Origin of the sequence: Bifidobacterium animalis subsp. animalis ATCC 25527 (genome assembly GCF_000260715.1) — a bacterium.
In the GTDB taxonomy this organism is placed as follows: Bacteria; Actinomycetota; Actinomycetes; order Actinomycetales; family Bifidobacteriaceae; genus Bifidobacterium; species Bifidobacterium animalis.
This window is the reverse complement of record NC_017834.1, coordinates 403,700-519,042: the sequence shown is the minus strand read 5'-3', so window position 1 is coordinate 519,042 and position 115,343 is coordinate 403,700. Positions and strand designations below refer to the sequence as shown.

At 61.3% G+C, this 115,343-nt stretch carries 107 protein-coding genes, 6 tRNA genes and 1 pseudogene (2 of these 114 running past the window's edge); 18 read left to right on the top strand and 96 right to left on the bottom strand.

Annotation, left to right across the window (positions count from 1 at the left end):
• Nucleotides 1–2, top strand: a 2-nt sliver of a protein-coding gene (gene rpiA / locus BANAN_RS02200; RefSeq protein WP_014697318.1) for a ribose-5-phosphate isomerase RpiA. 700 nt of this gene lie to the left of the window's left edge; just 2 of its 702 coding nucleotides fall inside the window; its start codon lies beyond the left edge, outside the window; only part of the stop codon is in view: it crosses the left edge, with 2 bases visible at nucleotides 1–2.
• 165 nt (nucleotides 3–167) lie between these two features.
• On the opposite strand, the gene BANAN_RS08145 is transcribed toward rpiA, so the two are convergent.
• On the bottom strand, nucleotides 168–257 hold the full coding sequence (locus tag BANAN_RS08145) for a 30S ribosomal protein bS22 (RefSeq protein ID WP_004268639.1): 90 nt from the start codon (nucleotides 255–257) through the stop codon (nucleotides 168–170).
• A 77-nt stretch (nucleotides 258–334) separates the two neighbouring features.
• Entirely contained in the window at nucleotides 335–916 is a 582-nt protein-coding gene (locus tag BANAN_RS02195; protein WP_014697317.1) for a hypothetical protein, read from the bottom strand.
• Between the two features lie 234 nt (nucleotides 917–1,150).
• Here BANAN_RS02195 and BANAN_RS02190 point away from each other — a divergent pair, with 234 nt between their 5' ends.
• Nucleotides 1,151–2,629: a DNA repair protein RadA gene (locus BANAN_RS02190; RefSeq protein ID WP_014697316.1), complete on the top strand. Its 1,479-nt coding sequence runs from the start codon at nucleotides 1,151–1,153 to the stop codon at nucleotides 2,627–2,629.
• A 12-nt stretch (nucleotides 2,630–2,641) separates the two neighbouring features.
• On the opposite strand, the gene BANAN_RS02185 is transcribed toward BANAN_RS02190, so the two are convergent.
• The 5 genes from BANAN_RS02185 to nusA form a co-directional block, all read right to left on the bottom strand.
• On the bottom strand, nucleotides 2,642–3,928 hold the full coding sequence (locus tag BANAN_RS02185; RefSeq protein ID WP_014697315.1) for a riboflavin kinase: 1,287 nt from the start codon (nucleotides 3,926–3,928) through the stop codon (nucleotides 2,642–2,644).
• Nucleotides 3,929–3,935: 7 nt separating this feature from the next.
• The gene (truB, locus tag BANAN_RS02180; protein WP_014697314.1) at nucleotides 3,936–4,988 is read right to left on the bottom strand and encodes a tRNA pseudouridine(55) synthase TruB; all 1,053 of its coding nucleotides are present in this window, start codon (nucleotides 4,986–4,988) and stop codon (nucleotides 3,936–3,938) included.
• 3 nt (nucleotides 4,989–4,991) lie between these two features.
• Nucleotides 4,992–5,645 (bottom strand): 30S ribosome-binding factor RbfA, encoded by a 654-nt coding sequence (rbfA, locus tag BANAN_RS02175; RefSeq protein WP_014697313.1) that lies wholly within the window; start codon nucleotides 5,643–5,645, stop codon nucleotides 4,992–4,994.
• A gap of 155 nt (nucleotides 5,646–5,800) precedes the next feature.
• Nucleotides 5,801–8,635, bottom strand: a complete 2,835-nt coding sequence (gene infB / locus BANAN_RS02170) for a translation initiation factor IF-2 (RefSeq protein ID WP_014697312.1) — start codon at nucleotides 8,633–8,635, stop codon at nucleotides 5,801–5,803.
• Between the two features lie 210 nt (nucleotides 8,636–8,845).
• Nucleotides 8,846–9,922 (bottom strand): transcription termination factor NusA, encoded by a 1,077-nt coding sequence (gene nusA / locus BANAN_RS02165; RefSeq protein WP_014697311.1) that lies wholly within the window; start codon nucleotides 9,920–9,922, stop codon nucleotides 8,846–8,848.
• A 112-nt stretch (nucleotides 9,923–10,034) separates the two neighbouring features.
• On the opposite strand from nusA, the gene BANAN_RS02160 reads away from it, so the two are divergent.
• Together BANAN_RS02160 and BANAN_RS02155 are read left to right on the top strand one after the other, a co-directional pair.
• Nucleotides 10,035–10,946 (top strand): hypothetical protein, encoded by a 912-nt coding sequence (locus BANAN_RS02160; RefSeq protein ID WP_014697310.1) that lies wholly within the window; start codon nucleotides 10,035–10,037, stop codon nucleotides 10,944–10,946.
• Between the two features lie 144 nt (nucleotides 10,947–11,090).
• Nucleotides 11,091–11,176 (top strand) — tRNA-Ser (locus BANAN_RS02155).
• 292 nt (nucleotides 11,177–11,468) lie between these two features.
• Here BANAN_RS02155 and truA read toward each other — a convergent pair.
• The 33 genes from truA to adhE all read right to left on the bottom strand — a co-directional run bounded on the left by truA (nucleotide 11,469) and on the right by adhE (nucleotide 35,575).
• Nucleotides 11,469–12,371 (bottom strand): tRNA pseudouridine(38-40) synthase TruA, encoded by a 903-nt coding sequence (gene truA, locus BANAN_RS02150; protein ID WP_041776956.1) that lies wholly within the window; start codon nucleotides 12,369–12,371, stop codon nucleotides 11,469–11,471.
• A 17-nt stretch (nucleotides 12,372–12,388) separates the two neighbouring features.
• Complete coding sequence (locus tag BANAN_RS02145) at nucleotides 12,389–15,862, bottom strand: hypothetical protein (protein ID WP_148266773.1); 3,474 nt, start codon at nucleotides 15,860–15,862, stop codon at nucleotides 12,389–12,391.
• 236 nt (nucleotides 15,863–16,098) lie between these two features.
• Complete coding sequence (gene rplQ / locus BANAN_RS02140; RefSeq protein WP_014697307.1) at nucleotides 16,099–16,551, bottom strand: 50S ribosomal protein L17; 453 nt, start codon at nucleotides 16,549–16,551, stop codon at nucleotides 16,099–16,101.
• An 84-nt stretch (nucleotides 16,552–16,635) separates the two neighbouring features.
• Nucleotides 16,636–17,631: a DNA-directed RNA polymerase subunit alpha gene (locus BANAN_RS02135; protein ID WP_014697306.1), complete on the bottom strand. Its 996-nt coding sequence runs from the start codon at nucleotides 17,629–17,631 to the stop codon at nucleotides 16,636–16,638.
• A 78-nt stretch (nucleotides 17,632–17,709) separates the two neighbouring features.
• On the bottom strand, nucleotides 17,710–18,108 hold the full coding sequence (gene rpsK, locus BANAN_RS02130; RefSeq protein WP_004268616.1) for a 30S ribosomal protein S11: 399 nt from the start codon (nucleotides 18,106–18,108) through the stop codon (nucleotides 17,710–17,712).
• A gap of 76 nt (nucleotides 18,109–18,184) precedes the next feature.
• Nucleotides 18,185–18,562, bottom strand: coding sequence for a 30S ribosomal protein S13 (gene rpsM, locus BANAN_RS02125; protein ID WP_004268614.1), 378 nt, complete (start codon nucleotides 18,560–18,562; stop codon nucleotides 18,185–18,187).
• A 138-nt stretch (nucleotides 18,563–18,700) separates the two neighbouring features.
• Entirely contained in the window at nucleotides 18,701–18,814 is a 114-nt protein-coding gene (gene rpmJ / locus BANAN_RS08140) for a 50S ribosomal protein L36 (protein ID WP_003814578.1), read from the bottom strand.
• A 38-nt stretch (nucleotides 18,815–18,852) separates the two neighbouring features.
• Entirely contained in the window at nucleotides 18,853–19,071 is a 219-nt protein-coding gene (gene infA, locus BANAN_RS02120) for a translation initiation factor IF-1 (RefSeq protein ID WP_004268611.1), read from the bottom strand.
• A 248-nt stretch (nucleotides 19,072–19,319) separates the two neighbouring features.
• Nucleotides 19,320–19,892 carry an adenylate kinase gene (locus BANAN_RS02115; protein ID WP_014697305.1) on the bottom strand — a complete coding sequence of 191 codons (573 nt, stop codon included), beginning with the start codon at nucleotides 19,890–19,892 and terminating at the stop codon, nucleotides 19,320–19,322.
• Between the two features lie 172 nt (nucleotides 19,893–20,064).
• Complete coding sequence (gene secY / locus BANAN_RS02110; protein WP_014697304.1) at nucleotides 20,065–21,414, bottom strand: preprotein translocase subunit SecY; 1,350 nt, start codon at nucleotides 21,412–21,414, stop codon at nucleotides 20,065–20,067.
• A gap of 237 nt (nucleotides 21,415–21,651) precedes the next feature.
• Nucleotides 21,652–22,110, bottom strand: coding sequence for a 50S ribosomal protein L15 (gene rplO, locus BANAN_RS02105; protein ID WP_014697303.1), 459 nt, complete (start codon nucleotides 22,108–22,110; stop codon nucleotides 21,652–21,654).
• A gap of 2 nt (nucleotides 22,111–22,112) precedes the next feature.
• Nucleotides 22,113–22,295: a 50S ribosomal protein L30 gene (gene rpmD, locus BANAN_RS02100; protein ID WP_004268605.1), complete on the bottom strand. Its 183-nt coding sequence runs from the start codon at nucleotides 22,293–22,295 to the stop codon at nucleotides 22,113–22,115.
• Nucleotides 22,295–23,026 (bottom strand): 30S ribosomal protein S5, encoded by a 732-nt coding sequence (gene rpsE / locus BANAN_RS02095; RefSeq protein ID WP_041776955.1) that lies wholly within the window; start codon nucleotides 23,024–23,026, stop codon nucleotides 22,295–22,297. Before rpsE ends, rpmD begins: the two co-directional genes overlap by 1 nt.
• On the bottom strand, nucleotides 23,023–23,394 hold the full coding sequence (gene rplR, locus BANAN_RS02090; protein WP_004268596.1) for a 50S ribosomal protein L18: 372 nt from the start codon (nucleotides 23,392–23,394) through the stop codon (nucleotides 23,023–23,025). Before rplR ends, rpsE begins: the two co-directional genes overlap by 4 nt.
• Nucleotide 23,395: 1 nt before the next feature.
• Nucleotides 23,396–23,935, bottom strand: a complete 540-nt coding sequence (gene rplF / locus BANAN_RS02085) for a 50S ribosomal protein L6 (RefSeq protein ID WP_014697301.1) — start codon at nucleotides 23,933–23,935, stop codon at nucleotides 23,396–23,398.
• A gap of 16 nt (nucleotides 23,936–23,951) precedes the next feature.
• Nucleotides 23,952–24,350, bottom strand: a complete 399-nt coding sequence (rpsH, locus tag BANAN_RS02080; protein WP_004268594.1) for a 30S ribosomal protein S8 — start codon at nucleotides 24,348–24,350, stop codon at nucleotides 23,952–23,954.
• An 87-nt stretch (nucleotides 24,351–24,437) separates the two neighbouring features.
• Entirely contained in the window at nucleotides 24,438–24,623 is a 186-nt protein-coding gene (locus tag BANAN_RS02075) for a type Z 30S ribosomal protein S14 (protein ID WP_004268593.1), read from the bottom strand.
• Nucleotide 24,624: 1 nt separating this feature from the next.
• On the bottom strand, nucleotides 24,625–25,209 hold the full coding sequence (rplE, locus tag BANAN_RS02070; protein ID WP_004268592.1) for a 50S ribosomal protein L5: 585 nt from the start codon (nucleotides 25,207–25,209) through the stop codon (nucleotides 24,625–24,627).
• A complete protein-coding gene (gene rplX / locus BANAN_RS02065) occupies nucleotides 25,206–25,541 on the bottom strand; it encodes a 50S ribosomal protein L24 (protein ID WP_004268591.1) in 336 nt (111 codons plus the stop codon). Before rplX ends, rplE begins: the two co-directional genes overlap by 4 nt.
• Nucleotide 25,542: 1 nt before the next feature.
• Nucleotides 25,543–25,911: a 50S ribosomal protein L14 gene (rplN, locus tag BANAN_RS02060; protein ID WP_004268590.1), complete on the bottom strand. Its 369-nt coding sequence runs from the start codon at nucleotides 25,909–25,911 to the stop codon at nucleotides 25,543–25,545.
• 89 nt (nucleotides 25,912–26,000) lie between these two features.
• A complete protein-coding gene (rpsQ, locus tag BANAN_RS02055; RefSeq protein ID WP_004268589.1) occupies nucleotides 26,001–26,261 on the bottom strand; it encodes a 30S ribosomal protein S17 in 261 nt (86 codons plus the stop codon).
• A gap of 9 nt (nucleotides 26,262–26,270) precedes the next feature.
• Nucleotides 26,271–26,519, bottom strand: a complete 249-nt coding sequence (gene rpmC / locus BANAN_RS02050) for a 50S ribosomal protein L29 (protein WP_004268587.1) — start codon at nucleotides 26,517–26,519, stop codon at nucleotides 26,271–26,273.
• The gene (gene rplP / locus BANAN_RS02045) at nucleotides 26,519–26,938 is read right to left on the bottom strand and encodes a 50S ribosomal protein L16 (RefSeq protein ID WP_004268585.1); all 420 of its coding nucleotides are present in this window, start codon (nucleotides 26,936–26,938) and stop codon (nucleotides 26,519–26,521) included. The genes rpmC and rplP overlap by 1 nt, the downstream gene beginning before the upstream one ends.
• Nucleotides 26,939–26,945: 7 nt before the next feature.
• Nucleotides 26,946–27,779 carry a 30S ribosomal protein S3 gene (rpsC, locus tag BANAN_RS02040; protein WP_004268583.1) on the bottom strand — a complete coding sequence of 278 codons (834 nt, stop codon included), beginning with the start codon at nucleotides 27,777–27,779 and terminating at the stop codon, nucleotides 26,946–26,948.
• A gap of 2 nt (nucleotides 27,780–27,781) precedes the next feature.
• On the bottom strand, nucleotides 27,782–28,141 hold the full coding sequence (gene rplV, locus BANAN_RS02035; RefSeq protein WP_004269021.1) for a 50S ribosomal protein L22: 360 nt from the start codon (nucleotides 28,139–28,141) through the stop codon (nucleotides 27,782–27,784).
• Between the two features lie 21 nt (nucleotides 28,142–28,162).
• Nucleotides 28,163–28,441, bottom strand: a complete 279-nt coding sequence (gene rpsS / locus BANAN_RS02030; RefSeq protein WP_004268580.1) for a 30S ribosomal protein S19 — start codon at nucleotides 28,439–28,441, stop codon at nucleotides 28,163–28,165.
• Nucleotides 28,442–28,456: 15 nt separating this feature from the next.
• Entirely contained in the window at nucleotides 28,457–29,287 is an 831-nt protein-coding gene (gene rplB / locus BANAN_RS02025) for a 50S ribosomal protein L2 (protein WP_004268578.1), read from the bottom strand.
• 37 nt (nucleotides 29,288–29,324) lie between these two features.
• Complete coding sequence (gene rplW / locus BANAN_RS02020) at nucleotides 29,325–29,621, bottom strand: 50S ribosomal protein L23 (RefSeq protein ID WP_004268576.1); 297 nt, start codon at nucleotides 29,619–29,621, stop codon at nucleotides 29,325–29,327.
• A gap of 4 nt (nucleotides 29,622–29,625) precedes the next feature.
• A complete protein-coding gene (gene rplD / locus BANAN_RS02015; protein ID WP_004268574.1) occupies nucleotides 29,626–30,282 on the bottom strand; it encodes a 50S ribosomal protein L4 in 657 nt (218 codons plus the stop codon).
• Nucleotides 30,283–30,287: 5 nt separating this feature from the next.
• On the bottom strand, nucleotides 30,288–30,938 hold the full coding sequence (gene rplC, locus BANAN_RS02010; protein WP_014697300.1) for a 50S ribosomal protein L3: 651 nt from the start codon (nucleotides 30,936–30,938) through the stop codon (nucleotides 30,288–30,290).
• 17 nt (nucleotides 30,939–30,955) lie between these two features.
• A complete protein-coding gene (rpsJ, locus tag BANAN_RS02005; RefSeq protein ID WP_004268570.1) occupies nucleotides 30,956–31,264 on the bottom strand; it encodes a 30S ribosomal protein S10 in 309 nt (102 codons plus the stop codon).
• 265 nt (nucleotides 31,265–31,529) lie between these two features.
• Nucleotides 31,530–32,351, bottom strand: coding sequence for a YwiC-like family protein (locus BANAN_RS02000; RefSeq protein ID WP_237705832.1), 822 nt, complete (start codon nucleotides 32,349–32,351; stop codon nucleotides 31,530–31,532).
• A 476-nt stretch (nucleotides 32,352–32,827) separates the two neighbouring features.
• On the bottom strand, nucleotides 32,828–35,575 hold the full coding sequence (adhE, locus tag BANAN_RS01995) for a bifunctional acetaldehyde-CoA/alcohol dehydrogenase (RefSeq protein WP_014697298.1): 2,748 nt from the start codon (nucleotides 35,573–35,575) through the stop codon (nucleotides 32,828–32,830).
• 406 nt (nucleotides 35,576–35,981) lie between these two features.
• Here adhE and BANAN_RS01990 point away from each other — a divergent pair, with 406 nt between their 5' ends.
• Nucleotides 35,982–37,073, top strand: a complete 1,092-nt coding sequence (locus BANAN_RS01990) for an ROK family transcriptional regulator (protein WP_014697297.1) — start codon at nucleotides 35,982–35,984, stop codon at nucleotides 37,071–37,073.
• Nucleotides 37,074–37,127: 54 nt separating this feature from the next.
• Nucleotides 37,128–39,824, top strand: coding sequence for a glycogen debranching protein GlgX (gene glgX / locus BANAN_RS01985; RefSeq protein ID WP_014697296.1), 2,697 nt, complete (start codon nucleotides 37,128–37,130; stop codon nucleotides 39,822–39,824).
• Between the two features lie 109 nt (nucleotides 39,825–39,933).
• Here glgX and rpsI read toward each other — a convergent pair whose 3' ends face one another.
• The 7 genes from rpsI to BANAN_RS01950 form a co-directional block, all read right to left on the bottom strand.
• Complete coding sequence (rpsI, locus tag BANAN_RS01980) at nucleotides 39,934–40,425, bottom strand: 30S ribosomal protein S9 (RefSeq protein ID WP_004268556.1); 492 nt, start codon at nucleotides 40,423–40,425, stop codon at nucleotides 39,934–39,936.
• Between the two features lie 19 nt (nucleotides 40,426–40,444).
• Complete coding sequence (rplM, locus tag BANAN_RS01975; RefSeq protein ID WP_014697295.1) at nucleotides 40,445–40,894, bottom strand: 50S ribosomal protein L13; 450 nt, start codon at nucleotides 40,892–40,894, stop codon at nucleotides 40,445–40,447.
• A 276-nt stretch (nucleotides 40,895–41,170) separates the two neighbouring features.
• Nucleotides 41,171–43,339: a 4-alpha-glucanotransferase gene (gene malQ / locus BANAN_RS01970; RefSeq protein ID WP_014697294.1), complete on the bottom strand. Its 2,169-nt coding sequence runs from the start codon at nucleotides 43,337–43,339 to the stop codon at nucleotides 41,171–41,173.
• Nucleotides 43,340–43,447: 108 nt separating this feature from the next.
• Nucleotides 43,448–44,266, bottom strand: coding sequence for a hypothetical protein (locus tag BANAN_RS01965; RefSeq protein WP_041776954.1), 819 nt, complete (start codon nucleotides 44,264–44,266; stop codon nucleotides 43,448–43,450).
• The gene (locus BANAN_RS01960; protein WP_014697292.1) at nucleotides 44,245–44,880 is read right to left on the bottom strand and encodes an IMPACT family protein; all 636 of its coding nucleotides are present in this window, start codon (nucleotides 44,878–44,880) and stop codon (nucleotides 44,245–44,247) included. The genes BANAN_RS01965 and BANAN_RS01960 overlap by 22 nt, the downstream gene beginning before the upstream one ends.
• 57 nt (nucleotides 44,881–44,937) lie before the next feature.
• Entirely contained in the window at nucleotides 44,938–45,945 is a 1,008-nt protein-coding gene (locus tag BANAN_RS01955; protein ID WP_041776953.1) for a D-2-hydroxyacid dehydrogenase family protein, read from the bottom strand.
• Nucleotides 45,946–46,309: 364 nt separating this feature from the next.
• Nucleotides 46,310–46,397: transfer RNA gene (locus tag BANAN_RS01950), tRNA-Ser, on the bottom strand.
• A gap of 168 nt (nucleotides 46,398–46,565) precedes the next feature.
• Here BANAN_RS01950 and dinB point away from each other — a divergent pair.
• On the top strand, nucleotides 46,566–47,882 hold the full coding sequence (dinB, locus tag BANAN_RS01945) for a DNA polymerase IV (RefSeq protein ID WP_014697290.1): 1,317 nt from the start codon (nucleotides 46,566–46,568) through the stop codon (nucleotides 47,880–47,882).
• A gap of 37 nt (nucleotides 47,883–47,919) precedes the next feature.
• On the opposite strand, the gene dapC is transcribed toward dinB, so the two are convergent.
• The 11 genes from dapC to BANAN_RS01890 all read right to left on the bottom strand — a co-directional run bounded on the left by dapC (nucleotide 47,920) and on the right by BANAN_RS01890 (nucleotide 56,134).
• On the bottom strand, nucleotides 47,920–49,077 hold the full coding sequence (gene dapC / locus BANAN_RS01940; protein ID WP_014697289.1) for a succinyldiaminopimelate transaminase: 1,158 nt from the start codon (nucleotides 49,075–49,077) through the stop codon (nucleotides 47,920–47,922).
• Nucleotides 49,078–49,171: 94 nt separating this feature from the next.
• Entirely contained in the window at nucleotides 49,172–49,495 is a 324-nt protein-coding gene (gene fdxA / locus BANAN_RS01935) for a ferredoxin (RefSeq protein WP_004268544.1), read from the bottom strand.
• A 166-nt stretch (nucleotides 49,496–49,661) separates the two neighbouring features.
• Nucleotides 49,662–51,266, bottom strand: coding sequence for an APC family permease (locus tag BANAN_RS01930; protein WP_041776952.1), 1,605 nt, complete (start codon nucleotides 51,264–51,266; stop codon nucleotides 49,662–49,664).
• 269 nt (nucleotides 51,267–51,535) lie between these two features.
• Complete coding sequence (locus tag BANAN_RS01925) at nucleotides 51,536–52,783, bottom strand: FAD-binding protein (RefSeq protein WP_041776951.1); 1,248 nt, start codon at nucleotides 52,781–52,783, stop codon at nucleotides 51,536–51,538.
• A 66-nt stretch (nucleotides 52,784–52,849) separates the two neighbouring features.
• On the bottom strand, nucleotides 52,850–53,020 hold the full coding sequence (rpmG, locus tag BANAN_RS01920) for a 50S ribosomal protein L33 (RefSeq protein WP_004268538.1): 171 nt from the start codon (nucleotides 53,018–53,020) through the stop codon (nucleotides 52,850–52,852).
• A gap of 46 nt (nucleotides 53,021–53,066) precedes the next feature.
• Nucleotides 53,067–53,140, bottom strand: a tRNA-Met gene (locus BANAN_RS01915).
• 4 nt (nucleotides 53,141–53,144) lie between these two features.
• Nucleotides 53,145–53,216: transfer RNA gene (locus BANAN_RS01910), tRNA-Thr, on the bottom strand.
• 1 nt (nucleotide 53,217) lies between these two features.
• Nucleotides 53,218–53,299: transfer RNA gene (locus BANAN_RS01905), tRNA-Tyr, on the bottom strand.
• Nucleotides 53,300–53,687: 388 nt separating this feature from the next.
• Nucleotides 53,688–53,984 carry a co-chaperone GroES gene (gene groES / locus BANAN_RS01900; RefSeq protein WP_014697286.1) on the bottom strand — a complete coding sequence of 99 codons (297 nt, stop codon included), beginning with the start codon at nucleotides 53,982–53,984 and terminating at the stop codon, nucleotides 53,688–53,690.
• 221 nt (nucleotides 53,985–54,205) lie between these two features.
• Nucleotides 54,206–55,429: a hypothetical protein gene (locus BANAN_RS01895; protein WP_014697285.1), complete on the bottom strand. Its 1,224-nt coding sequence runs from the start codon at nucleotides 55,427–55,429 to the stop codon at nucleotides 54,206–54,208.
• 21 nt (nucleotides 55,430–55,450) lie between these two features.
• Nucleotides 55,451–56,134 carry a GNAT family N-acetyltransferase gene (locus BANAN_RS01890; RefSeq protein WP_014697284.1) on the bottom strand — a complete coding sequence of 228 codons (684 nt, stop codon included), beginning with the start codon at nucleotides 56,132–56,134 and terminating at the stop codon, nucleotides 55,451–55,453.
• Nucleotides 56,135–56,275: 141 nt separating this feature from the next.
• On the opposite strand from BANAN_RS01890, the gene BANAN_RS01885 reads away from it, so the two are divergent.
• From BANAN_RS01885 to BANAN_RS01875, 3 genes are all read left to right on the top strand, one after another.
• Nucleotides 56,276–57,028, top strand: a complete 753-nt coding sequence (locus tag BANAN_RS01885) for a 5-formyltetrahydrofolate cyclo-ligase (RefSeq protein ID WP_014697283.1) — start codon at nucleotides 56,276–56,278, stop codon at nucleotides 57,026–57,028.
• Between the two features lie 132 nt (nucleotides 57,029–57,160).
• On the top strand, nucleotides 57,161–57,352 hold the full coding sequence (locus BANAN_RS01880; protein WP_004268527.1) for an FmdB family zinc ribbon protein: 192 nt from the start codon (nucleotides 57,161–57,163) through the stop codon (nucleotides 57,350–57,352).
• Nucleotides 57,353–57,590: 238 nt separating this feature from the next.
• Nucleotides 57,591–58,148 (top strand): SAF domain-containing protein, encoded by a 558-nt coding sequence (locus BANAN_RS01875; RefSeq protein ID WP_014697282.1) that lies wholly within the window; start codon nucleotides 57,591–57,593, stop codon nucleotides 58,146–58,148.
• 18 nt (nucleotides 58,149–58,166) lie between these two features.
• Here the strand turns inward: BANAN_RS01875 and BANAN_RS01870 are convergent, their stop codons facing one another.
• The 5 genes from BANAN_RS01870 to rplJ form a co-directional block, all read right to left on the bottom strand.
• Nucleotides 58,167–58,412 (bottom strand): hypothetical protein, encoded by a 246-nt coding sequence (locus tag BANAN_RS01870; RefSeq protein WP_014697281.1) that lies wholly within the window; start codon nucleotides 58,410–58,412, stop codon nucleotides 58,167–58,169.
• Nucleotides 58,413–58,446: 34 nt separating this feature from the next.
• Nucleotides 58,447–62,085 (bottom strand): helicase, encoded by a 3,639-nt coding sequence (locus BANAN_RS01865; RefSeq protein ID WP_041776950.1) that lies wholly within the window; start codon nucleotides 62,083–62,085, stop codon nucleotides 58,447–58,449.
• A 5-nt stretch (nucleotides 62,086–62,090) separates the two neighbouring features.
• Nucleotides 62,091–63,725, bottom strand: a complete 1,635-nt coding sequence (locus BANAN_RS01860) for an FHA domain-containing protein (RefSeq protein ID WP_041776949.1) — start codon at nucleotides 63,723–63,725, stop codon at nucleotides 62,091–62,093.
• 223 nt (nucleotides 63,726–63,948) lie between these two features.
• The gene (gene rplL / locus BANAN_RS01855) at nucleotides 63,949–64,329 is read right to left on the bottom strand and encodes a 50S ribosomal protein L7/L12 (RefSeq protein WP_014697278.1); all 381 of its coding nucleotides are present in this window, start codon (nucleotides 64,327–64,329) and stop codon (nucleotides 63,949–63,951) included.
• 110 nt (nucleotides 64,330–64,439) lie between these two features.
• Nucleotides 64,440–64,961, bottom strand: coding sequence for a 50S ribosomal protein L10 (rplJ, locus tag BANAN_RS01850; RefSeq protein ID WP_004268511.1), 522 nt, complete (start codon nucleotides 64,959–64,961; stop codon nucleotides 64,440–64,442).
• A 352-nt stretch (nucleotides 64,962–65,313) separates the two neighbouring features.
• Here rplJ and BANAN_RS01845 point away from each other — a divergent pair, with 352 nt between their 5' ends.
• The gene (locus BANAN_RS01845) at nucleotides 65,314–66,249 is read left to right on the top strand and encodes a metal ABC transporter solute-binding protein, Zn/Mn family (RefSeq protein ID WP_014697277.1); all 936 of its coding nucleotides are present in this window, start codon (nucleotides 65,314–65,316) and stop codon (nucleotides 66,247–66,249) included.
• Between the two features lie 122 nt (nucleotides 66,250–66,371).
• Here BANAN_RS01845 and BANAN_RS01840 read toward each other — a convergent pair whose 3' ends face one another.
• The 3 genes and pseudogenes from BANAN_RS01840 to BANAN_RS08755 form a co-directional block, all read right to left on the bottom strand.
• Nucleotides 66,372–68,000, bottom strand: a complete 1,629-nt coding sequence (locus tag BANAN_RS01840) for a 5-methylcytosine restriction system specificity protein McrC (RefSeq protein ID WP_014697276.1) — start codon at nucleotides 67,998–68,000, stop codon at nucleotides 66,372–66,374.
• Nucleotides 68,001–68,009: 9 nt separating this feature from the next.
• On the bottom strand, nucleotides 68,010–69,848 hold the full coding sequence (locus BANAN_RS07945) for an McrB family protein (protein ID WP_014697275.1): 1,839 nt from the start codon (nucleotides 69,846–69,848) through the stop codon (nucleotides 68,010–68,012).
• Nucleotides 69,849–70,404: 556 nt separating this feature from the next.
• A pseudogene (locus BANAN_RS08755) lies at nucleotides 70,405–70,716 on the bottom strand (PHP domain-containing protein); the annotation flags it as partial.
• A 202-nt stretch (nucleotides 70,717–70,918) separates the two neighbouring features.
• Between BANAN_RS08755 and BANAN_RS01820 the strand changes: the two are divergent.
• Nucleotides 70,919–71,410, top strand: a complete 492-nt coding sequence (locus tag BANAN_RS01820; protein WP_014697273.1) for a hypothetical protein — start codon at nucleotides 70,919–70,921, stop codon at nucleotides 71,408–71,410.
• A gap of 273 nt (nucleotides 71,411–71,683) precedes the next feature.
• Nucleotides 71,684–72,928 carry a DNA translocase FtsK gene (locus BANAN_RS01815; protein ID WP_014697272.1) on the top strand — a complete coding sequence of 415 codons (1,245 nt, stop codon included), beginning with the start codon at nucleotides 71,684–71,686 and terminating at the stop codon, nucleotides 72,926–72,928.
• Between the two features lie 109 nt (nucleotides 72,929–73,037).
• Here the strand turns inward: BANAN_RS01815 and BANAN_RS01810 are convergent, their stop codons facing one another.
• The 22 genes from BANAN_RS01810 to BANAN_RS01705 all read right to left on the bottom strand — a co-directional run bounded on the left by BANAN_RS01810 (nucleotide 73,038) and on the right by BANAN_RS01705 (nucleotide 100,176).
• Complete coding sequence (locus BANAN_RS01810) at nucleotides 73,038–74,432, bottom strand: NCS2 family permease (protein ID WP_041776944.1); 1,395 nt, start codon at nucleotides 74,430–74,432, stop codon at nucleotides 73,038–73,040.
• Between the two features lie 235 nt (nucleotides 74,433–74,667).
• Nucleotides 74,668–75,447: a phosphate ABC transporter ATP-binding protein PstB gene (gene pstB / locus BANAN_RS01805; protein ID WP_014697270.1), complete on the bottom strand. Its 780-nt coding sequence runs from the start codon at nucleotides 75,445–75,447 to the stop codon at nucleotides 74,668–74,670.
• Nucleotides 75,448–75,462: 15 nt separating this feature from the next.
• Nucleotides 75,463–76,464 carry a phosphate ABC transporter permease PstA gene (pstA, locus tag BANAN_RS01800; protein WP_014697269.1) on the bottom strand — a complete coding sequence of 334 codons (1,002 nt, stop codon included), beginning with the start codon at nucleotides 76,462–76,464 and terminating at the stop codon, nucleotides 75,463–75,465.
• Nucleotides 76,461–77,396 (bottom strand): phosphate ABC transporter permease subunit PstC, encoded by a 936-nt coding sequence (gene pstC, locus BANAN_RS01795; protein WP_041777090.1) that lies wholly within the window; start codon nucleotides 77,394–77,396, stop codon nucleotides 76,461–76,463. The genes pstA (BANAN_RS01800) and pstC (BANAN_RS01795) overlap by 4 nt, the downstream gene beginning before the upstream one ends.
• A gap of 64 nt (nucleotides 77,397–77,460) precedes the next feature.
• Nucleotides 77,461–78,597, bottom strand: coding sequence for a phosphate ABC transporter substrate-binding protein PstS (locus BANAN_RS01790; RefSeq protein ID WP_014697267.1), 1,137 nt, complete (start codon nucleotides 78,595–78,597; stop codon nucleotides 77,461–77,463).
• A gap of 340 nt (nucleotides 78,598–78,937) precedes the next feature.
• A complete protein-coding gene (gene pstB / locus BANAN_RS01785) occupies nucleotides 78,938–79,717 on the bottom strand; it encodes a phosphate ABC transporter ATP-binding protein PstB (RefSeq protein WP_014697266.1) in 780 nt (259 codons plus the stop codon).
• 37 nt (nucleotides 79,718–79,754) lie between these two features.
• On the bottom strand, nucleotides 79,755–80,747 hold the full coding sequence (gene pstA / locus BANAN_RS01780; RefSeq protein ID WP_014697265.1) for a phosphate ABC transporter permease PstA: 993 nt from the start codon (nucleotides 80,745–80,747) through the stop codon (nucleotides 79,755–79,757).
• The gene (gene pstC / locus BANAN_RS01775) at nucleotides 80,744–81,724 is read right to left on the bottom strand and encodes a phosphate ABC transporter permease subunit PstC (protein ID WP_014697264.1); all 981 of its coding nucleotides are present in this window, start codon (nucleotides 81,722–81,724) and stop codon (nucleotides 80,744–80,746) included. Before pstC (BANAN_RS01775) ends, pstA (BANAN_RS01780) begins: the two co-directional genes overlap by 4 nt.
• Before the next feature lie 4 nt (nucleotides 81,725–81,728).
• Entirely contained in the window at nucleotides 81,729–82,844 is a 1,116-nt protein-coding gene (locus BANAN_RS01770; RefSeq protein WP_014697263.1) for a phosphate ABC transporter substrate-binding protein PstS, read from the bottom strand.
• 86 nt (nucleotides 82,845–82,930) lie between these two features.
• A complete protein-coding gene (locus BANAN_RS01765; protein WP_014697262.1) occupies nucleotides 82,931–83,638 on the bottom strand; it encodes a response regulator transcription factor in 708 nt (235 codons plus the stop codon).
• The gene (locus BANAN_RS01760) at nucleotides 83,635–84,858 is read right to left on the bottom strand and encodes a sensor histidine kinase (protein WP_014697261.1); all 1,224 of its coding nucleotides are present in this window, start codon (nucleotides 84,856–84,858) and stop codon (nucleotides 83,635–83,637) included. The genes BANAN_RS01765 and BANAN_RS01760 overlap by 4 nt, the downstream gene beginning before the upstream one ends.
• Nucleotides 84,859–84,889: 31 nt before the next feature.
• Nucleotides 84,890–85,582, bottom strand: coding sequence for a 5'-methylthioadenosine/S-adenosylhomocysteine nucleosidase (gene mtnN, locus BANAN_RS01755; RefSeq protein WP_014697260.1), 693 nt, complete (start codon nucleotides 85,580–85,582; stop codon nucleotides 84,890–84,892).
• 78 nt (nucleotides 85,583–85,660) lie between these two features.
• On the bottom strand, nucleotides 85,661–86,908 hold the full coding sequence (locus tag BANAN_RS01750) for a 3-deoxy-7-phosphoheptulonate synthase (protein WP_014697259.1): 1,248 nt from the start codon (nucleotides 86,906–86,908) through the stop codon (nucleotides 85,661–85,663).
• A gap of 72 nt (nucleotides 86,909–86,980) precedes the next feature.
• Nucleotides 86,981–88,984: an acyltransferase family protein gene (locus tag BANAN_RS01745; protein ID WP_014697258.1), complete on the bottom strand. Its 2,004-nt coding sequence runs from the start codon at nucleotides 88,982–88,984 to the stop codon at nucleotides 86,981–86,983.
• 214 nt (nucleotides 88,985–89,198) lie between these two features.
• A complete protein-coding gene (locus BANAN_RS01740) occupies nucleotides 89,199–90,329 on the bottom strand; it encodes a 3-deoxy-7-phosphoheptulonate synthase (protein ID WP_014697257.1) in 1,131 nt (376 codons plus the stop codon).
• A gap of 469 nt (nucleotides 90,330–90,798) precedes the next feature.
• Nucleotides 90,799–92,139, bottom strand: coding sequence for a C1 family peptidase (locus BANAN_RS01735; protein WP_004268489.1), 1,341 nt, complete (start codon nucleotides 92,137–92,139; stop codon nucleotides 90,799–90,801).
• A gap of 180 nt (nucleotides 92,140–92,319) precedes the next feature.
• Complete coding sequence (locus tag BANAN_RS01730; RefSeq protein WP_014697256.1) at nucleotides 92,320–94,038, bottom strand: cell division protein; 1,719 nt, start codon at nucleotides 94,036–94,038, stop codon at nucleotides 92,320–92,322.
• A 156-nt stretch (nucleotides 94,039–94,194) separates the two neighbouring features.
• Nucleotides 94,195–94,872 (bottom strand): pyroglutamyl-peptidase I, encoded by a 678-nt coding sequence (locus tag BANAN_RS01725; RefSeq protein WP_041776943.1) that lies wholly within the window; start codon nucleotides 94,870–94,872, stop codon nucleotides 94,195–94,197.
• Nucleotide 94,873: 1 nt separating this feature from the next.
• The gene (locus BANAN_RS01720; protein ID WP_014697254.1) at nucleotides 94,874–95,701 is read right to left on the bottom strand and encodes an IspD/TarI family cytidylyltransferase; all 828 of its coding nucleotides are present in this window, start codon (nucleotides 95,699–95,701) and stop codon (nucleotides 94,874–94,876) included.
• A gap of 26 nt (nucleotides 95,702–95,727) precedes the next feature.
• On the bottom strand, nucleotides 95,728–96,933 hold the full coding sequence (locus tag BANAN_RS01715; RefSeq protein WP_014697253.1) for a purine nucleoside phosphorylase YfiH/LACC1 family protein: 1,206 nt from the start codon (nucleotides 96,931–96,933) through the stop codon (nucleotides 95,728–95,730).
• A 326-nt stretch (nucleotides 96,934–97,259) separates the two neighbouring features.
• A complete protein-coding gene (locus BANAN_RS01710; protein ID WP_014697252.1) occupies nucleotides 97,260–98,795 on the bottom strand; it encodes a peptidase U32 family protein in 1,536 nt (511 codons plus the stop codon).
• Between the two features lie 517 nt (nucleotides 98,796–99,312).
• The gene (locus BANAN_RS01705; protein WP_014697251.1) at nucleotides 99,313–100,176 is read right to left on the bottom strand and encodes an aldo/keto reductase; all 864 of its coding nucleotides are present in this window, start codon (nucleotides 100,174–100,176) and stop codon (nucleotides 99,313–99,315) included.
• 308 nt (nucleotides 100,177–100,484) lie between these two features.
• Between BANAN_RS01705 and BANAN_RS01700 the strand changes: the two genes are divergently transcribed.
• From BANAN_RS01700 to nrdF, 4 genes are read left to right on the top strand one after another with little or no spacing between them, the layout of a single operon-like run.
• Nucleotides 100,485–100,748 carry a glutaredoxin domain-containing protein gene (locus tag BANAN_RS01700; protein WP_014697250.1) on the top strand — a complete coding sequence of 88 codons (264 nt, stop codon included), beginning with the start codon at nucleotides 100,485–100,487 and terminating at the stop codon, nucleotides 100,746–100,748.
• Complete coding sequence (nrdI, locus tag BANAN_RS01695) at nucleotides 100,745–101,185, top strand: class Ib ribonucleoside-diphosphate reductase assembly flavoprotein NrdI (RefSeq protein WP_014697249.1); 441 nt, start codon at nucleotides 100,745–100,747, stop codon at nucleotides 101,183–101,185. The genes BANAN_RS01700 and nrdI overlap by 4 nt, the downstream gene beginning before the upstream one ends.
• Nucleotides 101,182–103,308, top strand: a complete 2,127-nt coding sequence (gene nrdE / locus BANAN_RS01690; protein ID WP_080571620.1) for a class 1b ribonucleoside-diphosphate reductase subunit alpha — start codon at nucleotides 101,182–101,184, stop codon at nucleotides 103,306–103,308. Before nrdI ends, nrdE begins: the two co-directional genes overlap by 4 nt.
• Before the next feature lie 39 nt (nucleotides 103,309–103,347).
• Nucleotides 103,348–104,313 carry a class 1b ribonucleoside-diphosphate reductase subunit beta gene (nrdF, locus tag BANAN_RS01685; protein ID WP_014697247.1) on the top strand — a complete coding sequence of 322 codons (966 nt, stop codon included), beginning with the start codon at nucleotides 103,348–103,350 and terminating at the stop codon, nucleotides 104,311–104,313.
• Here the strand turns inward: nrdF and BANAN_RS01680 are convergent.
• The 4 genes from BANAN_RS01680 to rpsO form a co-directional block, all read right to left on the bottom strand.
• Entirely contained in the window at nucleotides 104,310–106,526 is a 2,217-nt protein-coding gene (locus tag BANAN_RS01680) for a DUF2207 domain-containing protein (RefSeq protein WP_014697246.1), read from the bottom strand. The genes nrdF and BANAN_RS01680 overlap by 4 nt on opposite strands.
• Nucleotides 106,527–106,623: 97 nt before the next feature.
• Nucleotides 106,624–107,199, bottom strand: coding sequence for a LemA family protein (locus BANAN_RS01675; RefSeq protein ID WP_014697245.1), 576 nt, complete (start codon nucleotides 107,197–107,199; stop codon nucleotides 106,624–106,626).
• A 288-nt stretch (nucleotides 107,200–107,487) separates the two neighbouring features.
• The gene (locus BANAN_RS01670; RefSeq protein WP_014697244.1) at nucleotides 107,488–110,163 is read right to left on the bottom strand and encodes a polyribonucleotide nucleotidyltransferase; all 2,676 of its coding nucleotides are present in this window, start codon (nucleotides 110,161–110,163) and stop codon (nucleotides 107,488–107,490) included.
• Nucleotides 110,164–110,501: 338 nt separating this feature from the next.
• The gene (gene rpsO, locus BANAN_RS01665) at nucleotides 110,502–110,771 is read right to left on the bottom strand and encodes a 30S ribosomal protein S15 (RefSeq protein ID WP_004268464.1); all 270 of its coding nucleotides are present in this window, start codon (nucleotides 110,769–110,771) and stop codon (nucleotides 110,502–110,504) included.
• A 306-nt stretch (nucleotides 110,772–111,077) separates the two neighbouring features.
• Here rpsO and BANAN_RS01660 point away from each other — a divergent pair, with 306 nt between their 5' ends.
• Entirely contained in the window at nucleotides 111,078–112,049 is a 972-nt protein-coding gene (locus tag BANAN_RS01660; RefSeq protein ID WP_014697243.1) for a lactate/malate family dehydrogenase, read from the top strand.
• Between the two features lie 430 nt (nucleotides 112,050–112,479).
• On the opposite strand, the gene BANAN_RS01655 is transcribed toward BANAN_RS01660, so the two are convergent.
• From BANAN_RS01655 to BANAN_RS01640, 4 genes are all read right to left on the bottom strand, one after another.
• Nucleotides 112,480–113,220 (bottom strand): teichoic acid transporter, encoded by a 741-nt coding sequence (locus tag BANAN_RS01655; protein WP_237705829.1) that lies wholly within the window; start codon nucleotides 113,218–113,220, stop codon nucleotides 112,480–112,482.
• 49 nt (nucleotides 113,221–113,269) lie between these two features.
• Nucleotides 113,270–113,343, bottom strand: a tRNA-Gly gene (locus BANAN_RS01650).
• 61 nt (nucleotides 113,344–113,404) lie between these two features.
• Complete coding sequence (locus BANAN_RS01645; RefSeq protein ID WP_080571650.1) at nucleotides 113,405–113,851, bottom strand: holo-ACP synthase; 447 nt, start codon at nucleotides 113,849–113,851, stop codon at nucleotides 113,405–113,407.
• Between the two features lie 147 nt (nucleotides 113,852–113,998).
• Nucleotides 113,999–115,343: the final stretch of a type I polyketide synthase gene (locus tag BANAN_RS01640; RefSeq protein WP_014697240.1), read on the bottom strand. The gene runs 7,973 nt beyond the window's last position; the window shows 1,345 of its 9,318 coding nt (coding positions 7,974–9,318); its start codon lies beyond the right edge, outside the window; it ends in the stop codon at nucleotides 113,999–114,001.

Genomic DNA, 115,343 nt, shown 5'->3' with positions numbered 1-115,343 from the left:
GAGCATTCGCAAGACATTCCGGTATATTCCGGGCAACGACCGCGTGCGGGAAGCGCGCGGTCGTTCTGTTATCGGGAGCCGACCGCCGTATGTCGTATACGGCCGCATATATGAAATTCCCGCACACATCGCTGCGTGCGGGAATTGTTAAAGCCTAGAGTATAAGACTACTTGCGCTGGTGGCGGGTCTTACGAAGCAGTTTGCGGTGCTTCTTCTTGCTCATACGCTTGCGGCGCTTCTTGATGACAGAGCCCATCTCAAGCCTCCTCTATAGATATCTAAAGATTGCAACTTGCAACAGTCTACACATGTGAGCAGACTTTCGCGCTGGGTCTACAGCGGGAACAGCTGATAGACCGAGACCACCGAATTCTTCGGACCGGTCACGCTGAACACCACGGTGTCGTTGCGCCAAACTGCAGTGGCCTGCGTGTCGTCGGACTCTGCCGTCTTCACCTCGTAATTGCCGGTGACCTCGCCGTTCACTTTCACGACGCCATTGGCCAGCGACGACCCCTTGAGATCACCCGTAAGCTTCGTGTACTGCCCCTGCGCCTTCTCTGAGTCGCTCCACTGGGCGACGGTGAGCTGCACGGCGTCTTTGTCGTTACCGTTCGAATAGGTGAGCTTGTATTCCTCAATCGGGTTCGAATCAGCCCATGCATCGGTGGAATCGGCTTGGACGCGCGCGAAATTCGAAACATGGTCGGGCATCGCCTTGAGCAGTGCGGTGGCGTCGCCAGGCAACGCCTCCGCCTTCACCGTGGTCTTGGAGGGCGTCGCCGTGGGCACTGCCACCGGTTTTGCCGGCGCGCGCACCGCCCAACCCGGCCAACCGAATGCGGAGACGAGTGCCAGCACGAACAGCATCACGAACACCGCCACCACAATGCGCACGTAGCGCAGTGAATGCACGGCGGAAGTCTGAGTCGGCTGCGGCTGCCTCCGCGCCCCCGACTGTGACGTTCGCCTTCCCTCGTTTGACGGGCCTTTGGAACCGCTGTTGTTTGCCATACCGCAATCTTGTCACAGCCGCATGACGGTGTGGCGGCGGCATGAAACACTGCGTGGAACACATGTGCCGCTATGCCTGTTGTATGGAATCAGATACAGTGTTGGCAGGCGATTTGGCAGGCGATAAGGAGTGGCATGGCGAAGAAAACCGTGAACTATGTGTGCACCGAATGCGGCTGGAGCGGCGGCAAATGGTATGGCCGATGCCCGGAATGCGGCCAATGGGGCACCATCGAGGAGTTCCATGAGGCGCCGGCGGCAACCGGGGCGCGCACCCCGGTGCCCGGCCGCACCTCGCGCACGCCCGTCTCGGTGCAGAATGTGCAAAGCGCGGCGAAGCCGATCACGAGCATCTCCACTGACACGGTGAGCAGACTCCCCACTGGCTTCGGCGAGTTCGACCGTGTGCTCGGCGGCGGCATAGTGCCCGGTTCGGTGGTGCTCATCGCCGGCGAACCCGGCATCGGCAAATCGACGTTGTTGCTCGAGACCGCCGGGAACATCGCGAAATCGGTGGCCGCCGCGCAAAGCCGCGCGCCGGCCCGCTCCACTTCGGAACAACATGATGACGCGCATGCCAGCGCACACGACAGCGTGCTGTACATCTCGGGCGAGGAGTCGCAGGCACAGGTGCGTCTGCGGGCCTCACGCATCGGTGCCGTCGAGGAGAACCTGCTGCTCGCCTCGACCACCGATCTCTCCACCGTGCTCGGCCTGATCGACTCGGTTCGGCCGGCGCTGGCGATTGTGGATTCGGCGCAGACAATCGTCTCGCAGGACGTCGATGGCATCTCCGGCGGCTCCACGCAGGTGCGCGAGGTGGCGAGCGCGCTCATAGACTCCGCGAAATCGCTTGACGTGCCGGTGCTGCTCGTGGGTCATGTGACCAAGGACGGTTCGATTGCCGGCCCGCGCACGCTCGAGCATCTTGTCGACGTGGTGTGTCAGTTCGAAGGTGAATCACAGACCGCGCTGCGCCTGCTGCGTGCGGTGAAGAACCGCTTCGGCCCCACCGATGAAGTGGGGTGCTTCGACATGAGCGGCGAGGGCATAGAGGAGGTGCGCGACCCGGCCGGGCTGTTCCTCTCGTCGCAAAGCGAACCCGTTGAGGGTACGTGCGTGACGTTCACGTTGGACGGGCATCGTTCCCTTGCCGTGGAGGTGCAGTCGCTCGTGACCAATTCGGTGCTGCCCACCCCGCGTCGCGCCGTCAATGGCGTGGATCCGAGCCGCATCGCCATGCTGGTGGCGGTGCTCTACCGGCATGGCGGCATCTCGTTGCTGCAGAACGATCTGTACATCTCCACAATCGCAGGCGGTCAGGCGAAGGAGCCGGGATGCGATCTCGCCATCACCGCCGCAATGGCGAGCGCCGCGTTGAACAAGCCGATCGCCAAGAACGTCTGCGCCATAGGCGAGATCAGTCTCACGGGGCAGGTGCGACCAGTGCCACGTTTGGAGTACCGTCTCCGTGAGGCGCAGCGGCTGGGGTTCACGAAGGCGATCGTGCCGGTGACCCAAAAGCCATTGAAGGTGGAGGGCATGACGCTCGTCCCGGTGGCGAACCTCAAAGACGCCCTCGCGTTCCTCCATCTCGCCAAGCAGCGACATTAGCCGCATAGGCCGCTATTCGGCTCCCAACAGCTCCTTCGTCTCCTCGACGTTGTGCTTGAGCTCGGCCACAAGCTCGTCGGTGGAGCCGAATTTGACCTGTGGGCGCAGGAAGCGTTCGAACTCCACGCGAACACGGTGCCCATACAGGTCGAGCCATTCGTCGGTGAGCGCATATGCCTCGAGCACGCGCTCGTTGAGTCCGGTGCTCTCGCTGTAGGTGGGTTTCGTGCCGATCGAGATCGCTGCCGGCCACCTGAACGGCGATTGTGCAGCCAGTCGGCTGTCGACGCGCGATGAGGAGAAGCGGTGCGAGACCACCGGGGTATCGCTTACGGTGACGCTCGCCGCTTCTACCGCCTCTCCATCGGCGGTTTTGCCGCTCAGCTGCTGCTGGTCGCGCTCGTATTCGTCTGCAGGTCCCAGATCGACGAGCCAGCCGGCATACACGCCATCCACCGGCAGATACCCTTCCATCGGCTCGGCTATGTTCGCCGTCGGGAAGCCGATGGTTCGTCCGCGTTCCTCGCCGTGTTCCACCACGCCCTCCACGGCGTGCGCATGGCCAAGGATCTCGTTTGCCGCCTGCACGCGCCCCTGACTGAGCAGATATCGCACGTTCGTGGAGCTTTGGTTGCGCACTTCGCGCGCATTGTGCTTCTTCGACCAGGCGCGTCGCTCGGCCTTGCTCAGTCCCTCCAGCGGGTCGCCGGGTTCGCACGGCTCGTTCGGCGCCGTGGGGGTGAATCGTTCCGGCACGCGCACGGTGCCGCCCTGATTGGTCACCACTTCGAGTTCGAACACGCCGGTGGCCTCGGCGAGTGTGCGAATCTTCTTGATGTCGCCTTCCAGATTCGCGCCCATGCGCGCGTCTTCGCCGAGCACGAGCATGCGCATGCCGAGTTTGCCCACAAGCTGGCCGAGGAAGAATCTGAACGATTTCTCGGAGAACGCGATGGTATAGCGCACAATGAGCACATAGTCGACGTGCATGCCGGCCAGCATGCGCAGCCGCGCGTCCACGCTGGTGATCGCCTCCGGATCATGCACACCGGCCGGCACGTCTTTGCCTGCATGTGCCTTCGCATAGGTGTGCACGAATGCCGGGCGTGGCTCGAACATGATGACCACCGAGTATGCGTCGAGCTTCCTGGCCTGGCGCACCGTCTCCTCAATGACGGCATGATGGCCCACATGCAGGCCGTCGAATGCTCCCACTGTGACCACCGATTTTTTCGACGTGCTCAATGTCGGCCATGCGACGTTGCCGTCCGCAGCTGGTGTCAGACGAAAAATATCCATATATCCTCTACTCGTTTCCCGTATTCGCCGCGAACACCGTCACCGGCTTGAATTCGTGGTGTTTCGCGCGCTCGACAATCGCCACGACTTCAGGCTCGCCATCGGCGGACCCAATGGCGGCCCACACGTGCTCGCCGTGGTGGTGTGCCGGTCGTTCATCGTCGGTCGGTGCCTGTGCAACGATTCTCCTACCGAAACGCAAATCCGCCGCCTGCGCTTCACTCACGGCGAGCACCGGCAGCGTGAGCTGTGCGGCCTGCACCATCGTGAGCAGATGCCCGGCCAAATCTTCTCCCACACAATCGAGCACCGCGCGATTGCGGGTGATCTCCTCGCCGTCGCGGTTCACGAAGGTGCGTGCCTCGGCATGCGCGCGCACAATGCGGGCGTCACGTACGCGGAACGCCCCCACCGCTTCCCTGCGCAGGCGGGTCAGATGCGCGCCGCAATGGAAATCATTGCCGAGATCGCGGGCGAGCGCGCGAATGTAGGTACCTGCCGAGCAGGTGACGCGCACGTCGACATCGAACACCGGCGTGCCGTCCGCGGCCTGCGTTTGCCGACCACCGAGCACATCGAACGCATGCACGGTCACCCGGCGCGCCTTGAGATCGACATGCCGCCCTTCACGGGCCAGATCGTAGGCGCGTTGGCCGTGCACCTTGATCGCGGAGACGGCGTTTGGAATCTGTTCGATGTCGCCGGTGTATTCGTTCGTCACGGCTTCGCACACCTGTTCGAGCGTCGGCAGCATGGCGGCCGTGGATTTCCGTTCCACGAACTCACCGTCGGCGTCATCGGTGGTCGTGCGCTGACCGAAGCGCATCGTGGCGCTGTAGGTTTTCGTATGCTCGACAATGTACTGCAGCAGGCGCGTGGCTTGGCCCACGCCGATCACGAGCGCGCCGGTGGCCATCGGGTCGAGCGTGCCGGCGTGCCCCACCTTCCTGGTGCGCAGCGCGGCACGCACGGCCGCCACGATGTCGTGACTGGTCACGCCCTGCGGCTTGTCTACAATGAGCACGCCGTTCACCTTCGCGTCGCGTTTTCCGGTGCCCACGCCTTACTTGTCCTCGTCGTAGTCGTCGATGGTGTCGATGGTGGATGCCGGGTCGGTCGCCACCGGATCCACAGGGTCGTCGTCGGAATGCTCGAGGTCGTCGCCACTGTTGTCGAAGTCCTCGAATTCCTCCACTTCCACCACGTCGCCCGGGTATTCGGTGTATTCGTCCTTGTTCTCGTGCTCCTGCTCGTCCAGTTCCTCCTCCACGGCCTCCTCGGTCTCGTCGTCGTGGCGGTATGGGTCGGCGTCGCCAGCGTAGGCGGCGTTCGCGCGCATGCGGGCGAGCTCCTCGTCGCGCTTGCGTGCCAGCGAGAGAATGTCTTCGATCTCATGCGCCTCGCCGGGCACCTCGTCGAAGATGAACTGGAGCTGCGGGGTCAGGCGCAGACCGGCCTTTGCGCCCACCATGGTGCGCAAGCGTCCCTTGGCCTGGTTGAGCGCCTCCTTGGCGCGCTTGCGTTCGCCCTCCTCATGACCGTCCCGGCTCAACGTGGTCCAGTAGATCTTGGCGAGCTGGAGATCATTGGTCACCTTGACGTCGGTGATCGTCACGTTCTTGAGTCGCTTGTCGTGCAACGTGGATTCCATATTCGAGGCGATCACACGCTGGATGAGCGCCGCGATGCGTGCGGCGCGAGGATTGGTTCCCTGCATGGTGTTCCTTACTGTTTGACGTCCTGTGCGGTTCTGCTATTCAACACTAGTCGAAAACCGCCATGTGCATTGGGTGAAAACGGCAGACGCCCGTAGCCGGGTGGGCTATGGGCGTCTGCCTGCGTTACTCGCGCATGCGGTCTACGAATTGCAGACTACTTGCGCTCGATCTCGCGCATCTCGAAGGTCTCGATGACGTCGCCGATCTCGATGTCGTTGAAGTTGCCGAGGTTGATGCCGGCCTCGTATCCTTCGGTGACGCTCTTGACGTCGTCCTTGAAGCGGCGCAGCGACGAGATCTCAAGGTCGTTGAACGTGGTCACGCCGTCGCGCAGAATGCGGGCCTTCGTGCCGCGCTTGACCTCGCCGTCGAGCACCATGACGCCGGCGATGTTGCCGAACTTCGACGAGCGGAAGATCTCGCGGATCTCGGAGTGGGAGGTGGTGACCTCCTCGTATTCCGGCTTGAGCATGCCCTTAAGCGACGCCTCGATGTCTTCGATCGCCTTGTAGATGACCGAATAGTACTTGATCTCCACGCCCTCGCGCTCCGCGAGATCCGCCACCTGGCGGTTCGGGCGCACGTTGAAGCCGATGATCACGGCCTTGTCGACGGAGGCGAGGTTCACGTCGTTCTGCGTGATGGCGCCAACGCCGCGGTGGATCACCTGAATGCCCACCTCGTCGGAGACCTCGATCTTCATGAGGGAGTCCTCGAGCGCCTCCACCGAACCGGAGGAGTCGCCCTTGATCACGATGTTGAGCATGTCGATCTCGGACTCGGCGAACTTCTTCTTGAACTCCTCGAGCGAAACCACCTTGCGGCGCTTCGCGAGCTGGGCCGCACGTTCCGTGGCCTGGCGCTTCTCGGCGATCTGGCGTGCCGCGCGGTCATCCGGAGCCACGAGGAACAGATCGCCTGCGGTGGGCACCGAGGTGAGGCCGAGCACCTGCACAGGCGTTGACGGCAGCGCCTCCTTCATGTGCTTGCCGTTCTCGTCGAGCATGGCGCGCACACGGCCATACGAGGTACCGGCCACGATCGAGTCGCCGATGTGGAGCGTGCCGGACTGCACAAGCACGGTCGCCACAGCACCGCGGCCCTTGTCGAGTCGGGCTTCCACGGTGGCACCGCGGGCATCCATATCCGGGTTCGCACGCAGGTCGAGCTCGGCGTCGGCGGTGAGCAGCACCGCTTCGAGCAGCTTGTCGACGTTCGTGCCCTGCTTGGCGGAGATGTCGACGAACATCGTGCTGCCGCCGTACTCCTCCGGCACGAGGCCGAATTCGGTGAGCTGGCCACGCACCTTCTCGGGGTTTGCACCGGGCACATCGATCTTGTTCACGGCCACGACGATCGGCACATGGGCCGACTGCGCGTGGTTGATGGCTTCGACGGTCTGCGGCATCACGCCGTCGTCGGCAGCCACCACGAGGATCGCGATGTCGGTGAGCTCCGCGCCACGGGCACGCATGGCGGTGAAGGCCTCGTGGCCGGGGGTGTCAAGGAACGTGATCTTGCGTTCCTCACCCTCGAGATCCACGGTGACCTGGTATGCACCGATGCGCTGCGTGATGCCGCCGGCCTCACGGGCGATGACGTTGGTGCGGCGGATCGTGTCGAGCAGTCGGGTCTTGCCGTGGTCGACGTGGCCCATGACGGTGACCACCGGAGGACGCGGCTTCAGGTCGGCGTCCTCCTGCAGCTCCTCGCTCTCGAGGTCGATGTCGAACTGCTGGAGCAGCTCCTTGTCTTCCTCTTCGGCGGAAACGATCTTGATGTTCCAACCGATTTCCTCGCCAAGGATCTGGAACGTGGATTCGTCGAGTGACTGGGTGGCCGTGGCCATCTCACCCAAGTGGAACAGCACGGTGACCAGCGCCGCCGGATTCACGTTGATTTTCTCGGCGAGATCCGCCAGCGAGGCGCCCTGCCGCAGACGGATGGTCTGGCCGTTACCGGTGGGGATGCGCACACCGCCGATGACCGGTGCTTTCAGCTCTTCGTATTCGTGACGCTTCGCCAAACGGTTCTTGCGAGCCTTCGAGGACTTGCCGCCCTGACGGCCGAAGGCGCCGGCTGTGCCGCCGCGACCACGGCCGCCACCGCGCGATGGACCGTTGCTTGGACCATTGTTCTGGAAGTTGTTGCCGCCGTTGCCGCCACCGAAACGGTTACCACCCGGACGACCGCTACCGCTGCCTGCACCCTGACGATGCTGACCCCAGGAACCCGGCTTCGGGGCACCGCTACCGCCTTGGCCCGGACGTGGGCGGAAGCCTCCACGCTGACCCGGTCGACCATTGCCTCCGCCACGGCGTTCGTTGTTATTGACCGTCGGACGCGCCATCGGATGCGGACGCGGGATGTCTCCCGGCGTGGGTGTGTGCATGCCCTGCTTACGGCTGAACGGGTTGTTGCCCGGACGTGGCGCATGCTGGGCCGCATTGGCTCCCGGCTTCGGCGCATTGTTGGAACCGCCGCGGTTGCCGCCGTGCTGAGGGGTATGCGGAGCGGGTGCAGCCTTACCTCCGTTGCGAGTGCCGCCGGCATTGGCACCCGGCTTGCCTGGGGCGTGCGGGCGCGGAGTCGCACCACGCTGGCCGGCGTTCTGGCCTGGACGTGGGGTCTGCTCGTTCCTGCGGGTGTTATGGGCGCCAGGCTTGGCGCCCGTGTTGGATCGCTGGCCCGGCTTCGGTGCGGACGGGGCTGCCGTTGCCGGAGTTGCACCGGCTACTGCGGCGGGCGTCGCGGCAGGCTTCGCCGCTGCTGGTGCACCCGGCTTGGGTGCGGAGCTCTTCTTCGCCGCCGGCTTGGAATCATTGCCGCCGTCCTTCGGGAAGGCCGCCTTCAGTCTGCGCACGACCGGGGCCTCCACCGTGGATGACGCGGATTTGACAAACTCGCCCATGTCCTTGAGCTTCTCAAGAACGGTCTTGCTGTCTACGCCAAGTTCCTTGGCCAATTCGTATACGCGTGCTTTCGCCACTCAATATCTCCTAAAGTTTTTGTGTGTGTCAGCCGCGTATTGGCGCGGCTATTGTGTTCTCACGGCGAGCTGATGGCTTCTCATCGTGCAACCATGTTGTTTCTACCTCTTTCACGCCTTCGCACGGTGCAATGACCGTGTTTCGACCAAAGGCAAGCATACCCGCGGCGCTGGATGTGCAGCGCCGCGAAAACGCCGTCAGGGAAACGCCTATTCGGCGCTCTCCTCGGCATTGCCGGACTGTGTCCCATCGGCCGCCTTCGCCGCCTGTTCACGCAGTTTTGCGGCATGGGCGGAATTGGATTCGATGCCAATCTTCCATCCGGTGAGCTTTGCGGCGAGACGGGCGTTCTGGCCCTCCTTGCCAATGGCGAGCGAGAGCTGACCGTCATTGATGAACGCGATGGCCGTCTGGTTCTTCTCGCTGATCACCTGCACACCCGAGACCACTGCAGGCGAGAGCGCCGCCGCAATGAACTCGGCCGGATTGGCCGACCAGTCGATGATGTCGATCTTCTCAGAGCCGAGGTTCTCCATCACCGCACGCACACGCGAACCGCCTGGGCCGATGAGCGCACCCTTCGGATTGATGCCTGGCGTATTGGCACGCACGGCGATCTTCGTGCGGGCGCCCGCCTCGCGGGCGATGGCCATGATCGACACGGCGCCGGATGCCAGCTCCGGCACCTCGCGTTCGAACAGGCGCCGCACGAGCTCCGGATGCGAACGGGAGACGATGATCTCCGGTCCCTTGAGCCCGCGGGCCACCGTCGTCACGTACACGCGAATGCGCTCGCCATGGCGGTAGCGTTCGCCGGGCACCTGCTCACGACGTGGCAGCAGTGCCTCCACATCGCCGACGGCAACGTGCACATTGGCGGGATCTTTGACATCCTGCTGCACCACGCCGGTGATCAGCTTGCCGCGCTGGCCGCTGAAGGCGCCGAACACGCGGTCGTCCTCCGCCTTGCGGAAGAGCTGCTGGATCACCTGGCGCGCAGTGGACGCGGCCAGACGGCCGAAATCATGCGGGGTGTCATCGTATTCCTCTCCCAATTCCGGAGCGGGGTGCGGATTGTCTTCGGTGGGTTCCTGCGCAATCTCGTCACGAGCCCAGATGGTGAAGCTGCCGGCGCGCGGGTCGAGTTCGACTCGGGCGTGTTTCGCGGCATGCGGCATTTTCAAATAGGCGAGTCGCAACGCCTCCGACAGTGCGGCATCCACGGTCTCCGCATCGATTCCCTGTTCCTGTGCGAGTGCGTGGATTCCGTTCAAATCGAGTTTCAAAGTTGGTGACCTCCGTTGAAGTCTGTTCAGTTATTCAGTTATTCAGCATGGCGCATTCCTGCGCGGAAGGCATAAGCCCATTTAGTCATAGTCTCTATTATTCTAGGTATTCATGCAGACACGTCACCGTTTCCTTTCCGTATGCGCACGCACGGTGGCGGTTGCCCTCACCACGCTCGCATTTATTGGCGTGACCGCATGCTCGGCCCCCAGAATCGCAGGTCGCGCCGAACAGGAGCAGGAGCTCGGCCCATGCGAACGGTTCCTCGAGACCGCGCAATCGTATTCCAACACGATGGGCGACGCGAATATTCCGCTCTATCTGCGGTATTTCACCGCTTCGCTCGCCCAGCATGACTGGCTCAATGTGGCATTGCAGTGCCCCTCCCAATTCGGCGATGCCACGATGCACAGCGCTCAGGCACAGCATTTCACTCGTCTTGCCGCGAATCACTTCGGTTTTGCGTATGCGCCGCTCACAGTGACGAAGCTCGACACCGTCGATTCGCTTGATCTGCCGGGTGAGGCGCTGGCTACGATTGCGCTTGCCGAGGATCGCGCCGGTTTCGCTGCCGAAGTGCTCGCCGGACGCTACGACAGTTTCGCCCCCACTTCCGCGAACACCTCCGCCGATACAGAATTCGTGCGCAGACTGGCCGCGAACGCCACGCTGCTCACCATGAGCGACAATCACAAGGAGGCCGCAGCACGCCTGACCATGCTGTCGAAAGGCGCGCAGGACATTCGCCGCAAGGTCTACGACACCCGCATGCTCACCACATCGGAGGTGAACGCAACCGACCCTGCGACCGGATTGCGCACCCGCACCCCGGCGATTGTCGAAATGGATTGCGCACGCGAGCAACTGCAGCGCGTCGACAATCTGGCCGCCTCCGACATCGCCACCGCACAATCTCAATCGTCGGACGCGCTGCTGCAGCTGTCTCTGCTCATTGCCACGCATGCCGTCACCGCGTTCGATTTGGGGTACCCAAGCGCCGACTATGCGCTGTTCTCCTCCTGAGCCACGGCATCGCACCGTCATTCCCGCAGATTGCCATATGCCGGCGCGCACGTCATGCTCATGGCATGCAAAAACGACATTCCGAATTTGACTTGTTGACACGGTGTGGCATAATAGATAAGTTGCTTGTTTTGGCAAGCACATGGATGAGTGTCCGAGCGGTCTAAGGAGCACGCCTCGAAAGCGTGTGAGGGCAACCCCCTCCGCGAGTTCGAATCTCGCCTCATCCGCCTTCAGCCCGCGCTTTGTCGCGGGCTTTTTCTTTCCCTGCCTGCCTATCCTGCACCATCAACAGTCTGCCAGCAATCTGCGTAAAAAGGGACATCTACACACAACACATGTCCCCAATTACGCCAACCAATAACCATGCACGACCAACGATCTGCCAACAATCGCCACCAATCCACCACCAATCTGCCAACAATCTGCGTAAAAGGAGACACTTACACGCAGCAGACGTCCCCAATTACGCAGGGGAATAGAGCCAGCGGGAAGGAGAATGCGCGAAGCTGTGAGCATTCGCTAGAGCGTGCGCTTGGCACGGATTCGCTCTGCCCGCGCGGCGAGCTCGCCGTCGGCTGGATAGGCGATGTGCTCGAGCGTGAGCCCCTGGGGCGCGATCGGTCCAGTGGATCCTTCGCGCAATGGCACATGCATCTTGCCGGCGAACCAATCCACGTCCCGTTTGCCCATGCCCACCTGCACGCAGGCACCTACGAGCGAACGCACCATGTTGCGAGCGAAGGCGTCGGCGACAATCGTGAAGCACAGCAGTCCAGATTCCACGGCAGGCGCATGGTAGCGCTCCCCCATGCCTGGTTCGATCAGAGACCGGGTGGGTACGCGCTGCCAGTAGGCGGTCTTCACCTCGCGGATCGTCGTGCCTCCGGGATTCGCGATGGCGAACGAACCGAAGTCATGCAGTCCGAGTGTGAGAGCGGCGGCGGCATTCATCTGCGCGATGTCGAGTTCGCGGTCGGTGCGCCATACGAAATCCCTCAGTCTCGGATCCCAAGGCACGCGCGCGTCGACGATCCGATATACATAGGTGCGCTCGAGTGCGGAGAAGCGCGCGTCAAAGCCGTCCGGTGCCACCGAAACCGCATGGATGGCAATGTCGTCGGGCATCATGCGTGACAGTCTGGTCTCCAGCGCCTTCACCGCAGTCACCTGCATGTGGCCAACGCAGCGTGCAAGTGCCTGATCGGAAACGTCGACGTGACACACCTGATGCGAGGCGTGCACACCGGCGTCCGTGCGTCCGGCGACGGTGAGCCTGGGTGCTTCGGCATGCTCCCCATGCCCATGCAGAATCCTGCCCAACGCCTCTTCAATGACGCCCTGCACGGTCCTGCGATCGGGCTGCACCGCCCATCCGTGGAAGCCGGCGCCGTTATAGGCCAAGTCGATTCGTAAACGTGTCACGCCACGAGCTTAGCATCTCACTTTCCACCGCGCCTGCGCATGGCACCGAACATATACAACGTGGGGATGAGCACAATGCCGGCAATGAGTGCCGCCAGCGTGAAGATGTTCCAGAATCCGTGCACGCCGGTGATCGGCATGGTCGAGATGGTGTTGTCTGGGGTGAGGTTGTATTGCACGATGCTGTGGTTGTAGTAGTACTTCACGAGCTGCCCCCATTGCGCCGCGCCATCCGGGTACGGCTTACCATCCGGACCGCGCGCATAGGTGGCGCCGTTGTCTCCGATGACCTGCACATCTTCCAGGCTGTAGTTCTTAGGGAGTTCTGCCGAAGCCTGCTGCTCGAGCTGTGCCATGGTCTGCGGGTAGTCGCTCTCGCTGAATGTGGCATCATTCACCGCGTACTTCTTGGTGAGCTTCGGCAGATCCACATAGTGGTCGGAGCCGTTTGCGTCGATCCAATGCAAGCGTGCGGTGATGGTGGCGTGACCGCCCACGGTGATTCTGGCCGCCGACTTGTCGTTGGCCCGCACGATGATCGGCGTGAGATTGTCAGCGTACAAACCGGTAGAGATTGCGGCGCTCTTCGTTGCATCGATCATGAGCGTTGGGTCGATGCCCGGAATGATCAGACGCCCGGCAACACTTCCGGCATTCAATGTGGGCAATGTGACCATGATGGACTTGATGGCACTCCAGTTCGTCACCTTGTCGGCCGTCACATACGTCGACGGATCAGGCTCCGTGTTGTCGAGCGGCGCAAGTGAAGTGGAATACCTCACCTCGTTGATGGGTTCCGTGGTCGCGCCAGGCAACTGCTCCATGGTGGCGGGGCCGGTCATCGTGACCGTGAACCCATTGCCTGCGGCGTCGCCGCGTTGGGGCAGGTTCACATAATGGTGGACGTTCTGCAGGTCCTGTGTGCTGCCATTGATGATCGCTATGGCGAATCGCATGGTGCGAATGTCTTTGAAACCGTTCTTCGCTTCGTAGATGTTCGACCGCGTGCTGGTTTCGAACATCGTGGACTCATTACCTTGCGACAGCTGCGTCATACGCAGGGCCTTCGCCGCATCCACAGTGAAACTGCCGTTGCCGACCAAGGCGACATCCCTGTCTCCCATCGTATAGCTCAGATTGCTCGGTGCACTCACCGACTGGGTGAGCTTCGTCTTCGGGCTGTGCACATAGATCTGCCATGGGTACTGGCCCACCAATGCATCCGGCGAGATGTTGAGCATGATCGTCTGGTTGGCGCCTTTGAATGTGTCGAACCAATACCCGGTGCCGGTGAAGTCGATTTTGACCACTTCGCGGCCGTCGTTTGTCTGTGCCGATGTGACTTTTGGCTCCTTATAGGGTTGCCCCGGGTATTCGTTCGTGTTCACCAAGCCTTTGGCTTTGTCGTAGACGAAGCTGGGAGGCAATACGTAATAGAAGATGGGCTCATAAACATATTGGGTGGTGGGGTTGCCCCAATAACTACGCGATATGGCCATCGAAGCGGAATTCTTGACACCGGCCGTCTCGCTGTCCTGCGAGGTGTAGGTGCCGAATGTCGCTTTCAGATCGGCGCGACTGATCACCGTCTGCGTATTCTTCACAATGCCGTTTAGGCTCACCTTCTGCTTCGTGTTCGGGTCTTTCATCGTGTATTGGTCGGTGCTGAGCATGAGCGAAGTCGTAAACTTATCTCCGACTTTCACCGGCGTACCGTCATCGTAGGTGGCGGAAAGTTTGCCGTTGATCCGCAATACGACGACGTCTGAATTGTCGCCGAAGCATGAGGTGTTGTTATCGACGCGCATACCGCATGAGTAGATCAGGCCGCTGTCGGCCACATTAGTGTTTGAACCTGCGGCAATGAGATTCGGGGAAAGCTCTATCGTGCGCATTGGGGAACCGATGCTGCTCGTTATGGTCGCACCGGCATCCACACTGCCTTCCATCACCGTGCCGTCAAGCAGCGTGATCTTGTATTTATAAGTGGTCAGGCCGGGGAGTTTGGCCTGATTCACCGGAGTCACAACGGAAGTGGCATCGAAACCGCTCGGTACGTCGATGGTGAGGAGCGGCCATTCGAGCGCGCTGGCGGAATTGTTGCCGAATCCAACGAAGTTGAGTGTACGCAGGTTGCTGGTGGTGGGCATAAGCCCTTCCGGATTCGTGGGCAGCAGCAACTCGTTCGAATACGAGGATCCGGTGATGCTCAGGCTCAGGCATGCATTCGTACCATCGGCACAGAATTTGGTGTCGTCCTTCGACTTGAGCGCCTCGCTCCATGCAGGCTCATCGATTGTCAACTCAGTCATTTGGCCATCGGGATTGAGCTGTTGCTGCACAATCGTGATCGGCCCAGGAGCCGTGACAGCGGTCTGCTTGTCGGGGGCTGCACGCGAGAATTTGCCGACAATGCGGTAGCCTGGCTTCCACTGCCACATTTGGGAACCGGAGCCCTTGGGGACCGTGATCACAATGTCTCCCGACGTGCCCTCTGGTTGCGTGATTGTCGTCTTGTCGCCATTGACGAAATCGTTGCGTTCCATGGTTGCGGCTTCGTTGAGTGTGAAGCCTTCAGGCACCGGAATGCGTATCACAGTGCCGTAGTTCACAGCGGAGTTGATCTGATTCGAGGAATACCCGTTGGTGCCCACACCGCTGGTTTCGTTGATGGTGATCTGGTAGGTGTAGTCCGTGTTCACCGAGATGGCTGGTGACTGTTGCGTGGTCGGTGCGATGCGCACCAACGAGGTCGGTTTGATATCCGGCTTGATCACCTGCGTGAAATGGGCTGGCGGCAGCTGCTTGCCGTTATAGGTCCAGATGATGGTTTTCACCATGGTGCCCACATAGCTCATCGGCGAGGTCTGCCCCGTGTAGTTATTTCCTTGGCCCAAGTTGATGGTGGCATTGGCCGAGGAGGCCGCGGTGAACGTATAGGTGAAAGTGGTGGAGCCATCGGCGTTCTGTGTTGATGTGGTGGAACCGATGTCGGCAGGCAGCTTTTGGAAATTGTTGGTGCCGTATACGCCACTGCTGTTCGGCACCGATTTCGGAATGGTGATGGTGAACACATCGCCCGGCTTGCCGGCGGCTGAGAACGTGACGATGAGATTCTGCGTATCCGAATTCTTGAGTGCCGGCACATTGCCCACATTGTCTCGATTGAGCTGCAGGCTTGCCAGCAGGTCTCCGCTGTCGGTATAGGCTTTGACCTCCTCCGGTTTTGGGTCTCCGGTATTCGGCGTGACAGTGTCGTCCGCTTCGGCGATATCGTCGTCGGCCTTGGCAGCCTTGTCGCTTGTCGTCGCGGTATCAGCCGCCGTGGCGGTTGCGCCACTCCCCTGTGCCTGTATGCTCTGTGACGTCGCCCCCACATCTTGCGACTGGGCATACGCCGACGACACCGGAACCGCAAACAGACCCAACATCATCGCACATGCCGCGCACGCTGCAATCACACGCCGCATTCCAAGCCCCCAATCGGTCATTGTCGCACCGGACGTTCGGTCATGCAATGACACATTGAACAACAATCTTCTATGCAGTATTCTCGTGTACCACTGTGCATAAGCGTCTGCATTCTTCTACAGGGGCAAGTACCGCAAGCAATGACGGCTCGTCTGTCTGTTTGCTTTCAGCGAATTTGTGCCACATGCACGCGGCTGGCACAAACGTGAAAAGGGGCCATCCAAATGGATGGCCCCTTTTCATATGCCTAAGAGATTCACTCAGCGGCTGCCTCGGTCTGTGCCGGCTCTTCCTTGGCGGCGACCTTGGTCGCAGCTTCGGCTTCCTTGACCACTGCCTTCTTCGGGCTCACCGGTTCGGTGACGAGCTCGATGATGGCTGCGGGAGCGGAATCGCCCTTGCGCGGGGCGATCTTGACGATGCGGGTGTAACCGCCCTCGCGCTGCTCCATCTGCTCAGCGATCTGCGTGAACAGCTTGTGCACGACGGACTTGTTACGGATCACGCGCATCACACGGCGGCGGGAGTGCAGATCACCGCGCTTGGCGAAGGTGATCAGGCGCTCGGCCAGCGGACGAAGGCGCTTGGCCTTCGGCAGCGTGGTGGTGATGCGGCCGTGCTCGAACAGGCTGGTGGCCATGTTCGCGAGCATCAGACGCTCATGTGCCGGGCTGGACGCCAGGCGTGGGCCTTTCTTTGGTGTAGGCATTGTATCTCCTTGTTGCCACGCCGAGCTCAGGTGGGCAGTGGCCCGAACATCCGAAATCGGCGAAGCGGTTATGTCGTTGGCGGTTTACTCGTCTTCCGGCGAGAAGAAGGTGCCGCCTTCGAGGTTGTTGGTGTCGAAGCCGAGCGGCGAGGCCTTGAGCGACAGACCCAGGGACTGCAGCTTCTCCTTCACCTCGTCGATGGACTTCATACCGAAATTGCGGATGTCGAGCAGATCCTGCTCCGTGTGGTTCACCAGCTCGCCGACCGTGTGGATGCCCTCACGCTTCAGGCAGTTGTAGCTGCGCTGGGTGAGGTTGAGATCCTCGATCGGAACGGACATGCCCGGATCGGCCTGCTCGGCCACCGGGGCTGGCCCGATTTCCACACCCTCGGCCTGCGTGTTGAGTTCGCGGCACAGGCCGAAGAGCTCAACCAGCGTGGATCCTGCGGATGCGACAGCATCGCGCGGGGAGATGGCCGGCTTGGTTTCCACATCCAGAATGAGCCTGTCGAAGTCGGTGCGCTGTTCCACGCGGGTGGCTTCGACCTTGTAGCTCACCTTGAGCACTGGGGAGTAGATGGAATCGACCGGGATGCGGCCGATCTCATCGCCATCCTGCTTGTTCATCTGGGCTGGGACGTACCCGCGGCCACGCTCGACGGTGAACTCGATCTCGAGTTCGCCATCTTCGGCGAGGGTGGCGATGTGCAGATCCGGGTTGGCAATGGTGACGCCGGCCGGCGGGGTGATGTCCCCTGCGGTGGCCTCGCCGCTGCCCGCCTTGCGCAGATACATCACGACAGGCTCATCGTATTCGCTGGTGAGCACGATGCCCTTGATGTTCAACAAGATCTCGGTGACGTCTTCCTCGATGCCGGGCAGAGTGGTGAACTCATGCAGCGCACCAGAAATACGCACCGACGTCACTGCCGCTCCCGGAATCGAGCTGAGCAGAGTACGGCGAAGCGAGTTGCCAAGCGTGTAGCCGAAACCCGGCTCAAGCGGCTCGATGATGAAACGGGAACGCTGAGGGTTGAGCGATTCCTCGGTAAGTGTCGGACGCTGTGCGATAAGCACTGTGGTATCCTTTCAGCTTCAGCCGGTGGTGCACTCACTGGCTTCAAGCGGCTTTGGATGGATGGTATTGTCTAGTGCTCAGACGCGGCGGCGCTTTGGTGGGCGAACGCCGTTGAATGCCTGTGGAGTGACGTCGGTGATCGAACCGACTTCGAGACCAGCGGACTGCAGGGAGCGGATGGCGGTTTCACGACCGGAACCCGGGCCCTTCACGAAAACATCGACCTTCTTGACGCCGTGTTCCATGGCCTTGCGGGCCGCGGACTCGGCTGCCATACCAGCGGCGTACGGCGTGGACTTACGGGAGCCCTTGAAGCCGACATCGCCACCGGACGCCCAGGACACAACCGCGCCGGACGGATCGGTGATGGAGATGATGGTGTTGTTAAACGTTGACTTGATATGCGCCTGACCGACCGGGATCGACTTGCGATCGCGGCGACGGGTCTTGCGTGCGGCCTGCTTTTGAGCTGCCATTTGACCTCGTTTCCTAATTCACGAACTATGTGTTGCAGACGATGGCTGTCACACCGTGGCCTGCAATTCCCACCTATTACTTGGTGGCCTTCTTTTTGCCAGCGACCGTGCGCTTCGGGCCCTTGCGGGTGCGTGCGTTGGTCTTCGTGCGCTGACCGCGGACCGGCAGGCCCTTGCGGTGGCGCATGCCCTGGTAGCTGTTGATCTGGATCTTGCGGCGAATGTCGGCGTCGACTTCACGACGCAGATCGCCTTCGATCTTATAGTTCGACTCGAGGTAGTCACGCAGCGTGATCAGCTGCTCATCCGTCAGGTCCTTGACGCGGGTGTCTGGATTGATGCCAGTCGCCTCAAGGGTTTCCTTGGCGCGGGTGCGTCCCACACCGAAGATGTAGGTGAGCGCGACCTCGATGCGCTTGTCATTTGGGATGTCGACTCCGGCAAGACGTGCCATTGCGATTCCTTCTGTTTGCCGCAGGTCTCGCACCCAATCCCCCGGTATCCCTACCGGCCCGGGCCTGCGTTCCCGGGGTTCAGCTCACGCATACGCGCGAACTGCGACTGAGTGCCTGATATGTGTCGCTGCTTCTGCTCAGCCCTGACGCTGCTTGTGGCGTGGGTTTGTGCAGATCACCATGACGCGACCGTGACGACGGATCACGCGGCAGTTTTCGCAGATCCTCTTCACACTTGGGCTAACCTTCATGGTATTCCTTTGCTTGGGTTTGTACCTTGGCTGTTACTTTACTTGTAACGGTACGTAATGCGACCACGATTGAGGTCGTACGGGCTCATCTCGAGCACCACACGGTCCTGCGGAAGAATACGAATGTAGTTCTTGCGCATTTTGCCGGAAATTGTGGCGAGCACGATGTGCTTATTCTCCAGTTCCACACGGAACATCGCATTGGGCAGAGCCTCTACGACTCGGCCTTCAACTTCAATCACACCGTCTTTTGCCATAAATACCCGTTTTCCTCGTGGATAGCATTACCTGTAGGTGCGCCAGAAGACACACCAACTTGCTAGTATACACGAAAAGCGAAGAGTGCACGCAACGGCGTGTCGTACCCTTCGCTTCCGTAACGGACCGGGCGAACACTTCGTGCCCGGTTCAATGGCGTACCGTCTTCTATGCTACCGAATTGAGAGGCGGATTATTCCATGTTCACCAATCCCACACACCTCACGGCACGCATTTGCACTATTGTTCAGCCAAGCTTGGCATCGAGTGCCTTGACGATCTCCTCGCTGATCGCGTCGATCTCGCCCACGCCATTCATGGTGACGAGCTTGCCGCGCTGCTGGTAGATGTCGAGCACCGGCGTGGTCTCCTTGTCGTAGGTGTTCAGACGGTTCTGGATCGCCTCCGGGGTGTCGTCGGCACGCCCCTCCTCCTTCGCGCGCTTGGCCATGCGCTCGAGCAGCACATTGGTGGGGGCGGTCAGCGCGACAACGGCGTCGAGCTGCTCGCCGAGGCCCTCGAGAATCTCGTCGAGCGCGCTCACCTGGGCGACATTGCGTGGGTAGCCATCGAGGATCCAGCCATTCTTCGCATCATCCTGCGCAAGACGATCGCGGACGATCTCGTTGGTGAGCTCGTCAGGGACCAGGAATCCCTGCGACGTGTATTCGAGCACCTTCTTGCCCAGTTCCGTCTTGTTCTTGATGTTCGCGCGGAAGATGTCTCCGGTGGAGATCGTCGGAATGCCGTAGTGCTCAGCGAGCAGCTTCGCCTGCGTGCCCTTGCCGACGCCCTGAGGTCCCATAATCAGCAGTCGCATCGTGTTCCTTTCACTTGGGATTTGCTTTGCTATCGCATATCTTAGCCTAGTGTGCTCACGGCAGGAGTATCGACATGCCGCGGCGAGCCATGCATATGCAAAAGCAGACCGTAGATTCCCACGGTCTGCTTTTGCGGCAATCTGCGAATGGCAGATTATTCACATCTGGGCATCACTTGGCGATGGCGTTGCCCTCGGTGTGATTAGTGTTCTCGAACAGGAAGCCCGCGTACTGGTACTGCTCCGTCTGCGCCTTCGCCTGACGCAGCGTGTCGAGACCCACGCCGGCGATGATCAGCAGCGTCGTGCCACCGAACGGCAGCTGCGTGTTGAGCTTGAGCGCCATGATGAGCACGGTCGGCAGCAATGCGACGAACAGCAGGTAGATCGCGCCGACGGTGTTGAGTCGGTTGATCACGTACTTGAGATAACGCGAGGTGGCGGAGCCTGCACGAATGCCGGGAATGAAGCCACCAAACTGCTTCATGTTGTCTGCTGTCTCATCTGGGTTGAACGTGATCTCTGTGTAGAAGAACGTGAAGAACACAATCATCAGTGCATACAGGCAGATGTACCATACGCTCGTCGTGTTGGCGAGGTACTTGTTCACCCACTGCACCCAGCTCTGCTGGCTGTTGCCGAACTGTGCGAACAATGTCGGGATCGCGAGGATCGACGAGGCGAAGATCGGCGGGATCACGCCGCTCATGTTGATCTTGAGCGGCAAGTAGGTGGAGGAGCCGCCATACATCTTGCGGCCGATCATGCGGCGCGTGTATTGCACCGGAATACGGCGCTGCGAGAGCTCCACGTAGTTCACGAAGATCATGATCACAAGCAGCACGACGGTGACGATCGCGAACTTCGTCCAATTGCCGTCGGCGCCGTTCGTACCCCAGCCGATCTGCCACAGCTGCGGCAGGAAGCCTGAGCAGATGGACAGGAAGATGAGGATCGACATGCCCTGACCGATGCCCTTCTCGGTGATCAATTCGGCCATCCACATGATCAGGCCGGTGCCGCCGGTCATCACCATGATCATGACGACCATGTTCCAAATGGAGGCATCGGGGATCACATTGCTGCACTGGTAGTTGAACAGCGCACCGGAACGAGCGGTGACGAGGATCGTCGTGGACTGCAGCACGGCGAGACCGATGGTAAGGTAACGCGTGTACTGGGTGAGCTTGGCCTCACCGGACTGCCCCTCCTTGTGCAGGGCCTCGAAGCGTGGAATCACGGCACGCAGCAGCTGCACCACGATCGACGCGGTGATGTACGGCATGACGCCCAATGCGAAGATGGACAGCTGCAGCATTGCACCGCCCGAGAACAGGTTCACCAGTCCGATGAAGTTCTCCGCATTGTTGGTCGTATTCGCCACGCAGTCGTTCACGACCTTGTAATCGACACCCGGCGTTGGAATGAACGAGCCGATTCGGTAGATGATGATGATGCCAAGGACGAAGAGGATCTTGTTCCTCAGCTCCTTGGTGCGAAAGGCCTGGATTAACGTCCTCACCTTGGGTTCCCTCCATAACTGTACGCTCTTGGCGTATCACGAAAAACACACGCTAGAGTCCGAGTCTAGCCCAACGGCCATACCGCACGCGAATTCCCGCCTCTTTTTTGCAATAATTCGACACAAATTACAGCGGCCATTTTCTGTTTTGATATTTCACGCGCATGTTCTGCACATATGAACAGACCCTCCCCGCTTGCTGCGGGAAGGGTCTGTCGCTAGCGTGTATGCATGCCGTCAGTCTTCGCTGATCGAACCGCCTGCCGCCTCAATCTTGGACTTCGCCGAAGCGGAGGCCGTGACACCCTTGAGGGTGAATGCGGCGGTGGCTTCGCCCTCACCGAGGACCTTGACCGGGCGGTTGGCGCGCACGGCGCCCTTGGCCACGAGGTCGGCCACGGTGATCTCGCCGCCCTGCGGGAACAGGTCGTTGAGAGCAGCGATGTTCACGACCTGGTATTCAGTCTTGAACGGGCTGCGGAAGCCGCGGAGCTTGGGAAGACGCATGTACAGTGGCAGCTGGCCGCCTTCGAAGCCAGGACGAACCTGATAGCGCTTCTTGGTGCCCTTGTCGCCACGGCCCGAGGTCTTGCCCTTGGAGCCTTCACCACGGCCGACGCGGATGCGATCCTTCTTGGCGCCTGGTGCCGGCTTGAGGTCATGCATTTGCAGGATTGTGGTCTCTTCGTTAGCCATAATCACTCTGCCTCCTCAACATTGACCAAGTGACGCACGACGGCGATCATGCCGCGGGTCGACGAGTTGTCTTCAAGAACAGTGCTCTGGCCGATCTTGCGAAGGGCGAGCGTCTGCACGGTAGCCTTCTGCTTCTTGTTCGCGTGTGCAACGCCGTGCACGAGCGTGATCTTCAGCTTTGCCATCACTCACCATCCTTAGCGGCCGCTTCGGCCTTGGCTTCCTCGCGTGCCTTGCGGGCCTCGGCAATGCCGGCGGCGCGCTCACGCAGGAGCTGGTCCGGAGCGACTTCCTGCACGGAGAGGCCACGGCGTGCCGCGATCTCCTCCGGCTCTTCGAGCTGCTTCAGCGCATCGACGGTGGCACGAACCACGTTGACGGCCGTTGCGGAGCCCATCGACTTCGTCAGGATGTCGGTGATGCCTGCGCATTCCATCACTGCACGCACAGCCGAGCCGGCGATTACACCGGTGCCCGGAGCTGCCGGGCGCAGCATGACGGTGCCTGCGTGGTCGTGGCCGGTGACCGGGTGGGTCACGGTGCCGCGAATGCGTGGAACGTTGAACAGATGCTTCTTGGCATCCAGCTGGCCCTTGGCGATTGCCGCCGGGACCTCACGGGACTTGCCATAGCCAACACCGACGGTGCCGTTGCCATCGCCGACCACGACGAGAGCGGCGAAGCTGAACGTACGGCCGCCCTTGTGGGTCTTCGACACACGGTTGATCGTCACGACGCGATCGAGCATCTCGTTCTCGTGATTGTCCTCACGACGGCCACGGCGATCACCGCGACGGCCTTCGCCACCACGGTTGTTGCGGCGGCCACGACGCTCGTCGTTGTTGTTGGACTCGGCGGTTGCCTGAGTGTTCTGAGTCTCTTCAGCCACTTGGGTTTCCTTTTCGTTGTCGCTCACAGTGCCAGACCTCCCTCGCGGGCGCCTTCAGCAACAGCTGCGACGCGACCATGGTACATGTTGCCGCCGCGGTCGAACACGACCGTGGTGATGCCGGCATCCTTGGCCTTCTTGGCCAGGAGCTCGCCAACCTTCTTGGCGGCTTCGGTCTTGGTGCCCTGGAAGTCGGCAAAATCGGCCATAAGCGTGGACTCGCTCACCAGCGTCTTGCCGGCGTTGTCGTCAACGATCTGAGCGACCATGTGACGGTTGGAGCGGGTGACCACGAGACGCGGACGCTCTGCGGTGCCGCTGATGCGCTTGCGAATACGAGCGTGGCGACGCTTCAGCGCGGCCTTCTTGCCTTTACCGAAAATCTTAACGCTCATATCACTTACCAGCCTTTCCAGCCTTGCGACGGATGACCTCATCCGAGTACTTGATGCCCTTGCCCTTGTATGGTTCCGGAGCACGAAGCTTACGAATGTTCGCGGCAACCTGGCCAACGGCCTGCTTGTCGGTACCCTTCACGATGACCTGGTTCGGGTTCGGCAGTTCGAAGGTGATGCCTTCCGGCGGGTTCACGGTGATGGTGTGGGAGTAACCGAGCGAGAACTCGATGCCCTTGCCCTTCATCTGTGCACGGTAACCGGTGCCGACGATGTCGAGGCTCTTCGAATAGCCATCATGCACGCCCTTGACCATGGAGGCCATGATCGAGCGGGCCAGGCCGTGCTTTGCGCGGGTCGGACGCAGGTCGTCGTTCGCGGTGACGATGATCTCGTTGCCTTCGACCTTGGCGGTCACGCCCTCGGGGATGGTGTAGGAGTCGGAACCCTTCGCGCCCTTGGCGGTGAATTCCTGCCCATTGATGGTGACTTCAACGCCCGCCGGGATCTCGATCGGGAGCTTACCAATATGCGATGCCATGTTCAGCTCTCCTTTCTCACCACACGTAGGCGACGATCTCGCCACCGATGCCTCGGTCGAGGCATTCCTTCTGAGTCAACAATCCCGAGCTCGTCGAGATGATGGCGATGCCGAGGCCGCCGAGCGGCATGGGCAGTGCGTCGGACTTGGCGTAACGACGCAGGCCTGGCTTCGACACGCGCTTGATACCCTGAATGGAACGCTCACCGTGGGGGCCGTACTTGAGGGTGACCTCAAGGGTCTGGCCGACGCGGGCTTCCTTGGCGGTGAAGTCTGCAATGTAGCCTTCTCGCTTCAGGATCTCGGCGATGTTCTTCTTGAACTTGGAGTACGGCATATCCACGGTCTCGTGCTTTGCCGCGCTCGCATTACGCAGACGCGTGAGCATATCTGCGATTGGATCTGTCATTGTCATTTGGGCTAACGCCCTTTCTCGCCGTGGTTTCCGCCGCCCTGCAGACTGCTATGGCCTGCCCGGGCCGCGGACCTTCAGCGTTGATATTTACCAACTGGACTTCGTTACGCCTGGCAGCTCGCCACGGTGTGCCTTCTCGCGAAGGCAGATTCGGCACAGGCCGAACTTACGGTACACGGAGTGCGGGCGACCGCAGACCATGCAGCGCGTGTAGGCGCGAACCTTGAACTTAGGCTTGCGAAGCGCCTTGACCTTAAGACAAGTTTTTGCCATTTCAGTTCTCCTTGAATGGGAAGCCGAGAAGCTTGAGCAGTGCGTAAGCCTCGTCGTCATCCTTCGTGGTGGTCACCACGGTGATGTCCATGCCGCGCTGGTGATCGATCTCGTCCGGATCGATCTCGTGGAACATGGACTGCTCAGTGAGACCGAAGTTGTAGTTGCCCTGACCATCGAACTGATGGCCGTTGATGCCACGGAAATCGCGAATACGCGGCAGAGCCAGCGTAAGCAGACGATCCAGGAACTCCCACATGCGGTCACCGCGCAGGGTGACGTATGCGCCGATGGCCTGGCCTTCACGCAGGTGGAACTGTGCAACGGACTTCTTCGCCTTGGTGATCTTCGGCTTCTGGCCGGTGATCGCGGTGAGGTCACGCACAGCACCTTCGATGAGCTTGGAGTCGCGTGCTGCGGCGCCAACGCCCATGGAGACGACCACCTTCTCGATGCGAGGAATCTGCATCGGGTTGTCGTGGTGGAATTCCTTCTCGAGCTCGGGAAGGATCTCTTCCTTGTACATCGTCTTAAGGCGTGGGGTCACTGGCTCTTCGATGATGACTTCGTCAACGACTTCGCTCATGCCAGTTCCTTTCCGGACTTCTTGGCAACGCGGACGCGCACGGTCTTCACCTTGCCGTCACGTGCCTCTTCCTTGATTACGACGCCAACGCGGGTGGGCTGCTTGGTCTCCGGGTCGATGACCATCACGTTGGAGCGATGGATCGGGGCCTCAACGGAGACGATGCCGGCCTGCTGACCCTGCTGGGTTGCACGCACATGCTTCTTGACGATCTGAACGCCTTCGACGATCAGTCGGTCGTCCTTGAGAACGCGCTTGACGGTGCCTTCCTTGCCGCGGTCCTTGCCACGAATGACCTTGACGAGGTCGCCGCTCTTGATCTTGGCTACCATGTCAGATCACCTCCGGTGCGAGGGACACGATACGCATGAAGCGCTTGTCGCGCAGTTCACGACCAACCGGTCCGAAGATACGAGTGCCCTTGGGTTCACGGCCGGAGCCGAGAATCACAGCGGCGTTCTCGTCGAACTTGATGTAGGAGCCGTCTGCACGGCGGCGTTCCTTGACTGTACGGACGACGACGGCCTTGACCACGTCGCCCTTCTTGACCGACCCGCCAGGGATTGCGTCCTTGACGGAGGCGACGATCACGTCGCCGATGCCGGCATAGCGTCGCTTCGATCCGCCGAGCACTCGGATGGCGAGGAGTTCCTTCGCACCCGTGTTGTCGGCGACATGAAGCCGCGTTTCCTGCTGAATCATTGATTCTCCTTAGCCGAGCTGGTTCTCCCCAATCACCCGGCCCGCTCCTATGGGGCGGGCCGGGTGATTGGCGAGCCTTGCCGAACTTGTTACTTAGCGCGCTCGATAATGGAATCGAGACGCCAACGCTTGGTCTTGCTCAGTGGACGAGTCTCCATGATACTCACGAGGTCGCCAACGTGAGCCTGGTTGTTCTCGTCATGGGCCTTGACCGTGCGAGTGGAACGAACGACCTTACCGTAGAGCGGGTGGGTCGTACGAAGTTCGAGTTCCACGGAAATGGTCTTGTCCATCTTGTCGGACACGACATAACCGCGACGAACCTTGCGGAAGTTACGCTCTTCAGCCATTACTTCTCCTTAAGCTTTCGTTTCGGTTGCCGCCGGAGCCTGGCTGATGCCAAGTTCACGTTCGCGCAGAACAGTATACATCCTGGCGATGTCACGCTTGACAGCCTTGAGGCGAGCAGTGTTCTCGAGCTGACCGGTTGCATGCTGGAAGCGTAGGTTGAACAGCTCTTCCTTGGACTTCTTGATGAAGCCCTCGATCTCAGCATTGGTCTTCTCGTTGAGATTCTTGATGGTGTATTCTTCCGATCCGACTGGCATCAGATGTCACCGCCTTCGCGAGCGATCACGCGGCACTTCATCGGGAGCTTGTCGATTGCGCGGCGCAGGGCCTCGCGAGCGACATCCTCAGAAACGCCACCGATTTCGAACATGACACGACCCGGGTGCACATTGGCGATCCAGAATTCCGGAGTGCCCTTGCCGGAGCCCATTCGGGCGCCGAGCGGGTGCTTGGTGAGCGGGCGATCCGGGAAGATCGTGATCCACACCTTGCCGCCACGCTTGATGTAACGGGTCATTGCGATACGAGCAGCCTCGATCTGGCGGTTCGTGACATAGGCCGGGGCCAATGCCTGAATAGCGAAATCGCCGAAGTTGATCTCGTTGCCGCCCTTGGACATGCCATGGCGGTCAGGACGATGCTGCTTGCGATATTTGGTCCTCTTTGGGATAAGCATCCTCAGCTCACTCCTTAGTTTCCGGCTCTACGGCAGCTTCCTTGGAAACTTCCGCTTCCATCTGCTGATCCGGACCTGTCTTGACCTGGTTCTGACCGGTGGGACGCTGGCCGGCACGCTGGCCACGGCGCGGACGACGATCGCCGCCGCGACGGCCCGGGCGGTTGTTGCCCTGTTGTGCCTGCTGCTCCTCGAACTCACGCTCGGTCATATCGCCCTTGTAGATCCACACCTTGACACCGATGCGGCCGTAGGTGGTCTTGGCCTCGAAGAAGCCATAGTCGATGAGAGCGCGGAGCGTCTGCAGCGGGACGCGGCCTTCACGGTAGAACTCCGAACGGCTCATTTCCGCACCGCCGAGACGGCCGGAGAGCTTGATACGAATACCCTTGGCGCCTGCACGCATGGCATCCTGCTGAGCCTTACGCATCGCGCGACGGAAGGTCACGCGGTTGGTGAGCTGCTCGGCGATGCCCTGAGCGACGAGCTGGGCGTCGATGGCCGGGTTCTTCACTTCGAAGATGTTGAGCTGAACCTGCTTGCCGGTGAGCTTCTCGAGCTTGGCACGAACACGCTCGGCTTCGGCGCCACGACGGCCGATCACGATGCCCGGACGGGCGGTGTGGATGTCCACACGCACGCGGTCGCGGGTGCGCTCGATGATGATGCGGGACACGCCCGCACGCTCGAGATCCTTGTTCATGACCTTGCGGATGGCGTCATCTTCGAGGACGAAGTCACGATAACGCTCGCCGACCTTGTTGGAATCGGAGAACCACTTGGAACGATGGCTCTCAGTAATGCCCAGGCGATAGCCAAAGGGATTAATCTTCTGACCCATCTTTAGCGGTCTCCTTCCTTGCTGGCGACGACGACCGTGATGTGGCTCGTACGCTTGTTGATACGAGCGGCACGGCCCTGTGCACGAGCGCGGAAACGCTTGAGCGTCACACCCTCGTCCACATAGGTCTCCTTGATGTACAGGTCGTTCTCACGGAACGGCTCGCCGGCCTTGTCGGCCTTCACGCGGGCGTTCGCGATGGCGCTCTGGAGGACCTTGAGCACCGGGGTGCTGGCGTCCTGCGGAGCGAACTTGAGAATGGTGATGGCTTCGGTCGCTTTCTTGCCTCGGATGAGGTCGACCATGCGGCGAGCCTTACGCGGCGTCACACGAACGTGGCGAGCGATTGCTTTAGCTTCCATGTGTCTATACTCTCCTACTTATTAGCGGCGCGACTTCTTGTCGTCCTTGACGTGACCCTTGAAGGTACGCGTAGGGGCGAACTCACCGAGCTTGTGGCCGACCATGGATTCGGTGACGAACACCGGCACATGCTTGCGACCATCGTGAACCGCGAAGGTGTGTCCGATGAAATCAGGGGTGATCATCGAACGGCGGGACCACGTCTTGATGACGTTGTGGGTGCCCTTCGCATTCTGCTCGTCGACTTTCTTCTGCAAGTGGGCGTCGACGAATGGGCCCTTCTTGATGCTACGAGTCATCTACTCGACACTCCCTTACTTGCGATTCTTGCCGTTAGGACGACGACGAACGATCATCTTGTTCGAAGCCTTCTTCGGACGACGAGTACGAACCTCGCCCTTGCCCCATGGAGACACCGGCGGCTTGCCACCGCGGGTACGACCGCCATGCGGGTGATCGACAGGGTTCATGGACTCACCACGGGTGATCGGGCGCTTGCCCATCCAACGTGCACGACCTGCCTTGCCGAGCTGGATGTTGGCGTGGTCGGAGTTGCCGACCTCGCCCACGGTTGCGCGGCAGCGGGCGTCCACGTTGCGGATTTCGCCCGATGGCATACGCAGCTGGGCGTAAGCGCCATCCTTGGCGACGAGCTGCACGGCCGCACCGGCGGAACGTGCAATCTTGGCACCGCCGAGCGGGCGGAGCTCAATGGCGTGGACAACCGTACCGGTCGGGATGTTGCGCAGCGGCAGGTTGTTGCCCGGCTTGATGTCGGCGTTGGCGCCGGTCTCGATGCGGTCACCCTGCTTGATGCCCTCAGGTGCGATGATGTAGCGCTTCTCACCGTCTGCGTAGTGCAGCAGGGCGATGCGTGCGGAGCGGTTCGGATCGTACTCGATCTGAGCCACGGTTGCTGGCACGCCGTCCTTGTCCCAACGACGGAAGTCGATGAGGCGGTACTGGCGCTTGTGACCGCCGCCACGATGGCGGGAGGTCATGCGGCCGTAGTTGTTGCGGCCGCCAGTTTTGCTGTTCTTGCGAATGAGCGACTTCTCTGGGGTCGAGCGCGTGAGGTCGGAGAAGTCCGAAACAGACGCGTTACGACGGCCCGGGGTCGTCGGCTTATATACGCGGATAGCCATAATCTAGTTCTTTCCTTTAACTTTTCTCGGCTAACCTTCAGTTACCGAAGATGTCGATCGACTGGCCCTCGGCTACGGTCACGATTGCGCGCTTCTGATTGACGCGGCGGCCGTAACCGGTGCGGGTGCGCGTGCGCTTGCCTGCACGGTTGAGGGTGTTGACGTTCGTCACCTTGACCTTGAAGATCTCCTCGATGGCCTGCTTGATCTGCACCTTGTTGGCGTTCGGGGCCACGACGAAGGTGTACTGACCCATATCGGACAGAGCGTAGCTCTTCTCCGAAACAACAGGCTTCAGGATGATGTCATGTGCTGGCTTGTGAATAGCGACCATGAACTCAGGCCTCCTTAGCTGCCGTCTTCGCGGCGACGAAAGCCTCGAGACCATCCTTCGAGAACACCACGTACTGGGCGGTGATCACGTCGTAGGTGTTGAGCTGATCGGCGAAGATCGGGTAGACGGTCGGAATGTTACGAACCGACAGCCACTCGTTCACGTTGTCGCGGGACAGCACCACGGTGGTGAAGTTGTCGGCGACGACCGGGGCGAGAGCCGCGATTGCCTTCTTGGTGGACGGTGCGTCGAGCTGGAAGTCGACGACTGCGACGCGACCGTTGTTGGCGCGATCCGAGAGGGCGTAGCGCAGGGCTGCGGCCTTCATCTTCTTGGGGGTGCGCTGGCTGTAGTCACGCGGCACCGGGCCGTGTGCGACACCGCCGTGGTACCACTGAGGAGCGCGGATCGAGCCCTGACGAGCGCGACCGGTGCCCTTCTGCTTCCACGGCTTGCGGCCACCACCGGAGACGGCGCCACGGTTCTTAACCGCATGCGTGCCCTGGCGGGCGGCTGCACGCTGGGCCACCACAACCTGGTGAATCAGCGGCACGTGTGCCTGCACTTCCTCGGCGGTGAAGCCGAAGAGCGCTTCCGGCGCCTCGAGGGTGCCGGCTTCCTTTCCATTGTTATCGGTGACGTTCAGAGTAACGTTTGCCATCTAAATCAGGCTCCCTTCACTGCAGAACGAACGAGAACGATGCCGCCCTTCGGGCCTGGGATGGCGCCCTTGATGGCGAGGATGCCGTTCTCCACATCGGAGGAGACGACAGTGAGGTTCTGCACGGTATTGGTGACATGGCCCATACGACCGGCCATGCGCTTGCCCTTGAGAATACGGCTCGGCGTTGCGCATGCGCCAACCGAACCTGGACGACGCTCGTTCTTGTGAGAGCCGTGGGTACGACGGTAGGACTTGAAGCCCCAGCGCTTGATGGTGCCCGCGAAGCCCTTGCCCTTGGTGGTGCCGGTCACGTCGACCTGCACACCCTCAGGGAAGATCTCGGCGGTCAGTTCCTGGCCGGGCTCGAAATCCTCGACGTTCTCGGTGCGGACCTCGGCGAGGTGACGACGAGGCGTCACACCGGCCTTGGCGAAGTGACCGGCCATCGGCTTGGTCACCTTACGCGGGTCGACCTGGCCGTAGCCAAGCTGGACGGCCTTGTAGCCGTCGGTCTCCTCGTTCTTCACAGCCGTGACGACGTTGGTCGAGACCTCGACGAGCGTGACGGGAACGAAGAAGCCGTTTTCGTCCCAAACCTGCGACATGCCGAGCTTCTTGCCCAGCAGTGCGTTGCGATTCTTGTTCTGCGACATTGCGGTTCCTCCTCCCCTTACAGCTTGATCTCGATGTTGACGTCTGCGGGCAGATCAATATGCATGAGGGAGTCCACAGCCTTTGGGGTTGGGTCCACAATATCGATGAGACGCTTGTGAGTGCGCATCTCGAAATGCTCGCGAGAATCCTTGTACTTGTGAGGGGAACGAATAACGCAGTAGACGTTCTTCTCAGTCGGGAGCGGAACCGGGCCAACCACAGTTGCACCCGCGTTCGTCACCGTTTCGACGATCTTCTTCGCCGATTGGTCGATGACCTCATGGTCATAGGACTTAAGCCTGATGCGGATTTTCTGTCCCGCCATTGCCTTCCGCCCTTTCTAGCGATTCGTGTATCAATGTGACTTAACCTGCTCCAGGGCACCGGCGAGTGAAGTCTTTGAACAAACGTCCGCCGACTTTTCCTACATCAGTGCGCAGCCATGCAAAAACCCGTGCGGGCCTTTGTGCCGCGCTCGCTTTTTTGATTCCAATTATGCGAGCCCTAATCAGGCAACTTCTATATTTAAGCACCGGGGGTGGTCTTTTCTTCCGCTGGCGGCGATGGCGTGTCGCATTCCCCTGACGTCTTCACACTCCCGTCACGGAATGAGCACCGTGGCGGCATAGGTGATCATCGCGAAAGAGACCAAGCTCGTCACGCACTCGCCTATTCCCGCGATCTTCGCAGTCTTCCTCATATTGCGCGTCGCGACCGGCATGACGACGGCGCGCGAGCAGAATCGCCCCCAACGTGCCATAGAGCGGACTGTACAGGAATCCGACGGCCATGACGAGAATGTGCCAAATCCACGAGGCAGCGAGATACCGGGTGTTCCCTCGTTCGCGAATCATCGTCTTCACATAGAGCACACTGCCGAACAACGTGAGCGCGTACGCACCCGCAATCTCCACGCCAAGCGGCGGCAATATGCTCTGGTCGAACGGCAGCAGATGCGCAAGCGCTGAGGTGCCTCCACCATGCGCGCCGAGCGAGGCGACGGGAATCGCCATGGTGCTGGATGCGAGCACTGCGCAGATATTCGCCAGAATCGAATGCTCACGGCGTCGCCATGCACAAATAAGCGACCCCGCGCACAGCACGCAGTAGAGCGGCGCCCACCATAGCATGCCGGGGAATCTGAACACGAACGGCAATCCGGCGCAGGTGAGCAGCGCAGCATAGACGAGCATCGGCATGCGGTACCGTGCGCGGCCATGCGATTTCGCCCATCGCGCGGCGCTGAACTGCACGCAGTAGCACAGGCACCACAATGCGAGCAGCCACGCGGAGTTCCATGTGGGACCGGAGACAAGGAAGGCGCTGAGCGCGGGCATGAGCACGATCACCCATGCGCCGGGTTCATTCGAACGCCAATCGCGCACGGATCGCGTGGAGATTGAGGAGATCATGCTGCCCTAGCCTATGCGAGTGTTCCAAGACATGCCAGAGCGAATTCACGCCGTCAACAAACCACAATGCCGCTGCCGGCTGGCGCTGCACGGCGCCGGCGTACCCACCCACGTTCTTGGATCGACAGATATCAATGGGTATCGGGTGGCGATCATCGGGTGAGCGGAACGCAGATTGGAGGAAAATATGCGCGTCTGGTTTTTCTTCCCAGTTACGGCATAGCTCGCGGGAAGAAAAACATCGCTCCTATATTTTCTTCCCGCTAGGAACTGCCAAATGAGAAGAAAACCACGGATTCATTTTTTCTTCTCATGTGGGCTCTCGCTCGCGGGAAGAAAAATGCGCGCGCGGTTTTCTTCCCATTTGCAGATTCCATATTGCACAAACTCCAGATTGCCGACATCAAAATGGGCCACCCGGCTGGCGGATGGCCCATTGGCAATGGATTGCAAATAGATTGCAATGGATTGGCGGATCAGACGCGCTCGGAGGCTTCCTCCGTGGCGCCCACACCTTCGCGCTCAACGCGCATCGCATGGCCCTCAGCCTGCGAGACGCCGTAGTAGGCGGCGATGGCGATATCCATCATGTCCTGGATCTGCGGGATGCGCGGATTCGCAGGCGCGCACTGGTCTTCGTAGGCGCGCATGCCGATCTGCTCGAGGATGCTCCAGAAGTAGTCCTCGTCCACACCGCAATCCTTGAAGCTCTTGTTCATGCCGAGCTTGTTGTCGCGGTAGTCCTCGACGGCCTTCGCCAGATTCTCGACGCCCTCGGCCGGGGTCTTGCCCGGGTCGACCCCGAGCAGCGAGGCGAGCTCCTGGTAACGCTCCGGCGCGATGTACTTGCTGTACTTCGGCCAGGAGGTCGGCTCCTCCGGCACCTGCCCGTTGTAGCGGATCACATATGGCAGCAGAATCGAGTTCGTGCGGCCGTGCGCGATGTGGCACAGGGCGCCGATGGTGTGCGCCATGGCGTGGCACATGCCAAGGAAGGCGGATCCGAATGCCATGCCGGCCATGGTTGCGGCGTTGTGCATCTTCTCCTGCGCCTTCTTCTTGGTTTCGCCCGGCTCGCTATTGACGGACTCCGCAAGGTTGTCCCAGATCAGCTTGCAGGCATGCAGCGCCATACCGTCGGTGAAGTCGTTCGCATAGACGGAGACGTAGGCCTCCATCGAATGGGTCAGCGCATCGAAACCGGCATCGGATGCCAGTCGGCGCGGCTGCGTGCGCGCGAGCACCGGGTCGACGATCGCAACGGACGGCGTGAGCGCGTAATCGGTGATCGGGTACTTGTAACCGGTCTTGTGATCGGTGATCACAGCGAACGGCGTGACCTCGGAGCCGGTGCCCGACGAGGTCGGGATACACACGAGCTTGGCCTTGGCGCCGAGCGGCGGAATCTTGAAGGCGCGCTTGCGAATGTCGAAGAACTTCTCACGGACGTCGGAGAACGCGATTTCCGGATGCTCGTAGAGCAGCCACATGATCTTCGCGGCGTCCATGGGCGAGCCGCCGCCGACGGCGATGATCGTATCCGGCTCGAATTCGTCGCGCATCATGGCGGCGCCGCGCTCGACGGTCTCGACGCTCGGCTCAGGCTCCACATAGTCGACGATGCGGAAGGTGACGCGGTTGGAGCGTGCACGCAGCTGGTCGATCACCTTGTCGACGATGCCGAGCTGCTCCATCACCTTGTCGCACACGATGACGGCGCGTTCGATGCCGTACATGTCGCGCAGGTACTTGATGGCGTTCGGCTCGAAGTACGTCTTTGCCGGGATCTTGAACCACTGCATGTTGTTGTTCCTTCGCGCGATTCGCTTGATGTTGAGCAGATTGATCGCCTGCACGTTGCCGGAGACGGAGTTGCCGCCGTAGGAGCCGCAGCCCAGCGTGAGCGACGGGGCGATGGAGTTGTAGATGTCGCCGATGCCCCCGAGTGAGCTCGGCTGGTTCCAGATGATACGGCAGGCGTGCATGCGCAGGCCGTACTCACGGACGAGGTCGTCGTTGTTCGTGTGGATCGCGGCGGTATGGCCGGCACCGTGCTTGAGCATCTCCTCGCACATCTCGAAGCCCTGCTCTTTGTCGGAGAACTTGAGCACGGCGTGCACCGGCGCGAGCTTCTCCATGGTGAGCGGCTCGTTCTCGCCCACCTCGGAGCATTCGGCGGCGAGGATCGTGGCATCCTCGGGGATTTCGAAGCCGGCTTCGTGCGCGATGTACTGCGGCGACTTGCCCGGGACCACGGAGTTGAGCTTCGGGGTCTCGCCGGAGAACGCGGTACAGCCGAACATGTATTTCTCGAGCTTGGCCTTCTCCTCGTCGTTGACGAAGTATGCCTTGCGGCGCTTCAATTCCTTGACGAGCGGCGCGTAGATGTCCTTGTGCGCGATGATCGCCTGCTCGGTGGCGCAGATCATGCCGTAGTCGAAGTGCTTCGAAAGGATGAGGTCGTTCGCCACGCGCTGCACGTCGACGTTGTTGTCGACGTAGGCCGGGGCATTGCCGGCGCCGACGCCCAGGGCCGGCTTGCCGGACGAGTACGCGGCCTTGACCATGCCGGGGCCGCCGGTCGCGAGGATCGTGGCCACGCCGGGATGCTGCATGAGCGCGCCGGTCGCCTCGATGGACGGGTGTTCGATCCACTGCACGCAGTTCTCCGGGGCGCCCGCCTCGATGGCGGCGTCACGCACGATGCGCGCCGCTTCGACGGAGCTCTTCTGCGCACCCGGGTGGAAGCCGAAGACGATCGGGCAACGGGTCTTGAGGGCGATGAGCGACTTGAAGATGGCAGTGGACGTCGGGTTGGTCACCGGGGTGACGCCCGCGACAACGCCGACCGGTTCGGCCACTTCATCAATGCCGAGCACGTCGTCTTCACGAATGATGCCGACGGTCTTCTGACCGGCCATGTAATTGGTCACGTGCTCGCAGGCGAAGATGTTCTTCGTCGCCTTGTCTTCGACGAGTCCACGACCGGTCTCGTCGACTGCCAGTTTCGCCAGCACCAGATGCTTGTTGAGGGCGGCCACGGAGGCCTTCGCCACGATGCGATCGACGGCCTGCTGGTCGAGCTTCTCGAATTCCACCAGCGCCTTCTGCGCCTTCTTGACCAGAGCGTCGACCTCGGCCTGTGCCGCGGCCTTCTTGTCTTCCACATTCACAGCAGGCTTGGCCGCCTTCGTTGCGGTCTCGGCGCTGTTCTTGTCTGCCATGCGAACCTCCTGTAGATTCGGCAAATCGGTGCGCCCCGTGGCGCAGATTTCACGAGATGTGAGTTGTCTCACAATCTAGCGAACAGATACCGCGGAAAGCAAGTCTGCAATCACAATCCGTGTGTCTGTTCTCTTTTGTGCTTTTGATGAGCCAATTGTGTCAGATATTGGCAGATTTCCATCTCAATTTGAGTTATTTGATACAAATTGTTCACTTTCGTCGACAAGTGCACACAGTTTCGCACTCGACAATCCACTCACTTCTACAAATCCTTTTCCAAAAGTCCACGTTCTGTTGAATCTTTTAAAAATCAGTTTTGCAAAACTGGTGGCATCCGATACCCTTGACCTACACGAGCCGGTCACAGCGAGAGTCGCCGGCGAATAGCAGCGGGCAGGGAAGCATATGGAAAGCACGGCCGTCAAACGGCACAATCGCGAGCTCATACTGCGCGAGCTGTTCGCGGCACCGTCCATGACCAAGCGGCAGATTGCAGACGCCACGCATCTGAGCATGCCCACAATCACCGAGAATCTGCGTGAGCTCGCTGCCGACGGGCTCATTGCCCCAGCGGAGACGCGGGCCTCCACGGGAGGGCGCAAAGCCCAGGCCTGGCAGTTCAACGCGAGCCATCGCACGGCGATCGGCGTGGCGTTGAGACCCACCGAGGTGGTGTGCATGGCGGTGGATCTGCGCGGCAATGTGATAGCCGAGCACAAGGTGACGATGGCGCGGCGCAACGACAACGCGTACTACGAACGCGCCGCGCATACGATCTCGGCGTTCGCGCAGTCGCTGCCCTCCCCGATCGGCGTGTGCTTCGCATTGCCATCGAGCGCGGCGCGCCACTGCATCTGCGTGGCCGAGGACTGGAATGCGGCCACCGAGTCGTACCAAGGCATCAGCCGCATTCTCACATTGCCCTGCTCACGCATCGCGCGCAACGTCGCCTACGCCACCGTCGAGCTGCATAACCACCCGCTGCTGCGCAACGCGGTGTGCCTCTATCTGGGCGAGTACATCAACAGCGCCGTCGTGATGGGCGGCGTCGCACGCGAGGGCAATCTCGAGCACATGCAACTCGACGCGAGCGGCGACGTCTGCCGATGTGGGTCGCGCGGATGCCTTGAGGTGCTGTGCTCGTCGCGGCAGCTCACCGAGGAGGGCGAGAGTCTGCCGGGTTTCTTCGGTGTGCTTGAGCAGGGCGAGCGCAATCATCATGCGCGCATGGACCGCTGGCTCGGCTCGCTCGCCCATGCGGTCAACAACATTCGCACGTTCGTACCGGCGGATGTCATTCTGTGCGGGCCGATCGCCGACTATCTCGACGATTCCGAAATCGCCCAACTCGAGCGCCTCACCACATGTGCCGAACACGTGAACCCGTCGGCGCGCAATCCGCAGGTCATGCGCGGCTGCTGCGTGGAATACCAGGATGCGGTGGGCGCGGCGCAATCACTCATTCCCGTTTCCCTGAACGGAATGCCGGACGCCTGATCCGCGCCGACCGGACCGCCCGGCTCATAGATTCGTCCGTTACACTGGAAAGCTATGCAGTTACAGAAATTACAGCGATACGCCACGCGACCAGGCTTCTTCTACACCGATGACGGCGGCGCGGACGTCGTGGTACGTTCTGAGACCGCGGAACAACTGTGGTTGAGCGTGCTCGAGCCGGTGGACAAGCCCAGCGCGTTCTATAACCAGGCGGTGCGCCTGCCCGACGACGCGGCGGACCGGCTCCTCGACTACATGCGCCATTACCCGATCTGTTCGCGCATCGTGCCCGCGCTCGGTCTGCGCGAGACGTTGTTCAAGATGACCGGCCCGAACTACGGCCTGTGGAACCTCCATCTCGAGAAGGCATGGGATGGTCTGCAATATGGCTTCCGCGCCGACGGCACATGGGACCCGCATCACGGCCTGCGGTTCAACCCATACAAGTTCCTCATCGACCCCTATGCCAAGGGCATTGAGCGGGCGATGCAACTCGACCCCTCCATGTTCGCGTACCAATGCACCATAGGCGATGACGGCAAGGTCGAAGGCGACTGCTGGGGCGAGATGAGCACGCTCGATTCTCTGGGCCATTGCCCGGTGTCAGTGGCGATCGACGACCGCGACGCCCGCAAGCACGACGGCGATCCGGAACACCCGCATGTGCAGTGGAGCAAGACGGTGATCTACGAGCTGCATGTGAAGGGCTTCACCAAGAACGCGCCATGGTTGCCAGAGGAGCTACGCGGCACCTACGCCGGCCTTGCCCACCCCACCACACTCGCCTATTTGCAGGATCTAGGTGTCACGTCAATCGAACTGCTGCCGATCATGGCCAAGCAGCCCGAGGTGTTCCTGCAGGAACGCGGGCGCACGAACTACTGGGGTTATTCCACGCTCAACTTCTTCTCCCCTGAGCCCGGTTATGCCACGAAGGCCGCCCAACAGGCCGGTGCCGCCGCCGTACGCCGTGAGGTGATCGACATGGTGCGCGCCCTGCATGAAGCCGGCTTCGAGGTGATCATGGACGTGGTGTACAACCACACCTGCGAGGGCGGCAATGCCGGGCCGAGTGTCTGCTGGCGCGGACTCGACAATCTCTCGTTCTACCGCCAGCAGACCCAGCATGCCGGCGAACTTGAAGACACCACCGGCTGCGGCAACACCGTGGACTTCACCGACACCCACAACATCACGTTCGCCGTGGATTCGCTGCGGTACTGGGCCAAGCGCATAGGCATAGACGGCTTCCGATTCGACCTCGCCGTCTCGCTGGCGCGGCTCAAGGGCATGTTCACCCCGTACCATCCGTTCCTGTACGCATTGCGTTCCGACCAGCTGCTCGGCAACCTCAAGCTCATCATGGAGCCGTGGGATTTGGGCTTCCAGGGTTGGCGCACCGGCCAGTTCCTCTCGCCCTTCGGAGAGTGGAACGACCGGTTCCGCGACGCCTCCCGCCAGTTCTGGCTCTCCGACATCAACCAGACTGCAGGCCACGGTGTGACCACCATGCAGGAGATGGCCACGCGCCTGTGCGGTTCGGCGGACCTGTTCGCCACCGACCCGGGCCGTGGCGCCACGTCGTCGATCAATTACATCAGCGCGCACGACGGCTTCACACTGGCCGACCTCACCAGCTACGACCACAAGCACAACGAGGCGAATGGCGAGAACAACAACGACGGCACGAATGTGAACCATTCCGCCAACTTCGGCGTGGAGGGCCCCACCGACGATCTCAGCATCGAAAGTGCACGCGAACGCTCGCGTATGAACATGCTCGGCACGCTCATTCTCTCGCTTGGCACGCCCATGCTGCTCGCAGGAGACGAATTCGGCAACACGCAATACGGCAACAACAACGCGTATTGCCAAGACAACGAGATCACCTGGCTCGACTGGGATTGGATCAACTGCACAGAGGAAACCGCCGAATCCCGCCAACTCGAGGCCACCGCGAATCTGATCGCCGTGCGCAAATCGCTCGACATATACAATCACGAGGACTTCTTCACGAGGCTCTCCCAGTTGGGGCTGCTCAAACCGAGCTCGCGTGTGCAGTGGAGCCTGCCGGATGGCACGATGCCCATGGATTCCGATTGGCGCGACTCGTCGGTGCGCTCGTTCATGATGCACCTGTATTTCAAGGACGAACCCGACGTTCTGATTGTGGTCAACGGCGATGAAACCGACCGCCAGATGCACCTGCCGTCGGATTCGACGTTCAATCTGCTATGGTCGTCGGCGCAGACCACTGGCGAACAGCCCGCACCGGGCACCTCCGTCACCAAGATCTCACGGTCTGCGGTGGTGTCGCCACTTGCGGAGACGCTGCGGTTCAAGCGTGCGACGTCGCCCATGCACGATCTCGACGCCCATGGTGCCGTTGGCGCGGACGCCGAGGAGAATGCCGCCCGTCAGGAGATTGGAACCACCAAGCCAACGGCAAAGCTCACCGCACATGAGACACAGCTCCTCGAATCCATTCTCGACCGCAAGATCAAGGACACCCTCGACCAGCAGATGCCGCCGATGACCGCCGGTGCACACTCCGGAACCGGCGACCCCACACGCATCAGCATGGCCGATTCTGACCCCACGACCACCGCATTCGACGTCGAGCACGATGCCCCGGCTCCCGAAGGCACCACCGCGTCTGCAGATGCCCCCAATGCCCCTCCATCGAACGTGTGGACCTTCCCGGCGCTGAGCATAAGCCTGCTGCTGCAATCGGAACGCCGCACCTGGTGATTGGAGAGCCGAGTCCACGGACCGAATCATCGGCCATGAACCCAGCTCCTCTTTCCGAATACAAGAAGGCCGCCCTGCATTGCAGGGCGGCCTTCTTCGCGTATAACGCTTAACGCTTCGAGAACTGCGGAGCGCGGCGAGCCTTGTGCAGACCGGCCTTCTTGCGCTCCACGACGCGGGCGTCGCGGGTGAGGAAGCCAGCCTTCTTCAGGGCTGCGCGGTTGGCATCGCGGTCGATGGCGTTGAGGGCACGAGCCACGCCCAGGCGGATTGCGCCGGCCTGGCCGGTGGTGCCGCCACCGTCGACGAGCACGATTGCGTCGAACTTGCCTTCGAGCTTCAGGAGCACGATCGGCGAGTTCACTTCACGCTGGAGCAGCTTCGACGGGAAGTACTCCTCGAGCGTACGGCCATTGATCTTCCACTCGCCGGTGCCCGGAACCAGACGAACACGGGCGACGGCTTCCTTACGACGGCCGGTGCCATAGCCCGGAGCGATCGTGGAGGTGCCGGTGCCTGCGCCCGAGTTGGTCTCGGTGGTGAAGGCGGCGGTGGTTTCCTCGGTCTCGGTAACCGCGGAGTTGTTGGTATTCTCAGCCATTGTTCTTATCTCCTTCGGTTCACTTTGCCTGCTGCGAGATCTGCTCGATCTCGTAGACCTGAGGCTTCTGGCCAACGTGCGGATGCTCTTCACCGGCGAACACGCGCAGACGGGTCAGCTGGACCTTCGCGAGCTTGTTCTTCGGAAGCATGCCCTTGACGGCGTGCATGATGATGCGCTCGGGCTTGTTCTTGAGCAGCTCTGCGTAGCTGTCGCGGCGCAGGCCACCAGGACGACCGGAGTGCGAGTAGAGCTCCTTGTCCATCTTGTCGCCGGTAAGAGCGATCTTGTCGGCGTTGATGATGATCACGTAGTTGCCGGAATCGGCATGCGGAGCGAAGGAAGGCTTGTTCTTGCCGCGCAGCAGGTTGGCTGCGGCGACGGAGAGACGGCCCAGAACGACGTCTTTGGCGTCGATGATGTACCAGTCGTGAGTAAGATCAGCTGGCTTCGGTGTGAAAGTTTTCACGATATACCTTTTCTGTATTGTGTTCCGGATCCTCGCGCTGCGGGTTGGTCAGACCGTGCGGCGTTCCGATCTCATTACCGTGGGCTCCCTGAAAGTCCTTATGCGAGTGGGAAAGCGCTTTGAAGGACCCCGTAGGGAAACACAACAATCCTTTATTATATCCCTCGGCTTGACATACGCGTACGCGCGATAGCACTCCCCACACCCTGTTCACAGACGGCAAAGCGCCGGCGCAATATACGCCGGCGCTTTCGCAATAAGGTGCGGGTCCGCCCATCAGCTGTTCATGATCTTGGCGATGCGCTGCAGCAGATCGGAGTCGAACAAGTGCTCGAGCGGCACGTTGTCGCCATGGTAGTCGGCCAACGGCACACGCCAGTTCGGATACTCGTTGTCGGTGCCCGGCTGGTTCTGCGTGCGGCGCTCTCCCACTGCGTCGACGAAGGAGACGGCCTTGAGCTTGCAAGGCGAGCTGTTGAGCGCACGGTAGAGCGCCTCGACAATCTCCTCCCATCTGCCGGATTCGTCTTTCATCACATTGACATCGAGGTAGCCGTTGTCGACGAGCATCTGCAGCATGGCCTGATGCTCGGCGCGCGCGCTGCGCTCGAAGGCCGACGAATCCTCGCCGAGCAGACCGAGCTGTTCGCGCACGCGCACATGCTCGTACTCGAGATAGCCGGCCGCCGGCGGCATGTCGTGGTTGTCCACCGAGGCCAACGCATACGGGCGCCAATCCTTCGGCGGAATGAACACGCCATCCATCTGCTCGAACCATTCGACGGCGCAGCCGAAGATGGCATGGTCGGCGAGCGACTGCTGTACGTACGACGGCATGACACCGAGGTCCTCGCCCACGATCAGGCCGCCGACGCGGTCTGCCTCGATCGCAAGAATGCCCAGCATCGTGTTGTGGTCGTAGTACACGTAGGTGCCGTTCGAGGCCGGCTGGCCCTCCGGGATCCACCACAGGCGGAACAGGCCGAGAATGTGGTCGATGCGCACGGCGCCGGCGCAGTCGAACATGCCACGCACCATCTCGCGGTACGCCTTGTAGCCGGTTTCCTTGAGCGAGAGCGGGCTCAACGGGGGCTGGCTCCAGTTCTGCCCCTGCTGGTTGAACATGTCCGGCGGCGCACCCACGGAGGCGCCGTTGGCGAATCGCTCCGGGTTCCACCACACCTCGGAGCCGTCCGGATGGACGCCGACGGCCATATCGCTCATGATGCCGATCTGCATGCCGGCCTGACGTGCCGCCTGCTGGGCCGCATGCATCTGCTCGACCGCAATCCACTCGAGCCAACGGTAGAATTCGAGCAAGTCGCTGTTCTGCTCGCGCAGCTGCTTGACCTCGGGGGAATCCTTCGTGTATTTGTTGATCCAGTTGTCAGGCGTGTTCTCGGGCTTGCCCCACTTCGCATAGCAGACACACCAGGTGGCGTATGCCTCGAGATCCTCGCCGCACTTGGCCTTGTAGTCGTCGAAGGCCTGCTGGCGCACCGACTGCAGGCCTGCGTTGAAGATCGTGCGCAGCGCCTTCTCCTTCTCGAGCCACATGGCATCGCGGTCGATCAGGTTCGGATCGGCGTTGTAGGCCTCCATTTTGGCGTGTGCGTCCTTGACGGACTGCTTGGCGGCATCGTCCAACGCGTAGTACTCGGGAATGTCCTCCGGGTGAATGTAGGTGAAGTTGATGAAGCGACGCGACACCGGCAGGTATGGCGACGGGGTCAGCGGTGAGACCGGTTCGCCGGCATGCACTGGGTTGATGAGCATGAAGTCGGCATTCGTGTACCGCTTCGAGTCGATGAGCAACGTGCGTAGATCGGCGAAATCGCCGACGCCCCAGGAGTCGGCCGAGCGGATCGAATACAACTGGGCCATCCATCCCCACAACGACCCGTTCTTGAGCGGATCGAGCAATGGGATGCGCTGTGGCGCGCTGATCAGCGTCGCATCCGCCTCGCGCTGCCCTGCCGCGATGTGCAGCGTGTGGTAGCCCTCGGGCAGGTCGGCAGGCAGTGCGATCTGCGCCGTCGAGAAGAACTTGCCGTTGACTTCATGCACCTTGACGTCGGGCAGCGGCTCCACCGTGATGTCGTGTTGGTATATGGTGCCGTCTTCGAGTGTGATCGTAACCTTCGGCGCCTCGGTGATGGCCAGATGGATGGGCACGTGAGTCTGCTCGCCCACAATGTGCAGCACGGTGGGTTCGATGAGCCGCATGGCGCGCTGGTTGTTCACATGTTCCAACGACGCTTCGATGGTCTCTTCGCTGGAGGCATCGACATTGAGGGCCTTCAGGACGGCCACGAGCACGTCATCGGGAATCTCATGGAAATCACGCGACATGCCGACATAACTGGTCGCCACGCCCAGCGACTGCGCGAGACGAATAAGGGGGCGCGCAAGACGCTCCGGGCTTTCTTCGTTGAGTTCTGTCATAACCCCTAAGTGTAAGCCTTTTTTGCAGCGACGTTCCCGGCTACGCCCATAAAGGAGCAAACGTTTTCATTCCTCTCACCGAGATAGCCGTAGGTTACGCTCGGAAGGTCACCGGCGCTGTGCCGCCTTCGCCACTTCGGGCACCGGATCTTCCTTGAGTCGCTCGATTGTCTCCGCACCGGCATTCGGATTGAGCGCCACGCCGCGACGCACCATCGTCGACAGGATCCGCGGAGCGTCCGGCTCAAGTTCAACGCCGAGTCTGCTCAGAAAATCGAGGGTCTGCGCGTCCACCTCAGGATTCTGCGCCCCCTCCATGCGCATTTTCCATGACGTCTGCGGATTACGCAGTGCCTCGTCGCGCACTTCGGGCACCTCGTCTTTGGTCAGGCGCCCCACCAGCCAGTTCTTATCGTCGCGGTTCGCGGCGACCGCACGCCGGACCTCGGGGGAAGGGTCTTCAGACAGCTTGACGAGCACATTCGGGAACGGCATCGTCTCCGCGAGGAACACGCGGTCTTCCAACGGCGTGTGCTGATTGCCGGCGACCGCCTCGAGCAATGCCGTCGCGCGTGAGAACGCCGCCTGTTTCGCGCGATCCGGCAACGGCCTGCGTGCGAATTCGTGCAGTTCCTGCGGGTCTGTCGAATGGCGCAGACGTTCATAGGTCACGGTGAGCGGTTCGAACTGCGGAGTCTGGGCTTCGGAAGCCTCCCCCTGATTCCCGGCCGCGTCCTGCACGCCGTCCGCCTGCGTATTCCGCGCAGTCTGTGCCGTCTGCTCGCCGTCTGTCATGCTGACCTCCACCTCATGCGCATCGTCTGCGCTCCGTGCCGTGCACCCCAAGTCTAATGCACATGCGGCAGCGGGCGCGGCACCGGCATCATGGAGCGGCGTGCGGCGTGTCACCGCATCGCACGGTGGCATCGGCCCACATACTCCGGCGTCACCGTCGCACTGAACTGCTCACGCACACGATGTTCGAACGATTCGCGCGCATCATCGCGCACGAGCACGGTGAGCACCACGTGATCCGAGAAAACGGCAGACTCCTCCACCGCGCCCATCACCTCGACCAGATGGCGCATCGGCCCGAGCTGCGAGTAGTCGAGCGGCACCGTATACCGGGCACAGACCACAATCTGTGCGACATCCGCTGCCTTCACCGCAATCGACGCTCCGGTGGAGTATGCGCGGATGAGACCGCCCGAACCGAGCAGAATGCCGCCGAAATATCGCGTGACGGCAATCACGCAATCCGTGAGTTCATTCGCACGCAACACATCGAGGATCGGCTTGCCCGCCGTGCCGCTCGGCTCACCATCATCGCTCATGCGCTCCATCACACGGCCATCGTCACCGGTCACAATCGCCGCATAGGCCACATGGCGTGCTTTCGGGTGACGCTCGCGCACAGTCTCGACGAACGCGAGCGCATCCTCAAGCGAATCGACATGGCAGGCGTCGCCTATGAACTCGGACTTCTTCTCCACGAATGCATCGTGCGCCGGCTTGTCGGCCGGATTCAACAAGGTACGCATGGCTCCTCGCAAACGGTCTCGTCACTTCTGGGTATGCAGAACCACACTACCGCCCGCTCAGACGACCACGTTGAAATCGCCGCCCTCGTAGAACGAGACGATCGCCTCCATCACCTGTCGGGTCAGGCTCGCATAGGCGCCATCGGCCCGCCAGGCGACATGCGGGGTGAGCACGACGCCGGGAACCGAACGGAGCGGGGAATCCTGCGGCAACGGCTCCTTGTCGAACACGTCGAGACCGGTCAGGAGGTCGCCGCGTTCCAAGCGCCGCTCGAGCGCCCCCGGCGCGATGATCTCGGCGCGCGCGGTGTTGATGAGCATGCTTCCGGGCCGCAGATGGTTCAGGTTCTCGAGAGTGATGCCACCACGCGTCTCATCGGTGAGGGGCAGATGCAGCGACACGATGTCGCTGGTGGCCATGAGGTCGTCGATGCCGTCGACGAGCGTGATCTCGGGATTTGCAGCGAGCGCGTCGGCGTGCACATGCGAGTTCCAGACCTGGATTCGCATGCCAAATCCGTTGGCGATGCGCGCCACATGCTGCCCGATGCCGCCGAATCCCACAAGACCAAGCGTTTTGCCGGAGAGCTCGGTGCCGAACACACCGCGCCAGCTTCCCTCGCGCACCTGCGTGTCGAGCTCGCCCACATGGCGCGCCAACTCCATCATGAGCGCGATGGCGAGCTCGGCGACCGCGGCGTCCCCATATCGACGCACATTGCATACGCGCACGCCATCCTGCCGCGCACGGGCGAGGTCGATGTAGCTGGCCACCCCGGTGCCGCCGAATGCGAAGCACTTCGCATGTCCCTGCGTATGCGTGAGCCGTGTATACAAATCGTCGTCGATGTGCACGCCGATCACGATCACGGCGTCGGCACCCTCGCAACGCCGCACGATCTCGTCCGGGTCCAGGGTGGTGTCAGTGTACATTCTCAGGCGCGTCACATCGCGTAGCACCTCGAAGTTCGCCTTGAACGGCTCGATCATGTCGGCCACCACACATGGCATCACGGTGAGGGGCAGATCGGTGCGTTCCGGTCGGGTCTCAAGAATCTGTGTCATGGCCGACACTGTAGCGGCACTATATTTCCGCGAGTTTCCGAATCGAATGCCCCAGCAGACCACCTCGGACCCGTCTCATATCAAGACCGGCGATTTGTCCCACGCATGCCGCTGCACTACACTCGGCAAGCGAAGCGACGGACAATGGCGTACCGCTGCTTCAACTAATTTCACAATCCCCCTTGCTGGCCATTGTGCACATCATATCGCGGATTTGATGACAGGGAATGGCATACGACAATCAATGTCGTTCGACTCGCCCGAAATGGCCGACACAGGACGTGCAACCCTACCGGAACCCATGGAACAGACAGAAGCCATCCGAAACGGAAAAAGGCGAATCCCAACGGATTCGCCCTGATCGCGGAGTCAGAGGGATTCGAACCCTCGAGCCGCTAAACACGACTAACACCTTAGCAGGGTGCCCCTATCGGCCACTCAGGCATGACTCCATGCTGCATTAGCGCAACAAAAGAACATCATAGCAGACTCAACAGACGAAACACCGATATTCGCAAATTCAGCGAAAACGACCTTGTTGTGGAGCCCCTCTCTGTTCCGCGACGGGCGCGAATACACCGGCGCTTCCATTCGAACATCTGTTCAGGTACAGTTGAGACATGAGCACAGCACCGCGTATCGAAGCTGCCAAAAGGGATTGGGGCCATGACGAGACCGGCTGCACCATACTGCATATCGACATGGACGCGTTCTTCGCCTCGCTCGAGATAGCAAGACACCCGGAATTCCGCGGCAAACCGGTTATTGTAGGCACCGGCAACCGCGCCGTGGTCTCCGCTGCAAGCTACGAGGCCCGCAAGTACGGCATCAATTCGGCAATGCCGGCCGCACGCGCGCACCAACTCTGCCCGAACGGAATCTTCCTGCCCGTCGACCACCACTACTACAGCGCCGTCTCCCATGAGATCTTCCACACGATCTTCCGCGAGGCGACGGACCGCATCGAACAGGTCTCCGTCGATGAATGCTATATGGACGTCTCCGGTGCGCTGCTCGCATGGCACAGCCCGACGCGCATAGCCCAATGGTTACGGGCGCAGGTCGCGGAACGGTTCGGCATCACCTGCTCAGTGGGCATAGCCGGCAACAAACTCGTGGCGAAGATGGCGAGCACGAATGCGAAGCCGAACGGCATGCTGCTCATTCCGCTGGACAAGCATGCGCAGTTCGTGCAGCTGATGCCATTGCGAGGCATTCCGGGGCTTGGCCCCGCCCAGGAGAAGCGGCTGAACGCATGGGGAATCAACTCCGTGTCCCAGCTCGCACGCTGTTCGGTGGAGGAGCTCATACAGGCGACCGGATCGAAAGCCGCCGCAACACACCTGTGGGAAGCCTCGCATGGCATCGACCCGCGCACACTCACGCTACACGCCCCCGAGAAATCGATCGGACAGGAACGCACCTTCGACACGGACTGCAATGACTTGGTCACAGCGAGCACGCTGATCAAACAATGCTGCGACAAGGTTGCCTCCATACTGCGCGCCAAGGGGCTCATGGCGCGCACGCTCACCGTGAAACTGCGGTTCCCCGACCTTGCCTACTCCACCAAGCAGATGCAACTGGAACAACCGACTGACGCCGCGAGCACGTTGTACCCGCATGCCATCGACCTGTTGTTGCGCATGATGGGCATGCCGGCGGATTGCCGCGGCACTGAGGCCAAACTCACACGCCCCATACGGCTCGCCGGCATCAGCACGAGCACATTGACGAAGCGTGAGGAGACGGTGATCCAACCCACGCTCGATGAACTGCTCGAGGAGAACGAGCGTGTGACCCCTGCGCCACAGGCATTGTCATCGGCTCCCTCCCCCGCAAACGGCACAAGGTCGACACGCCTGCGCTCCGCTGAGGAGGCACTCGACCAGATCCGGCGAAAATTCGGGCAGGACAGCGCACATCTCGGCGCATAGCATGCGCCCAATACGAGCAACCGAATAAGAGGCGGCGTCAGGCCTGTGCGAGCCGCTCACACGCCCGGTGAATCTGCTCGTCGGTGGCGGTGGCCGAGAATCGCAGATATTCCGGAGCACCATAGAATTCGCCGGGGCTGGCGATGATACCGATGGAGGCGAGCGCTTCCATATCGGTCCAGCAATCAGCCGACTTCGCCTTCGTCCATACGTACAAGGCTCCCTGGGGCATGTTCACCCGATACCCGTAGCCACGCAATGCGCAGACGAGCTCACCCAGACGGTCATGATACCGGTTGTGCTGTGCACGCACCGATGCCGCGTCTCGTAAGCCGGCCGCCATCGCCGCCTGCACCGGTCCAGGCATGATGAGGCCGAGCTGTTTGCGGAACGCGGTCATACGCGAGATGATCTGTGCATCGCCTGCGAGCAGTGCCGTACGGTACCCGGCCATATTCGATTGCTTGCTCAGCGAATACAACACGATCACACCATCTGCACGTCCGTCGCACACGTCGGCGCGCAATGCGCAGGGGGACGACTCGATGGCGGCCTCGCGGTTCCCCTCGTCGTCATTGGCCTTGGTCCAGTTCATCAACGCATAGCATTCGTCGCTGAGCACCACGGCGCCTACCTCGCGGGCGGCCTTCACGATGTCATGCAGCTGCGCGGCGGAGAGCACGGCACCCGTCGGGTTGCTCGGAGAGTTCACCCAGATTGCCTTCACACCGGGTATGTTGTGCCATGAATCCACTGCGGCGACGTCGTCGACCTTGACCACCGTGGCACCAGCCACCTGGGTGCCGATCTCGTAGGTGGGGTAGCTCACCCGCGGTTGGACCACCACGTCGCCGGAGCTGAGTTGGAGCAGCGACGCCATCATCGCCACACCCTCCTTGGAGCCGACCGTCGGCACCACATCAGCCCCTATCGCCTCGATCTCCACATCACGGCAGTCGCGGAACCATTCGCAGATCGCACGGCGCAGGTCTGCCGTGCCGCCAGTCACCGGGTAGCCACAGGCGTTTGCGTCGTTCGCGCTGACGGCGAGCGCCTTGCGCACGGAATCCGGTACCGCATCCACCGGCGAACCGACCGACAGATCGACCATGCCACCGGGCACCGCCTGCGCGATGCGTTTGTACCGGCCCACGCGAGACCAATCATATGGCGTGCTGAAATCCTTGAATCCCATGGCTCTCCTACGAATACGGGCGAATGCGAGTGACTTGTATCACTATGGCATCGCGTGCACCTGGGAAGGCGCACGCGATTGCAGATTACTATGCTCAGGCGGCGTTCTGTGGCGGCAGATCGGCGACACGTTGCGGATCCTTGCCAATGGGACCGGCAGCCTGTGCACCACCGAGATCGCCCACCTCGGCGAAGAACTCAACGGCGGCATCCTTGTACCACTCCCACTCCGGCGGCAGATCGTCTTCATAGAAGATTGCCTCGGTCGGGCACACTGGTTCGCATGCGCCGCAATCGACGCATTCGTTCGGATTGATGTACAGCGAGCGCTTGCCCTCGTAGATGCAATCCACCGGGCATTCGTCTACACACGCCTTGTCTTTCACGTCGACGCAGGGCTGCGCGATCACGTAGGCCATGGCTCCTCCTTGTTTCTCAAAGTCCCTACCAGACTACCCGCCTACACCCATAAAACAAAGCGCGGGCATGTCCTTGGCGAACATGTCCGCGCGTGCGCAAAGCGGCCAATAGGGGCCATCCACCGTCCATTCAGCACTGGCGTGTGAAATGGCGGGCAAACCGATCTCAGTCTTTGCCGGCTTCGACCTTGGTCACGGCCGCATCATTCCCCCGGCCGACGGAACCGGACTGTTTCGCGCGCTGCGCCTTGAGCTGGCGCTGCTTCTCGTATTTGACCACCTCGGCGTCAAGTTCACCGGTGCCCACGCGCGCATGGTTGTACCCGTAGGCAAAGTAGATGATGAAGCCAACCACGAGCCATATGAGGAAGCGGATCCAGGTGAGCACGGTGAGGTTCAGCATGAGGTAGAAGTTCGCAAGCGCGACGAGCAGCGGAACCCACGGATTGCCTGGCATTCGGAAGCTGCGCTTCAAATCGGGCCTGCGCTTGCGCATGATCGGGATGGCGAGGGCCACCAGTGTGAACGCGGAAAGCGTGCCGATATTCACCATGTCGCTCAGCACGTCAATGTTGAAGCACGCGGCGATGATGGCGACGACCACGCCGACGACAATCTGCAGACGTGCCGGAGTGCCGTGCTTGCCGGTGGTCGAAAGGGCACGTGGAAGCAAACCGTCGCGGCTCATGGCGAACACGACGCGCGTGAGTCCCAACAGCAGCACCATGACCACGGTGGCCAGGCCAAGGCAGATGCCGAAGCTGATGATCTTGGCGGCCCAGTCCGCCCCCACCAGCTCGAATGCGGTGGCCAGCGACGGGTTCTCGACGGAGGCGAGCTGCTTGTAGGAGACCATGCCGGTGGTCACGATGGCAACGAGCACGTACATGACGATGATGAGCGCCATGCCCACGCCGATGCCGAGCGGCACGTTACGCTTCGGATTACGGGTCTCCTCGGATGCAGTGGCGACGACGTCAAAGCCGATGAAGGCGAAGAACACGAGTGCGGCACCCGAGATGATGCCTGGAACACCGTAGATGGTCGGGCTCATATGCGTGAGCCACTGGAACAGCGGTTGGCCCAAGGTTCCGTGCACCGTGGTCGCATTCGCCACGTCCGCCGAGGGTTCGGCCGGGGGGATGAACGGCGTGTAGTTGGAGGCCTTCACATAGAAGAAGCCGACGATGACGACGAACAGCACGACGGCTATCTTGAGCACGGTCATCGCGCCGTCCACGCGTGCGCCGATCTTCGTGCCGAGCACCAGCAACGTGGTGAAGAACGCGACGATCACGATGGGCGCGATGTCGAGATGGAACGAGCCGATCATGATATTCGTGTTGAAGTTGACGCCCATGAGACGCAGAAAATCGTTGAGATACACGCCCCAGAACTTGGAGATGACCGAACCGGCCATGAGCATCTCGAGAATCAGGTCCCAGCCGATGATCCACGCGAAAATCTCACCAAGCGTGGCATACGTGAACGTGTACGCCGAACCCGCCACCGGCATCACCGACGCGAACTCCGCATAGCACATGACCGCCGCCCCGCACACGATGCCGGCGATGATGAAACTGATGATGACCGCCGGTCCCGCGTGGAATGCCGCAGCCTGCGCACCCACCGAGAAGATGCCCGCGCCCACGGCAACGGCCACGCCCATGACGGCCAGATCCCACCAGCCAAGATTCCTCTTGAGAGAATGTCCCTCTTCCTCTGTCTCCGCCAGCGTCTGCTCGACGGACTTCGTTCTAAAAATCTGCACGATGTGCCCTTATACTCCCATGAACAAACTCACCGGTCCAGTGTGCTTTTGGCTCTCTGTCGGTTCTGTTGTCGTCATAGTACGACCCCTTGTTTACGGATTACGCTCTCAGTAATCCGCACAGCGTAACAAATCCGGCACCATATACAGGAAACGCCCGGATATTGCTCCTCTGGGGAGCAAATCCGGGCGTTTCTTCGAATATCGCCGTATGAACACAGAACACGGGCGTTCACCATCTGGAATATGGTCCAGATGGTCCGGCACCGTCACAACATCACGTTCACGAGCACAGGCTCGGAAATCAGCGTCACGCCGAACTGCTTGTGCACGCCGTCGCGAATCGCATCGGCCAGCTTGACGATGTCATCGCAGGTAGCGCCACCGCGGTTCGTGATGCTCAACGTATGGAGTGTAGACAGGCCCGCCCGTGCATCGTCAGACAGCTTGTACCCCTTGTGGAAGCCGGCATGGTCGATGAGCCAGGCGGCGGAGGTCTTCACTCCGGTCGAGCCATCCGGCAACGTGGCCGGGAAGCGCGGCGCATCCTCTGGCAGACGGGCAGCGTCAGCTTCGCTGATAATGGGGTTCATGAAGAAGGAGCCGCAGGAATGGCGGTTCGGATCGGAATTCGTGCCGGTGTCGGAAGCGATGTCGATGATCATGTTCCGAGCGGCACCATCATGCTGCTCGCGGAAAGCATGCTGAGCGGCGATGGCAGCCTCCACCTGATCTGCACGCTTCGTGCCCACCATGATTGGCTCACGGTACCGCGTGGCATCCTCAAGCATGCCTTTGGAAGCGCGCACCTCGAGCACGGCGGCACGGATGCGGTCGATGGGCATGCGGTCATGCAGATTCACATTCAACGCACTCGCCAGTTGCGGGTAGTTCACCGTGCCGGTTCCGGTGTGCACGAGCGCGAAGGTCACGGATAGCACAATATAGCGCGGCGTCGGGTAATACTGCGCGTTCGGGATGCCCGGAGCCTTGTACATGCTGCGTTTGAGCAGGCTGAACCGGTAGCCGAACTGCATGTCGACATTGCTCATCTCGAGCGTCTTCTTCTCCTCACGGTCCCACACCTCAACGGATTCCACCGCGGAGGCGACCTCCTGGCCATATGCGCCGATGTTCTGCACCACGCTCGCGCCAACCGTGCCCGGAATGCCGGAAAGCCCCTCAAGTCCTTCAAGCCCACGTTCCACGCAGAACTGCACGAGGTCGTCCCAATTCACGCCGGCCTCCGCGTTCACATGCACGGTGTAGTCGCCGCCCTCAACGGGGGCCGCTTCATCCGGCACGGTGATGTTGCGGCGTGCGTCACGGATCACCACGCCGTGGAATTCGTCGTCGGAGGCGAGCATGTTCGAGCCGCCGCCGATCACGCAGAGCGGAGTGCCTTTGGAGTCGGCGTCCTCCACCTCCTCGATCAGCGCCACGCGCGTGGTCGGTTCGACGAAACGTTCGATATAGCCACCAACACCCATGGTGGTGAGTTCAGCAAAACTTGTCATATAGCCCACAGTAACAAAAAACCCGACCATCTGGCCGGGTTTTAAGATTAGCTTAGAAGCCTTGAATCAGCGGGTCTCGCGGTGGAGAGTCTGCTTGCCGCACTTCGGGCAGAACTTCTTGAGTTCGAGACGATCCGGGGTGTTACGGCGGTTCTTGGTCGTAATGTAGTTACGCTCCTTGCACACGGTGCACGCCAGCGTGATGCCCGGACGAATGTCTGCGCTCTTGCTTGCCATTGAATTCACCTCATTTTGTCGTTAAGCTGCCGGTTACCCGACGTAGTAGCGAGAAAGAGACTCGAACTCTTGACCTTACGATTATGAGTCGTACGCTCTAGCCAGCTGAGCTATCCCGCCATCGAGCCTCGAGTGAGAATCGGACTCACGACCTCTTCCTTACCAAGGAAGTGCTCTACCACTGAGCTATCGAGGCGTGGCGGATAGTGGATTCGAACCACTGAAGCACGAAGCGCCTGATTTACAGTCAGGTCCCTTTGACCGCTTGGGAAATCCGCCATCGTTTTCGGTTGAGGTCTCAACCGGCAACTTGGCTAGTATGGCACATAAGCCGTACATCAGCAACCTTCGGCGTGTCGCATTCACATGCTCGCCACAATCCAGACTCCGAGCCCTCGCTCCATATCAATCTGATTCCGCCTGCGCCTATTCCGAGCACTCACACCAGATATCGGGGCGCCCGACGATGCGGATGCAGGCGCGCCGCACGCATGTTGGACCGCCCCACGGTCATATCACGCGCGCAGGAACGAAACGGCCAATGTACGGCATCCTTCATTGCCCACATTGCGCGCAGTGACACGGAATGGCCAACGGAGACGCCAGACAAACGAAAAGCCGGCCCGCAACGGACCGGCTTCGAAGGGCAGGACTAGTTCGAACTAGTTCAGTCGTTGACTACCGCGAGCAAATCGCGAGCGGAGACGATGAGGTATTCCTCGCCCTTGAAGTGGACTTCGGTGCCGCCGTACTTCGAGTACAGCACCTTGTCACCGACCTTGACGTCCATGGGAACACGCTCGCCCTTGTCGTCACGACGACCTGGGCCAACGGCGAGGACTTCGCCCTGCTGTGGCTTCTCCTTGGCGTTGTCCGGAATAATCAGACCCGATGCGGTCTGGGTCTCGGCCTCCGCCTGCTTGACGATGATCTTGTCTTCCAACGGTGTGAGTGGGAACGACACTGCGCGCCTCTCTTTCTAGAGTTCAGTATTTCCGCGCCAGAACATGCGGCGGCGGCTGACGAACACCGTTGCACACTCCTTTGCGCTACTCACACATAGTAGCGCGTTCGTTAGCACTCTGCCAACTCGAGTGCTAACGCTTTGAGAGAACAGCTGACGCCACTGGCCTAGGAACACGAAAGCCGACCTTCCGGCCGGCTTTGCAATTCAGGTTTGGCGTTTCAGTTGCCGCGTCTGGCAAGAATGGATTGCAAATCCACACCGAGCGAATCGGAGGACGCATCCGGGGCCTCCACATTCGCCTGCGCCTCGCTGTTGTGGAAGGCGACCGAGTCGTTCACCGAGACGGCGGAGACGGTCTGCGCCTCCTTTACGTCGGCGTTGTCGGCTGCGGCATCCCGAGATTCCGCAGCGCCGGCATCCGCCGGCTTGGCCGATGCGCTGTCCTTCGGCACGGCCTTGGAGACCTGACGGGTCGACTTGATCTCCATGCTCTGAACGACTTCCGGCCCGTCGAACGGATCGGAACCAAGCGAGAACGAGATGAGGTCCTGATTCACCGCCATGTCGAAGGCATCCGGTGCCGACGACGCATTAATCTGCGCGAGCTCGTTCGTCTCATCGCTCATCTGCGCTGCACGTTCCTCGCGAATCGTCAGATGCCCTGGATTATGAGTGGCCTCTTCGGCGGCCTGCACCGCGGCATCGACGTCGGCATGTTCCGCACGCATGCCGGAGCGCGGTGACGCCTCATCCGAATGATGGTCACGAGTATCCTGCGCCTTGCGCCGCGCAATCGCCTGCGCCTGCTCCTCGCGGGCTCGTTGCAGCGCCTGGCGAATCTCATGCGCCTCCATGACGTCGGTCTGCGAACTGTCTTGCATCTGCCTGCGGGCCGAAGGCTCAGGACGTGCCGCACGCGTGCGCTCCTCCACGACACGCTTGTTCTCACGCACCTTGCGTTCCTTGAGTTCACGCTGCCGTTGTGCGTGTCTGGCCTCCCATTCGCGGGCCTGTCGGGAGGCACGCGCCCCCAGTGCGAGCACCACGCACATGAGCGCAATAGGTATGAGGGTGAAGTACGGGCTGAAGTCGAGAATCACCGCGAGCACGAACACGAGCACCGAGATGCCCAGCAACGCACCGACGAGAATCTTGCGTCGGCGTGCTGCGGCGCGACGCAGATCACGCACCTGTGCCACATATTCGCGGTCCCGCACAGTGTGTGGTGAAGCCATGGGCGCCCCTTTCAGCTCGACAGTCCGTGCATCCGAGAATCTGGTGCCATCGCCCTCATCTATGAGATGAAGCGAGGCCGAGTACCGGTCGGACTGGTGTTTGATCACCTGCTTCATGCCTTGGACCGTCCGTCTGGGCAGCCAAGACACCATGAGGATGGCGACGATCACCACCAGAACAATGGTGCTGAGCGACTCGTAATCCATAGTTCCTAAGAATAGAAGAACTTATGACAAGTTGTGTAGCGATTCTCCGGGCGTGTCGCCCAACAGACGGCGCACGAATCCCTGTGGGGCGTCGGTGTCGAGCAGACTGTACGACTCGTGGTCGCGCCACTCGCCGTGCACGTACATATATTGACGCCGCACGCCCTCGTACTTCGCGCCGACCTTTTGCACCACACGGCGAGAACGCTCGTTTTCCGGCACTATATCTATCTCCAGACGGTGGAGTTGCGGTCCCGTCGGGTCCAGCAGCGCCCAGTCGGCGAGCATGGCCACGGCGAGCGGCGTAAGCCCGCGCCCGGCATGGTCCTCATCGATCCAGTAGCCGATGATTCCGGTGCGCATGGGTCCGGGGTAAATCGCACCGAGCGAAATCTGCCCAACAATTTCACCTTCATGCTCCATCAGGAAGATGATCGACGTGCCTTCACGCTCCTCCTCACGCTGCCTGTTGACCCACGATTTGAAGGTGAGCGGCTCGGCGCCGTGCGGATCCGACGATTCCCATGGCGCCAGCCACCGCTCATTCACACTGCGCAGGCGACCCCACTCCTCCTGGTCCGCCGCATCCATCGTCCGTAGCGTAAGGTCCGGCGACCCGGCAGGGGATTCGAGCGTCAATGGTGCCGTGAAGGCGTTGTTCTTGCGACGTTTCATCACATCATGCAAGGCTTGGAATACCGACATACCAACATTGTGCCACGGCGGCAGCCTCTTACGCCGACATAAAATGACGATCTGTCTAGATATTTTGAGGCAGCAGACGCCCACATAGGGGTTTCCCGCTACAGTGGGATACAGGAAGCCGGGGTTTCACAGGGGGTTGCCGTGGAGATCAATGCCATGCCGCATGAGGGCGCGCAGTTCACGAATGTGGACGAGGCAAAACGCATGCTACGCCATGAGGTGTTTGTACGACGCCGGGGCACCACACTCAATATGAGCATGCAGGCGGGCGAGCAATGCGCGCAGATTGCCTGCGAAGCCGGCCTGTTCCAATCACCTTCGCGCATCATTGCCTGCTATGTCTCCATGGGTACCGAAATCAGCACGATTCCACTGCTGTCAATCGCGCTTGGTTGCGGCTACACGGTGCTGGTGCCGAAGATGGGCCCTGATCTCGATCTGGGCTGGGGTGTGCTGCGTTCGCTTGACGATCTGCTGCATCTTCATGTACCCGGCGAGATCGGCGCCGACCAGATGGAGCCGTCGCTGTTCCCGCATGCGCAGACGCGGCGCCCGGGCGAGCCGGAGGGTCAGACGTACTCGCCGGAGGCGCTCCAGATGTGTTCCACGGTGATTGTTCCCGCGTTGCTCGTCAATCCGACCGGCGTACGCTTGGGGCGCGGCGCCGCCTGGTATGACCGCGCGCTCCGGTTTGCAGGCCCGCAGGCTGATCTGATGGCCATGTGCTGGCCATGGGAGTTCGTGGACGCTCCATTGCCTTGCGAGGAGCACGATATGCGCATGGATGCCGTGCTCACACCCCGTGGATTCACACGATTGGACCCGGCTGGCTCACCTCGCGTCCATGTCGACGACCCTGGGTGCGACTCCCCTGCCGGTGAACCTGATGAATAGGATGTCCCGCACTGCTGTTGTCGGAGGGGAATGCCCGTTGCGCGCGCCGGGCGCATGCGCGTCATTGTGTCGGCTCCCGTATTAGGATATGTCTGAGCGAGACCGGTATTCGTTTGGGGTAAGGAGTCTGGAATGCCTATCTATCACTACCGCTGCAAGAAGTGCGGGTACGACTTCACGAAGGAGCAGTCGTTCAGCGACGATCCGATCAAGGTATGCCCGCAGTGCGGCGCCGAGCAGGTGCATAAGGTGTATGCCGCCGTGCCGATCACGTTCAAAGGCAGCGGGTTCTACCGGACCGACAGCCATAGCTCCTCGAAGTGACGCAATGCCTTCCATAGGTCGGCGCATTGTGGATTAGTAACACTGTGTACTAAGTAACGGCGTTAACTAACCACAATCATCCGTCACGCTGGATTCGCGCATCCTACCAAGCCATCATGGAACCATGATGGCTTTTCTTATACGACTCGCTCGCAGATTCCCGCCTTCGCCCGAAACCGAAGGCAAGCGGCATGGTGTGTCGTTACAGACTCGCAGACTGCTGTGGCAGCTTCGCCACATGCTGCTGGCGTTGTCTGTAGGCGTGGCGCTGTTCTGCGCACTGCAATGCGTGGCACTGGCGACGGCCACACGGCATGCCGTGGTTGCCGCGCGCGATCTCGATGCCGGTCTGGTGATCGCGACCAGCGATGTGGAGATGGTGGAGATGCCCGACCATGACGCCCTGCGCCATGCACTGGGGCGCCCGGACAACGCAGTGGGGCTGGTCACGCAGACCCGCATCGAGAAGGGCGATATTCTGCTGATCACCGATGTCAGCGAGCTCCCCCCAATTCCCGAGCACCATACCGTGATCGATGTGAGACTTGGACTCGGGCAACATTCTTTTCCCATTGGCACCGTGGTGGAACTACGTTCGGCACAGGCATGCACCGGCGATGCCCGCGCCTCACCAGACGGATGCGTGGTGAGCGGTCACGCGGTGGTGATGGCACAGCCGAGGCTCGACGGCACCGGTTCGACCGTGACACCGATGGCGATGAGTGCTGCAGAGGCCTTGCAGGTGCTTGGCGCACAGGAACATGGCACGTTGATCGCAGCGCGAGGTGCGTCATGAATGCCATACGACCAGCTGCTACTGGCGTTCCTCGAATACAGCCCAATGTGGGGGCAGCTCGCCGAGAATGCGTTTGTCGTCATCGGCTTGGCGCTGTTGCGCCGTCTGCATGTCGGAGGGTTCCAGCTTCACACCGTCGGCGTCGAACCGCTCGGTGCCCTGATGCACGACGCGCCGGTGCACGCGTGGCGTACGGCGCGTGGCGCTGTATGGACGCGGGGCGGCATCGTGGGATGAGGTCGGTTCCTCGTTCTTGTTGGTCATAGCCTGCCTACTCGATAGTTGTCGCCGACTGAAGTCACTGCTTATCCTGGTAGATCTCGCCGAGACGTGCGACCACACGGTCCACTTCCTTCTCGGGGTTCACGAAGGCGCCGACGCTCCATATGGTCATGACCGACCAGCCGAGGCTTTCGATCTCCTGCGGCAGAATGCGGTGACGCTCCCGGGTGGACTGCATGCCCATGAACTGGGCGTCGTCGGTGAACACGGCCAGCGAGAACGGCTTGTCTTTGAGACCAACGACCATGGGCAGCTTCATGCCGCCATCGTAGCCATAGTCGACAGCCACATTGAGGCCGCGTTCCCGAATGCGGGCCGCGAGATCGTTGAACAGCACGTTCTCGTCGGTTTGCTTGATCGCCGGACGCACCACATTGGCCTCGTCGAGGTCCTCGGCCCACTGCAGCAGCGCCTTGAGCATCTTGGGGCCGTCCTGATGCAGGCGATCGTCGTCGAGGTCACTGGCTCCGAAGGCACTGACAATATCGAGATGGTGATCGCACAATGCGAGTGCATCGAGCAGCATGCCACGGCCGCCGTTGTTCTCGAGCACGCCAAACTGCTGGAGCAGCCGCCCATGGGTGGTCTTGGCATAGCTCATCGACAGGATCACGTCTGTGGCACGGGCGCCGGCCACATCTGCGATGTCGACGATGCGTACATGGCGCAGGAATCGGCCCATCGCCTCGCTCTTCGCCGCCAGGGAACGCAGTTCAGCTCCTAAGCGGGTGCGGAACGTGGAGGTGAGGCACACCACGGTGAGCAGATAGCTCGGAGGCACGAGGGTGAAGGTCTGCACGCGCTGGGTGATGAGGCGCACCACTTCGGCGATCTCCTGCTGGCTGCTTTCCACGAGTCCGCTGGCCATGAGCGGCACGCCCGCGGCCTCGATCTTGTGGAAGCGTATATGGCCCTGCATCGGTTCACGCACGACATCGGTGTTCACCTTGCCGTAGCCCTGTTCCTCGAGGAAACGATTCACGCGCGGATCACGGCGGGTGGGGTGAGAGGCCACCGAGATGTTCGGCAGCATTGACATGAGCATGCCAATGCCCTCACTGGTCACCGTGCTGCGATGCGCGAGGATGACCACCTGACGTGCACGGCACAGAATGCTGAGCAGCAGCACCGACGGCAGGTGTGCCGCGGCATCGATAATCACGACGTCGGCAATGGGTGTCGGATTCGTCACAGCCGCGAGCGTGGCCGGCGTGGCCATGATCACCGGCTTGGCGGCAGCGAGAATCTCCGGATGGTCCTGATGGATGCGGCTCAGTGAAATGCTCGACGTGCCCGCCAGAGCCGTGTGCATCATGTTGGCCTCCTGCGTGCGGGAGAACAGCAGATCGCACAGTCTGCGCATCGATTCCTGCATGATCATGGGGCCGATGGAGCGCACATGCTCCACATCCACCTGCACGAAGCGGTCGGAGGCCGCCTGCAACGCCGAGCCGTCCTGGTTCGAAATGATGGCCGAGGAATGCACGATGTCGTCGAACACGGTGGTCCACCATGCCAGTCTGAGCTCGTTGCTCACGGCGTCCACCTTGACCTTGCGCTCGCGCAGGTCGTCCACCAGTTCACCGAGGCCGGCGCGCTTGAGCTCACGTTCGATCACGCAACGTTCCGGCAGGGTGTCGAGAGCCTTGCGATCGTCGAATAGGGCCTTGAGACGTTCCTCCAATGCATTGAAGTCCTGCTGCTGGAACTCGGCGCCGGCCGGTGTGGTGGACAGCACGGTGTCAAGGGCCGTCAGATTGCTCATGAGCTGTTCCTGGGTGGCAATGATGTCATCGAGCTTCGGCGGCAGCACCGGCCAGCCGCCATGCGGCACGAACAGACGCCACTGCTCACCCTGACGCTTCACCACCAGCAGTGCCTCGTGCAGGTCCTCCACCTGGGCTCCCACGCGCAGCATGCTCTTGGCTTCCTTGATGTGCCTGCGGCGATCCCAGAAGCCCATCTGGGAATCGTTCGTCTTGCGCTCCTGCTTCGACTCCGTAGCCTCGATCATCGCATCGATGTCACGCTCGAATATCTCGGGCTGGAACACGTCAAGCACACGGCGCAGGTTCTTGAGCACGGTGACCTGCTTGCTCCACTCATCGGCGGTCTGCGGAATCGAGAAGCCGCACACCTTCACGGTGGTGGTGACCTGTTCACGCGTGGCCGGCAGCAGGGATCGCAGCACGTTCACCACACGTTGGTAGGCATCGATGGCCTCCTCCTCGCTGTACAGCGAGGCACCGTACCATGCAGTGTCATCGGGCCCCACCGAGTATTCGCCGAGTTCACCGGCACGTTCGAGCTTCTTGGCCCACTCATCCAGCGATTTGCCTATGGCGAGCGCGCATTCCTTCGTGAGACGTACGCGGGTCATCGGGTGTGCCGGCAGCTCGGAGATGCTGGCGAGGTTCTGGATCGTCTGGTATGCCGAGACGCCCCACGTCTGGTTCACGCCGTGCAGGTCGCCCAGATAGCGGGTGAGGCGGGATCGGACGCCCACGAGTTCATCGGCGAGCTGTTCGAAACGCGAGGTGGCGACGCCCTGCTGGTAGCCCACCGCGCTGATGAGCTGGTGGTCGATGGCCGCATTGGCGTTCGGGTTGGCCACGTCGAGCAATTGCTCGCCCAATTCGTTGGCCTTCATGAGCATGGCGAACGTACGCTTCTGCGAGGTGACGCATGGCACGTAGAGCACGGACCGGCCGGCCATGATGCAACGGGAGGCGATCGACGCGGCCTGCTCGGCGGTGTCGTTGCCCAATGTGCCGTCGACGAACAGCGAATGGCCGGCGGCCGCCATGTTGGCGGCATAACGCACGGTGTTGTCGACATCGCCCACCTCGTATTCGGAGTGGGGGTCGCCGTCGAAGGGGCTATACGGTGGCAGAGTGATCCGCGAAAGTTGCTCGATGGCTTCCGGGTAGCCGGCCAGGGCATTGAGCATGACATTGTTGATCGGACCACGTGCCAGCCGCTCGATGATCATGCGGCTTTCCATGAGGATCTGTGTGGATGGGTCGACGAAGCAGCCGAGAATGATCTGCCGTTCGATAGAGAAGTCGGCGAACACCTGTTGCGCCACCTTCGTGATGACCGCGAATACGGCAGCCGTCTCTGGCGTGCCGCTGGCATAGTTCGAGCCATCGAACAGCGCGCGCTCGTCGAGATTCACACCGTTCTCGCGCATGGCATTGAGGAAGGCCGAGTTCAGGCGCACATGACCGGTGAAGGTGATCGTCGTATGGTTCTCCACGGGAGTGCCGTCACGCACCACCTCGACAGGGTAGAGCAGCACCGGCATCTTGTTGCCCTTCCACGTGGCCACGCCCACCACCAGGGAGAGCTCGGCAACGCCGCTGATGCGCTTCTTGGCGCTTTGGTCGTCGAGCACACGCTCGGTACGCCGTGCCGCCGCACGCAGCATGCCGCTGTCGCGGAACAGCGAATGCAACGGGGCGCTTCCGCTGGCGAACAGCTGTGAGATGCCCGAGGGGTGCGCATGGGTCAGGTCGAGCTTGGCGCTCAGCTGGTTCACGTCCTCCAACGGCGAGGCCATGAGGCTCGCCCTGTATTCGTCACGCCAGTGGCGCAACTTGTCTATGGAACCGCTCGTAGGGGCCTTCGTTTCTGGTGTATCGGTGTTCGACATCGAGCTCACTTCCCCATCGCCTTGCGATAGTCTTCGTATCCTGCGTTCTTGCTGAGCGCCTCGTCAATATCCGCATTGCCCTGTGCGGCGAGCCATGTGTACAGGTCGTCGTACAGCGACGGGTTCATGGCCAGGAACGGCAGCAGTTCCGGGTGTCGTGCCATTTCGAACTGCTCCGAGAAGTCGTCGCTGCGCCGCGCATCGTCCGAGGTGAACCCTGCCACCGAGACCAGCGGCTCCGGCTTGGCGAAATCGCCGTTCGCCACCTTCTCGAACACCGATCCGGGTTCGAACGCCGGCTCGTATTCCCCCTCTGCAGACTCGTCCGTCTGCGGCTCGTCATGCCGTTGGAACCGGGAGTAGTCCACGTCCGCGGCATCCACCGTCACCGTCGCCACCTCGGGTGCGTTGTCGTCGCGCAATTCCTGTTCGTCCTGCGACACATCCTGCGCGGCGAGTGACGCGATGTCGCCATTCACTTCCGTTTCCGATGCAGCTTCGTCGGAGGTGGTGCCTGCAGATCCGGAGGGTTCCTCATTCCGGCGCGATTCCTCGTCGTCTACGGGCGCCTGCTCACTAGCTGCCGCGGATTCCTCCGCATTCCCGTCCGGCTCCTCAACAGCGGGTGCATTCACAGATGGCTGCACGCTCTCGCCGTGCTCGCCAATGCCCTGCGCAGCGGGCTCTGCGGCGACCGGCTCGGCAGGTTCTTCCTGTGTCGTCTCCTCCGTGACGGAGGTCTGCTCCACCACGATCGGCTCGGATACGGCGTGGTCCACTTCCGCAGCAGGCTCCGGCATGTTCTCCTGAGGCTGTGGCATGCTTCTCGGATGCGCCGAGGCGAGTTCGCTCACGCTGATCAGACGGTCGGCAGGAGCGCCGGCATGCTTCGGCTTGTCGGACATCTTCGGAATGTATGGATATTCCTGGGCAGCCGCCGGCTCCGAAATCTTACCTTCAGCGACGTCCTTGGCATCGGCGAACAGATCGCGTGGCGCGGCACCGCCGGCATCACTGTCGTCGAAATCCTGCATCGGCAACGGGTTGATCGGCTGCGTGAACGGCACGAACGACTGCTGTTCGGCGTCATGCATGCGCTTGGCACGCGCGCGCACCAGGCTCGCATTGAAAATGTCGGTGGGCTCTCCAGCACGCAGATTGAGAATGTCGTCCACCGACATGTCTGCCGCCTCGGGCTCGTTCGACGAACCTTCCGCTGCATAGTCGAACAGATTGACCACCGGTGCGTCGTCTTTCGTAGAATCGTCGTCTTCGATGAACTTGGCGAAATCCACGGGCACGTCGCCGAACTGCACATGCACGGAATCCGACTGCAGCGGGTAATCGACGCCGCCCTGCAGCCGCACGAGCTCGTCGCCGGCACGCACCACGAAGGTTCCGTTCGTGGAGTTCAGGTCACGCAGAAAGGCACGGCCATCGAGCGCCACCATGAGCTGGGCATGCCTTTTCGACACCGAGCGGGAGTCATCGAGAATCTCGACGCGTCTCTTGCCGTCGTTCGGCAACGGTCGCAACGGCTTGCGGCCGATCTCCACGGTTGTGCCGGGCTCCACACTCGCCAATTGTGTGCCATCTACAAGAATCACCCACCTGGTTGTAGCACCCTGCTCGCTGCTCACCGTTGGCCACCCTTTCCTGCGTTCGCCGTCGTATTGGTATTTGCGATTCGCGCTCGCCTCTTGTCTGTAGCAATTCTACCAATCAAGTGAACAAAACCGTGCAACCGGGGTGATTGAGCGGAGTTTTCTCGCTACAGGGTAAGAAAAGAGGCTCCCGCATATATGCGGGAGCCTCTTGCAACCTAGGTTGCGAACGCGGTGTCATGCGGCCAAGCCGCACAGATCACTTGAGTTCGACGGTGGCGCCAGCCTCTTCGAGCTGAGCCTTGGCCTTCTCAGCGTCTTCCTTCTTGGCGTTCTCGAGAACCGGCTTCGGAGCGCCGTCAACGAGAGCCTTGGCCTCGGCCAGACCGAGGTTGGTGATGGCGCGGACGGCCTTGATGACCTGAATCTTCTTGTCGCCAACGGCGGAGAGGATGACGTCGAACTCATCCTTCTCCTCCTCGGCCGGGGCAGCGCCCGGAGCGGCGGCGGCGACAGCGGCGACCGGAGCAGCGGCTTCGACGTCGAACTTCTCTTCGAAGGCCTTGACGAAGTCGGACAGCTCAACGAGGGTCATCTCGCCGAAAGCTTCGAGGAGTTCATCCTGGGTGAACTTAGCCATTATGGCTTCCTTTCAATCATGGCGTTGACCGGATTATTGGGTTGTGGCCAACACCTCAAATTTTGTTGTGTTCCGGAAAATACAAGACTCACGCCGCGAGGCGATGGGTCTCAGGCAGCCTTCTCCTGCTTGTCGCGCAGGGCGTCGATCGTGCGAACGACCTTCGTGGGCAGCGCGTTGAACAGGTAGGCGGCCTTGGACATGGTGCCCTTGAGCGCGCCGGCGAGTTCGGCAAGCAGTTCCGGACGAGACTTGAGGTCTGCGAGCTGCTTGGCGCCTTCTGCGTCGTACACGGTTCCGTCTGCGAAACCGCCCTTGACGATCAGAGCCTTGTTGGTCTTGGCGAAGTCACGCAGCACCTTCGCGGCCTCAATGAAGTCTCCATCGACGAAGACAACGGCGGAAGGACCCTTGAGCATCTCGTCGAGACCCTCAATGCCAGCTTCCTTGGCAGCGATGCGGAACAGCGTGTTCTTTGCCACGGTATAGGAAGTATCGCGGCCTAGCTTTTCGCGCAGATCGGAGATCTGCGGAACGGTAAGCCCGCGGTACTCGGTCAGGTAGACTGCGCTGGCGTTACGGAACTGTTCCGTAAGCTCGGCAACCACCGCTTCCTTTTCGGGCCTCTTCATGGCGTTCCTTCCTAAGTCGGCCGTTGACTTCGGAACAAGCACGGGCAAAAAAATAGCCCTGCACACAGGCAGAGCATCATCCAGCCGCAATCGGCTTCCCGATGACGGGAGTATGTTTCTCAACCTGCGTTGGCTTGAACCAAATTATTGAACCGTTCGCACGGCTCAACCAACGGTCTGTGGTTTACGGGAATTAACGTACACAGCCATCTCGACAAATGAACCACATCGGCGGATTTCGTGAACCTCGGCGTGTCGCAACACTGCTATTGAGAACGATTCTCACTTTCTGCTAATCTGCAAACAGATACAACGGCATTGCATATGCCGTTAGACTCGAAGAAACCCTGGAATGGAGAATGAATATATGAAGAGACTGTTGCGCACACTCACGATTCTGCTCGCCGCATTGGCCACCATATTCGCGATGGCCGGCTGCTCGAGCTCAAGGGCTGGAGACACCCAGATTGACAAGGAGAAGGTGATCACGGTGATTGCCTCGACGAACGTGTGGGGATCCGTGGCCAAGCAACTCGGCGGCCGGTATGTGGACGTCACCAGCATCCTCAACAACACCGGCACCGATGCGCACGATTACGAGCCTTCGACCAACGACATCTCCAAGTTCCAGCATGCGCAGGTCGCGATACTCAACGGCGCTGGCTACGACGAGTGGGCGGCGAAGGCGGCCGGCCAGTCCAAAGCGATCGTGATCGACGCGGCCGCCGCGGGAGGCAAGAAGACCGGCGACAATCCGCATGTGTGGTTCTCCGCCGCCGTACGCAACAAGACGGCGGATGAGATCACCGCCGCCTACATCAAACTCATGCCAAGCGAGAAGGCGGAATTCGAGAAGCTCAACAAGGATTGGCATACCGAGGAGGACGAGCTTGAAGCGCAGCTCCAGACTGTCGCGCAGGCCGACGGCAAGATGCCGTACGGCGCCATAGAGTCGGTGGGCGACTACCTCGCGCAGGACATGGGTATGACCGACGTCACGCCGAAGGGATACAAGAACGCGACGAGCAACGAGAGCGAACCCACGGCGTCCGACATCAAGAGCTTCACCGAGGCGCTCAAGAAGGGCGACATGAAGATGTTGATTGCAAACTCGCAGGAGAAGTCCCAGTTGAGCGACCAGCTGACGGACGCGGCGGACTCGGGCAACGTCCCGGTGGTCGACATCACCGAGCAGATGCCCAGTCAGTACAAGACGCTCAACGAATGGCTGAAGGCGATCGCCGAGCAGATCCAGGCCACGCAGAAGGGCCCAGCCGCAAAGAAGTGACGGCAGCTCACTTGCGAAGGCCCGACAGTCAGAACCGATGACTGTCGGGCCTTCGCATAGATGCGCAGAAATTCCCCACAGTTGGCGACACCTAGATGTCGGGGTTTCCCAAGGCACCTTATCTATCTATGCCTGTTCTGCGCAATCCGCCTGATCTCCTCGGCGAATTTCCGCTCATGCTCATACATGGATGCCACATACCCGCGATAACCCGCGGAGTAATCCTTCACCGACACGTCCAATCCGACCGTGTACAGCGCCGGTTCTTCCCGCAGATTCGACTCTCGTTCCCGCTCGAATCCGCCAAATAGGAGATACTCGCGCACATCCACGGAACCGCCGGCACCCAAGTCAGAACCCGGGTAGAGATATAGTCCGCTCCCCGTGCCGAACCTCGCCGTATATGCGATCACCTGCATGTAGTCCCGTCCGCCGATGTTCTGCTCCGGCTTGTATTTCGCATCCGCTACCAGATTTACTCCATCAACGCTGAGCAAATAATCCGGGTAGATCAGTCCGAGCGGCTTACCGACCGCGTGGTCATCTGTTCCCTCCACCCGTGTCATGAAATGATACGCATGTGTTCCAGTCTTGTTCTGCGGATGGATCACCCCGATGCCTTGCTCCCGCAGCACGACGTTGAGATACTCCTCCCACAGCCATGCGCAGTCGAACAGGATCCCATGCACATCCTTTTCCTTGATATCGCTGGGATCAAGCCCACGGTGGGAGAGAATGGCGATGCACAGACTCTGCAATTCTCGGTACTCGTCGTAGAATGCATGTCTCACTGGCCGCTTCAGATTCTCCTGCACAATACGCTGTCGTTCCGCCTGCTCGTAGCGCTGAGTGACCCTGCGGATCTCCTCGACATGGCGGATCGTCTCAGAACTGTTGTGCAGAATGTCGGAACCGAATCTGCCATTCGCCGCAATCGCTTCGATGGTGTGGCGAATCAGTTCAGTCACCGGATTGTCGGCATCATACTCCCGCCGACTGTACGCGACCGTTCCAAGGAACGGCGTGTTCTCGCGGATGTGCCGTGCAATGTCGATGCGCCCACGCGGATTCGAATCATTGTATTCGCGGCGCTCGTATTGATGCAGAACACCCTTGCTCATCGCATTGTTCAGGTACAGCGGGAACATCCACATGAGCAACTGCCGCCACGCACGCTCCGGGCTGCCTTCGAAATCCACGCTCAACAGATTCACATGCAACACGCGCTGCATCATGTACGCGAGAAACCAGTCGTGCCAGATTGGCGCGATGTCCCCGCGCTCGTCACGGAAGAATCGCGAGGAGATCGAAAGCTGCACATCGCCGGCCGTGCGTTCCCTCGCGGATCTGCTGTAGATGATTCCCACCAGATTCGTCGTGCTCAACACGAGCATTCCATTGGCTGGCTCGTCCCCCGAATTATCGTCATTGTTTTCAGATTCCGCAGTGCCACCCTTCTTCCAATGCCGGTTCTCGAGAATGTACTCGTCATCGGTAATGTCCTCGGTGCCATGCTCGGGATTCTTGGGGAGCACGAACAGACCATCGATGTCGACGGCCGGTTTGTTGAGCAGCGTGTCGACGAAGAGCGCGAGTGGGTCGAGAGGCTCGTCGTTTGCGCTCCTCAGCGCCGAGGTGATGTCGGGTAGGAATTCGTTGTCTGTGGCGAGGTAGCGGATCGGGTAGGTAGCCGAACCGTCGCGTTCGTGCGTGAGGTGTGGGAGCCATGGTGATCTGGTGGTGTCCGTCATGGATTGCCGTCACTTCTTGTCGGACGCCGACTTGTCGTCCTTCTTGTTCCATTCATTCTGCAAATCGCCGATGGTCTTGCCGTCCACGTTGCCACGCAGGTACTCCTCAAGCAGCGGCTTGATCTTCTGATCCCATGTGACGGCCTTCTCCTCGTCATACTTCTCGTCACTTTCGGCCTGTGCCATCGAAGCGAAGTACGAGGCGCCGAGCGCATAATCGGCGTTGAGGGTCGGGTAATCAGCGCCAGCGATGGCATTATTCATACGAGCCATGAGGTTCTTGACCTTGTTCAACTGCGGATATGCGGTTGTGTCGTCCTCGAAGCGGAGCTCAATACTTGACTGCCAATTGATGTCAATGAAGCGGAACCGACGGCGCATGGCGAAATCGAACGAATCGACGGAGCGGTCGATATCGTTCATCGTGCCGACGATTGTGACGTTGTCGGGGATATCGAATTTGCCTTCCTCATTGAGGTACTTGTCGCTGAATGCTTTGATGTGCAGATTCGCGTACTGCGTCGTCACACCAACCCCACGATATCCACCGTCGAGTAGGAAGAACAGCTCACCGAAGATGTTCGAGATGTCGCCGCGGTTGATCTCGTCGATCAGGAAATAGTACTGGTGCCCAGAATCCTTGCGAGCGCGGGCGCAGAACTCCATGAACGTGCCGGCCTGCAATGCGAAGCCGCTGCCGGTGGGAACGGTGGAGTCAGCGGAGTCAGCGGAATCCGCATCAGCCTTGACCGGCACCGGACGCAGGCCCTCGACGAAATCGGTGTAATCATAGCTCGGGTGGAACTGCACAAATTCGAAGCGCGGGTTCTTCTGCAACACTTTGAACAGCGTGATGGAATCGACCGAGGAGTCATTGCTCCCGCTCATCTCCGCCTTGTCGAGAATCTCGCGAAGCTCTTTGGTCGCCCCCGATTCGTCGGCGTTATCTGCGGCGATGAGCTCGGCGGCGGCGCGAAGCACGCTGAATGTCTTGCCGGTGCCGGGAGCGCCGTGGAATATCAGGTTCTCAGCAGTACGGTTAGTCCGTTCAGCATCTTCTAGTTTTACTTGGACAGGGCGGATTGCAGCTTCGTCAATCTTATCCTTGAGCCGCGCGAAGCCGAAAATGCCATTCGTTTCATCTGCCATCTCCCTAGCGTTCCTTTCCGCAATCACCTTAAGTGCGTTGAATTGATTGAATAAAGCTTCGAGTCCAGGGGTTATAGCATCGTCATGGAGCCCGAATTCGGCAAAGCGTTTCTCATACACGGGTTGTTTCAGGCCCTTGTAATTGGGATCCTGCGCCAGACGGTTCACGAGCGCATTGAGCCGTTGGTTAGTTAAATCGAACTTCTGCGGCTTGGGAATCCAGCACTTCAACGCAGTGACACCGCTGTCATCGAAGATGTAGTTGATGTTGACCCATCCATAGTTGATGAACGTCTTTGCGGGCATGAGAAATTGATATCCGGCGCCAATCTGAAGTGTGATTGGGACGCCACCAACCCGAAAATACTGATTCAGTCTCTTTTTGTCGTCGAGTACCCCCTGGGACAATAGATTGTATTTACGCAGAAATTCCACGAATTTTGGACGTGGCTTGCTGCCGTCCTTCATCAGCGAGATTGCGAAGCCGGGGCCGGTCTTGGATCTCTCAGCTATCTCATTCGCCTCTTCATACGTCATGTATGTTTCGGAGACATCATCCTTCTCGCCCTCAGCTGTATGAGCAGCAGCCCCGCCCTTTGCAGGTTTGAACTTTGCCTTATGCTGGATAAGGTAGTTCACCACATTGGTGTAGACATTCAGTATGTCTTTGAAATGTTCAAGCTCGCTCTGGTCGGTCATAGTTCAATCCTAGTCTGCCTATCATAGAATGAAATGGATTTCATTGTCATATTTCTTTCCCATCTAGGCCTCACGCTGCATACTTTGGATGCAGATCTCACAGGCACGCAAAGGAACCGAACAGGACTTTGATGTCGGCGAAAACCCTGGTTCCCATCGCACACGGAGCCGGCCGCCAAGCGTCATAAGTGTCACATCCCTGTTGTCCCCGACGACGGCGAGTTTGACCTCGCAATAGCCCGGATGGTTGACGAGCACAGTGGCGAACTGTTCCACGCAACTCCGACGTAGCCCCTGGACCGAGATCTGGACCATCACCGACCGGTCATCTCCTTCTGTATGAGCAGCACCCTCAGGTTGGAGACGCGCAACGAGTACTCATTGTCGCGTTCGGTGATTGTGCCGCGAATCTGAACAATGGTGTCGACCGCCAACTGCGCCGCATGCGCCTCGTACACCTTGCCGAGAAGAGCATGCATAGGATGAAGCTGTCCATATCCTCGAGGGTCACCATCGCCCAACGGCTGCCTTTCTTCGACACACGCGAATCCACCTTCGTGATGAGTCCACCCGCCGACACGTCATCCCGCTTCTGCTCCGCCCTGCACCACCTCACCTTCGTCTTGTCCTGCCGCGCGATCTCCGGCGTCACGTAGGCCTCGACTCCGATGATCGGCTTGAGCTCTGCCCTCACCGCCTCACGACACAGCTCATAGGCCCCGTGCATGTTCCCGTGATCCGTGATGCCCACGGCCGACATTCCGAGTTCCTTCGCCCGCGCGACCAGATGCGGAATCTTCGATGCCCCATCGAGCATCGAATACTCCGTGTGGTTGTGCAAATGCACGAAATCCTCCGACCTAGTCATGACACACTCCTTTGCGGTCACCAATGACACTGCACGCCAGAACAATCACTCGAATCATATGGGAGATAATCTATCATTCTTTTAATATAGATAGCAAGTTAGCTAGTTTCATTATTCATGTCCCCCTCCCTACCCCTCCACCGTCAGATACCAAACCTTGCGTAGAATTGGCATGAGCATGCACCAATCAAGGAGTGGATAAGTGGCTGCACGAGAGATCATGACCATTCAGATCCGCGACGGCATTGACCTTGACTTCGACGAGATCGATCGCAACACCAACACGCCGCGTACGCGTATCGGCTGGGACGAAGCCCTCGCCGCGCTCGAGGCCGTCGACCCGCGCGCCGCACGCGAGGAGGTGTGGCACCGCAGCAGCGGCTGGTGGAAACTCGAGCCGGGTCGAGCAATCCGCTGCGACCTCGCCATCGTCATCGATCCGAACAAGATCGTGCGCTGCGTCGCCAACATCGACGGCGTGATCAAGGGCGGCGACTACCGCCAGGGCCGCATCCAGCTGCTCGGCAGCGTAGCCGGCCCCGAATACGACCCCTGGTACGGCAAACTCGTGCAACGCAACGCGTCGAAGAACCCCATCGCCTACATCGACGAACAGGCCATCCTCCCCCCAAAGGACGTGGCCGACGGCACGACCGTCATCTACGAGGACAAGCGCAAAGCCGCCTCCCGATAGGCCTTCACGGTACTCCCGCGACACGCCGCAACCGACGTTCCCCCACAACACTCCATCCACTGAGACGGGACCCATCACACCCATGCGACTGTGCGCATCCGCCCCACCCATCCCATCACTCCCGTCATCGGACACACGATATCGGCACCCTACATAGAAGTCATACTTCTTGACTTGTTATCTTTATTCAAAGTATGATGGTTGCATCTGCTGCAGCGGACGTCAAGAAAACCGGCACTACTTCACGTCCTGAAGTACCCAAGTCAAGGAGTGATGACATTGTCCAGCACCGCATACGACGGACCACAGTCCCGTAAGACGTACCACATGCCCAGCCTAGATCTGTTGGCACACGAGCAGCCCCCGCGCGCGACGAGGAGCGAAGAGGACATCGCGGCCAAGTTGGATACGATGTTCCGACAGCTCGATGTGGACGCCCATGTGTCCACATTCCACCGTGGACCAGCGGTGACACAATACGAGGTGATGATCGGCCCCGGTGTCAGGACCGACGACATCGCGGACCTCAGAGGGAACATCACCTATACCGCCGCGACCTCCAAGGTGCGCATGTACTCCCCGATTCCCGGGAAGAGCGCAATCTCCATCGAAATCCCGAATGCGACCCCCGAGATCGTACATCTCGGTGATGTATTGTGCTCGCATGAGATGGCGGACGACGCCACCCCCACCCTTGTCCCAATCGGCAAGGACTGCGGCGGACGCATCGTTACGGCCGATATGACGGCGATGCCCCATATGCTCATCGGCGGCATGAAGGATACCGGCAAATCGAGCTTCATCCACGCGATGCTCGCGACGATCCTCATGCGCGCGACCCCTGACCAGGTGCGCATCCTGCTGATCGACACCACACGCATCGAGTTCTCGGCATACGCCGGCGCGCACCGCATCCCCCATCTGCTCACACCGCTCATCACCGATCCACACAAGGCGATGCAGGCGTTGGAATGGGTCACGAAGGACATAGACGCACGCTACGAAGACCGTTGCCATAACAGGCGTTTCAGGACCAGGATCCTTGACGGCACGGTTCAGGCCCCCACGGACACAGCGCAGCAAGCCAACGTGCATCCGACCATCATCGTCATCGTCAACGACCCAGCGGACCTACTGTTGGGAACCGGAAACGGCGCAGACGAGGCGATCCGCCGCATCTCACAGCTCGGCGCAAGCGCCGACGTACACCTTGTGCTTTCGACGATGCAGTCCTATTCCTACAAAGTGATATCCGCCGCGACGAAAGCGAATTTCCCGGCACGGCTGTCCTTCGCAATGCACACCGGTTTCGAATCCAGGGCGAACCTCGATTACGGCGGCGCAGAGACACTCATCGGGAACGGCGATGCATCGTTCTCCCCGACGCGTATCGAACCCCCGGTCCGTATACAGACCCCTTGGATCGGCGAAACCGAAATCAGCAACGTCATCGCGCACGTCCGCAAGCAGCCGCGACCGCCGTATCCCACAGCCGACGCGTTCCTGAAGACGCTCTGAACCATCATCCCAGTACGACCCCATATATACGAGGAAGGTCCGCGTCACCGATAACACCGGTGACGCGGACCTTCCCATATCTCACGCACATCTCACGCGCACGTGCGCATTACAGGATCGCCATGCACGCAAAATCGAGGATGAAGAGCGCGGAGACGATCCACACGATCGGATGCACCTCGTTGGCCTTCTTCTTGCACACCTTGACGATGCAGTAGGTGATGAAACCGGCGGCGATGCCGTAGGAGATCGAGTAGGAGAACGCCATGAACACCGAGGCGAAGAACGCCGGGATGGCTTCCGAGATGTCGTCCCACTTGACTTCCTTGAGCGAGGCGGCCATGAGGCAGCCGACGATCACGAGCACACCAGCGGTGGCGGCGCCAGGCACGGCCGAGATGACCGGTGCGAAGAACACGGAGATGGCGAAGCAGGCGGCGACGATGACAGAGGTCAAGCCGGTGCGGCCGCCGGCGGCGATGCCTGCCGAGGATTCGACGTAGGTGGTGGTGTTCGACGTGCCGCAGATCGCGCCGATCGAGGTGGCGATGGAGTCTGCGAACAGGGCCTTGTCCATCTTCGACGAGAAGCCGTGGCCGTTCTCGAGCGACTCCTCATCGGCCTTCGAGAAGATGCCGGTGCGACGACCGGTGCCGATGAAGGTGCCCAGCGTGTCGAAGGTGTCGGACATCGAGAACGCGAAGATCGTCACCAGCACAAGCGGGAGCTTGGCCGGGTCGGAGAACAGCGATCCGAAGCCCTCGCCGGTGAACAGGGCACCGAAGGTCTGTGGCAGCTGAGAGAAGGTCTCTCCGAGCGAAACGGAGTTGCTCATGGTGGTCAGGCCCATCGGGATGCCGATGACGGCGGTGATGATGATCGTGAGCAGCAGGCCGCCCTTGACCTTGAGGATTGTGAACACGATGGCGAGCAGCAGGCCGATAAGGAACAGCCACAGCGTCGGGTTGTTGAGCGTCGCCATGCCCGGGGTGGCGCCTGTGGCCAGGCCCTGGCCGGCGGCCTTGGTGTCTTTCGGGGTGAAGGTGATGAAGTTGACGTTGAGCAGGCCCACGTAAGCGACGAACAGGCCGATGCCGCCGCCGATGGCCTGCTGGAGCGGTTCGGGGATGGCCTTGATGATCATCTTGCGCACCTTGGTCACGGTGATCAGAATGTTGATCAGACCGCACAGGAACACCATGGCGAGCGTTTCCTGCCAGGTGAAGCCGAGACCGAAGCACACGGTGTAGGTGAAGAAGGCGTTGAGACCCATGCCAGGAGCCTGTGCGTACGGGACGTTCGCGAACAGGCCCATGACGAGCGTGCCGATGATGGCTGCGATGATGGTCGCCAGGAAGACGCCGCCCCACGGCATACCCGTCTGCGACAGGATCTGCGGATTGACGACGATGATGTAAGACATTGCGAAGAACGTCGTGAGGCCGGCCATGACCTCAGTGGAAACCGACGTTCCGTTTTCCTTCAAATGGAAAAACTTCTCCATGAGTAACCCTGTATTCTTCTCGTGAACTCTTTTCTGCCGCCCCGCCGCAAGCGACAGGACAGCAAAAAGCTAGCACGAGTGTGTAAAACACGGTCGTTACATGGGCGCGTTATGCCACGGATATGCCCCTAGTCGGCCGCAGGTCTCCCGCTGAGGAGCGCCACGGAACGCAGACAACCGACGAAGCGGGAGCCGGTCCGACGCCCGACCCACGCCACGGCAGACGGTGAAGCCCTCACCCGAATCGACCCGAGACGTACCGCTCGGCTTCCTCGTTCTGTGGATCGTTGAACATCGTCGACGTATCAGCGAAATACTCGAGATGCCCGGGCTGCCCCACGGCCTTCAGGTTGAAGAACGCCGTGTAGTCGGCCACTCGCGCCGCCTGCTGCATGTTGTGCGTGACGATGACGATCGTGTAGTCCTGCTTGAGTTCGTTGATGAGATCCTCCACCGCCAGCGTGGAGATCGGGTCGAGCGCCGAGCATGGCTCGTCCATGAGCAGTACGGTAGGATGCACAGCGACCGCTCGCGCAATGCACAGGCGCTGCTGCTGCCCACCCGACAATCCCACGCCGGGGTTGTCCAAGCGGTCCTTGACCTCATTCCACAGATTCGCGCCACGCAACGCCCATTCGACCAGGTCGTCGGCGTCCGATTTCGAGATTCTCTTGTTGTTCAGGCGCACGCCGGCAAGCACATTCTCACGGATCGACATGGTGGGGAACGGATTCGGCCGCTGGAACACCATGCCCACATCACGCCGCACGGCCACGGGATCGACGTCCTTGCTGTACAGATTGTGCCCTTCGAGCAGCACCTCCCCTTTCACGTGGGCGCCCGGCGTGATCTCGTGCATGCGGTCGAGTGTGCGCAGCACGGTGGATTTGCCGCAACCGGACGGGCCGATGAACGCGGTCACCTTGTTCGCGGCGATGTGCAGATTGACATCCTCGACCGCAAGGAAGTCGCCATAGTAGATATTGAGATGATTGACATCGATTTGCTGTCCCATATCGATGTGGTCCTTTCAGCGTTCGGCGTCGACCGCGCAGACTCTCGCGATGATTCGCCCGATCAGATTGAGGATGAGCACGATGACGATGAGCACAAGCGCGGCCGACCACGCACGCTCCATCGGGATCGTCGCCACGCATGCTGCGCCGGCATTCGGCGGGCAGTTCGCATTGAGTTTCGAATATTCCTGGTAGACGTAGACGGGCAACGTGGTCATTTGCCCGGAGAACAGATTCGCGTTCGTCGAGACGATGTAGCCGGCGGTCATGAGCAGCGGTGCCGTCTCACCTATCACACGCGCTACGGCGAGGATGACGCCCGACACGATGCCTGGCAGCGCGGTGCGCAGCACCACTTTCGTGATCGTGCGCTGCTTGGTCACCCCGAGCGCCAGCGACGCCTCCCGCAATGAGTCCGGCACCACTTTGAGCATCTCCTCCGACGATTTGCACACGGTGGGCACCATGAGCAGCGACAACGCCACCGACCCCTCGAAACCGTTGAAGGTGCCGGGACCGAACACAATGGCGAACAACGAGAGCGCAAACAGACCGGCGACAATCGACGGGATGCCGCTCATCACATCGACGAGCAGACGAATCGACTTTGTCAGACCGCCGTCGCGCGCATATTCAATCAAATAGACCGCACACATCACCCCGACGGGAATCGAGATGGCCATGGCACCCAGCGTGATCTCCAATGTGCCGATGATCGCATGAAGCACACCGCCATAGCCGCCGGCCGCCGTCGGGTTGCCGCCGATGACGCCGGTCATGTTGTGGGTGAGGAATCCCGAATCAAGGCGCTTGAGTCCGTTGGCCACCGTCGTCCACAGCAGTGAGATGAGCGGGATCGTCGCCACTGCGAACGTGGCGGTGAACAGCACGCGCATGATGCGGTCCTTGCGCCGGCGTGCCCTGCTGGTCGAGCGCGATGGACGGAATCGGTCCACATCGATCTCCGGGAGGATCCGCTGCGTCTCCATGGCGGGATTATGCTCGAGTGTCGTCATGAGGTCACCTTCCTGCCTGTCAATCTGCGGGCCAGGTAATTCACGAGGAACGTGATGACGAACAGCACCAGGCCCGTCGCAATGAGCACACTGACGCCCAGATTGTTCGCCTCGGCATATTGCGCGGCAATGTTCGCGGCGATTGTCTGGTTCTGCGAGGCCTTCAGCAGATTGAACGAATAGTTGAATCCGGGAGACAGGATCATGAGCACGGCCATCGTCTCGCCGAGCGCGCGACCAAGGCCGAGCATGGAGGCCGAGATGATGCCGGACCTGCCGAACGGCAGCACGGCGAGTTTGATCATCTCCCATTTCGTGGCGCCCAGCGCCAATGCGGCCTCCTCGTGAATCCGAGGTGTCTGCATGAACACGTCACGCGTCATCGAGGTGATGATCGGCAGGATCATGACGGCCAGCACCACTGCGACACTGGCCACGGTGCGCGGCGGATTCGAGGCCGGACCGGCGAATAGGGGAATCCATCCGAAATGCCGGCAGACCCAATCCCAGAACGGGGAGATGGCCGGGACGAGCACGAGACCACCCCATAGGCCATAGACCACCGATGGAATCGCAGCGAGCAGGTCGACAACGACGTTCAGACCGGAGGCCAGACGCCTTGGCGCGTACTGCGAGATGAAGATCGCGATGCCGATCGCCACGAAGAACGCCATGGCCAGCGCGAGTGCCGCCACCAGCACCGAACCGAACAACAGGGGACCCACATATTGCAGGAATGTGGTGAACCTGCCGCCGGTGAAACTCTCAATCACGGCGTCGGTGGCTTCACGGGGGCCTGCGATCGCAGGCCAGGCACGAATGAGCAGGAAGGCCGCCACTACTGCGAGTGCCGCGAGGATCAGCATGCCGCAACCGTAGGCGGCGCCTTTGAACAGACGATTGGCCGTTGCGCCGCCGGATGGTCGGAGCATGTTCGCCTCGGGATCGGTTGTACCGGTTCTGTGCAGCCCGTACGAATGTGCACTGCTCATGGCATCAGTCGACCTTGATCTGGTCGATCGACGCCTTGACCTTGCTCGCCAGATCCGCGGGAAGCGGCGCAACGCCGGCGGCGGTCTGTGCGACCTGTTGGCCTTCGTCGCCGGTGACGTAGGTGAGCCATGCCTTGGCGAATTTCGCGGTGTTGGCGTCCTTGTAGGCCGGGCACACGATGTCGTAGGAAACCAGCACGATCGGGTAGGCGCCATTGGCGGACGTGTTGTGGTTGATGTCGACGACGATGCGGTTATCGCCATCCACCGTGGTGTTCACCTTGGAGTCGGCGATGACTTTCGAACCGGCTTCGGCGGAAATCGGCGAATACGAGTCACCCACCTTGACGGCCACCGTTCCCAGGCTGCCCACCTGCGAGAAATCCGCATACCCTATGGTGCCGTTTGCCTGCTTGAGCGTCGAGATGACGCCGGAGGTGCCTTTGGCACCCTGCCCCACCTCGTTGGGCCAGTTCTCCGAAAGCTCGTAGGTCCAGGAATCCGGCGCGGCATCCTTGAGATAGCTTACGAAATTCTGCGTGGTGCCTGACTTGTCGGAGCGGTGCACGACGGTGATCGCCAGATCGGGCAGTTCGAGTCCTGCGTTCTGTTCACGGATTTTCTCGTCGTTCCACTTGGTGATCGAGCCGTTGAAGATTCCCGCGATGGTCGCCGCATCCATATTGATGTGCTTACCCGCTGTCGAGATTCCATCGAGGTTGAACGCGACGGCGATCGGCGACACATATACCGGCACGTCGAAGGCGGTGCCCGAGGCGCATACGCCCTTCGACTGCTCCACTTCGTCGGCGCTCAAGGCCTTGTCGGAACCGGCCCAAGCGGTGGAGCCGGTGAGGAATGTGCTCACACCGGCTCCTGATCCCGACGGATTGTAAGCGACAGTTGCCTTCGGAGCGATGGAGCGGAAGCCTTCGATCCAAGCCTCCACAGCTGTCTGCTGCGACGAAGCGCCGGCGCCTGTGTATTCGCCGGTGAGCGATGCGACGGACTCATCGATGGCCACGGTGGACGGTGCAGCATCCGTTGTCGATGCGGTGTTATCGCCGCAAGCCGCGACGGATGTGAGTAGGGCCATGCCACAGACCACGGCGATGGAGCGGGTCGGAATTCGGTTACGCATGGAGTGTGTTCTCTCTTTCTCATGCAAACGAAGTCCCTGCGACTTCGTGGATTTGCATTACACTTCCAGCGTAAAAGCGGTTCTGGGGCTTCCGGACCAGATTCGGTGAACACCCGGTGAACACTCCCCCAACAAATAAAAAAGCCGCCCTGTGCGCATGCACAGGACGGCCTATTCCAAATTCATCGCTCCAACCCGGCATGTGCCGGATGCCTGCGGCGGGGCCGGCGACTCTTGCTGAGGAGCGTGCTGCCGGCGTAGCGAAGCCGCGCCATGCAGGCACCTCGACGAAGCGAGAGTCGCCGGCCCCGCCGCAGGCATCCGGCGCGTGCCGTACCGCTCACCCGAAGCGGCCCGAAACGTACCGCTCGGCTTCCTCGTTCTGCGGGTTGTTGAACATCGTCGACGTATCGGCGAAGTATTCCAAATGCCCGGGCTGCCCCACGGCCTTGAGGTTGAAGAAGGCCGTATAGTCCGCGATGCGGGCGGCCTGCTGCATGTTGTGCGTGACGATGACGATCGTGTAGTCCTGCTTGAGCTCCTCAATGAGATCTTCAACGGCGAGCGTGGAGATCGGGTCGAGTGCCGAGCATGGCTCGTCCATGAGCAGCACCTGTGGGTGCACGGCCACCGCTCGCGCGATGCACAGGCGCTGCTGTTGGCCGCCGGAGAGCCCGATGCCGGGGTTGTCGAGACGGTCCTTGACCTCGTTCCACAGATTCGCGCCACGCAACGCCCACTCCACCAGGTCGTCGGCATCCGACTTCGAGATCTTGCGGTTGTTGAGCGACACCCCCGCGAGCACGTTCTGCCGGATCGACATGGTGGGGAACGGATTCGGCCGCTGGAACACCATACCCACATCACGGCGAACAGCCACCGGATCCACATCCTTCGCATAGAGGTTCTTGCCCTCGAGCAGCACCTCGCCGGTCACATGCGCACCCGGTGTGATCTCATGCATGCGGTCGAGCGTGCGCAGCACCGTCGACTTGCCGCAGCCGGATGGTCCGATGAACGCGGTCACCTTGTTCGCGGCGATGTGCAGATTGACATCCTCGACTGCGAGGAAACTGCCATAGTAGATGTTGAGATGCCGAATGTCGATTTGCTGTCCCATTCGTTCTTTCCTTAGCTGTCGTGAATTGTGGTTAATGCTACTTCTTCTTCGGCGCGAACACCTTCGCGACGATCCTGCCGATCAGATTGAGAATGAGCACGATGATGATGAGCACGAGCGCGGCCGACCACGCGCGCTCCATCGGTATGGCGGTGACGCAGCCGCTGCCGGCGTCGGCCGGGCAGTTCGCATGGTACTTCGAATACTCCTGGTAGACATACACCGGCAACGTGGTCATTTCACCCGAGAACAGATTCGCGTTCGTCGAGACGATGTAGCCGGCGGTCATGAGCAGCGGTGCCGTCTCGCCGATCACACGCGCGATGGCGAGAATGGAGCCCGACACGATGCCGGAGAGGGCGGTGCGCAGCACCACTTTCGTGATCGTGCGCTGCTTGGTCACTCCGAGCGCCAGCGACGCCTCCCGCAGGTCGTTGGGGACGATCTTGAGCATCTCCTCCGTCGTCTTCACCACGGTCGGGATCATGAGCAGCGACAACGCCACCGAGCCTTCGAAACCGTTGAGCGTACCGGGGCCGACGAGAATCGCGAACATGGAGTAGGCGAACAGGCCTGCGACAATCGACGGGATGCCGCTCATCACGTCGACGAGCAGGTGAATCGTGCGCGCGAGCTTGGATTTGCCCGCATATTCGATCAGGTAGACCGCGCACATCACACCGATCGGGATCGAGATGACCATGGCGCCGAGCGTGATCTCGAGCGTGCCGATGACCGCGTGCAGAATGCCACCATAGCCGCCCGAGGGCGTCTGATTGCCACCGATCACGTTCGTCATGTTGTGGCTGAGGAAATCCCAGTTGAGTCTGCGTGCGCCACGCACCAACGTCGTCCAGAGCACGGAGACAAGCGGTATCAGCGCGACGATGAACGCGAGGATGATGAGCACGCGCATCACCATGTCCTTGCGTTTGCGCGCGGCGGTGTACGAACGCGTCGGCTTGAATTTGTCGAAGTCGATCACCGGTGCCGCATCGGCGTGCGGCGTGGACTGCGGTTCACTCATCATTTGCTCGCTTTCTCGGTGATGCGGCGTGCCAGCAGATTCACGAGGAACGTGATCACGAACAGCACGAGACCTGTGCCGATGAGCACGGAGACGCCGATGCTATCGGCCTCGGGGTATTGCGCGGCGATGTTCGCGGCGATTGTCTGGTTCTGCGACGCCTGCAGCAGTCTGAACGAGTATTTGAGGCCCGGCGACAGGATCATGAGCACGGCCATCGTCTCGCCAAGCGCACGACCAAGGCCGAGCATGGACGCCGAGATGATGCCCGAACGTGCAAACGGCAGCACCGACATCTTGATCATCTCCCACTTGGTGGCGCCAAGGCCGAGGGCAGCCTCTTCGAGCAGTTTCGGGGTCTGCAGGAAGATGTCACGGGTGATCGAGGTGATGATCGGCAGGATCATGATGGCGAGTACGAGGGCCACGGTCGCCACGGTGCGCGGCGGATTCGCTGCGGGACCGGCGAAAATAGGGATCCATCCGAGATGCTCGGCTATCCAGTTCCAGAACGGGTAGATTGCCGGGACGAGCACAAGGCCGCCCCACAAACCGTAGATGACCGACGGAATCGCGGCGAGGATGTCGACGATGTAGCTGAGCACGGCCGCAAGGCGCTTGGGCGCATAGTGCGAGATGAACAGTGCGATGCCTATGGAGACGAAGAAGGCGATGACGAGTGCGAGCGCCGCCACGAGCACGGTGCCGAACAGCAACGGCCCCACGTAACCCCAGAATCCCGTCGCCTTGCCGCCGGTGAAGTTCGCGATGACCTCGCTGTTCGTCCGCTGGTCTCCGCCGATGAGCGGCCATGCGCGGAACAGCAGGAACAGCGCGACTGCGGCGAGCACGACGAGGATGAGTATGCCGCATGCGTAGGCGATGCCGCGGAAGATGCGGTCGGCTTTCTCGCCGTTGACCGGTTTCGTCAGCGACGAGTCTGCGGCTGGTTGTGCGGGTGGTTTCGATGCCGATGACATATGCTCACTTCACTTCCATGGCGTCTATGGATTCACGCACGTATTTGGCGATGTTGGCGGGCAATGGCGCGGATCCGGTGGCGTTCATCGCCTGGCGCTGCCCTTCCTCGCTGGTGATGTAGTCGAGCCACGACTTGGCGAATCGTGCCGTGTTCTCGTTGCGGTATGCGGGGCATGCGATGTCGTATGAGACCAGCACGATCGGGTAGGCGCCCGTCACGCGGGTCGTATGGTTGATGTCGAGCACCACACGGTGTTTGCCAGGAACGGATTTGTCGAGTGTGGAGTCGGCGACTGCCTTCGAGGCGGCCTCGGCCGAGATCACGGTAGGGGTGTCGCCCACCTGCACCGCGACGGTTCCCATGCCTCCCGCCTGGGAGAAGTCCGCATAGCCGATGGTGCCGTTCGCCTGGTCGATGGTGCTAATCACACCCGAGGTGCCTTTGGCGCCTTGCCCGACGTCGTTGGGCCAGTTCTCCGAAAGCTCGTACGGCCAATCGGCCGGCGCGGCCGCCTTGATGTATTCGAGGAAATTGAGCGTGGTGCCCGATTTGTCGGAGCGATGCACGACGGTGATCGGCAGATCGGGAAGGCTGAGTCCGGGGTTCTGCGCCGTGAGCGCGGCATCGTTCCACCGTGTGATTCTGCCGTCGAACACCTTCGCGATGGTGGCCGCATCCATGTTGATGTGTTTGCCGGCATCGGAGACGCCCTGCAGATTGAACACGATGGCGAGCGGCGAGATGTACACCGGCACGTCGAACGCGCTTTCGCCGGCGCATACCGATGTCGACTCCTCGACCTGTTTGGCATCCAGTGGCTTGTCAGAGGCGGCCCATACGGTCGCCCCGGTGAGGAAGGTGGCCACGCCGGCACCTGAGCCGGACGGATTGTAGGAGATTCGCGCATCCGGATTCGTCTTCTGGTAGCCGGCCACCCATGCCTCGACCGCCGTTTGCTGCGAGGAGGCCCCTGCTCCTGCGAAACTGCCTGAGATCGACGAGGCGTTGGCGACCGGGCGATTCGCCGGATCGGTGTTGTCTCCGCACGCCGTGGTCGTGGCAATGAACGCCATGCCGCACAGTGCCGCGAGCACGCGCCGTGCAAGATTGCTACGCATGTGGTTTCCTTTGGTCACGATGCCATTGTATCCGACCAATTCAGTGTAGAGGAGGGTGGGGAGTCGTATTGAAGCGAACGGTGAATTTAGCGTGAACGTTCGTCGCAGATTCTGTACCCGAGACCGCGCACCGTCGTCAGCAGTGCCGGATTCGACGGATTGGCCTCGATTTTCGCCCGGATGCGCTTGACATGAACGTCGAGCGTTTTCGTGTCACCCACGTAATCGCTGCCCCAGACGCGGCCGATCAGCTGCTGTCTGGTAAGCACGCGGCCCTTGTTGCGCATCAGGTATTCGAGCACTTCGAATTCCTTGAGCGGGAACTGGGTCAGTTCACCGTGAATGCGCACTTCGTGCGAGGCCACCGACATCTCGATGGGCCCGCAGGTAAGCGTCTCATCGTTCCCTCCGGGAGCTCCAGACGCCCGTGGCTCTAGACTGCGACGCAACACCGCATGGATCCTGGCGAGCAGTTCGCGGAAGGAGTACGGCTTGGTCACATAGTCGTCGGCACCGATTTCGAGCCCTACGATCACATCATTCTCGGTTGATTTTGCCGTCACCATGATGATCGGCACACGGCGCAGCTCGCGCATGCGCCTGCAGAGTGTGGTGCCTGAGACGCCGGGCAGCATGAGGTCGAGCAGCACGAGGTCGAACTCCATCTCCTCATACAGCGCCCACGCCTCCTCCCCTGTGGCGGCTCCATGGGCCTCGTACCCCTCACGGATGAGCTGGTAGAGCAATGGGTCGAGGTAGGAAGGTTCGTCTTCCACCACGAGAATGCGCGTCATCTATCGGTCTCCTTGCCTGTTCCGTCCGGATCGCCCTCGGCATCCGCATCCCGATTGCATGGGGCGTCATCGTCTCGCATCGCCAACGGCAACATCACCGTGAATGTGGACCCCTCCCCTGGTTTCGACCATACCTCGAGTTTGCCCTGATTGGCCAGAATGTGATGGTTGGCTATTGACAGACCAAGCCCGGTGCCGCCCGTCAGCCGCGAGCGCGCCGGGTCCACCCGGTAGAACCGTTCGAAAATGCGGCCCTGCAGTTGCCGGGGTATGCCGATGCCGTGATCGACGACGCGAATGCGGGCCTGGTCTTCTCCGCGGGAGACCTCGACGGTGACCTCGGCATGTTCGGGTGAGTAGTTGATCGCATTCTCCACGAGGTTCTTGAGCGCGATATGCACCGCCGCCGCATCGACCGTCACCGGCAGCGGATGATCCTCGCCGGCGTCATCGCGCATGCGCACCATGGTATGGCGTGCCCCTGCGGTGACCTCGGTGTCGCAGATCGCCTGCCGTACGAGTTCCCGCGCATCCACCGTGCGTCGCGTCGTGGCCCGATCGCCGTGCATGCGGCCGAGTTCGATGAGTCTGCGCACGAGGCCGTCGAGCCGTTTCGCCTCGACACCGATTCTCGCGGCGAAATGGCGGATCATGTCGACGTCGTCGCCAGCATCGTCAATCGTCTCGGCCAGCAGCATGATCGCGCCGACCGGCGTTTTGAGCTCATGCGACACATTGGTCACGAAATCACGCCGTACGCGGTCCACGCTGCGTCGGTACCCGGTGTCGGCACAGACCACCGTCACCCGATCGTCGGCCGTGCACTGCGCGGTCACGGCCACATGCAGCCGCTGCGAATCTCGGGCGAGTTCGAGCTCCCGTTCCACCGCCGCGTCGGATTGCGCCGCCTCCTGCACGAGATCGCGAATGCCGGCGTCCACGATCAGACCGTCCACGCTCAGGCCACGTTCAATGGCCGCCTCATTCGCGACGAGCACATTGGCGCTGGAATCGGTGACGATGACGGCCTCCTCGAGCATCGCAAGCATGCGGCGTTCGCCATCCACGGCATCGGCATCGGCATGCCCGGCGAACAACGCGGCCTCACTGGGCTCCCGCTCGCGCTCCCGGTTGCGACCGGCACGGTAGGCGATGGCACAGCCCACAACCATGAGCAGCACGCCCATGGCAATCGCCATGGCAATCTCACCTGGTGTCATGACGCCCTTCCATCGCGAACCGGTGCCCCATTCACATCCCGCGCAGAATCCGCACAGCGAGACGGGCCGCCGTATCGGCGTATTCGGAGATGTCGAAGTCTTTGAACTCCTCATAGTCGGTGTCTGCAGAGTCACTCATGGCGCGGATGACGAGCGCTGGCACGTCGTTGCGCGCAGCCACATGGGCAACGGCCGCGCCTTCCATCTCGACGGCGTCCGCATGCGTCTGTTCGATGACCTGGCTCACCTTCTGCGGCGTGTCGACAAAGTAGTTGCCGGAGGCGATGGTGCCCTGGATGTGATTGATGCCCATCTCGTCAAGCGCGCCCTCGGCGATCTGAAGCAGTGCCGGGTCGGAATGGAACTCGCTGGTGCCCGGCTTCCACTGGCCCACCAGGCGCATGTCGGTGTCCAGGTAGCGCAGCGTCTTGCCGAGCACAATGTCGTTGATATGCAGGCTCTTGTTGAGGTTGCCGGCGATGCCGGAGAAGATCACGGCCTCGGGATGCACCAGGTCAATGAGGAACTGCGTGGTGGCGGCCGCGTTCACCAAACCCATGCCACCCACGGTCACTGCAACGTCGAGTTCCTCCCCCGCATCGGTCGTCAGCGTGCCCCGGGCGACACTGAGGCTCGCACGCTCGGTCACGGTCACGTTGTCAAGCGAGTCCGCGATGTGTGCGGCCTCCTCGTCGAGGGCGGAAATGATGGCGACGGTCTGCATGGTTCTCCTTCGCTGCAAGCGCATACGGCAATCGATATCACCTGAATATACTCCGCGGTTGGAACGCGGGCGGCTGCGTCAGCGGTTCCAGCGGCGGGTGCGCGCGGCATCGGCGAGCGTGTGCAGCAGCTCGTCGGTGACCGGCCAGCTCAGGCACTTGTCGGTGATCGACTGGCCATAGGTGAGTTCGGCGAGCGGTGCCGGCGCCTGATTGCCTCCCACGATGAAACTCTCCATCATCACACCGCTGATGCCCCGCTCCCCGCCTGCGATGCGTTCGGCAATCTCGCGCACCACCTGCGCCTGCCGCACGTCGTCCTTGCCGGAGTTGCCATGCGAGCAGTCGATGACGAGCCCATGCGAGGCGGCCGCCTCGTCGCCCATCTTATCGCGAATGGAGGCGAGCGCCTGTGCCACCGATTCGGCGTCGTAGTTCGGGCCGGAGCTCGAACCGCGCAGCACCACATGGCAGTCCGGATTGCCGAGGGTCTCGACGGCGCAGGCTCGACCGCGGTGGTCGATGCCGAAGAATGTGTGCTGGTCCTCGGCTGCAATGCAGCTGTTGACGGCGGCTTTCACCGAGCCGTCGGTCGCGTTCTTGAAACCAATCGGCATGCTCATGCCGCTGGCCAGCTGGCGGTGCACCTGGCTTTCCGTGTTGCGCGCGCCTATGGCTCCCCAGCTGACCGCGTCGGCGATATACTGCGGACTGGTCGGTTCGAGGAACTCGGTGGCCGTGGCCACGCCCGCGCCAAGCACATCGAGCAGGGTACGTCGGGCGAGCAGCAGCCCTTTCTGAATGTTGTGCGAGCCATCGATGTCAGGATCGTTGATCAGGCCCTTCCACCCCACCGTGGTGCGCGGTTTCTCGAAGTACACGCGCATGACGATGAGCAGATCCTCCCCGAGTTCATCCTTGAGCGTGCGCAGACGGTGCGCATAGTCGAGCGCGGCCTTCGGGTCGTGCACCGAGCACGGGCCCACGATCACCAGCAGACGGTCGTCCTGGCCGTACAGGCAGGCGCGCACCTCGTCTCGCGAATAGGCGACGATGTCTTGCATCTGCCGGGTGAGCGGCAGTTCCGCGAGCACCTGCGCCGGTGTGGGCAACGGGTCGAGTTCGAGCACGCGTCGGTTGATGATGCGGTCCACGCCGGCCATGTCTTCCCATCTGGGCACATTCTCGAGCGCCACCAGCGGATTCTTGCCTGCGGCGATGGCGTGCTGCACCTGACGCATCTGCTCATGCGTGTAGGTGAGGCCGTTCCCTTGCACTATGGCGTCCTTCTGCTCCTTGGACATCGGCTCGTACGGATTCTCGCTCATGTTCCTCCTCACTGTGCCACAATATAGCAAATCCGCGGGGAATGCGCGGGCGTGCCGAATGGCGGCGCGCGCTCATACGCAGAACGCGTTGAGGAACATCTGCAAATACGCCTGCATGCCGAGTTGGTTGGGGTGAATGCCGTCGTCGTACAGGTAGTCGTCGCGCCCCTGTGACGTGCCCGACCAGTCGATGATGCCCACATTCGGGTTTCGTTCCGCCATGCCGATGAACGTGGCGTTGTTGCCGGGCACCCAGTCGACCGGCGCGCGCGTCGTCGCGAAATACAGCGGTCTGCCGCCCGCGAGGTCAATCACCTGCTGCGCCATCTGCTCGCTCACCGGACCGTTCGTGCCGAGTGCGAACACGATGACCTGCGGATCCATGCCGCGTGCGAGATCGTCACACAGGATCTGCACGCCTTGGTCGAATTGGCGACTCACCGCACCGTCGATCGTCGCGTTCGGGAAATGCTCACGAAGCGTGTCGGAAACCCCTTCGGTCACCGAGTCGCCGATCATGAGCACCTTCGCCTGGCAGACCATTGCCTTGCGGTCGCACGCCCAACGCTGCGGCTCCAGATTCGCCGGCACCTTGAGCGCCTTGACCACCGGCGGCGCCACTTTGGGCTTGGCCTGCGCATTCGGATTGCCGCTCGAGTCCTTGTGGTCTTTACCGTTCTCCTTACTGGTTTCAGATTCGCGCTTCTGCTGCTGCGCGAGCCGTTCACGCGCCTGCTCGGCGGTCAGCGCGAGCTCGGGACGCGCCTTGACGGAGCGCGCGTGCGCAATGGCGCGCCAGTCGAGCGGCAGGGCCATGACGAAGGTCATGACGACGCCAACGATCGTCAGAATCCATGCGCCGGTGCGCAATCTGCCCGCACCCACGGAGGTGATGCGGCGGCGCATCCACGGCAGCCACGGGGTGCCCGTCAGCGCTTCGACAATCTGGTAGAACGCCTCGCCTGCCATAAGAATCACTAGGAACTGCCCTATCCACTCATACCAGGGTATGCCGGTGGTGCGCGTGGCCGGGTTCATCACCTCGAGCAGCGGGTAGTGCACCAAATAGAGCGAGAACGAACGCGAACCCAAGTAGCGCAACGCCTTCACACCGAGTATGCGGCCAACCCGTGCATCCTGCATGCTCGCATACAGCAGCACGGCACTCACCACCGCGAAGAACAGGAAACCGCCGTGGTACATCCATGCGGCACGAGCATCCACCAGCAGGAATCCGAGCGCCAATGCCAGAGCGCAGATGTCCGCTGCCACAACGCCCAGATCGCCACGCCGCAGCACCGCGTGATATCGACCAATCTGTCTGTCGAACACGATTCGCCCGTCGGCTGCACGCCGTTCCTGATCACTGCGCGAGGCGCTGTCGTGCACGAGCACGGCGAGCAGCACGCCCACGAGAATCTCGGCGGCACGGGTGTCGAGTCCGTAATACAGACGCGAGGTGTCGGCCCCTGGCCGGTATAGCATCATCATCTCGAGCGTGCCGGCGGCGATGAGCGCGCCCAGCACGCCGACGCGCACCCAGTGCCTGCGGCAGTGCAGGAACAGCGGAATGAATAGGAGCGGCCACAGCAGGTAGAACTGCATGATCAGGCTCGTATACCACAGGTGCGTGAGCGGCGAGGGCAAGCCGGCCGCATCGAAATACGAGAGCTTGCGGAAAATGAACGACCAGTTGCTATAGAACAGTGCGCTCGGCACGGCATCGCCGCGCATCTTCAGAATAAGCGGCGGCGCGCAGGCATAGACGAGCACGGCGGTCAGACCGATCGTCGAGAGCACCGCCGGCCACAGCCGCTTCACGCGTCTGCGCAGGTAGTCGAACAGCAGGAAGCGATGGCCGTCCACCGCGTTCATGAGCGAACGGGTGATGAAGAAGCCGGAGACGACAAGGAATAACGTGACGCCCAGAAAACCGCCTTTGAGCAGCATCGGGCGTGCATGGTAGGCAATGATCGCCACAATGGCGATTGCACGCAGGCCGTCCACGCCGTTGAAATGGCGCGCCCGCGCAACGCCGCGTGGAACATCGCGTGAAACTTTTGTTCCGGCGTCCACTGGAAGATCAGGCGCGTTCGAAGCCTCCCCCTCCACCGCACGCGGCGCCCGGGGAGTGTGATCATGCTGTGCCGCCCGGTCGATCGCACCGGCCGGCGTAGAGCCCTTACGAGCAAAGAACCTACGCATATTCCCTCATATGACACGAGTCCGATTCCCCACCCCACGCGCGGGCATGCCTCACGCGCGATGTGAATGGAAACTGTCACATATACTACCGTGCGGCACGACGCGCATTCACGGCCTGGGCGAGCTTACGCAACACCTCTTCGCTACGAGCCCACGGCACACAGGAGTCCGTAATCGACTGTCCGTATTCGAGTTGCGCCAACGGCGCCGGCGCCTGATGACCGCCCTTGAGGAAGGATTCCATCATGATGCCCAATATTCCACGTTCGCCACCGGCGATGCGTTCGGCTATGTTCTCGACGACGGCCGCCTCGACCACCTCGTTCTTGCCGCAGTTGCCATGGGCGGCATCGATAATGAGCCCATGCTCGCTGGGGCCTTCCGCCTTCGATTCATGCAGGTCGCGCAATGCCGCGGCCACCGACTCGGCATCGTAGTTCGGCCCGTGGTTGGAACCGCGCAGCACCAGATGACAGTCCGGGTTGCCCTTCGTCTCGGCGGCGATCACATGGCCATCGAGGTTGATGGAAAGGAAATGATGTTCGAATGCCGCCGTGTAGCAGGAGTCGGCGGCGGGTTTGACCGAGCCGTCGGTCGCGTTCTTGAAGCCGATCGGCATGCTCAGGCCGCTGGCCAGTTCACGATGCACCTGGCTTTCGGTGTTGCGGGCGCCGATTGCACCCCAGCTCACCAAGTCGCACAGGTACTGCGGGGTGATCGGGTCGAGCCATTCCGTGGCCGCAGGCAGCCCCATACCCACCACATCGCGCAGCACCTTGCGGGCGAGCCACATGCCTTTGCGAATATCGAACTCGCCGTCGATGTCGGGATCGTTGATCAGGCCCTTCCAGCCAATGGTGGTACGGGGTTTCTGGAAGTACACGCGCATGACGATGAGCAGATCGCGTTTGAGCTCATCGGCGAGCTCGGCCAATCTGGTGGCGTATTCATGTGCGGCCTTCGGGTCGTGGATCGAACAGGGCCCCACAATGGCAAGCATGCGGTCGTCACGGCCATGCAGAATGTCGCGGATCTGCGCGCGCTGCTCGAGCACCTGCTTGCCCATCTGCTCGGTGAGCGGCAGCTCCTTGATGAAATAGCGTGGCGCGGGAATCGGATCGAGCTGACGAATGTTCACATCGACGGTCTCGGGCACCACCGCATTGGCGTCAAGCACCGAATCCTGTGAGCTGTCGGGCCCTCGCATCGCAGCCATCGCTACCTCTTTCCTCTTCCTTCCAATTCCGGCGAATAACTGTCCTTATATTAGGCGTTTGCCCAACACCGTGCAAAGCGATGTTGCAGAATGGACACATGGGGGGCAAGAAGCGGTTCATGGGTGGAACGGCTTCGAGAGGGACCGGGCGGGGCGGGAGACGCTCGTCACTAGATCGCAAGCGCCCTTGACGTTCCTCACACCTCCCGCCCCGCCATCGGTCCCTCTCGGCATTGCCACGCCATCAATGCATCCGTTTCCTCCCCGGGGAAGCTCGGGACAACAACGTTTCAGTCGGGATGCCATGTGAGCGAAGCGAACGGCATGCCCCCGCGCGCTGCCCGTTTGGTTGAGGAACGTCAAGGGCGCTTGCGATCCAGTGACGAGGCCAAACGGGCAGCGCGCGGGGGCATGCCTGAACCTTTCAGGTCAAGTCCCGCTGCCGAGCAGCGACGGAAGAAAGGAGAACCTAGGCGAGGGCGCCCATCGGATCCCAGGCCGGCAGCATCTGGGCCGGCTCGTCGAGGGCCTTGAGGTACTCGTCGGGCAGCAGCGCCTTGGGCACGGCCACCTCGAACACGTACTGGTCGAACCAGTCGTCGCCCATCGTGAAGTAGCCCTTGTCGGCGATCTTCGTGCCCCACGAGTTCTCCACGCGCCAACGGCGGGTGGTCTTGTTGTCATCGGCCACGTCAACGCCCACGAAGGCCATTGCATGGTTCATCGCGGAGTCGGCGAAGCGCACGCGCTCCTCCTTGTCCATCGTGAAGTCGTAGTCATACACCTTGCCGTACTCGAACAGGTCGGTGGCCCAGGCGCCGTCCTCACGGTCCATCATCGGATGGCAGTCGGCTCCGAACCACACCGGAATGCCCTGCTCCACCAGTACATCGCGCGCGCAGTCCTTCATGAACTGGATCGGCACGTTGAGGTATTCGGTCGGGTCACCTCCGGCCACATTGTTGAGGTGCTCGATGCCGATCTTCTTGCCCTTGGCGTGCTCGTGGCGCGGATCGTCGACGAGGCAGACGTAGCTCTCCAGATCGGCGTCGCCCACATAGCGGTTCCAGAACTCGACCGGCGTGATCTCACCCACGCGGTGGAACTCGCCGTCCTTGTCGGTCCACTCCCAGTCGAAGCTCTTCGGCGGCTCGCCCAAGTGGATGGTGAGAATGCGGTGGCCGGCCTTCGTGGCCTGGAGAATGATCTCGTCGATGTGCTCCGGGCTCTTCTCCATCTGGGAGACGGCGGTGTGCAGCATGCGGCGCAGCTGCGTGTCGAGTTCGCCGGTGTTCTTCGACGATTCGGTCTCCGGGTACAGGTCCTTCGGCACAGCGCCGTACTTCTTGTACACGTTCATGGCCATGGTCCACTGGCCGCCGTCGCCCATCACATCGTGCAGCATGTGCTGGAACAGACGCGAGTCGGTCGGCTCGCCCTCGCGGATCAGGTTCGCGATGTCCTGCAGGAAGTAGTTGACGCGCTCGAGCTTGTCGAAGTACATCGCATAGTTCTGCGAGAACTCGAATTCCTTGATGTTCATGGTCTTCTTGGCCACATAGCGCGCCACGTTGAGCGAGCTGAACAGCCAGCAGCGGCCCGAGCGGTCCTGATGGGTGGCCTCGCCGTTGTCGAGCGACGTGGAGAAACGACGCTGCAGCAGGCGGGCACGGTCGTAGTTGCGCGCCACCTTGTTGATTCCTGCCGCGGTCACGGCGTTCATGGCCATCACATTGGACTTGCTGCCTTCGAATTCGCTGGTGAGATCATCGAGATCATGGCTGCTCAGTGGGCTGATCTTGTCGCTCATATGCTCCTCTGTTCCACTCGTCTGCTTCGTATGCTTGTGATTGTTCTTCTTGCCTGATACCGGCTGTCTGCCACTGTACTCGCATATGAGAAAAGTCGCGCAGAGTGAATGCCGGAATACTCCGGCCGCTCTGCGCGACTATGCAATCGGATGATGATGTGCCCGTTTGGTTTTCGCGGGTCACTGCTCGTTGTTCGGCGCCACCGGCATGTTGTCGCTCGAATCGAACAGCGAATCCGCGTCGCCGGTCACATGGGTGTCGTCACTGATCGGTTCGTCGCCGTCAATGGCCTCCATCACCTCGGCGGCCGACGCAGCGGGAGCCTCCGGTGCCTCCGGGGACGGCGTGTTCGGATCCGCTGGAATGTCCACCGCCGGAACCTGCGCCTCATCGTTCGCGCCGGCGTTGTCGTCGTCCGCCGCGTTCACCTGTGCTGCGTGATCGTGGAGGGCCGGGGCGACCGGCACCGTGACGTGCGACATCGGGTGCGAGGCCTCATGCTGAGCCGAATCGGAGGGATTGATGAGCATGGTGTTCGCCAGATCGCTGCGAACGCTGCCGTTGTCGGCCGGGGCCTGCGGAGTGTCCGAAGAGTCGTTGTCGCCAGCGACGGTGTTGACCACCGACATCGTGTCGGTCGAATGCTTGTCGATGCCGAAGCCGAAGCCTGCAAAGGCGTTGGCGAACATGGAGCGCAGTTCGGAGACGCGCTGCGTGATGTCTGCCTCACGGGTCTGCAGTTCGCCGATGCGCTTACGGAGCCCATCGAGCTCGGATTGCGCCGCCTTGCGACGGTCCTCGATCTGCTTGGAGGCCTCCTCGCCGGCCTTGCGCACGATCTCACGGGCCTCGGTGTCGGCCGACTCGCGCTTCTCGGCGGCGTAGGCGTCGGCCTCCTCGCGGGCCTGCTTGGCCTGCCCGATCTCCTTCTCGGCCTCCTCCTTGGCGCTCTTGCGGCTTTCCTCAAGGCTCTGCAGCAGTTCCTGCACCTTCTTGGTCGCCTCATCCTGCTGGGCGGCGATGTCGGCGCGAATCTGCTCCACCTCCGCATTCACCTGGCTCATCGTCTGCGTGCGGTTCACCTCGGCGGCATCGGTGATCTCCTGCGCATGCGCCTTGGCGGCATCGGTGATCTCGCCGGCCTTGCGCTGCGCCTCGGTCATGAGTTTCGACACCTGCTCGCGCACATCGGCCAGTTTCTTGTTGGCGTCGGCGAGCGCGGTCTCGATCTGGTCGTTCGTCTCGCTCTTGAGTCGCGCCATCTCCTCGTTCGCGCTTTTGCGCTGCTCGGAGATCGTCTTGGCGGTCTGTGCGCTCAGATCCGCGATCTCACGCTCCTGCTGGGCACGTTCGGAGGCGAGGCGCTTCTTGTGCTCCTCGCGCGAGTTCGTCAGCTCGAGGTCGAGCGCCTGACGCTGGTCGCTCACCGTCTTCGCAGTGGAGGCGCGCAGCTGCTCGGCTTCCTGACGGGCGTTCGTCACGATGGTGTTCGCCTCGCTCTGCGCGTTCTTGAGAATGGTGTCGGCCTTCGCCTGCGCGTCGTCGACCAGGTGCTGGGCGTCGAGTTTGGCGTTGTTCACGAGCGTCTGGGATTGCGACTGCGCTTCCGTGCGCGCGGAGGCCGCGTCCTTCTTGGCACGTTCGAGTAGTTCGGTGCTCGTCTGCTCGGCGGAGGCGAGCATCTGCTGGGCGTTGGCGCCCAGCGAGGCGAACGAGTTGTCGGTGTTCGCCTTGCGGTTCTTCTCCTCCTGCAGTTGCGCCTGCAGCTGCAGCACCGTGTCGTCGCCTGCCTTCACCTGTTCGCGCAGACGGTCGATGCTGTTCTGTGCCGCCAGCATCGCCTCGTCCACGCGCTCCTTGTCATAGCCGCGCAGAACTACCGGGAAACGATCCACCATGTTCAAACCTTTCCGATTGCCGAATGCAAACGCATATATAACTGCACTTTAATGCGTCGGCCCGCGGAAAACGCGCAGACGTCCGCAAAAATCACATTGAGCGTATGTTTTGCAGGTTACCCGCATGCCTGCGGCAATCTGCAGACGAGACGGCGACTATGCAATGAGCGTGTTCACGCCGATCGGTTTGACATAGTAGCGTGCGGTCTCGCGGATCACGTCGCGGCCGGCGCGAATCTGCTGGTCGAGCGTGAGCCCATGCTGCGAGTGTTCGCGCTCGTCCACGGGCGGCAGATTGACGAAGCCGCTCAGCGTGCGACCCTGGCGCGATGCCCAGTCCTGCAGCTTGTAGAACAGCGCGTTGCACACGAAGGTGCCGGCGTTCGAGCTGAGCGATGCCGGAATCTCGTCTGCGGCGAACGAACCGAGTATGGCATTCAACGGCAACCCGGTCCAGTATGCCGCGGGGCCGGCCGCATTGATCACATGGTGGCTCGGCACCTTGTTGTCGGCGTCCGGCCTGCTCGTGTCTTTGACGTTGATGGCGCAGCGTTCCAACAGAATGCCACGGGACGCCCCCTTCAAACCGGTCGCCACGACGATCTGCGGGCGGTGCTCCTCGAGCGCGGCCTCGAGAATCGGCCACGCCTTGGAGAAACTGACCGGCATGTGCACGGCGTGCACGGTGATGGCGACGTCCTTGAGGTCGTCGTCACCGTCCATTGCGCCGCCCATGCCCTGTTCGGCAAGGGCGTCCGGTATGATCAGCGCCGGATTCGCCGTCACATCCTCATACGGGTCGAAGCCCGACATCACCACCGAAAGTTCCTGCATGTCACTCGCCTTCGACGCCGAATGCCTTGCCGAACATGGCATGCAGCTGCTCCTTGGCGGCGCGCTGCCGTTCGTTCTGCGGTTCGTGCGGGGCGCCGGCAAGCGCATTCGCCAGCGCGCGGGCAAGCGGCATGTCGTCCTGCGTGGTCACCTTCATGTTGCGCGGCGATCCGCCGACGATCGCAACCGGCTGGTCGGGCAGATAGTCGACGACCACGCGGGTGTCGTCGGTGGGCTGGAAATCCGGGTCGCCGGCCGCCTTCGCATAGGCGTCGCGGATTGTGCCGAAGCGGAAGGCCTGCGGGGTCTGCGCGCGGAACGAATGGCGGCGTTCGGGCACCGACTGGATCACCTCGCGGTCACCCAGGTCTTGTGTGAGCAAAATCGTGTCGGTGGAGGGGCAGGCCACGGTGGCCGCCGTGAACTCGTCGAGCGCGTCGATGCAGCCGTCAATCTCCTGACGGGAGACGAACGGGCGCACGGCGTCGTGGATGAGAATCTTGGCATCCTGCGGAATGCCGGCGTCGGCGAGCGTGGTGAGCGCGGCCTCGGTGGAATCGCTGCGTTCGGCGCCTCCGGTGATGATCGCGCGCACCTTGTCGTATGAGGCATCGTCAATGAGCTGCTCGACGGCCTCACGCACGGTGTTGTTCACCACGACGACGATGTCGTCCACATGTTCGTCGTTCTCGAATGCCTCGATGCTCCATGCGACGATCGGCTTGCCGTTCAATGCCACCAGCTGTTTCGGATTTGCAGGGTCGAAACGGACGCCCGAGCCGGCGGCGAGCACGACGGCGACCACGGGGACCTTGGTTTGCTGAGTCATGTTGTATCCAATCTGTGTATGAACGTTCAGGAACGCACAATGAGCGCCAGCATGCGGCCCTCATGCCTCTTGTGGGCGAGTTCGGCGCGGCGATGCGAGAACCACAGCGGGTTCTCCAGCGTGCACATGCTGTGGCGAATGCCCTTGATGCGCTCCTCAAGCGCCGGATCTCCCTCGTTGTCCTCACGGCACAGCTCCTCGAGCTCGGCGTCCTGCGACAGGTACTGCGTGGCGGCATTGACGCGCGGCTGCGAGGAGAAGATGTGGTCGTCCTTGATCCCGGCCTGGTGCAACTCCATCAGCGCCGCCTTGTTGAGGTCGATGCCGGGGCCGCCGAAGCGGGTCAGCGTGAAGGTGCCCGGAAACTGCGCGTCGAATTCGTCGGCGATCTGGTCGCCCACCTCGTAGCAATCTCCGCAGATGGCCGGGCCGAGCGTGGCGACGATGTTCTCCTTGGAGGCACCTTTCTTCACCATCATGTCGACGGTGGCGGCGATCACATTGCGCTGCAGGCCCTTGCGCCCACAGTGTGCGGCGGCGATGACCCCGGCCTGCGGGTCGGCGAGCAGCACCGGCAGGCAGTCCGCGGCGAACACACCAATGGCGATGTCCTTGCGGCAGGTCACCTGGGCATCGCCTTCGATCACCTGCACTTCGGCGTTCTCGGACTCAACGTCGTCCACCACCGGCTCGCCCGCACGCTTCGCCTTGGCCTGGGCCTCGGTATGGGAACCGGAGGCGTCGAAACCAAACGGCTTGTTCTCGGTATAGACCTCGTCGATGTCCACCGACTTGCCCGAATGCACCTGGTCGATGAGCGAGAGCTTCACATGGAGTTCGTCGGCAAGCGCCTCGCGGTTGCGCTCCACGGCAACGGGGTCGTCGCCGGACTTGCCTCCAAGATTGAAGTGCGCCCATTCCTCGGCGCTCACGCCTCCCAGACGGGTGGTGTAGATGACAGTGATGCCGGGCGAGAGCACCACCGGAATCGTCACTGGAATCGGGTTGCCCTCGTCGTCGGTGGGTTCGATGGCCGAGCTGTCGAGAATGGCATCGTCATAGGTCTTGCCGTCGGCGTCCTTCACCCCTTCGCGTGCGGCCTTGTCTTCCTGCTCCACGGTCTTCTGCCCATGCGCCTGCACCGCCTTGAGCAGGTCATCGAGATTGATCTGCATCGGCTTGGGTGCCGCGTTCGCGTTCTGTTCATCCGTATGCTGTTCTTGTTCACTCATACGTCACACAATAGCCGCCAACACCAACCGCACAAGCGCCTTCAGCTCTGGTCTAAGCATCCTGGGCCCCTTTGCACACATCCTGTCGCGTCTTCCTGTGGCCACTTTGCGTAGTTCGGCTTGAAAATGCCGTTGAGGCACGTTCCTCACCGGCTGAATCGTGCCCACCTGCACGAAATGACCGACCGACGAGCCGGACCGAAGGCATCTTCGACAATCCTGCCCCACCCATTGGCCTCTTTCCGCATTGCAACGCAAATGGCCAATAGGCAGCGTTTCCGTCGGCCAATCTGCGCCCAATGCACACAATGGCCAACGAGCAGCGCTCACTCCGCCTTGAGTGTCGGCTTCTTCGTGCGCGAGCGCAACGCGGCGTTCACCGGAACCTCCACGTCCAACGGCAACGAGAACACATGGGCCGGATTGTTCACCATCGGCACCTCGTTGCCGTCGGCGTCGCGTATGCCGCCGTCCGGCACGACGTACTCGAGCGGCGCGCGCCCGGGCAGCAGGAACTCGACGAGCTGGCCCGGTTCCACCTTGTTGCGGCTCATGATCGTCACGCGACCGCCCTCCTCGGGGCTCCACGAGAGCACCTCGCCCACCACGAGCCAATCGCGGAAGTATGCGCTGCGATCGGTGTTCTGCGTCACCTTCTGCTCCGGGTAGTAGAAGCCGGTGCTGTAATCGCGGTGCGCCACCTTGTACGGCTCCTCCATGAGCCATTGCGGCAACTCCACATGCGGTGCCGGTCGCACGGGTGCATGCCGCCACCCGTCGTCGGACTCCTCCACGAGCTGCCCCTGGCGCTTGAGACCGGTTCTGCGCGCCTGGCGGTTCGAGATCTCGCCGGTCTCGCCTTCGTCGTTCGCGCTGTCCCAGTTCGGCATGCCGCCGAACGCGGCGTCGGCATTGAGCATGATCGTGTCGCGTGCGGAATCTGCAAACTCCTCCTCACCGGCGCGCACCACACGGTCATGGAACGGCTTGAGCTCGTTGCCCGCTTCGTCTTCGAATCCGCGCTGCACCATGTATTCGTTCACCGCGGTCTTGTACGCGTTCGTCATCGCAGCCACATAGTACGCGGACTTCGAGCGCCCTTCGATCTTCAGCGACGTCGCCCCCGAATCGATCAGATCGTCGAGATGCGCCATCATGTTCATGTCCTGCGAATTGAACAGATACGTGCCTTGCGAGGTCTCCTCCACCGGGAACACCTGCCCGGGCCGCTTCTCCTCGACGAGCGAGTATTTCCAACGGCACGGCTGTGCGCATTCGCCATGATTGCCGTCGCGGCCGGTCAGGTAGTTCGAGATGAGGCAGCGCCCCGAGAACGCCATGCACATCGACCCGTGCACGAACGTCTCGATGTCGAGGTCGTCGGGAATGTTCGCGCGAATGTCGCGCACCGCCTGCAAATCCATCTCGCGTGCGAGCACCACGCGACGCGCACCGAGGTCATACAAGGCGTTCGCCGCCAGGTAATTCGTCACACCGGCCTGCGTGCTCACATGCAGTTCGAGTTCGGGCGCGATCCTATGCGCGAGCATCATGACGCCGATGTCGGTGACAATCAGCGCATCCACGCCGGTGGTGCGCAGATCTTCGATGTACCGTTCTATCGCCGTGATCTCGTTGTTGCGCGGCAGAATGTTGAGCGTGACATAGACGCGCGCGCCGCGCTCATGTGCATACGCGGCACCCTCGCGGAAGTCGTCGAGGCTCAGATTGCGCGGCGCCGAACGCATGCCGAACGACTTGCCGCCGCAATACACGGCGTCGGCGCCGTAATCGACGGCGGTCTTCAACCCGCGCAGATTGCCTGCCGGCGCGAGCACCTCTGGTTTGCTACGACGTTTCATGCCACCACACTTCGCTTGGGTTCACGGGAATGCAGACCACATGGGATATGCAGACCACACAGTATAGCGGGCGGCACAGCCACGCCCCGTCTCTGGGAACAATCCGTATGCCGTGCCGTCTCCAGACCGTTCCGCGACCCATTTCACGGAAGCCTCCGAGCAACGGACCTCCGAAGGGCCCCGCTGTGACCCACTTCACGGAACCTTCCTAACAACCGACCGCAAAGAGGGGCATCTGCGACACAGTTCACGGTAGCTTCCGCATGATTGACCATGTTCAGAGCACCCGGCGGCACGTTATACGGAAGCTTCCGTGAGATCTACCGTTCCCAGACCACTCCACGACACATTTTACGGAGCCTTCCGAGAAATAGACCGCAAAGAGGGGCATCTGCGGCACATCACACGGATGTTTCCGCGAAACGAACCACAACGAGACAGCAAAACAGCACGCCACACGGAAACTCCGCGCAACGTGCCGCATGACCTATGCCGAACCTATGCCGGGCGCCCGGACTCAGCCGAGCTTGGCGAGCTCCTCCGGCGTGAGTTCGAGATCGCCGGCCTTGAGCGAGTCGAGGATCGTGGCGGGGCGGTGCGCACCCGGAATCACGAACACGTGGCTTCCCTTGGCGAGCTCCCATGCGAGCACGACCTGCTGGTAGCTCACGCCATGCGCTTCGGCCACCCCGCGGAACGGGTCGAACTTCGACTCGTCCTTCGGCTTGCGGAAGCCGCCGAGCGGGCTCCAGCACACGAAGCTCAGCCCCACCTTGCCGCAGTAGTCGAGTGTGTCGGCTGTCTCGGTGTAGATCGGTGAGAACTGGTTCTGCACGGCGATCAGCGAGTCGCCGAGGATCTCGCGCGCAATGTCGATCTGCTCGATGGACGCATTCGAAATGCCGATCTCGCGCGCGATGCCCATGGAGCGAATCTCCTTCATCGCCTCGCATGACTCGCCGTACGGGATCTTCGGGTCGGGGCGGTGGAAGTACAGCAGGTCGATCGTGTCGACACCGAGTTCGAATGCGCTCTGCTTGGCGCGCTTGATCAGGTTCTCCGGGCTGCCGTCCACATCCCAGGTGGGTTTACCGTCGGTGAAGTTGCGAAAGTGCCCCACCTTGGTGGCCACCAGCACTTCGTCACGTGGACCGTCCCAGCTGGAGAGCGCCTCGCGCACGAGCTTCTCGCCGGTCTGCTCCTCGCCTCCGGAGCAGTAGTACGCCCATGCCGTGTCAATCTGGCGGCAACCCGCGTCGAGTGCGGCGTGGATGGTCTCCACACCCATCTTTGGCCCCAGATTGTTCTCGATCGTCAGCGGCATCTCGCCCAAGCCTATGGCCGTGGTGTCGAACGGGCCCAGATTCCTATGCAATACCATGCTGCTCCCTATCTGCTACCGGTGTTTCCTTACATGTTATGCGCGCGCGGGAACAGACTGTACCTCGCCTCCGACACACCCGGGCATGCTGGCGGCGAACATGACGGCGTGCCGTGTGGGAAATATCACACTCCCGGCAGCCGCGCGTCCACACCCCGCGCGCAACACGCGTTGAAACACGCACGCAGCGGGCGCTTTGTGGCGCTCCTCACACCTTGAAACACTAGATGTAGTGCTTCACTGCAAACTCAAACACAAGGTATTGTTTTTGGCAGACGTACCCACCCATGCACAGCGGAAGGAACCGAATGCACATCACCATCTATTCGAAACCGAACTGCCCGCAGTGTGCGGCCACCAAACGCGCGTTCGACAGACTCGGCGCCCCCTACACCGTCGTCGACATCACCACCGACCCGATCGCGCTCGCCACACTGCAGGAAGCCGGTTTCCGTCAGGCGCCGGTCGTGTGCGTGGACTCGGACTTCTGGACCGGCTACCGCCCCGACAGGATTCGCGATGTCGCACGCAGACTGCAGACCGTCCCCTCTGCGAGCGGCGTGCTCGCATGAGCGCCGTCGTCTACTTCTCGTCGGCGTCGCGCAACACCGAACGGTTCGTCGAACACTGCGATTTCCCCTCGTGCGGCGTCAACGTGTTCCGCATACCGCTGCAGCCCAATGCGGCACCGCTCAACGTGCGCGAACCGTACATCATCATCGTGCCCACCTATGGCGGCGGCGATGCGCGCAAAGCGGTGCCTCCGCAAGTCAAGCGCTTCCTCAACGACCCCGCGAACCGCGAGTGGATCCGCGGGGTGATCGCCTCCGGCAACACGAACTTCGGCGAGGCCTACGCGGCCGCCGGCCCCATCATCTCCCGCAAATGCCATGTGCCGCTCATGTACCGCTTCGAACTCATGGGCATTCAGGAAGACGTCCATGCCGTGCGCGAGGGCGTCCGCCGCTTCTTCATTCAATCCCCCACCGACCGAAAGACCCTGCAATGACCGCAGACTACCATTCCCTCAATGCCATGCTGAATCTCTACGACGAGGACGGCAACATCCAGTTCGACAAGAACCACGAGGCCGTGGATGCCTTCCTCGCCGAACACGTGGCCCCGCGCATGATCCGTTTCGAAAGCACCCGCGAACGCCTGCGCTATCTGGTGGACCACCACTACTACGAATACGACGTGTTCAGCAAATACTCCCCCGAGTTCCTCGACGTGTTCTATGCGCATGCCGACGCATTGCCGTACCGTTTCGAGACGTTCCTGGGCGCGTTCAAGTTCTACCGCTCCTACGCGTTGAAGACCTTCGACGGCGAGCATTACCTGGAGGACTTCCCGCAGCGCGCAGCTGCCGTCTCGCTCGCGCTGGCCGACGGCGACGAGCCGATGGCCATGCGCACGCTGGACGAGATCGTGCTCGGCCGGCTCCAGCCGGCCACGCCCACGTTTCTCAACCTCGGCAAAGCACAGCGCGGCGAGCCGGTCAGCTGCTTTCTGGTCCGCATTGAAGACAATATGGAGTCGATCTCACGCGGCATCAACGCGGCGCTCCAGCTGAGCAAACGCGGCGGCGGCGTGGCATTGCTGCTGAGCAATCTGCGGGAGGAGGGCGCGCCGATCAAGCACATCGAGAACCAGTCGAGCGGAGTCGTCCCCGTGATGAAACTGCTCGAGGACTCGTTCAGCTATGCGAACCAGCTCGGCGCTCGCCAAGGTGCCGGCGCGGTGTATCTGCACGCGCATCACCCCGACATCCTGAAGTTCCTCGACACGAAACGCGAGAATGCGGACGAGAAGATCCGCATCAAATCGCTCGCGCTCGGCGTGGTGATCCCCGACATCACGTTCGAGTTGGCGAAGCGCCGCGAGAAGATGGCATTGTTCAGCCCGTACGACGTGGAGCGCGTGTATGGCGTGCCGTTCGCGGATGTCAACGTCACTGCAAAATACGAGGAGATGCTTGCAGACGACCGCATTCGCAAGACGTTCATCGACGCACGCGAGTTCTTCACCACGCTCGCCGAGATCCAATTCGAATCCGGCTACCCGTACCTGCTGTTCGAAGACACGGCGAATGCGGCGAATCCGATTGATGGGCGCATCACGATGAGCAATCTGTGCTCGGAGATTCTGCAGGTGCAGGAACCGAGCACCTACAACGAGGACCTGAGCTATGCGCATGTCGGCCGCGACGTGAGCTGCAATCTCGGTTCGCTCAACATTGCGCGCGCGATGGACGCCGGGCTAGCCGGTCCGGTGGAGACGGCGATTCGCGCGCTCACCGCGGTCTCGCAGCACACGCGTATCGGCGCAGTGCCGTCGATCGCCCGCGCGAACGAGGAGGGGCATGCCATCGGGCTTGGTCAGATGAATCTGCACGGCTTCCTTGCCCGCGAAGGCATACGGTACGGTTCTGCGGAGGCGCTCGATTTCACGAACATGTATTTTGAGACGGTCGCATTCCACGCCTACCGCGCCTCGCATGCCCTCGCCGTCGAGAACGGCCACGCGTTCGCGCGCTTCGCCGACTCCGCGTACGCCAGGCAGCCCGGCGACGGCAATTACTTCGACAAGTATCTCGACGGCTCCCTCGACACCGAACCGCGTACCGAGACCGTGCGCGCACTGTTCGAACGCTTCGGTGTGCAGATTCCCACCGCACGCGACTGGCGCGAACTGCAGGGCGAGATTCTGCGCGACGGCATCTACAATCAGTATCTGCAGGCGGTGCCGCCCACCGGATCGATCTCGTACATCAACCACGCCACGAGTTCGATCCACCCGATTGCCTCGAAGATCGAGATTCGCAAGGAAGGCAAGATCGGCCGCATGTATTACCCGGCGCCGTACATGACGAACGACAACCTCGACCTGTACGACGACGCCTACGAAATCGGCTGGAAAGCGATCGTCGACACCTACGCCGAGGCCACGCCGCATGTGGACCAGGGGCTCTCGCTCACACTGTTCTTCCCCGACACGGTGACGACGCGCGACCTGAACAAAGCACAGATCTACGCGTGGCGCAGGGGAATCAAGACGCTCTATTACATACGCATCCGCCAGCGGGCGCTCGAAGGCACCGAAGTCGCCGGCTGCGTCAGCTGCATGCTCTGACGGGCACGCATTCGCCGATATTTATTGAAAGGATCTGTCATGCCAAAACTCATCGACCGCGTCACCGCCATCAACTGGAACCGATTGGATGACGAGAAGGACCTGGAGGTCTGGGATCGTCTCACCGGCAATTTCTGGCTGCCCGAGAAAGTGCCGGTTTCGAATGACATTCCGGATTGGCGGCAGATGAGCGACGCCGAGCACACGCTCACGATGCGCGTATTCACCGGGCTCACGTTGCTCGACACAATCCAGGGCACCGTGGGCGCGGTGAGCCTGATCCCTGACGCGCTCACCCCACACGAGGAGGCCGTGTACACGAACATCGCGTTCATGGAGAGCGTGCATGCGAAGAGCTATTCGTCCATTTTCTCCACGCTGTGCTCCACACGCGAAATCGACGAGGCCTTCGACTGGAGCGAAAAGAACCCGCACCTGCAGCGCAAGGCGCAGATTGTGCTCGACTACTACGAGGGCGACGACCCGTTGAAGCGCAAGGTGGCGTCGACGCTGCTCGAATCGTTCCTGTTCTACTCCGGATTCTACCTGCCCATGTACTTCTCGAGCCATGCGAAGCTGACGAACACGGCCGACGTGATCCGACTGATCATTCGCGACGAGGCCGTGCACGGCTACTACATTGGCTACAAATACCAGAAGGGCCTCGAGATGGCGAGCGACGCCAAGCGCGCTGAGATGGAGGCATACACCTACGATCTGCTGAACGAACTCTACGAGAACGAGGTGGAATACACCCATTCGCTCTACGACGAGGTCGGTCTCGCCGACGACGTGGAGAAGTTCCTACACTACAACGCGAACAAGGCGCTGATGAACCTCGGTTACCCGGCCCTGTTCCCCAGCGAGATCTGCGATGTGAACCCGGCGATCCTGGCCGCGCTCTCGCCGAATGCCGACGAGAACCACGACTTCTTCTCGGGTTCCGGCAGCTCCTACGTCATGGGCAAGGCCGAGGAGACCGACGACGACGATTGGGACTTCTAACGGCCGCCGAATGAGCCGCCGCCCGAACCACCGCCGGAGCCGCCGAAACCGCCGCCACCGAACGAGCCGCCCGAACCGGAGCTTGACGAAGGGGCTGCGGAACGGATCGTGGACTGAATCGATGAGAAGCCCGAATTGAGCTGCGTGCCGATGTCCACGAATTCGCCGGCGAAACCACCAAACGAGCCGGTGCCGTTGGCGAGCGCATTGCCTATGCCCGCACCGATGATCGTCGACGGTCTGGTGGACCAGTAGAGCAGGCCGAGACCTGTGGCGTTCGAATCAAGCCAATCCGAGTCGGCGACCTGCGGGTAGGCGGCGGCCAGCTGCCGCAGCGCCTTCTTCGAGATGCCGAATGCCGTCGCATACACGAGGTAGCGGTCCCACAACGTCAGATCGAGCACGCCGCGGTCGCTGAACTCGCTGAAGTCCTCGAGGTATTTGGCCAGTCCCCGCACCTGCCCTGCATACTGCTGGCCGGAATCGGTGATGCCGGTGGTGGTGCAGTAGACGAGCGCGAACAGACACAGCACGGTGATGGGCAGGCTGATGCACAATGCGAGCGCAAAATTATGCTCCGCCGCAATGAAGTAGAACGCGCTTGCAATGCCGACGATGATGCCGAGGATGCCGCAGGTCACCGCCGCCGTGCCGACGGATCTGGTGGCGTGCAGCGATTCGAGTTCGGCTTTGCAGGCCGCATTGAACTTCTCGACCGCCTTGTATCCGTTCGTCCATTTCCTGAACGCCTTGTTCATCTGCTTGAGGTCGAACACCGGCGAGTGGATGCGCTTGTACGCCTCCATCAGAATGCCGAGCAGACGTTCCTCCGAACCGCATAGGTTCAGCTCCTCATGATGCTCGGCCAGCGCGCGCGGCATGATCACAATCGTGCTCGTCTTCGTGAGCTCCTTCTCGCTCGCCCCATTCGACGAAAGCATCTGCGCGAGACCGGCCGAGTTGGCGCGCGACATGTCGATGCCACGGTAGAGCTCGGCCTTGCCCGGGTACACGGCGATGGCCCCCTTGCTTACCAGCGACATCATGGTCGACGCCATCTCGCGGTTCGCGAGCGTCACCCCGCCGTTGCGCACGCCCATCACGATGTCGTAGAGCTGGGCCGCCGCCGCAGGGCTCATGTTGGGCGGTTCGCGCCAATATTCGATGTCGCCCTTGTATTTGGCTGCATCCACGCTGCGAATGGCGGAGCGTATGCCGAAGAACGCAAGCAGCGCACCTGCCACCGCGATGGCAATCCACAGCACGATGCGCAGCTGGGCATTCCGGCGTTGCCGCTCATGCCATTCGCGCTCCTGACGGGCCTCGTCGTCGAGCGTCCACTGTTTCGTGTTTTCGTCCACATGACGCGTCACACCGTGCATGTGGTTGGCGCCGATCATCGCCACAAGGTCGAGGTACTGCCCGGATCTGACGTTGTAGGCGGTGAACTTGAGCCCGTTGGCTGTTCGCTCCGTGCCTGAGTTGCCGCTGTAATGCAGCCATGCCCACGAGTCGCTCCTCGTCACGCCTGCGGGGAACTCCACGGTCGTCGTCATCACGCCGATCGGCGTCTGATTCTTCGCACCGAAGGGCTCCCACTGGAATTTCGCGACGTCGTTGTAGGCGGTCGTCACGCCCTCCCATGTCATGTCGATCTGGAATCGCTTGCTGCTGGACGATTGTGTGGCTGGGATGTTCCAACCTATTTCCACCGTCTTCGTCACCACACCATCACTGCCGCTTGAGGCGAGACCGTCGGTCAATGGTTCATAGGGCTTCGGATTCGTGTCGCCGTCGGTGACATCGGCTATGTACCAGCGTCTGGCGAACTTCTCGTTCCAGGTGGAGTTCGAGATGCCGGAGGGCGACTGCGGTCCGGTCTGCGTGTATTCCTCCCCCGAGGTGAGGTTCTTCACGCTGATGTTCGTGATGTTGGTCAGATTCGACGACCTGAGCGTGTACTGCTGGTACAGCTGTTTCCACGGCTTCGGATTGTCGTCGGAGTCCTTGCGGGAGTCGAGCTTGACGTCGACGGTCTCGCGGATGCGCAGATCGCCGTTGTCTTCCACCCGCACATTGTAGTCGAGCGTACGGTAGCTCAGATCCGAATCGTTGGCGTCGGTGGCCACGAAGTAGCCGAGGAGCAGCGTCGCCACAATGATGATGCAGCTGATGGTGAATGAGCTGAAAACGGAGCGTGAGAGTTTCTTCATCGATGTCCTTGCATCGCACGCGAAGCGCGCAGAGTATACGGTAGAGTATACGAACGCCCCGCGTATACGGCCATGCGCATACGCGGGGCGCGGGAACTCAGAACTTGACCTGCGGGACCGAGCGATCGGCGTCGTCCGCGGCGAAATACTGGGCCGGCTGGAAGTGGAACATGCCGGCGATGATGTTCGTGGGCACCTGCATGATGCGGTTGTTGTACTTGAGCACGGTGTCGTTGTAGAACTGGCGGCCATAGGCGATCTTGTCTTCGAGGCTGGCGAGGCGTCCCTGCAGGTCGAGGAAGTTCTGGTTCGCCTTGAGGTCCGGGTATGCTTCGACAATCGCCCGCAGATTCACCATCGCGTTGGTGAGTGCCTGCTCGGCTGCAGCGCGCTGCTCGAGCGTGGAATTCGGGTTGTTCGCGACTTCCACGACGCCGGCGCGTGCTTTCGTCACCTGTTCGAACACGGTCGACTCATGCGTGGCGTACCCTTTCACGACCTCCACGAGATTCGGAATGAGGTCCGCACGCTGCTTGAGTAGCACATCCACCTGCGCCCAGCTGTTGCCGACCCGGTTGCGCATGCCGATGAGGCTGTTGTACATGCCGATGACCCAGATCGCCAGCACGAGAATGATTGCAATCACAATCAGCGCAATAATCCAACCGCTCATATCTTCTCCTTCCATGCGCCCGATGCGCACGCAATGGCATGATTATCGCATTCCACCATACCCTCACATAATCGGTATCCAGCTCGTGAGAGGCTTTGCGGATCACGCCCATCAGCATGGCTGCGAATGTCCGGATTCCCCGACATCACCTAGATGTCTGTCCGTCTCGGCACATGAATGGAAAGCGCCTGGATATGACAAAGGGAGGATCGGCATTGCCGGATCCTCCCTTATGCAAACACGCTATCTAAATCGATCCAGTCGATTCAGAACGCCCGGATGTTCGGCTCAGTCGTCGAACGGATCGAAGTCGCGGCGCACGCGACGACGCGGACGCTCGTGGCGCACCTCACGTCCCTCGCGGTATTCGTCGTAGTTCTCATCGGCGACATAGCGCGGATTGCGATCATCATTGCGGCGACGGCGCGGACGATCATCGCGATCGTCGTCACGGCGGCGGTCGGAGCGACGCGGACGATCATCGTAATCGCGATCGTCATCGTAGTCACGGTGTGAGCGGCGACGCGGACGATCATCGTAATCACGGTCATCGTCGTAGTCACGGCGACGGCGCGGACGGTCGTCGTAGTCACGGTCACGGTCGTCGGAACGGCGGCGCGGACGGTCATCGCGATCGTCACGGTCATCGCGATCGTCGGAACGGCGGCGCGGACGATCGTCACGGCGGCGGTCGTCGGAATGACGGCGGTCATCACGGCGCGGACGGTCGTCGGAACGGCGTCCACCGGCATTGTTCGCCTGGTTCTCGAAGCCCGGGATGGCCAGGGAGATCTTGCCGCGGTCGTCGACGCCCTGCACCACGACCTCCACGGAATCGCCTTCCTTGAGCACGTCCTCGACGGCGTCGATGCGCTGGCCATCGGCGAGGTTGCGAATCTGCGAGATGTGCAGCAGGCCGTCGGTGCCCGGCGTCAGGTTGACGAAAGCGCCGAACGATGTGGTCTTCACCACGGTGCCCTTGTAGGTCTCGCCGGCCTGCGGCACGTGCGGGTTGGCGATCTCGTCGATGATCTGCTTCGCCTTCTCGGCGGCCTCGCCACCTTCGGAGGAGATGTAGACGGTGCCGTCGTCTTCGATCGCGATCTCGGCGCCGGTGTCTTCCTGAATCTGGTTGATCATCTTGCCCTTCGGGCCAATGACCTCGCCGATCTTGTCCACCGGGACGGTGGTGGTGATGATGCGCGGTGCGAACGGGCTCATCTCGGCCGGGCCGTCGATGCACTCGTTGATCACCTCGAGAATGGTCTTGCGTGCTTCATGGGCCTGCTTGAGCGCGCCGGCGAGCACGTCGGCCGGAATGCCGTCGAGCTTGGTGTCGAGCTGCAGGGCGGTGATGAAGTCGGCGGTGCCGGCGACCTTGAAATCCATGTCGCCGAAGGCGTCCTCGGCACCGAGAATGTCGGTGAGCGTCTTGTAGATGTGCTGGCCGTCCACATCGCCGGAGACCAAGCCCATCGCGATGCCCGCCACCGGTGCCTTGAGCGGCACGCCGGCCGCGAGCAGCGACAGCGTTGAGGCGCACACGGAGCCCATAGAGGTGGAACCGTTGGATCCGATAGCCTCGGAAACCTGGCGGATGGCGTACGGGAACTCCTCACGGCTGGGCAGCACCGGCACGATGGCCTTCTCGGCGAGGGCGCCATGGCCGATCTCGCGGCGCTTCGGGGAGCCGACGCGACCGGTCTCACCGGTCGAATACGGCGGCATCTCGTAATTGTGCATGTAGCGCTTGGTGGTCGGGCCCGACAGGGCGTCGATCTGCTGCTCCATCTTGAGCATGTTGAGCGTGGTGATGCCCAGGATCTGCGTTTCGCCGCGCTGGAACAGAGCGGAGCCATGCACGCGGGGCACCACGTCGATCTCGGCGGAGAGCGTACGGATGTCACGCAGGCCACGGCCGTCGATGCGGTAGTCCTGCGTGAGGATGCGACGGCGCACGATCTGGCGCTGCAGCTCCTTGAACGCGTTGCCGATCTCCTTGTCTTTCTCCATCTCGTCCATGTCGGTGAACTCGACGGACAGCGTGTCCTTGACGCGCTGCTTGATCTCGGCGATGCGCTCCTGACGCGGCAGCTTCTCGGCGATCGACAGCGCCCCATCCAGGTCGGCATGCGCAATCTCGTCGATGCGGTTGTACAGGTCTTCGGTGTACTCGGGGAACAGCGTGAACTCGCGGGTCTCCTTGGCGGCGAGGCGCTTGAGCTCGTTCTGCGCATCGCACAGCACCTTGATGAACGGCTTGGCGGCTTCCAGACCACCGGCCACGACCTCTTCATCGGGCTTGGCCTGGCCCTCGTTGTAAATGAGGTTCCATGCGTTCTTGCCGGCGCCGGCCTCGATCATGGCGATGGCGACGTCGCCGCTTTCGACCACACGGCCGGCCACCACGATTTCGAACACGGCGCGTTCACGTTCGCTCCAACGTGGGAACGCGACCCACTGGCCGTCGATCAGCGCGAGTCGCACGCCGCCGACCGGGCCGGTGAACGGCAGACCGGAGATGAGCGTGGATGCGGAGGCCGCGTTCAAGGCGAGCACGTCGTAGGAATCCTCCGGGTTCACGGCGAGCACGGTCTCCACGACCTGCACCTCGTTGCGCAGCGTGTGCGGGAAGAGCGGACGTAGCGGACGGTCGATGATGCGGCAGGCCAGAATGGCCTCGGAGCTCGGGCGGCCTTCACGGCGGAAGAACGAGCCGGGGATCTTGCCGGCCGCGTACATCTTCTCCTCCACGTCCACGGTGAGCGGGAAGAAGTCGTAGTTCTCCTTCGGGCTGGAGCCGGCGGTCGTGGTGGAAAGCACCATCGAATCGTCGTCCAGGTATGCGGCCACGGCGCCGTCCGCCTGCTGTGCGAGCCGTCCGGTCTCGAAGCGCACCGTGCGCTTGCCGAACGAACCATTGTCAATTACGGCTTCAACAGCCTTGATTTCGGGACCCTCCATAGGGTTCCTCCTTTAGTTATTTCTTTACCTACATACATTCAGGCGCGCAAACATCCACGCACCCACGGGCGTATCCCGCATCGCCGGCACCCTGCCGGCGAACATGCCGATTGCGCCGTCCCGGCGCATTCTCACCAACTTCAGATTGTATACCGTCTCCCGCGCGCCCCCGCGTGGGTTCTCTCACGAATTAAGCGATGTCGCAGGCGGCCACGTCATCCTCCGCATGTGCTCCCAGCATTCCACGGCAATCCGGCAATCCACGAACCCATTCGCGAATTGCCGGGTACGAACCGAATACAAAAAGGCCCGAACTCCGGCAGAGCTCGGGCACAAGACTAGCGGCGCAGGCCGAGACGCTCGATCAGGGAGCGGTAACGCTCGATGTCGACCTTCTTCAGGTAGTCGAGAAGACGACGGCGATCGCCGACCATGAGCAGCAGACCACGACGGGAGTGGTGGTCGTGCTTGTGGAACTTCAGGTGCTCGGTGAGATCGGCAATGCGCTTGGTGAGCAGTGCGATCTGGACCTCCGGGGAGCCCGTGTCACCCTCATGGGTAGCGTACTTAGCGATGATGTCCTGCTTTTCTTCAGCCGTCAGTGCCACGGCATCCTCCTTGTAACTGCGCGGTGCCACCGGCCTCATGCCGGAGCGCTCTCTATCCGCGGGCGAAACACGCCAATCGGCTATTCTACGCACTGGAGCGGACGATGGACATCCCCACGCGCCCCGCAGCCGCAGGCGACCACGATGCGACCTTTTTGTTCGCCCACGACGTACGTGGCCGACACACCGTCTTTTGGCGATATCTGCGCTTCATATACTCAAAGGCATTTCCGCCCCGCATTCGCGGAATCCGTGCGGGGCGGCGTCACACCCGCGTCACAGACGCATGAGAGAGGAGAAGAGGAAATGGGAATCTGCACGAAAATCGGCATCGTCGGCATGGGTCACGTCGGCGCGCATGTGGCGAACAGTCTGGTGTTGCAGGGCATCGCGGACGAACTGTACATGACCGAGATCTGCTCGGGCGAGCGCGACCGCAGCAAGAAACTCGCCGCCGAAGTGCAGGACCTCGGTGATTCGCTCGCGTTCTGCCCGCACAATGTGGCGCTGCACAACTGCGGCGACGACTACGCGCAGCTCGCGCAATGCGATGTGATCGTGAACTGCGCCGGCGACGTCTCGCTGTCGTCCAAGGACCGCGACGGCGAACTCTTCTTCACCACCGACACGGCGAAGACGTTCATCAAGACGATTGCGGACGCCGGATTCCACGGCATCTGGATCACGATTGCGAACCCCTGCGACGTGGTGGCCACTGAAATCTGGAAGGAATCGGGCATGGATCCGCGGCGCATCATCGGCACCGGCACTGCGCTCGATTCGAGCAGACTCAAGTATGTGCTGTCGCGCGTCACCGGCTACGACCAGCATTCGATTACCGCATACATGCTCGGCGAGCACGGCAACAGCCAGTTCGCTGCATGGAGCAATGTGTATTTCGGCGGCAAGCCGCTCTCCCAGCTTGCCGTGGAGCAGCCGGAGCGCTTCGCCTTCGACTACGCCGAGCTCGAGGCCGAGGCGCGCAAGGGCGGCTATGTCACGTACGCCGGCAAGCAGTGCACCGAGTTCGCGGTGGCCGACGCCGCGTGCAGACTCGTGCGCGCGGTCATCTCGAACGAGCATTACATCACCGCATGCTCCACGCTGCTCACCGGCGAATATGGCGAGGAGGGCTTCTTCATCTCACTGCCGTGCGTGGTGGGCGCCGACGGCGTGGAGGAGGTCATGCACCTCGATCTGTCCGACGCGGAGATCGACGAATTCCACCAGAGCTGCGCACATGTGAAAGAGAACCTTGCGCGCACGCATATTCTATGATCCGACTTCGTCCGCGCTCTCGGTTCCGCTTGGTGTCCTCTTGGTGAGGCAAATCAAGTAAGCCGTCATGCTTGGTTTCACTCACAGATTCCTGGTGAGACAAACCAAGTAATGCGCCTCGTCTTGATCTCACCGACAGGCTCCCACTGAGACAAACCAAGTACGACATCCGCGATTGGTCTCACGAACAAACTCCTACTGAAACAAACCAAGTACGGCTTCCCGTCTTCGTCTCACAAGTCCGCTCTCAGTGAGACGTTTCAGATTTCCCGTACTTGGTTTGTCTCGCTCACAGATTCCGAACGAGACAAACCAAGCAGCCATTACTTGATTTGTTTCATCTGGGACGGTCTTATGAGACCAATCAAGTAACCTCTTCCGAGTTTGCTTATAAGCCAGTGAGACAAACCCAGTACGGCAACCGGGTGTGCTATGCGACGGCCATGAATCCGCCGCAGAACAGAATCGCGAGCGCGGCCAGCTCGAAGACGAGGAACATGATGAACGAGACCCACACATGGGTGAGCACGTTGAGCGGCGAATCCTTGCGGATCATGACGAGCAGGCCGACCCACACAATCGCGAACACGGCGAGCGAGAGCGCCGACGCGATGATGCCCAGATTCGCCGCATTCGCCACGTAGGCGTGACTGCCGTAGATCACGTACGTGGAGCTCCAGAAGTTCAGTTTGAACAGTGAGAGGCCGCCTATGAACTGTTCGAGCGAGAGAAAGACGATGAACGAGCCGAACCATGGCATACGGCGGTTGTCCACGATCATCATGATGAGCGAGACGAAGATCATCGTGGTCACACCCCAGCTCACCAATGCGATGCCGTAGGAGGTGAAGCGGCCAAGCTGCTCGATTACGCGGGCGGTGCTGTGCACGGCGAACGAGCGCCCCACCCAGAACGGTGCGATGAGCGCGGCGAGCACGAGCACGATCGACACGGTCCACTTCACCGGGTTCGACTGCTTGCGTTCGATGTCGGCCAGTGAGATGTCGGATTCCGGTATCGTCGCCTCGGGGTGCTTCGAGACGACGTTCTGGGCCATTACGCCTGCGCTGCTCGGCGTCGTCGGTGTGGCGGCAGGCTCGGATCGGAGCCTGGCGATCTCCTGCTGCTCGGAATCCGGCATGGCGTGCCCTCCCCGCTCGTGCTGCTGCATATTCTGCCATATAGCGAAAATGGCTGGATTCACATCCAGCCATTTCGAGTGGAGCGGATGACGGGAATCGAACCCGCGTAATCAGTTTGGAAGACTGAGGCTCTACCATTGAGCTACATCCGCGTGTGCCGAGGCAACGTTGCCATTATACACAACCCTCCCCCCAGCAGGCAATCCACGGCGGTCATCCCCGCATGTCGAGCACGGCCACCGCCGATGCGATGCCGCCGTCGTGCGAAATCGACACGTGCCAGACCGGTTCGGCGCATTCCGGCACTGCCAGCGAACGACACAGCTCAACATGGACGTCCTGTGCCATGACGACGCGTGGGCACCCTGTGGCATCGTCGACGATCTCGATGCGCGGCCATGGCGTGTCGTCCACTGTGTATGGCCGTTTGGTGATTCCGCGGCCGGCGAGTGCCTCGCACCACGCCTTGACCACAGACTCCTTCGCCGCCCACTTCGCCGCCAGATGCAACGCCTCGCCGTCGTGCTTGATCGACGCGCGCAGACTCGCCTGCCGACGCTCGCGCGCGGAGAAGAGCCGCTGCATACGCGTGCCTGGCATCTCGAGCTGTTCCGCGAACGCGCCGACGTCGACCACATCGTGCCCCAGACCAAGGATCACCGTCACACCTACTCGTTTCGTTGTCGTCAGAGGATTGTGGGGAGGCCACTGTGACATGCAGACGCGTGACATGTCTGCATGTCACGCGTCTGCATGTCACAGTGGCCTCCCCGTGGATATTTGGATTATTCCCGCGATGGACGACCGTCAGGCGAAGTACCCGTCGGCGCCGAGACGCGCGTCGGGATCGAGCAGCATGGCCTTCTCCACCTCGTGGGCATTGTAGCCACGGCCGTCTTCATGGAAGCGGCGGTTGTCAATCGGCTCGTAGAGCGCGGCCCGGCCCATCATGCCCTCCTCGAAGTGGCGACGGCCCGCTGCCAGACGCTCGTTGGCGCGTGCACGCCAGGCCTTGAGGGCCTCGGTGCCGGCGGTGTGCTCGACGGCCGCCTCGAAGGCGCCCGGGTGCACAATGGCCGTGAAGCCGCTCACGTGGCCGAAGCCGAGTGATGTGGCCAGTGCCGCCTTCACCGTGTGGCGCGAACCGATGTGCAACGGCTCACGCAGCCACACCATGAAGTCGTCGCGTGCCAGCTTCGGGTCGACGCATTCGAGCGAGGCGTTCGCCGGAATCACACCGCTTTTGAACAGCTGGGTGATGCCGTTGACCTGGAAGATGCACGCACCGCCCTTCGCGTGGCCGGTGAGCGACTTCTGCGAGATCACGAACAGCGGATTGCCGTCCTCGCGGCCTATGGCGTGGGCCAGCGTGTTGTGCAGTTCGGACTCGTTGGGGTCGTTCGCGTTCGTGGAGGTGTCGTGCTTCGACACGACGGCGATGTCGTCGGGGTCGACTCCGAGCCGTGCCAAGTCGCGCACGAGCTTCGACGAGCGGCCACCCATGCCGGCGGCCAGGGCGCCGAGACCGGGTGCCGGGATCGAGGTGTGCGCGCCGTCGGCGTACGAATGTACGAATCCGACCACGCCGGCGACCGGCAGGCCCAGACGCAAGGCGATGTCGCCGCGGGTGAGCAGGATCGTGCCGCCGCCTTGCGATTCCACGAACCCTCCGCGGCGACGGTCGTTCGCCCGCGAGAAGAAGCGTGGCGCAATGCCTTTGTCGAGCATCTCCTGCGAATTGGCGGTGGCGTTCATGTTGCCGAAGCCGATCACCGATTCCACGCCGATGTCGTCGATCGCACCGGTCACCACGAAGTCGGCCTTGCCGAGCGCGATCTTGTCTGCGCCCTCCTCGAGCGAGACGGCCGCCGTGGCGCATGCCGAGACCGGCTGCACCATGTTGCCGTAGCCGCCGATGTAGCTTTGCATCACATGCGCAGCGACCACGTTCGGCAATGCCTCCTGCAGAATGTCGGTGGGGATCTCGTGGTTCAGGAACCGGTCGAGATAGAGCTTGCGCATGCTCGACATGCCGCCGAAGCCCGTGCCCTGCGTGGAGGCGACCATCGACGGGTGCACGGCCTCGAGAATCTCCGCTGGCGTGAATCCTGCCGACAGGTAGGCGTCCACCGTGGTGACGATGTTCCACAGC

Coding starts and splice junctions, on each gene's coding strand:
- BANAN_RS08145 (WP_004268639.1), bottom strand. CDS start 257: ATGGGCTCTGTCATCAAGAAGCGCCGCAAGCGTATGAGCAAGAAGAAG.
- BANAN_RS02190 (WP_014697316.1), top strand. CDS start 1,151: ATGGCGAAGAAAACCGTGAACTATGTGTGCACCGAATGCGGCTGGAGC.
- BANAN_RS02185 (WP_014697315.1), bottom strand. CDS start 3,928: ATGGATATTTTTCGTCTGACACCAGCTGCGGACGGCAACGTCGCATGG.
- rbfA (WP_014697313.1), bottom strand. CDS start 5,645: ATGCAGGGAACCAATCCTCGCGCCGCACGCATCGCGGCGCTCATCCAG.
- BANAN_RS02160 (WP_014697310.1), top strand. CDS start 10,035: ATGCAGACACGTCACCGTTTCCTTTCCGTATGCGCACGCACGGTGGCG.
- BANAN_RS02145 (WP_148266773.1), bottom strand. CDS start 15,862: ATGACCGATTGGGGGCTTGGAATGCGGCGTGTGATTGCAGCGTGCGCG.
- rplQ (WP_014697307.1), bottom strand. CDS start 16,551: ATGCCTACACCAAAGAAAGGCCCACGCCTGGCGTCCAGCCCGGCACAT.
- rpsK (WP_004268616.1), bottom strand. CDS start 18,108: ATGGCAGCTCAAAAGCAGGCCGCACGCAAGACCCGTCGCCGCGATCGC.
- rpsM (WP_004268614.1), bottom strand. CDS start 18,562: ATGGCACGTCTTGCCGGAGTCGACATCCCAAATGACAAGCGCATCGAG.
- rpmJ (WP_003814578.1), bottom strand. CDS start 18,814: ATGAAGGTTAGCCCAAGTGTGAAGAGGATCTGCGAAAACTGCCGCGTG.
- infA (WP_004268611.1), bottom strand. CDS start 19,071: ATGGCAAAAGACGGTGTGATTGAAGTTGAAGGCCGAGTCGTAGAGGCT.
- BANAN_RS02115 (WP_014697305.1), bottom strand. CDS start 19,892: ATGCGACTGCTGATTATGGGACCTCAGGGCGTCGGCAAGGGCACGCAG.
- rplO (WP_014697303.1), bottom strand. CDS start 22,110: ATGGCTAACGAAGAGACCACAATCCTGCAAATGCATGACCTCAAGCCG.
- rpmD (WP_004268605.1), bottom strand. CDS start 22,295: ATGGCAAAGCTGAAGATCACGCTCGTGCACGGCGTTGCACACGCGAAC.
- rplR (WP_004268596.1), bottom strand. CDS start 23,394: ATGAGCGTTAAGATTTTCGGTAAAGGCAAGAAGGCCGCGCTGAAGCGT.
- rplF (WP_014697301.1), bottom strand. CDS start 23,935: ATGGCATCGCATATTGGTAAGCTCCCGATCGAGATCCCGGCGGGCGTT.
- rpsH (WP_004268594.1), bottom strand. CDS start 24,350: ATGACAATGACAGATCCAATCGCAGATATGCTCACGCGTCTGCGTAAT.
- BANAN_RS02075 (WP_004268593.1), bottom strand. CDS start 24,623: ATGGCAAAAACTTGTCTTAAGGTCAAGGCGCTTCGCAAGCCTAAGTTC.
- rplE (WP_004268592.1), bottom strand. CDS start 25,209: ATGAGCGAAGTCGTTGACGAAGTCATCATCGAAGAGCCAGTGACCCCA.
- rplX (WP_004268591.1), bottom strand. CDS start 25,541: ATGGTAGCCAAGATCAAGAGCGGCGACCTCGTCAAGGTCATTCGTGGC.
- rplN (WP_004268590.1), bottom strand. CDS start 25,911: ATGATTCAGCAGGAAACGCGGCTTCATGTCGCCGACAACACGGGTGCG.
- rpsQ (WP_004268589.1), bottom strand. CDS start 26,261: ATGGCTGAAGAGCGTAACTTCCGCAAGGTTCGTCGCGGTTATGTCGTG.
- rpmC (WP_004268587.1), bottom strand. CDS start 26,519: ATGCCAGTCGGATCGGAAGAATACACCATCAAGAATCTCAACGAGAAG.
- rplP (WP_004268585.1), bottom strand. CDS start 26,938: ATGCTTATCCCAAAGAGGACCAAATATCGCAAGCAGCATCGTCCTGAC.
- rpsC (WP_004268583.1), bottom strand. CDS start 27,779: ATGGGTCAGAAGATTAATCCCTTTGGCTATCGCCTGGGCATTACTGAG.
- rplV (WP_004269021.1), bottom strand. CDS start 28,141: ATGGAAGCTAAAGCAATCGCTCGCCACGTTCGTGTGACGCCGCGTAAG.
- rpsS (WP_004268580.1), bottom strand. CDS start 28,441: ATGACTCGTAGCATCAAGAAGGGCCCATTCGTCGACGCCCACTTGCAG.
- rplB (WP_004268578.1), bottom strand. CDS start 29,287: ATGGCTATCCGCGTATATAAGCCGACGACCCCGGGCCGTCGTAACGCG.
- rplW (WP_004268576.1), bottom strand. CDS start 29,621: ATGGTCGCTATTCACAAGCCAGCACATGACATCATCCTGAAGCCTGTT.
- rplD (WP_004268574.1), bottom strand. CDS start 30,282: ATGGCAAACGTTACTCTGAACGTCACCGATAACAATGGAAAGGAAGCC.
- rplC (WP_014697300.1), bottom strand. CDS start 30,938: ATGTCGCAGAACAAGAATCGCAACGCACTGCTGGGCAAGAAGCTCGGC.
- rpsJ (WP_004268570.1), bottom strand. CDS start 31,264: ATGGCGGGACAGAAAATCCGCATCAGGCTTAAGTCCTATGACCATGAG.
- BANAN_RS02000 (WP_237705832.1), bottom strand. CDS start 32,351: ATGATCTCCTCAATCTCCACGCGATCCGTGCGCGATTGGCGTTCGAAT.
- adhE (WP_014697298.1), bottom strand. CDS start 35,575: ATGGCAGACAAGAACAGCGCCGAGACCGCAACGAAGGCGGCCAAGCCT.
- BANAN_RS01990 (WP_014697297.1), top strand. CDS start 35,982: ATGGAAAGCACGGCCGTCAAACGGCACAATCGCGAGCTCATACTGCGC.
- glgX (WP_014697296.1), top strand. CDS start 37,128: ATGCAGTTACAGAAATTACAGCGATACGCCACGCGACCAGGCTTCTTC.
- rpsI (WP_004268556.1), bottom strand. CDS start 40,425: ATGGCTGAGAATACCAACAACTCCGCGGTTACCGAGACCGAGGAAACC.
- malQ (WP_014697294.1), bottom strand. CDS start 43,339: ATGACAGAACTCAACGAAGAAAGCCCGGAGCGTCTTGCGCGCCCCCTT.
- BANAN_RS01965 (WP_041776954.1), bottom strand. CDS start 44,266: ATGCCACCGTGCGATGCGGTGACACGCCGCACGCCGCTCCATGATGCC.
- BANAN_RS01960 (WP_014697292.1), bottom strand. CDS start 44,880: ATGCGTACCTTGTTGAATCCGGCCGACAAGCCGGCGCACGATGCATTC.
- BANAN_RS01955 (WP_041776953.1), bottom strand. CDS start 45,945: ATGACACAGATTCTTGAGACCCGACCGGAACGCACCGATCTGCCCCTC.
- dinB (WP_014697290.1), top strand. CDS start 46,566: ATGAGCACAGCACCGCGTATCGAAGCTGCCAAAAGGGATTGGGGCCAT.
- dapC (WP_014697289.1), bottom strand. CDS start 49,077: ATGGGATTCAAGGATTTCAGCACGCCATATGATTGGTCTCGCGTGGGC.
- fdxA (WP_004268544.1), bottom strand. CDS start 49,495: ATGGCCTACGTGATCGCGCAGCCCTGCGTCGACGTGAAAGACAAGGCG.
- BANAN_RS01925 (WP_041776951.1), bottom strand. CDS start 52,783: ATGACAAGTTTTGCTGAACTCACCACCATGGGTGTTGGTGGCTATATC.
- rpmG (WP_004268538.1), bottom strand. CDS start 53,020: ATGGCAAGCAAGAGCGCAGACATTCGTCCGGGCATCACGCTGGCGTGC.
- BANAN_RS01895 (WP_014697285.1), bottom strand. CDS start 55,429: ATGGATTACGAGTCGCTCAGCACCATTGTTCTGGTGGTGATCGTCGCC.
- BANAN_RS01890 (WP_014697284.1), bottom strand. CDS start 56,134: ATGTCGGTATTCCAAGCCTTGCATGATGTGATGAAACGTCGCAAGAAC.
- BANAN_RS01880 (WP_004268527.1), top strand. CDS start 57,161: ATGCCTATCTATCACTACCGCTGCAAGAAGTGCGGGTACGACTTCACG.
- BANAN_RS01875 (WP_014697282.1), top strand. CDS start 57,591: ATGCTGCTGGCGTTGTCTGTAGGCGTGGCGCTGTTCTGCGCACTGCAA.
- BANAN_RS01870 (WP_014697281.1), bottom strand. CDS start 58,412: ATGACCAACAAGAACGAGGAACCGACCTCATCCCACGATGCCGCCCCG.
- BANAN_RS01865 (WP_041776950.1), bottom strand. CDS start 62,085: ATGTCGAACACCGATACACCAGAAACGAAGGCCCCTACGAGCGGTTCC.
- rplL (WP_014697278.1), bottom strand. CDS start 64,329: ATGGCTAAGTTCACCCAGGATGAACTCCTCGAAGCTTTCGGCGAGATG.
- rplJ (WP_004268511.1), bottom strand. CDS start 64,961: ATGAAGAGGCCCGAAAAGGAAGCGGTGGTTGCCGAGCTTACGGAACAG.
- BANAN_RS01845 (WP_014697277.1), top strand. CDS start 65,314: ATGGAGAATGAATATATGAAGAGACTGTTGCGCACACTCACGATTCTG.
- BANAN_RS01840 (WP_014697276.1), bottom strand. CDS start 68,000: ATGACGGACACCACCAGATCACCATGGCTCCCACACCTCACGCACGAA.
- BANAN_RS07945 (WP_014697275.1), bottom strand. CDS start 69,848: ATGACCGACCAGAGCGAGCTTGAACATTTCAAAGACATACTGAATGTC.
- BANAN_RS01815 (WP_014697272.1), top strand. CDS start 71,684: ATGACATTGTCCAGCACCGCATACGACGGACCACAGTCCCGTAAGACG.
- BANAN_RS01810 (WP_041776944.1), bottom strand. CDS start 74,432: ATGGAGAAGTTTTTCCATTTGAAGGAAAACGGAACGTCGGTTTCCACT.
- pstB (WP_014697270.1), bottom strand. CDS start 75,447: ATGGGACAGCAAATCGATGTCAATCATCTCAATATCTACTATGGCGAC.
- pstA (WP_014697269.1), bottom strand. CDS start 76,464: ATGACGACACTCGAGCATAATCCCGCCATGGAGACGCAGCGGATCCTC.
- pstC (WP_041777090.1), bottom strand. CDS start 77,396: ATGCTCCGACCATCCGGCGGCGCAACGGCCAATCGTCTGTTCAAAGGC.
- BANAN_RS01790 (WP_014697267.1), bottom strand. CDS start 78,597: ATGCGTAACCGAATTCCGACCCGCTCCATCGCCGTGGTCTGTGGCATG.
- pstB (WP_014697266.1), bottom strand. CDS start 79,717: ATGGGACAGCAAATCGACATTCGGCATCTCAACATCTACTATGGCAGT.
- pstA (WP_014697265.1), bottom strand. CDS start 80,747: ATGATGAGTGAACCGCAGTCCACGCCGCACGCCGATGCGGCACCGGTG.
- pstC (WP_014697264.1), bottom strand. CDS start 81,724: ATGTCATCGGCATCGAAACCACCCGCACAACCAGCCGCAGACTCGTCG.
- BANAN_RS01770 (WP_014697263.1), bottom strand. CDS start 82,844: ATGCGTAGCAATCTTGCACGGCGCGTGCTCGCGGCACTGTGCGGCATG.
- BANAN_RS01765 (WP_014697262.1), bottom strand. CDS start 83,638: ATGACGCGCATTCTCGTGGTGGAAGACGAACCTTCCTACCTCGACCCA.
- BANAN_RS01760 (WP_014697261.1), bottom strand. CDS start 84,858: ATGACACCAGGTGAGATTGCCATGGCGATTGCCATGGGCGTGCTGCTC.
- mtnN (WP_014697260.1), bottom strand. CDS start 85,582: ATGCAGACCGTCGCCATCATTTCCGCCCTCGACGAGGAGGCCGCACAC.
- BANAN_RS01750 (WP_014697259.1), bottom strand. CDS start 86,908: ATGAGCGAGAATCCGTACGAGCCGATGTCCAAGGAGCAGAAGGACGCC.
- BANAN_RS01740 (WP_014697257.1), bottom strand. CDS start 90,329: ATGGCTGCGATGCGAGGGCCCGACAGCTCACAGGATTCGGTGCTTGAC.
- BANAN_RS01735 (WP_004268489.1), bottom strand. CDS start 92,139: ATGAGCGACAAGATCAGCCCACTGAGCAGCCATGATCTCGATGATCTC.
- BANAN_RS01730 (WP_014697256.1), bottom strand. CDS start 94,038: ATGGTGGATCGTTTCCCGGTAGTTCTGCGCGGCTATGACAAGGAGCGC.
- BANAN_RS01725 (WP_041776943.1), bottom strand. CDS start 94,872: ATGCAGGAACTTTCGGTGGTGATGTCGGGCTTCGACCCGTATGAGGAT.
- BANAN_RS01720 (WP_014697254.1), bottom strand. CDS start 95,701: ATGACTCAGCAAACCAAGGTCCCCGTGGTCGCCGTCGTGCTCGCCGCC.
- BANAN_RS01715 (WP_014697253.1), bottom strand. CDS start 96,933: ATGAGTGAACAAGAACAGCATACGGATGAACAGAACGCGAACGCGGCA.
- BANAN_RS01710 (WP_014697252.1), bottom strand. CDS start 98,795: ATGAAACGTCGTAGCAAACCAGAGGTGCTCGCGCCGGCAGGCAATCTG.
- BANAN_RS01705 (WP_014697251.1), bottom strand. CDS start 100,176: ATGGTATTGCATAGGAATCTGGGCCCGTTCGACACCACGGCCATAGGC.
- BANAN_RS01700 (WP_014697250.1), top strand. CDS start 100,485: ATGCACATCACCATCTATTCGAAACCGAACTGCCCGCAGTGTGCGGCC.
- nrdI (WP_014697249.1), top strand. CDS start 100,745: ATGAGCGCCGTCGTCTACTTCTCGTCGGCGTCGCGCAACACCGAACGG.
- nrdE (WP_080571620.1), top strand. CDS start 101,182: ATGACCGCAGACTACCATTCCCTCAATGCCATGCTGAATCTCTACGAC.
- nrdF (WP_014697247.1), top strand. CDS start 103,348: ATGCCAAAACTCATCGACCGCGTCACCGCCATCAACTGGAACCGATTG.
- BANAN_RS01680 (WP_014697246.1), bottom strand. CDS start 106,526: ATGAAGAAACTCTCACGCTCCGTTTTCAGCTCATTCACCATCAGCTGC.
- BANAN_RS01675 (WP_014697245.1), bottom strand. CDS start 107,199: ATGAGCGGTTGGATTATTGCGCTGATTGTGATTGCAATCATTCTCGTG.
- BANAN_RS01670 (WP_014697244.1), bottom strand. CDS start 110,163: ATGGAGGGTCCCGAAATCAAGGCTGTTGAAGCCGTAATTGACAATGGT.
- BANAN_RS01660 (WP_014697243.1), top strand. CDS start 111,078: ATGGGAATCTGCACGAAAATCGGCATCGTCGGCATGGGTCACGTCGGC.
- BANAN_RS01655 (WP_237705829.1), bottom strand. CDS start 113,220: ATGCAGCAGCACGAGCGGGGAGGGCACGCCATGCCGGATTCCGAGCAG.